Origin of the sequence: Pseudoduganella aquatica, from assembly GCF_009857595.1 — a bacterium.
Classification (GTDB): domain Bacteria; phylum Pseudomonadota; class Gammaproteobacteria; order Burkholderiales; family Burkholderiaceae_D; genus Rugamonas; species Rugamonas aquatica_A.
Genome location: NZ_WWCU01000005.1, coordinates 168,255 through 265,404, shown reverse-complemented (window position 1 = coordinate 265,404; position 97,150 = coordinate 168,255). Strand labels below are relative to the sequence as shown.

Here is a 97,150-nt window from a genome sequence, read left to right as displayed (position 1 = left end):
CCAGCAGCGGCAGCCGCCGCCGCATCCGGCGCCGGCGGGTGCGCCTGTGCTGGTCAGCACGCTGGCCTATGTGGCGCTGGACGAAGCCTGGGGCACGCAGCCGCGCGCCGTCTTTCTCGAACAGGCGCTGCCGCTGGTGCGCCAGCTGCTGCGCGACGCGCCGCTGGACGCCGAGGCGGCGCGCGCCGCCGGCTGGCAGATCGCGCCGCAGCAGGTGCAGCTGCTGGCGCGCTGCGCGCGGGCGCTGGCCGGTGCCGCCACCGGGGCGGACGCGAATATGGAGCTGGACCCGGAAGCGGATGCGGAGGGCATCGGCATGCGCTGCCGCGAACTGGCCGCGCACGGCGGCGAACGCATCGCCCAGCTGTCGCTGGGGCTGTGGTTTGCGCGCATGAACCGGGACGGCGAGCGCGTGCACGGCGGCATCGCGGCGGCCAATTTCAAGCGCGCCATCCGCTGGCTGACCCTGGCCGGCGAGCAGGGCCTGGCGGACGCCTGGTTCGCGCTGTCGCGCATCTATTTAAAACCGGAATTTTCCCAGCGCAGCGTCAGCGAGGCGCAGGCTTGCCTGGAGCGCGCCGCCGACCTGGGCCACAGCGCGGCGCAGCTGGAATGCGGCATGCACGCCTGGCGCACCCGGCGCGGCGGCGGGCAGAACGACGTGCGCGCGGCCTACTGGCTGCAGAAGGCGGCCGCCCAGGGCTGCGCGGAGGCGCAGGCGGCGCTGCGGCGCATCGCGCCGGACAGCGGCGGCGGCTGGGCCGCCAGCCTGCCGGGCCTGAGCCGGGAATTGCTGGGCAACCAGCCTTTGCTGGCGGCGCGGGTGGAACTGGCGGGATGGTTCGGCCTGAGCCGGGCCGAAGCGCTGCTGCTGGATGTGAAGGCGGCCGACCACGGCCATTGCCTGGTGGTCGACATCCGCGCCAGCTACGGGCGCGGCAAGCGCCGCCTGGTGTTGGTGAGCAACGCCCAGCAGCGCCAGGCGCTGGACCGCATCAGCCGCCTGTTCGACAGCGTGGATGCCGGCCTGGACGGGCCGGAAGGCAATTACCGCCAGCGCCTGTACCGGCTGAAAACCTGGCTGCCCGAGGATGAAGCCGAAGGCGAGCGCGGCGAGGACGGCGCGCCCGGCGCCCGGCTGCAGGCCGCTTAGATCTCGATCTCGCCTTCGTACACCGTCACGGCCGGGCCGGTCAGATACACCGGCTGGCCTTCGCCGGCCCAGGCGATGGCCAGTTGGCCGCCGCGCGCGTCCACCGTCACCGGCGAATCGAGCAGGCCGCGGCGGATGCCGGCCACCACGGCCGCGCAGGTGCCGGTGCCGCAGGCCAGCGTTTCGCCCACGCCGCGCTCGAACACGCGCAGGCGGATGTGCTGGCGGTTCAGCAGCTGCATAAAGCCGGCGTTGACCCGGCGCGGGAAGCGCGGATGGTGCTCGATCAGCGGCCCGGTCAGCTCCACCGGGGCCGTGTCCACGTCGCCCACCAGCTGCACCGCATGCGGGTTGCCCATCGACACCACCGACACCAGCACGGTTTCCTTGTCGCCGCCCAGTTCCAGCACCAGCGGCCACAGCGTGTCGCGGCCCTCCGCCACGCCGTCCAGGCCGTCCGCGTCGAAGGGCACGCGGGCCGGCTCGAGCACGGGCGCGCCCATGTCCACCGTCACGTTGCCGTTGTCCTCCAGGCGCGGCGCGATAATGCCGGCCATGGTCTCCACGCTGATGCTGCGCTTGTCGGTCAGGCCTTTTTGCGAGACGAACTTGGCGAAGGCGCGCGCGCCGTTGCCGCACTGTTCGACTTCGCCGCCGTCGCTGTTGAAGATGCGGTAGCGGAAGTCGCAGCCCGGCTGGGTCGGCTTCTCCACCACCAGCATCTGGTCCGCGCCCACGCCGAAGCGGCGGTCGCCCAGCTGTTTCCATTGCGCGGGCGTCAAGTCGATCTGCTGGCTGATGGCGTCGATGACCACGAAGTCATTGCCGGCGCCGTGCATCTTGGTGAATTTGAGTTTCATAGTCAGTTGGTTTTTAGCGGGCCTTGCCGTAGAAGGAAGGCTCGCCGTTGGGACGCGTCTTGAAGCGCTTATGCGTCCAGAAATATTCGGCCGGGGCCTCGCGCACGCGCTCCTCGATAAAGGCGTTCATGCGGCGCGTCGCCTCCACCATGTCGGGACCGGGGTAATTATCCCATGGCGCATAGAATTTTACCTGCCAGCCCTGGTAATCGGGCAGGAAGGTGGAGATCACCGGCATCACCTGGGCGCCGGTGGCCGCCGCGATGCGGGCCGTGGCCGACAGCGTGGCCGCCTGCACGCCGAAGAAGGGCACGAACTCGGCGTCCTTCTCGCCGAAATCCATGTCCGGCAGCATGAAATAGGGCAGCTTTTCCTTCAGCGCGCGCAGGATGGGCTTGATGCCGTCCAGGCGGGTGAACAGGCGCACCGGCTTGAAGCGGGCGCGGCCGTCGCGCAGCACCTTGTCGAACACGGCGTTCTTCTGCTGCACATACATGGACGAGGCCGAGGCCTGCATGGCGATGGCCGCGCCGGCCACGTCCAGGCAGACGAAGTGCGGGCACAGCAAAATGGTGGGCTGGCCCGTCATGGCCGCCACCGGGATGCCGGCCGACGCCGGGTGCGCGCCGTCGTAGGACACCACCTTGATCAGGCGCTGCAGGCGCCGCTCGGAGGCCCACCACAGGATGGAGCGCTCGAACACGCTGCGCGCATAGGACTGGAAGTGGCGCCGCGCCAGCGCGGTGCGCTCGGCCTCGGACAGCTCGGGCAGGCACAGGCGCAGGTTGACCAGGGTGATGTCGCGGCGCGGCTTCATGATGATGAACAGCAGCGAACCGACCGCCGTGCCGAAGCGGCCCAGCACCGGCAGCGGCAGCCAGTGCAGCAGCCACATGAATCCCAGCAGCAGCCTCATGGCGCCTCCGCCTTGGCGGCGGCGGCCGCCGCGCCGGCCGGCACCTTGTAGCGGTTGTAGCTCCAGTAGTATTGCGCCGGGGCGCGCGCGATCAGCCGCTCCATGGCGGCGTTGATGGCGCGCGCCTGCTCGGCGGTGCTGCCGTCCAGCGCGCCCTCGAAGGGCACGAAGCGGATCACATAGCCGCGCCCGAACGGCAGCCGCTCGGCGTAGGTGACGATGACCACCGCGTCGCCCATCTGCGCCAGCTTGGCCGGCAGGGTCATGGTGTAGGCGCCGCGGCCGAAGAAATCGGCGAACACGCCTTCGCCCTCCTGCGGCACCTGGTCCGGCAGCAGGCCGATCGGCAGGCCTTTTTTCAGCGTCTTGGCCAGCATGCGCACACCGGACATATTGGCCGGCGCCAGCAGCAGGTTTTTGCGCGCGCGCGCGCCCTCGATCAGCGGCTTGAGCGCGGCCTGTTTCGGCGGCCGGTACATCACCATCAGCTCGGTGCGCAGCGCGATTTCCTGCGCAACAATTTCAAAACAGCCAAGGTGTGGCGTCAGGAACACAATGCCGCGCCCGGCGTCCAGCGCGCCCTGCACCAGCTCCCAGTTCTCGGTGGTGGCGTGGCGCGACACGCGCTCCGGTGGCGCGCACCAGATAAACGGCAATTCCAGTATGCTTTTACCAGCCTCGGCAATGGCGGCGCCCAGGTGGCGCTCGAAGCCGGCTTGGCGCATATGCTCGCGCATGCGGCGGCGGTGCGAGGGCGACAGCAGGTAAACCAGCCAGCCGAGCGCGGCGCCCAGCGCATGCAGCACGGGCAGGGGAAAGACGGAAAGTAGGCGGAATAGGGTGACAAGCATGGATGATTCAGATCAGGCAAAAAGCTTTGCCTTGCCAAAAGTTTTTAAAAGAAGCGTAAAATACCACGTATGAAGGAACCGCTGAGTTAACAGACAACTTGCGAAGCGGAATATAAATATCGCTAAAGCGTCGCAAGCCGTATTGGTTGTTGCGACATGTTTACCAAACCAGTATCAGGAGCTTGCAATGTCGAACGACTATCTCTTCACCTCGGAATCCGTCTCCGAAGGCCACCCGGACAAGGTGGCCGACCAAATTTCCGACGCCATCCTCGACGCCATCCTGGCGCAAGACCCGAGAGCGCGCGTGGCCGCCGAAACCCTGTGCAACACCGGCCTGGTGGTGCTGGCAGGCGAGATTACCACGTTCGCCAACGTTGATTATATTCAAGTGGCGCGCGAAACCATCAAGCGCATCGGCTACGACAACACCGACTACGGCATCGACTACAAGGGCTGCGCCGTGATGGTGTGCTACGACAAGCAGTCGCCGGACATCGCCCAGGGCGTGGACGAAGGCGCGGGCCTGGACCTGGACCAGGGCGCCGGCGACCAGGGCCTGATGTTCGGCTACGCCTGCGACGAAACCCCGGAACTGATGCCGGCCGCGATCTACTACTCGCACCGCCTGGTCGAGCGCCAGTCGCAGTTGCGCAAGGACGGCCGCCTGCCATGGCTGCGTCCGGACGCCAAGTCGCAAGTGACGCTGCGCTACGTCGACGGCCGCCCGGTGGCGGTCGACACCGTGGTGCTGTCGACCCAGCACGCGCCTGAAGTGAGCCACAAGCAGATCGAAGAAGCCGTGATCGAAGAGATCATCAAGCCGGTGCTGCCGGCCGGCTGGCTGAAGGACACCAAATTCCTGGTCAACCCGACCGGCCGCTTCGTCATCGGCGGCCCGCAGGGCGACTGCGGCCTGACCGGCCGCAAGATCATCGTCGACACCTACGGCGGCGCAGCCCCGCACGGCGGCGGCGCGTTCTCCGGCAAGGATCCGTCCAAGGTGGACCGTTCGGCCGCCTACGCCGCGCGCTACGTGGCCAAGAACATCGTGGCCGCCGGCCTGGCGCGCCAGTGCCAGGTGCAGGTATCGTACGCCATCGGCATCGCCCGCCCGATCAACATCACCGTCTACACCGAAGGCACGGGCCTGATTTCGGACGACGCGATCGCCAAGCTGGTGCTGGAGCACTTCGACCTGCGTCCGAAAGGCATCGTGCAGATGCTGGACCTGCTGCGTCCGATCTACCAGAAGACCGCCGCCTACGGCCACTTCGGCCGCGAAGAGCCGGAATTCACCTGGGAGCGCACCGACAAGGTCGCCGCCCTGCGCGCCGCCGCCGGCCTGAACTAATGTTGTATCGCCGCCGCGCCATGCAGGCGCGGCGGTTTTTCTGCTAGAATTCCCTTCCCGAGGAGCGCTGCGACCCGCCTACAAGGCAGGCCAGGCTCGGAAATCAACACCGCGCTCACGTTACTTTTTTCAACACTGAAAGGAGGGCGTGATGAACGCCGTACTCAAATCCGCACAAGACTACATCATCGCTGACATCGGCCTGGCCGCATGGGGCGAAAAAGAAATCAAGATCGCCGAAACCGAAATGCCCGGCCTGATGGCCATCCGCGAAGAATTCGCGGCCGCGCAGCCGCTGAAGGGCGCGCGCATCACCGGTTCGCTGCACATGACCATCCAGACCGCCGTGCTGATCCGCACGCTGGAAGCGCTGGGCGCGCAAGTGCGCTGGGCCTCGTGCAACATCTACTCCACCCAGGACCACGCCGCCGCCGCCATCGCCGCCGCCGGCACCCCGGTGTTCGCCGTCAAGGGCGAGAACCTGGACGAATACTGGGAATACACCCACCGCATCTTCGAATGGCCGGGCGAGGGCGTGTACTCCAACATGATCCTGGACGACGGCGGCGACGCCACCCTGCTGCTGCACCTGGGCACCCGCGCCGAAACCGACATCTCGGTGCTGGCCAACCCCGGCTCGGAAGAAGAAATCTGCCTGTTCAACTCGATCAAGGCCCACCTGGCGAAAGACGCCACCTGGTACTCCAAGCGCCTGCCGGCCATCCTGGGCGTGACCGAGGAAACCACCACCGGCGTGCACCGCCTGTACCAGATGCACAAGGAAGGCAAGCTGGCTTTCCCTGCGATCAACGTCAACGATTCCGTCACCAAGTCCAAGTTCGACAACCTGTACGGCTGCCGCGAATCGCTGGTGGACGGCATCAAGCGCGCCACCGACGTCATGATCGCCGGCAAGATCGCCGTCATCGCCGGCTACGGCGACGTGGGCAAGGGCTCGGCGCAAGCCATGCGCGCGCTGTCGGCGCAAGTGTGGGTCACCGAAATCGATCCGATCTGCGCACTGCAGGCGGCGATGGAAGGCTACCGCGTCGTGACCATGGACTACGCCGCCGAACACGGCGACATCTTCGTCACCTGCACCGGCAACTATCACATCCTGACCGAACAGCACATGCTGGCCATGAAAGACCAGGCCATCGTCTGCAACATCGGCCACTTCGACAACGAGATCGACGTTGCCGCGCTGAAGAAATACCAGTGGGACAACATCAAGCCACAGGTCGACCACGTGATCTTCCCTAGCGGCAAGCGCATCATCCTGCTGGCCGAAGGCCGCCTGGTGAACCTGGGCTGCGGCACGGGCCACCCGTCGTACGTGATGTCGTCCTCGTTCGCCAACCAGACCATCGCCCAGATCGAACTGTTCGTGAACACCAAGGACTACCCGGTCGGCGTGTACGTGCTGCCCAAGCACCTGGACGAAAAAGTCGCCCGCCTGCAACTGCGCAAGCTGAACGCGCAGCTGACCGAGCTGACCGAAGAGCAGGCCGCCTACATCAATGTGAAAAAAGAAGGCCCTTACAAGCCTGAACACTACCGTTATTAATCGGCACAGGCGGGTTACGCTACGCTAACCCGCCCCACGGTCCCTTGCGGACCGCGTGCCGTAGGGCGGGTTAGGCGCACGCCGTCACCCGCCGGCTCCGTTGCGAGGCTTATCTATGCGTTTGGTCCTTACCTGGTTAATCAATGCCGCGGCGCTGTTCGCCGTGCCCTACCTGATGCATTCCGTCGATGTCACAAGCATAGGCGCAGCCCTGGTCGCAGCCTTAGTGCTGGGCCTGGTTAACACACTGATACGTCCCGTCCTGCTGCTGCTCACCCTGCCTGTCACGGTGCTGTCGCTGGGCCTGTTCATCCTGGTCATCAACGGCTTCATGTTCTGGCTGGTGGCGCACTGGGTCGACGGCTTCCACGTGGACAGCTTCTGGGCTGCCATGGGCGGCGCGATACTCTACAGTGTGATTTCCTGGGCGCTATCCACCTTACTTCTGAAGAATGCCGATGGACACCCATAATTTCAGTATTGAATTCTTTCCGCCCAAGACGGCGGAAGGCGCGGAGAAGCTGCGCGTTGTGCGCGCCAAGCTGTCCGAGCTGCATCCCAAATATTTCTCCGTCACCTTCGGCGCCGGCGGCACCACGCAGACCGGCACGCTGGACACGGTGCGTGAAATCCTCGCCGCAGGCGAAGACGCCGCGCCGCATTTGTCCTGCGTAGGCGGCACGCGCGAATCGATCCGCGCCATCCTGAACGAATACAAATCGCACGGCATCAAGCGCATCGTGGCGCTGCGCGGCGACCTGCCGAGCGGCTACGGCGCCTCGGGCGAGTTCCGCTACGCCAACGAGCTGGTGGAGTTCATCCGCGCCGAAACCGGCGACTGGTTCCACATCGAAGTGGCGGCCTATCCGGAAGTGCACCCGCAGGCCAAGTCGCCGCAGGACGACCTGCTGGCCTTCGAGCGCAAGGTGAAAGCGGGCGCCAACGCCGCCATCACCCAGTACTTCTACAACGCCGACGCGTATTTCCAGTTCGTCGAGCAGACCCGGAAGCTGGGCATCCAGGTGCCCATCGTGGCCGGCATCATGCCGATCACCAACTACACCCAGCTGATGCGCTTCTCCGACATGTGCGGCGCCGAGATCCCGCGCTGGGTGCGCCTGAAGCTGGCCAGCTTCGGCGACGACAGCGCCTCCATCAAGGCCTTCGGCCTGGACGTGGTGACGGGCTTGTGCGAGCGCCTGCTCGCGGGCGGCGCGCCCGGCCTGCACTTCTACAGCATGAACCAGGCCGCCGCCACCACGGCGCTCTGGCAGCGGCTGGTTTAAGGCCGCTGGCGGGTTACGCGCTCCGCGCTAACCCGCCCTACGCCCTGGTACGCGCATGGCTTATCGTAGGGCGGGTTAGGCGCAGCCGTAACCCGCCAGCTCCGTCAGCACCGTATCCAGCGCAATGTCGTGGCTGTCATCCGGAAAGTCGGCCTGCAGGCAGGAGTAGGCAATGCCGACCGTCTCGGGACGCGGCGTGCGCGCCAGCGTCCGGTCATAGAAGCCGCCGCCATACCCCAGCCGGTAGCCATGCCGGTTGTAGCCCAGGCAGGGCACCAGCAGCGCGGGCGGATACGCCTCCATGCGCAAGTCCGCCGGCACCGCCACCCCCATTGCATCCTTCACCATCGCCTCGCCGATCCGCCAGTGCGCGAACTCCAGCGCCGCGTCCTTTTGCACCACCACCGGCAGCAGCAGCCGCACGCCGCGCCGCGCCAGTTCCGCGTAGGCCGCATGCAGGTCCGGCTCGCCGCTCAGCGGCCAGTACACGCCCAGCACCGCCACCTTGTTTTTGCGCTGCCATGCCAGCACCTGTTCACACAGCGCGCGGTCCCATTGCGCGCGCACCTCAGGCGCCAGCGCGCGGCGCGCCGCCAGCATCTGTTTGCGCAGCGCCGATTTCGGGTTGCCGTCCTCTGGCGGAGCTAGGGGCTGGGGTGGGTTGCGTGGTATTCTAGGGTCGCTGCTCATGTCTCGGATATGTCTTGAATTTTTGTGAGAGTCGTACATTGATTTCCAGGTCGAAATGGATTGCCGGCGCAGTAGCTTTATGCGCCATTACCAGCTTGGCTCACGCCCAAGACGCTGGCGCGGACACCCGCAAAGAAGACGATGCCTTCCTGCTGCTGCGCGAAGCGGTGCGCAAGGACGAGACCCAGAAGGCAGACTTCTATGCCGCCCGCCTGCCCAGCTATTCCATTCCGTCCTATGTTGATTATTATCGGCTGAAATCGCACTGGCGTGACGCCACCACTTACGAGATCCGCGAATTCCTCAAGCGCTACGAAGGCAGCGCCATCGCCGACCGCCTGCGCAACGACTGGCTGCTGGAGCTGGGCCGCAAAAAAGACTGGCCCAATTTCGACGACCAGCTGCCGCAGTTCGTGCTCAACGACGACACCCAGGTGAAGTGCTACGCGCTGCAATCGAAGGCCCTGAAAGGCCTGAAAGTGGCGGACGACGCGCGCGCCCTGCTGACCGCGCCGAACGGCTACGGCGAGGCCTGCGCGGGCCTGATCGCCACGCTGTTCCAGGCTGGCCAGTTCAGCGCGGAGGACGTGTGGGCGCAAGTGCGCCTGTCGGGCGAATTCAACGCCACCGGCCAGGCGCGCCGCGCCATCCTGCTGCTGGGCGGCGTGGACAAGAAGATCACGCAGGCAGTGGACCTGCCGCTGGTGGCCATCGCCAAAGGCCCGGGCAGCGGCCGGATCGACCATGAAACCTTCCTGGTGGCCGTGGGCCGCGCCGCCAAGACCAGCATGAAGCTGGCCGTGCTGGCGCTGGAAAAAGCCTCCCCCAAACTGAGCGCGCAGGAGCAGGCCATAGGCTGGGCCGCCGTCGCGCTGCAATCGTCCTACTCGCTGTCGCCCGAGACCGCCGGCTACTGGCGCAAGTCCGAAGGCGCGCCGCTGTCCATCGACCAGCACCAGTGGAAGACCCGCATCGCGCTGCGCAGCGGCGACTGGAAGCAGGTCAAGAAAAACATCGCCGCCATGCCGGAAGCGCTGCGCACCGACCCGGCCTGGATCTACTGGCGCGCCCGCGCGCTGATGGCGGAAGCCGGCGCGGTTCATCCCACGCCGGAAGCGGCACAGCTGCTGCGCGGCATTACCGACCAGGCCAATTTCTACGGCCTGCTGGCGCAGGAGGAACTGGGCAAGTTGATCTCGATTCCGCCGCCGGGCGCGCCGCTGGCGCCGGCCGAAGTGGCCGCCATCGGCGAACGCCCCGGCTTCCAGCGCGCGCTCAAATTCTTCGGCATGCGCCTGCGCTTCGAAGGCACGCGCGAGTGGAACTGGGAGCTGCGCAGCCTGGACGAACGCGGCCACCTGGCCGCCGCCGAATTCGCGCGCCAGAACCATATCCTGGACCGCATGGTGAACACCTCCGACCGCACCCGGGTGCAGGTCGACTACACCCAGCGCTACCCCTCGCCGCACGACGACATCATGCATCCGGCCACGCAGACGCTGGGCCTGGACAAGGCCTGGGTGTACGGCATCATCCGCCAGGAATCGCGCTTCATCATGGACGCGCAGTCGCACGCAGGCGCCTCCGGCCTGATGCAGGTCATGCCGTCCACCGCGCGCTGGGTGGCCAAGAAGATAGGCGTGACCGATTTCGTGCAGGACGCCATCACCGACGTGAAGACCAACATCATGCTGGGAACGAACTACATGAACATGGTGCTGGGCAGCATGGACGGCTCGCAGGTGCTGGCCACCGCCGCCTACAACGCCGGGCCGGGCCGCCTGCGCACCTGGCGCTCCACGCTGGACAAGCCGATGGAGAGCGCGGTCTTTATCGAATCGATTCCATTCTTCGAAACCCGCGTCTACGTGAAGAACGTGATGTCCAACGCCACCTATTACGCCGCCCTGTTCGAAGGCCGCCCGCAGTCGCTGAAAGCGCGCCTGGGCACGGTCGGGCCGAAAGGCTACACCGAGCAGGAACGCAGCGAAGCCAGCTTCGGCGGCCGATAAATTAAAAAACTCAGGAACAGATATGCAAACCACCGTTTTGGATCCCACGCTGACGCAAACCCTGGCTGCCGCGCGCGAGCCCGGCCTGACCCTCGTTATCGGCAACAAGAACTACTCCTCGTGGTCAATGCGGCCGTGGGTGGCGATGACCGCCTTCAACATCCCCTTCCAGGAAGTGCGCGTGCTGCTGGACCAGGCCGACACCGGCAACAAGATCGCCGAGTATTCGGCTTGCGGCCGCGTGCCGGTGCTGCTGGCGGGCGAGATGACGATCTGGGACAGCCTGGCCATCTGCGAATACCTTGCCGAGCAGTTCCCCGAAAAGCACCTGTGGCCGCAGGACGTGGCCGCGCGCGCCATGGCGCGTTCGGTCTGCGCCGAAATGCATTCGGGCTTCTCCAGCCTGCGCAACTCCATGTCCATGAACATCAAGGGCAGCTACCCGGGCAAGGGCCGCACGCCCGGCACCCAGGCCGACATCGGCCGCATCAGCGAAATCTGGGAAGAGTGCCTGAGCCGCTTCGGCCACCACGAATTCCTGTTCGGCGACTTCTCCATCGCCGACGCCTACTACGCGCCGGTGGTGATGCGCTTCAAGACCTACGGCGTGGTGCTGCCGCCCGCGCTGAACGCCTATTGCGAGCGCGTGCGCGCCCATCCCGCCGTGGCGCGCTGGGTGGCCGAGGCCCTGGCCGAAACCGAAACCTGCCCCCAGCACGACGCGGAAATGCCGGACTGATATGGCGATGAAGATTTACGTGGTGGGCGGCGCCGTGCGCGACGAGCTGCTCGGCCTGCCGGTGCAGGACCACGACCACGTGGTGGTCGGCGCCACGCCGGAGGACATGCTGGCGCAGGGCTACCGCCCGGTGGGCAAGGATTTCCCTGTCTTCCTGCACCCGAAAACGCAGGAGGAGTACGCGCTGGCCCGCACCGAGCGCAAGACCGCGCCCGGCTACAAGGGCTTCGTGTTCCACACCTCGCCCGACGTCACGCTGGAGGACGACCTGGTGCGGCGCGACCTCACCATCAACGCCATCGCCAAGGCGGAAGACGGCACGCTGACCGACCCCTACAACGGCCGCCGCGACATCGAGCAGCGCATCTTCCGCCACGTGTCGGACGCGTTCGCGGAAGACCCGGTGCGCATCCTGCGCGTGGCCCGCTTCGCCGCGCGCTACCCCGACTTCACGGTGGCTCCCGAAACCAACGCGCTGATGCGGCAGATGGTGGAGCAGGGCGAAGTGGACGCGCTGGTGCCCGAGCGCGTGTGGCAGGAAGTGTCGCGCGGGCTGATGGAGCAGCAGCCCTCGCGCATGCTGCAAGTGCTGCGCGACTGCGGCGCGCTGGCGCGCATCCTGCCCGAGCTGGACGCGCTGTGGGGCGTGCCCCAGCCGGAAGCGCACCACCCCGAAATCGACACCGGCGTGCACATGCAACTGGTGGTGGATTACGCCGCCGCGCGCGGCCACGAGCTGCCGGTGCGCTTCGCCTGCCTGATGCACGACCTGGGCAAAGGCCTCACGCCGCCGGAAAAATGGCCCTCGCACCACGGCCACGAAGGCGACGGCGCCAAGCTGGTGGAGCAGGTGTGCAAGCGCCTGAAAGTGCCCAGCGAATGCCGCGACCTGGCCGTGATGACGGCGCGCGAACACGGCAACGTGGGCCGCGCGCTGCAGCTGCGGCCGAACACGATAGTGAAACTGCTGGAGCGCTGCGACGCCTTCCGCAAGCCCGCCCGCTTCACGCAGATGCTGCTGGCCACCGAATGCGATTCCTGCGGCCGCGAAGGCAATGGCGTCAGCTTCCGCGACAAGCCCTTCCCGCAGCTGGCCCATCTGGAAGCCGCGCTGGCCGCCGCGCGCGCCGTGAACGCCGGCGAAATCGCCCAGGGCAGCGCCGGCAATCCGCAGCGCATCCCCGAACTGGTCCACAGCGCCCGCGTCGGCGCCGTGCGCACCGCCTTCGGCGCCAGCGAGGACGAGGAGTACTGACTTTAGCCTAGCAGATCGAGCCCTGAGTGCTCTTCCCAGTGACAACGTTGAGCCCTAGATAGCATGCGTATCCTTGGGCCGAAGTGTAGGTGCAGGAAATGTCGCCGCGCGCTCTTTCCCTGTAATCACTGGCTGCGCTACAGGTATCCTTCGAGTCGGGGCCGATCTGGTTGAACAAGTCTCTTGCGAGCCCCCCTTTAAACATGAAGGCTATTTTTCTGTCTTTTTTGGTCGGCGGAAGCATTTCGGATAAAGTGCCACCATAGACTTGGTAGTCTCCGTTCAATGGTTTTGGCGGCGCACCTTGCCATTCATCTGATTTCTTCTCGCCAGCACGAACGTCGGAAAAAATTGCAAGAGCGCAGACCACTAATACCGCATCGATTTTCATTTTGGTTCCCGGATTTTGGCGTGAAAGTGATCGTCATGGCCGATTAATGAGCGGACGCGGCCTCCTAGTGCTTGCTGTACCTTGTCATCGTTGAAGTACACGACTTTTACCATGGGGTGCTCGACAAATAGCCGAATGAGTTTGATCGTCTGTTCGCAATCATAGACATCATCAAAGCGTGAGACACGGGCGGCTTGGCCAGTAAGCTGGTCCTTTCGGATGGGGCGGCAGTCTACTTCGATACCTTTTTGATGGCTCTTGTGTTTGTCATACGGAAGCCCGCCATCAATGCTGATGTTTCCGATACCAAACTTACGATCAGATATAGCTTGCCATTCCCGTTCGACGTGAAATATCAGCGACAGCAGGTTGGAGTGGGCATATTGCGCCAAATGCCCTGTGTTTTTCCTGCCGCCGACGTTTCCGTACACGTAGTAAGCTGCGTCTTCGGGCGCTTGCGGCAACATGAAATAGCCGCGTGTATCCTTGGGTTGGACTTCAAGCATTGTCCGCTCCCTCATGCAATTCGGTTGATCGATAAATCCCATCCGCCTGCCGTATTGCCGCCAGCGCCGCCGCCGATTTTCTGTTGCGTATACTTCCATCTCACTTTGGCAAAGCGCAGACCGAAGGAATCATTCAGGATATTGCCCTCATCAGCCACTTGATCCATATTGCTGATGAGGACATTTTCGAGTTCGACCTCATAGTATTTGACGGGCATGCCCAATCCATCAGCCCGCATGAACTCAAGCTTTGCTTTGGGAATCGTGCGCCCCATTGAGCATGTCTGCATCAGGATCGGGGACGCCAAGTCTGCAACTTTGGTGAGCGACAGCGTGCGGTGCTCGCACCTTTCGGCAGTGTGGCCACCTCCTGTAGAGGCAGTGGCGCTCTTGGGCTGCATCACGCCCCAGTGTGCAGAGGTAATCTCGATCCAGCCTTGATGCGCTGAATCCGCCGATTCGCCTTTGATGCCATCGATTTGCAGGTACACGTCGATTGCCATAAGTGCCTCCCAAGTGGTTGATGGTTGCTCAAAGCATTGTTACTCAGGCGTAAACGCGTGGGTTGCGACACGTCAAGGACAGACAACTTCACTAAAATTGCAATGTCGAACGAAAATTGGTCACGCTAGAGGCAGGCCTCGATTTTCGTTTTTCAATTCGGATACAATGGGGTTTCATGCTGCGCCGCACAACGCGCGGCGAGGGAGTGATGAGTGACCAGACTGAACATGTTTCGCAATCCGCTGCGGCGCTGGCTGAAGGGCGGCCAGTACCGGCCGACCGTGATGGTCAAGGAGCTGGCCGAGCGCGACCGGCGGCGCATGCTCAAGCATTTCCTGGCGCTGGAGCGGGGCGACCGCCTGTTGCGCTTCGGTTCCTACCTGGGCGACGAACAGGTTGCCAAGTACGCGCAGGGCATCGATTTTTCGCGCGACATGGTGTTTGGCGTCTACAACCGCGTGTTCAAGCTGGTGGCCGTGGGCCACCTGGCGTTTGCGCCCAAGGAAACCAAGAAGTCCGCCACCGAGAAGGAGCGGGTGGCGGAGTTCGGCGTGTCGGTGTCGAAGTCGGCGCGCGGGCTGGGCATAGGCTCCAAGCTGTTCGAGCGCGCCGCCATCCACTGCCGCAACAACGACGTCGACACGCTGTATATGCACTGCCTGTCGTCCAACCAGACCATGATGCATATCGCCAAAAAGGCCGGCATGCAGATCCACCGCGACTACGGCGAGGCGGACGCCTACCTGAAGCTGGAGGCGGCCAATCCGGCCAGCATGCTGCAGGAGGCGGTGGAGGAGCAGGTGGCCACGCTGGACTACGCGCTCAAGGCCAATACCCGCGCCGCCGCCAAATGGCTGGACAAGCTGCCCGGCCGTAAAAACAAGCTTTAGAACACCGCGTCCAGCGCCACGCTGACCAGCTTCGAATTACCGCTGAAGGCGATGTGGCTGCGGTCTATCACTTTGTCGAACTGGATCTTCAGGTCCATATTCTTGCGGAAGTCCCAGCGCAGCGCCACGAAGCGGGTGTTGTCGATCTGCAGGTCGGTGTACAGGTCGGTCTGCTTTTCCGTGTAGTGCGAATAGCCGGCCAGCGGCGTGAAGTCGCCGATCTTGTAGCCGGCCGTGGCGGTCCAGCTGCGCGCCTTGTAGTCCTGGGCCGGGCGGCGGAAGGTATTGGCTTCGGCGCGCAGCAGGAAGTTGTTGTAGTCCACGCTGGCCGACACGCCCATGATGCGCTGGCGCAGGCCGCGCGTCACCACCGCGTCCTCGGCGGCGGCCGGGTAGCTGGTCAGGTCGATGGTGTTCTGCATGTAGATCATGCGCACGCCCACGTAGTCGTTGGACACGTCCAGGTAGCCGCCCAGGATGCGTTTCCACGCGTCGTCCACCCTGGCGCCGTAGTAGATGCGCTCCATTTCCTTGTTGTTCTTCGTGACTTCCTGGCCGGTGAAGATATTGCCGATCACGGCCCAGTCGCCCAGCGTCTTGCGGTGGCTCAGGTTGACGCCGTTGTAGGCGCCGATTTCCCAGCCGTAGATGTCCTGCGGCACGCGTATCCACGGCAGCGTGTAGCCGATGTAGACGCTGTCGGAATAGGCGTAGATCGGCAGGCGGCGGCGGCCGGCCTGCAGCGTGGTCTCGGGCGTGATGTCCCAGGTGACGTAGGCCCAGTCGATCTCGCCCTTCATTTTTTCCGAGGCGCGGCTGACCACTTGCGCGGTGGCCGACAGCTGCTCGCTGAATTTGTATTTCAGCTGCACGCCGGCCAGCGACTCTTCGGCCAGGCTGACGCGGCTCTTGTCGTACACGGCGCCGTGCTCGTAGTTGGCGATGTAGCAGGGGCAGTCGAATTCGTTCCACTGGCCCTGGGTGCCGCCGTAGGCTTTGCCGGCGGCCAGGGTGCCGAAGCCGGAGATGGTGAAGTCGCCCGCGTGCGCGGCGCCCAGGCTGGCGGCGCCCAGCAGCAGGCCGGTAATCAGTTTGTTCATGGGTATGCTCAGCAATTAATTCAGGGTGGCGACGATCTTGACGCTGGCGTCGACGTCCTTTTTGTCGATGTAGCCGATGCGGGTGGGATCGGCGGCGACGGTTTTCTTCATGTCCTGCTCGCTCTCGACTTCCTGCGGCGGCGTGCCGCCCCCGGTGAAGATGAGCTTGGACCAGATCGAGCGCACCTGGGCAGGATCTTTATGGCAGGCCTTGGCGTAGAACTGGTCGCGCGCGGCGTTTTTTTCCGGCAGGTTGACCGGGGCCGGCAGCTTGGTCTTGCCGAGGTAGGATTGGCAGATCAGCTCGGCCGCAGGCACGCTGGCCTTGGACGAGACGATGACCACCAGTTCGGCGCGCGCGGGCTGGGCCAGCGCGGCCGCCAGCAGCAGCGCGCTGCCGCCGGCCAGGAATTTCTGGTTCATATTTAGTGCTTTGCTAGGAGGGGAAAAGAGGAACTGGCGGCCAGGCGCGGCGCGGCGTCCTGGCCGAGTTTGAACACACTCACCACCTGGGCCAGGTTGGTGGCCTGCTCCAGCAGCGAGCCGGCCGCCGCCGAGGCCTGCTCGACCAGTACGGCGTTCTGGCGCGTGTCGTGGTCGATCTCGCCCAGGGCGCCCTGGATGTGCTCGATCTCGCCGCTTTGCGCCTGGCTGGCGGCGGTGATCTCGGCCATGATGCCGGTCACGCTGGCGATGCTGCTGACGATGTCGTTCATGGTCTCGCCGGCCTGGTCGACCAGGCGCGCGCCGTCGTCCACGCGGCGCACCGAGTCGTCGATCAGGGTCTTGATTTCCTTGGCGGCGGCGGCCGAGCGCTGGGCCAGGCTGCGCACTTCGGAAGCCACCACGGCGAAGCCGCGCCCCTGCTCGCCGGCGCGGGCCGCTTCCACGGCCGCGTTCAGCGCCAGGATGTTGGTCTGGAAGGCGATGCCGTCGATCACGCCGATAATGTCGACAATCTTGCGCGAGGAGGCGTTGATGGCGCCCATGGTGTCCACCACTTGGGCCACCACGGCGCCGCCTTTCTCCGCCACGCCGGACGCGTCGCCGGCCAGCTGGTTGGCCTGGTGGGCGCTGTCGGCGTTCTGGCGCACGGTGGCGGTCAGCTGGCGCATGGACTGCACGGTCTGGTCCAGCGCGCCCACTTCGCGCTCGGTGCGCTGGGCCAGGTCGGCGTTGCCCGCCTCGATCTCGTGCGCGGCGCCGGCGATGGTGTCGCCCGCCGCGCGGATGCGCTGCATGGTGCTGGCCAGCTTGTGCTGCATGTTGTGCAGGCTGAGCAGCAGGCTGCCGCTGTCGTCCGGCAGGGTATTGATGCGGCTGGTGAAGTCGCCGTCGGCGATGGTGACGGCGATCTTGATCGCGTACTCCGGCTCGCCGCCCAGCTGGCGCCACAGCAGGCGGATAATCACGTAGGAGGCCAGGGCCAGGCAGGCCACGGTCACCAGCGCCACCACGATATTGAGCTTCATCAGGAAGTTGACGTCGCGCGTGCTGTCGCCCAGGGTGGCGGTGAGCTGCTTGCTCTCGGCCGCATAGCTCTGGCCCAGGTCCTGCTGCAGTACTTTCAGCGCGGCCTGCATGGCGGCGATGGTCTTGGGCGCGTCGCCGCTTTCCAGTCCCAGCATGATCTTGCCGGCCTGCAGCGTGGGCTGGTAGTAGGCGCTGAACTCGGCGCCCAGGCGCTCGGCCGCCGGCGCGTGGCCGTCAACCTTGCCCAGGGTGGCCAGCGTGGCGCGGATGCGCTGCGCGGAATTCTGGATCGCCACCAGGCCGTCCTGCTCGCCGTCCGCCACCGCGTGCTGCATGCCTTCGGAGATGGCCTGCACGTCGCGGATCAGGGAATTGAGATGGTCCAGCGCCGGGTAGTCGACGCTGCCGGCGCGTGCAATGTGCGCCAGGGCGGAGGAGGTGTAGCTTTGATTGATGCCGAGGCCGGTGGCGAACAGAAGCGCTGCGATCGCTGGGATGGCCCAGATACGCTGCTTGAAAGTAAGTTGCATTTTAGGTAGGCACTGTAGTGTAGCTGACATGATATATTCATGTCCCACAGGCAATTCTCACCAATTCTCACTTACTTGCAAAACGCTACTATATTAGCGCCGGTTTAGCGCAAACCTGTTGCCTTTCCGCATCAAACCAGGGGCAGGGCGGTGGTGTCCTTGATGCGCTGCAGGGCGAAACTGGACTTCACGTCCAGCACGGCGGGGTGGCGCAGCAGGGTGGCCATCATGAAGCGCGAGAAGTGGTCCATGTCCTCCACATGCACGCGCAGCAGGTAGTCCATTTCGCCGGTCATGGCGTAGCAGGCCACCACTTCCGGCCATTGCTCAACCGCCACCGCGAAGTCGGCGCGCGGCGAGGTGCCGCCCGGATTCACGCCCAGCGCGCGCGCGGTGCTGTGGTTGGCGGCGGCGGCGTCGCTGTGCTTTTCCAGGCGCACGTTCACATAGGCCAGCAGGCCCAGGCCGATCTTGTCCGGGTCCAGCAGCGCCACGTACTGGCGGATCACGCCCTCTTCTTCCAGCCGCTTGATGCGGCGCAGGCACGGCGATGGCGACAGGCTGACTTGCTCGGCCACGTCCTGGTTGGACAGGCGGCCGTCGCCCTGCAAAATTGCCAGAATCTTACGGTCGGTTTTGTCGAGCGCAATCTTGGTCATAAATCCCTCTTTTGGTCAGGTTACAAGCAATATTATTGCGCACATCGGCGGCGTCCGGGAATTGTTCGCAATTTAATGCCCCCCCTGCGGGACTATACTGGGCGGAAAATAAGCAGAGGAGACACGCATGAAATTCGAGTCCTGGGACAACCCTATGGGTACCGATGGTTTTGAGTTTGTCGAATACGCCGCGCCGGACCCCAAGGCCCTGGGCGCGCTGTTCGAAAGCATGGGCTTTACCGCCATCGCACGCCACCGCCACAAGGATGTAACCCTGTACCGCCAGGGCGACATCAACTTCATCATCAACGCCGAGCAGGACTCGTTCGCGCAGCGCTTCGCGCGCCAGCACGGCCCGTCCGTGTGCGCCATCGCCATCCGCGTGGACGACGCCGCCTTCGCCTACCAGCGCGCGCTGGAACTGGGCGCCTGGGGCTTCGACAACAAGACCGGCCCGATGGAGCTGAACATTCCCGCCATCAAGGGCGTGGGCGACTCGCTGCTGTACTTCGTGGACCGCTGGCGCGGCAAGAACGCCGCCAAGGGCGTGCCGGCCGGCGCCATCGGCGACATCAGCATCTACGACGTGGACTTCGTGGCGATACCCGGCGCGGTGGCCAACCCGGTCGTGGCCGGTCATGGCCTGACCTATATCGACCACCTGACCCACAATGTGCACCGCGGCCGCATGAAGGAATGGGCGTCGTTCTACGAGAACCTGTTCAACTTCCGCGAAATCCGCTACTTCGACATCGAAGGCAAGCTCACCGGCCTGAAATCGAAAGCCATGACTTCGCCGTGCGGCAAGATCCGCATCCCGATCAATGAATCGTCGGACGACAAATCGCAGATCGCCGAGTACCTGGACGCCTACCACGGCGAGGGCATCCAGCACATTGCGCTGGGTACGGACAATATCTACCAGTCCATCCAGGCCATGCGCGACACCGGCATCGTGTTCCAGGACACCATAGAAACCTACTACGAGCTGGTGAACCGCCGCCTGCCGCACCACGGCGAGAACCTGGAAGAGCTGCGCCGCCTGCGCATCCTGATCGACGGCCACAGCACCGAAAGCGAGCGCGAGCTGCTGCTGCAGATTTTCACGCAGAACGTGATCGGGCCTATCTTCTTCGAGATCATCCAGCGCAAGGGCGACCAGGGTTTCGGCGAGGGGAACTTCCGCGCGCTGTTCGAGTCCATCGAGCTGGACCAGATCAAGCGCGGCGTATTGAAAGACGACAAGGCCGCCGTTTGAATTTGGCGGGTTACGGCTTCGCCTAACCCGCCCTACGTAACATCAGCACTAACCCGCCAGCGCCGCACAGAACGGCGCACGGGCACCCGAGAAATAGTGGAGACCACCTAATGAACGCACCAGTCAAAGATTCCCATCTGGAATCCGGTAAGCCAGCGCAAGATATTTCGCTAGACGACAAATGGACCCTGGAGCGCGGCCGCGCCTTCATGACCGGCACCCAGGCGCTGATACGCCTGCCCATGATGCAGCGCGAGCGCGACCTGAAATCGGGCCTGAACACGGCCGGCTACATCACCGGCTACCGCGGTTCGCCGGTCACCAGCGTGGACATGACGGCCATGAAGGCCAAGAAATACCTGGACGCGCACCACGTCAAATTCCACCCCGGCATGAACGAAGACCTGGCGGCCACCGCCGTCTGGGGCACGCAGCAGACCAATCTGTTCGAGGACGCCAAGTACGACGGCGTGTTCTCCATGTGGTACGGCAAAGGCCCCGGCGTGGACCGCTGCGGCGACGTCTTCAAGCATGCCAACAACGCAGGCTCCGCGAAGCACGGCGGCGTGCTGGTGCTGGCCGGCGACGACCACGCGGCCAAATCGTCCTCCACCGCGCACCAGTCCGACCACATCCTGAACGCCTGCGGCATCCCCGTGCTGTACCCGTCCTCGGTGCAGGAATACATCGACTACGGCCTGCACGCCTGGGCCATGAGCCGCTATACCGGCCTGTGGGTGTCGATGAAGTGCGTGACCGACATTATCGAATCCGGCGCCGTGGTCGACTTCGACCCGGACCGCGTGCAGATCCAGCTGCCGACCGACTTTGAACTGCCCGCCGGCGGCCTGAACATCCGCTGGCCGGACACCGTGCTGGATATGGAAGTCCGCATGAACAGCTACAAGTGGTACGCGGCGCTGGCCTACTGCCGCGCCAACAAGCTGAACAAGATCATCTGGGATTCGCCGACACCGAAGATCGGCATCATCACCGCCGGCAAGTCCTACCTGGACACCCGCCAGGCGCTGGCCGACCTGGGCATCGACGAGCAGGCCGCCGCCGACATCGGCATCCGCCTCTACAAGATCGGCATGACCTGGCCGCTGGAAGCGGACGGCGTGCACGAATTCGCCAAGGGCCTGGACGAGATCCTGGTGGTGGAAGAGAAGCGCCAGATCCTGGAGTACGCGCTGAAGGAAGAGCTGTACAACCTGCCGGACGGCGAGCGTCCGCGCGTGGTGGGCAAGTTCGACGACACCGGCGAATGGAGCAACAAGGGCAAGACCGGCCACGGCGACTGGCTGCTGCCGGCCACCTATGAGCTGAACCCGGCGCAGATCGCGCGCGCCATCGCCTCGCGCATCGCTCACTACTGCGCCGGCCATCCTGTCGCCAAGCGCGTGCAGGAACGCGTGGCCTTCCTGGAAGCGAAAGAACTGGCGCTGAAAAACCTGCCGGTGAAAGCCAATCCGGAAACCGACCGCACGCCCTTCTTCTGCTCCGGCTGCCCGCACAACAGTTCGACCAAGGTGCCGGAAGGCTCGCGCGCGCTGGCCGGCATCGGCTGCCACTACATGGTGCTGTGGATGGACCGCGAAACGTCCACCTTCACCCACATGGGCGCCGAGGGCGTGACCTGGGTGGGCCAGGCGCCGTTCACCAACGAGAAGCACGTCTTCACCAACCTGGGCGACGGCACCTATTTCCACTCCGGCATCCTGGCGATCCGCGCGGCGGTGGCGGCCAAGGTGAACATCACCTACAAGATTTTGTTCAACGACGCCGTCGCCATGACCGGCGGCCAGACCTTCGACGGCCCGCTCGATCCCGGCATGATTTCGCGCCAGATCGCGGCCGAAGGCGTCACGCCCATCATCGTCGTCACCGACGAGCCGGACAAATATCCGGACGACTACAAATGGGCAGAGGGCGTGACCGTGCGCCACCGCTCCGAGCTGATGGATGTGCAGCGCGAGCTGCGCGACATGCCCGGCGTGTCGGCCATGATCTACGACCAGACCTGCGCCTCCGAGAAGCGCCGCCGCCGGAAACGCAATGAATATCCGGATCCGGCCAAACGCGCCGTGATCAACGAAGCCGTGTGCGAAGGCTGCGGCGACTGCTCGGTGCAGTCGAATTGCCTGTCGGTGGAGCCGCTGGAAACGGAACTGGGCCGCAAGCGCCAGATCAACCAGTCCTCCTGCAACAAGGACTTCTCCTGCACCACCGGCTTCTGCCCGTCCTTCGTGACGGTGGAAGGCGGCGCGCTGAAGAAACCGAAGAAGGCCGCCGCCCCTGGTGATGCAGCCATGCCCGCGCTGCCTTCGCCCGCCATGCTGTCGACCGCCGAGCCGTTCGGCATCCTGATCACCGGCATCGGCGGCACCGGCGTGGTGACCGTGGGCCAGATCCTGGCCATGGCCGCGCACGTGGAAGGCAAGGGCGCCGTGGTGCTGGACATGAGCGGCCTGGCGCAGAAGGGCGGCCCCGTCATGTCGCACGTTCGTCTGGCGGACAAGCAGGCCGACCTGCACTCGACCCGCGTGGGCACCGGCGCGGCCAACCTGGTGATAGGCTGCGACCAGATCGTCACCGCCAGCCGCGACGCGCTGTCGCGCATGGGCGAGGGCCGCACCTGGGCCGCCGTCAATTCCACCGGCGCCACCACGGCGGCCTTCGTGAAGAACCCGGACTGGCAGTTCCCGGGCGCCAGCTCGCAAAGCGAAATCAAGCGCGCCTGCGGTGCGGAGCGCGTGGAGTTCATCGACGCCGGCCAGATCGCCACCGCGCTGATGGGCGACTCCATCGCCACCAATATGTTCATGCTGGGCTACGCCTTCCAAAAAGGCCAGGTGCCGCTGACGGAGGCCTCGCTGGTCAAGGCGATCGAGCTGAACGGCGTGTCGGTCAGCTTCAACAAGACCGCCTTCAACTGGGGCCGCACCGCCGCGCACGACCTGGGCATGGTGACCCGCCTGACCGCGCCGGCCAAGGTGATCGAGTTCAAGCGCACGCAGTCGCTGGACGACATCATCAACCGCCGCGTGGAACTGCTGACCGCCTACCAGGACGCTGCGTACGCCGCCCGCTACAAGGAGTTCGTGGACCACGTGCGCGCCGAAGAGGGCAAGCTGGGCCACAAGCAGCTGCGCCTGACCGAAGCGGTGGCGCGCTACTTCTACAAGCTGATGGCGTACAAGGACGAGTACGAAGTGGCGCGCCTGTACACCGATCCGGCCTTCAAGGAGAAAGTGGCGAATATGTTCGAAGGCGACTACCAGATCAAGTTCCATCTGGCGCCGCCGCTGCTGGCCAGGACCGACGCGGAAGGCCACCTGGTCAAGCAGCAGTTCGGCCCGTGGATGATGAAGGCCTTCGGCGTGCTGGCCAAGTTCAAGGGCCTGCGCGGCACCGCGCTGGACATCTTCGGCTACACCGCCGAGCGCAAGATGGAGCGTGCGCTGATCGCCGAGTACCGCCAGACCGTGGCCGGCCTGCTGGGCAAGCTGACGGACGCCAACCTGGCGCAGGCGGTGGCCATCGCCAGCATTCCGGAAGACATCCGCGGCTACGGCCACGTGAAGGAGCGCCACCTGAAGGCGGCCAAGGCCAAGGAGGCCGGCCTGATCGCCGTCTACCACGCCGGACAGCCGGCCAGCCACCACGCGGCCTGAGCCGGGCAGCTAGCTTGAAGGGGATCGCGCCGCATTGCGGCGCGGTCCCTTTTTTTCGTTGGCGGCCTGCGGGTCACAGCTTGCAACAATCTGTGACAAAAAAAGGCATGGCGGGCGACTATAATTCCCGCATGAAAATTTCCTCACTTACCTGCTGGGCCGCCCTTTTGCTGCTCAGCCTGGCTGGCTGTGGCGGCGACGCCAACAACACCGGCACCGCCAGCAGCACTGCCGCCGCCGTCTCGCGCAGCGCGCCCAGCGGCATGGCCGCGCCGGCCCTGCCCGCCTATTCCAGCTTCCAGAACCTGTGCGCCGCGCCGCGCCAATCCACCGCCACCGCGTTTTATCCGGACCGCCAGGGCACGCTGGACGACGAGAAGTCCTTCCTGCGCCTGTGGACCGACGAAACTTATCTGTGGTACTCGGAAGTGCCGACCAACAACCCGGCCTCCTACAGCACCGCGCTGGACTACTTCAATGTGCTCAAGACGCCGCTGCTGACCGCCAACGGCAAGCCCAAGGACCGCTACCACTTCACCTATTCGAGCGCCGAATACGACGAGCTGTCGCGCGGCGTGGAACTGGGCTACGGCATGAACTGGGCACGCAATACCGGCCCCAACATTCCCCGCACCTGGACCATCACCTCCGTCCTGCCCGGCTCGCCAGCCGACCAGGCCGGCCTGCGCCGGGGCGATGTGCTGAACCAGGTGGATTTCCAGAACTTTGTCTGGGCCGGCGACGCCGCCACCGTTGCCAAGCTGAACGCGGGCCTGTTCCCCGTCAAGGCCGGCGAAGTGCACGAGTTCCTGCTGGCGCGCGGCCTGCAAAAGTTCATGGTGTTCCTGAAAGCGGCCAAGCTGGACGTGCCGCCTGTGCAGAACACCAAGGTGATCGATACGCCGACCGGCAAGGTGGGCTATCTGACTTTCAACAGCCATAACCCGGTGTCCGAGCTGCAGCTGATCGAAGCCTTCAGGCAGCTGGAGGACGCCAAGGTGAACGACCTGGTGCTGGACCTGCGCTACAACGGCGGCGGCCTGCTGGTGATCGCCAGCGAACTGGCCTACATGATATCCGGCGGCGAGATCACCGCCGGCAAGACGTTTGAGCATACCCTGGTCAACGACAAGGGCACGCCGCAGACGCCGCTGATTTTCCTGCCGGTGTCGCTCGGCTTGAACACCCCCAAGCCGGCGCCTTACCTGCAGCCCTTGCCCAAGCTGGGCCTGAAGCGCGTCACCATCCTGACCGGCCCGGGCACCTGCTCGGCCAGCGAATCGGTGATCAACGGGCTGCGCGGCGTGGACGTGGAAGTCAACCTGATCGGCGGCCAGACCTGCGGCAAGCCTTACGCTTTTGTCCCCACGCCCAACTGCGGCACCACCTACTTTACCATCCAGTACCAGGGCGTGAACGCAAAAGGCTTCGGCGACTACAGCGACGGCTTCGCCCCGACCTGCAATGTGGCGGACGATTTCAGCCGCAGCCAGGGCGACCCGGCCGAAGGCCAGCTGGCGGCGGCGCTGTATTACCGCGAGCATGGCCGTTGCCCGGCGGCCTCCACCGCGCGCGCGCGTTCCGGCATACCTGAGCCGCTGGCCGTGCCCGTGCGTCCGCCTGTAAGCGAGATCGCCATCCATACCCCGCGCTGAGCGCCCCTTTTAAGCATGCTGGAGAACTGATACATGAAACGCCGCACCCTGCAGTTGACCCTGGCCCTGGCCTATTCCGCAGCTTTGCCCCTGGCGCACGCCGCGCCCGCGCTCACCACCGTCTCGGAGCGCTCCGGCTTCCAGCAGACCGGCCGCTACGAGGAAGTGCAGCAGCTGTGCAAGGCTTTCCAGCAGGCCTACCCCAAGCAAGTGCGCTGCTTCGAGTTCGGCCGCACGCCGGAAGGCCGGCCCATGCTGGCGCTGGCCGTCTCGCGCAGCGGCGCGCTGACGGCGGAGCAGGCGAAGAAGCGCGGCCTGCCGGTGCTGCTGGTGCAGGGCGGCATCCACGCCGGCGAGATCGACGGCAAGGACGCCGGCTTCCTGGCGCTGCGCGAGGCGCTCGAAGGCAAGGCCGCGCCGGGCGCGCTGGACAAGCAGGTGCTGCTGTTCGTGCCGGTGTTTAACGTCGACGGCCATGAGCGTTTCGGCGAATGGAACCGTCCCAACCAGCGCGGCCCGGTGGCGATGGGCTGGCGCACCACGGCGCAGAACTACAATCTGAACCGCGACTACGTGAAGGCCGACGCGCCGGAAATGCAGGCCATGCTGGCGCTGGTGAACGCCTGGGACCCGCTGGCCTATATCGACCTGCACGTGACCGACGGCGCCAAGTTCCAGCCCGACGTGTCCATCCAGGTGGAGCCGGTGCACGGCGGCGACGCGGCGCTGATGACGGCCGGCGTGGAACTGCGCGAGGCGGTGATGGCCGACCTGCGCAAAGAAGGTTCCGACCCCAAGCACTACTACATCTCCTTCGCCAAGACCGACGATCCGCAGTCCGGCTTTGAGGACAGCATGTCGGCGCCGCGCTTCTCGACCGGCTACTTCCCGCTGCGCAACCGCTTCGCCATGCTGGTGGAAACCCACTCGTGGAAAGACTATCCGACCCGCGTGCGCATCACGCGCAACACCATCGTGTCGCTGCTGTCGCAGGTAGCCGAGCACGGCGCCGAGTGGCGCAAGCTGGCGGCCGAGGCGGACGCGCGCGCGCTGAACCTGGGCAACCAGCTGGTGCCGCTCAGCTACCGCACCACCGACCGCACGCGGATGATACAGTTCGCCGGCTACGAATACACGCGCACGCCGTCCAGCGTGTCCGGCGCGCTGTGGACCCGCTACGACGAGAGCAAGCCGCAAATGTGGACCGTGCCGCTGCGCGACGAAGTGGTGCCCAACCTTCAGGTGGCGGCGCCGGCCGGCGGTTACCTGGTGCCGGCCGCGCAGGCTAACATGGTGGCGGCCAAGCTGGCGCAGCACGGTATCAGCTACAAGGTGCTGAACGCGGACCTGGGCAAGGTCGAAGTGGAAGCCTTCCGCGCCGACAAGAGCAAATTCGGCGCGCAGTCCTTTGAAGGGCACCAGGCGCTGGCGGTGGAAGGCGCGTGGCGCAGGGAAGCGCGCGAAGTGGGCAAGGGCGCGCTGTTCGTGCCCATCGCGCAGGCCAAGTCGCGCCTTGTGATGGCCATGCTGGAACCGGAAAGCGCCGACTCGCTGCTGGCCTGGGGCGCGTTCAACAACGCCTTCGAGCGCAAGGAGTACATGGAGGAATACGTGGCCGAGGAAGTGGCGCGCGAACAGCTGAAAGACCCGGCCGTGGCGGCCGAGTTCAAGCGCAAGCTGGACAGCGACCCCGCCTTCGCCGCCAGTTCCGCGCAGCGCCTGGACTTCTTCGCCCGCCGCCACCCGTCGTGGGACGAGCGCTTCAAGCTGTACCCGGTGATGCGCAGCGCGGTGGCGCGTTAAGAGGTGCGCTAATCTCAGGCGCTCGTATCGATACGGGCGCCTTTTTTATGATCGGCCTTCTGCATTTCTTCCTGCACCAGCTGGCCGATCTTCTCCTCGAAGCTCTTGCGCTGTTCCGGCGGCATGGCCGCCAGGTCCTCCTCGCTTATGCCCAGCTTTTTCAGCAGCGCATCGCGCATGCGTTCGGCGGGCGTCATCTTCATATACGCCTCCAGCTCGGCCACCGGATTCGTCTTCGCCGCCGCGCCGCCCATGGCGCCGTCCAGCGCCGCCTGGAAATCGCCGCCGGCCATTTTCTTGACGAACTCCAGCTTGCCCTGCACTGCGTTGGAATTGGTATCGACCTTCATGGCATATCCTTAAGTTGAGATAGTGCCCATGAGCGGAGGGGCGATGCAAGGGGAATGCTGCAGCGTGTCCAGTTTGCGCAGTTCGGGGCGGTGCTGCAACTGGTGCGGGAGGCGCAGGTCCCATGCCAGTCCAGTGCGGCGCAGCACCAGCAAGGTCCACCAGCCCGGGTCCCATTCGCCGGCATACAGGCCGAGGCACGCAGAACCCGGATAGGCGTGATGGTTGTTGTGCCAGCACTCGCCCATGGTCAACAGGGACACGAAGCGGATGTTGTGGCCTTGCACGGCCGCGCCATAGACTTCCGAATGCATGGGGCCGTGGTTGTGCGCGAAATAGCCTATCAGCCAGTGGCCGAAGATGCCTGCCGTGATGCGTGCACACACGCCCCAGACGACGAAACTCCAGCCGCCGATGGCGTAGAGCGCCAGGGCGGGAGGCAGCTGCTGCAGCATCCAGGTGCGCTCCAGGAAGCGGTAGAAGCGGTTGTTCTCGATGGCCGGCTCCAAATGGATGGCGGGCGGCGTGTCGAGCGCCAGGTCGCAGTGGATCTGCCACCAGCCGTCGCGCCAGAAGCTGCGGCCGTGGCGCAGGTAATCGTGGCAGTCCGGCATGCGCTGCGCGTAGTCGCGCAGTTCGTGCTGGCGCAGCAGGCCAAGCGGGCCTGCCAGGCCGACCTGCACGCCGCAATAGACCAGCGTGTACTCCAGCCATTTCGGGCATTGGAAGCTGTTGTGTATCAGCTTGCGGTGGCTGCCCAGTGAATGGCCGAACAGCAGCACAAAAGCGGTGGCGGCGAGGAAGAGGGCGAATGCGGTCCAGGAAAAAGTGGCGATGCCACCGATCAGGGCGGCGCCCGCCATGCCGCTGAACCACAGAGACTTGAGCGGCGCGTAGCGCACCGTGCCTCCGATAACGCCTGCGGGATCCGCGCTGCGGACGCGGTGCTGTTTCAGGCTGTCTGGTATCGAAGGCATGCGTTTCTCCCGTCTAGACTTTCCGGTTGCGCCGGTTGGCGGCGATGGCGGCGGACTCGCGCTTGAGCGGCCTGCCTGCCGGGCATAGCTCCAGCGCATAGCTGGTCAGGGTGTTGGCGACGTTGTCCGCTGTGAGCTTGTAGAACACGAACTGGCCTCGCCGTTCGCTGCTGATCAGCCCCGCGTTTTCCAGCACCGACAGGTGGCGCGAAATCGCCGGTGCGCTCATCTCGAAGCGCGCCGCCAGTTCGGACGTATTCATCTCGGCCTCGGCCAGGTAGGCCAGGATTTTGCGGCGTGGCGCCGATGCCAGCGCTTCAAATACTTTATCCAGGGACATTATTTAATTAGATAATTAACGAATTTGTTAATATATTGTGCCGTCGAAAATGAGATGTCAAGAAAATTGTGTGGAGTAGCCGGTTGTTGAGGCAGGCAGTTTTGGGCGCCAATTGAGCGCTATTTGGGCTTGCGTGCGACGTGGCGGATGTTGAGGATCTCGACCGCTTGGTCGGTGACGCGGTACGTGAGTTGATAGTTTGGATGGACAAGCAGGATGCGGCGCTTGTTGTGGGCGGCTTTGCCAAGCGCGGGGTACTGGCGCAATTGCTCAGTTTTTTGTTTTACTCTTCGGGCGAATCGCTGCGCGGCAGCTGGGTTATCCTGGGCTATGCGCGCAAGAACCTGCTCCAGGCTCTTAACGGCAAGAGGCGTCCATTCAAGTTCGGGTTCATGCGCCATATCGGGCGAATACTTCCCGAACTTCTTCTTTGGACGCAAATTCCTTGCGATCGGCTTGTTGCTCGGACGCTTGCAGTTCCAGCATCTCGGGGAGATGGCAGTCCAGGTATTCTTGCAGTGCCAGTTGCATGATGCTGCTCTCGGACTGGCCGGTCAGTTCGGCCAGCTGGGCCAGCTGCTGCTGCAAAGTTTCGGGGAGTGAGCTTGCTACTGGGGCGTCCATGGTGTGCTCCTGGTTTGACAACCGATTGTACGCCTTGCCGTAACATCGGCAAGGCGTGGCGGTTTGATGCAAATCAGAGCGGCTGCAGCGGGATGATGCCGGGCGCGGTGCTCGGCGTGGAGCAGGGCTCCTCGTCGAAGGCGATGTCGCCCAGCGGGTTGGCCAGGCCGTCGGCCTTGATGTCCTGGAAGCCGAACAGGTCGCGGTCCATCAGGTGCGAGGGCACCACGGTCGACAGCGCCGAGAAGATGTTGTCCACGCGGCCTGGATGCTTCTTGTCCCATTCGCGCATCAGGTTCTTGATCTGCTTGCGCTGCAGGTTTTCCTGCGAGCCGCACAGGTCGCACGGGATAATCGGGAAGCCTTTCACTTCGGCGTAGCGCTCGGTGTCCGCTTCCTTCACGTAGGCCATCGGGCGTATCACCATGTGCTTGCCGTCGTCCGACACCAGCTTGGCCGGCATGCCCTTCAGTTTGCCGCCGAAGAACATATTCAGGAAGAAGGTTTCCAGGATGTCGTCGCGGTGGTGGCCCAGGGCGATCTTGTTGCAGCCCAGCTCGTCGGCCACGCGGTACAGGATGCCGCGGCGCAGGCGCGAGCACAGCGAGCAGGTGGTCTTGCCTTCCGGGATCAGGCGCTTGACGATGCTGTAGGTGTCCTGGTTTTCAATGTGGTAGGGGATGCTCAGCTTTTCCAGGTAGGCCGGCAGGATGTCGGCCGGGAAGTTGGGCTGCTTCTGGTCCAGGTTGACGGCCACGATCTCGAAATTGATCGGCGCGCGCTCGCGCAAGGTCATCAGGATGTCCAGCAGCGCGTAGCTGTCCTTGCCGCCGGACAGGCAGACCATGACCTTGTCGCCGTCTTCGATCATGTTGAAGTCGCCGATGGCCTGGCCCACCAGGCGGCACAGGCGCTTGTGCAGCTTGTTGTTTTCCAGCGCGATCTTTTCGGCCGACTTTCCTGCTGGCGCGGCGGCCAGGTTTTCCATCACTGCGTTCATTACACGTCATCCTTAATACGGAACACTTCCACGCCCACGCCTTCGCAATCCGGGTAGACGTCCGGCTTCATGGTCGACACGCGCGCGGCGCGCACGCGCGGGTGCGCCAGCATGGCTTGCACCACGTCGTCGCACAGGGTTTCCTGCAGGTGCACATGGCCCTCGGCCATGCGGCGCGCGATGGTCTCGCGCATGAAGTCGTAGTCCACCACCTCGTGCAGCTCGTCGGCCGTCGGGGTCGACAGCGCCAGCGGGATATACAGGTCCACATTGATCAGGACGCGCTGCTCGCCCTTCTTCTCGAAATCGTGCACGCCGATGTTGATCAGCACTTCGTAGTTGCGCAGGAACAGGCGGCGGCAGTCTTGGAGCCGGGGGTGGGTCAGGGCGGACAGCATGGTTGAGCTTTCAGTATAAAGAGTATAAATAATTATTTCGCGAGGAACATCACGTCGCGCGGCGAAGCCTGCAGGTGCTGGCCGCCGTCGACCAGCAGCGTGCTGCCGGTCAGCGCGCGCGCGCCGGCCGCGTACAGCACGGCGGCCACGATGTCCTCCGGCGTGCTGGAACGGCCCAGCGGCGTTTGCGTATGCGCCTTGGCGAAGCCGTCCTCGCTCTGTTCGCCGGACACCAGCGTGATGCCGGGCGCTATGCCGGCCACGCGCACTTTCGGCGCCAGTTCCTGGGCCAGCATGGTCGTGGCCGTGTGCAGCGCGGCCTTGGACAAGGTGTAGGACAGGAAGTCGGGATTGAGATTGTACAGTTTTTGGTCGAGCAGATTCAAAACCACGGCCTGGGCGCCGTCCGGCGTGGCCGCGTGCAGCGCCTGCGCCAGCAGGATGGGCGCGGCCACATTGGCCGCCATGTGCTCGGCCAGCCGCGCCTGGGTGAAGCTGGCCGCGCTGTCGTAGTCGAACAGCGAGGCGTTGTTGACCACGCAGGATACCTGTCCCAGCACGCTGACGGCCTGCGGCAGCAGGCGCCGCACGGCCGCCTCGTCGGCCAGGTCGCAGGGCAGGGCGATGGCGCGCCGGCCCATGGCGGCGATCTGCGCCACCACCTGCTGCGCCTCGGCCAGCGAGTGGCGGTAATGCACCGCCACGTCCCAGCCGGCCTGCGCCATGCCCAGCGCGATGGCGCGGCCGATGCGGCGCCCGGCGCCGGTCACCAGCGCCACCGGGGCCGGCGCCGCCGTGTTGTCTGCCTGTGTCATGAATAGTTCCATCGAATTGTTTAAAATGCCGGGATGAGCTTACCCGCACCCACTAGCGACGCGCTGGCCGCGTCCCACGCCCTGCAGCACCTGATCGCCGCCGAAATCGAGCGCGCGCCCGGCGCCATCCCCTTCACCCGCTTCATGGAACTGGCCTTGTACGCGCCCGGCCTGGGCTACTACAGCGGCGGCGCCGCCAAGCTGGGCAAGGATGGCGATTTTACAACCGCCCCCGAGCTGACGCCGCTGTTCGGCGCCACGCTGGCCCATGTGGCAGCCGCTATTATCGCTCAAAGCGCGCCCCGCATCCTCGAGTTCGGCGCCGGCACCGGCAAGCTGGCCTTCGACATCCTGACCGAGCTGAAGGCCGCCGGGATAGAGCTGGAGCAATACGCGATTGTGGAACTGTCCGGCGAGCTGCGCGCGCGCCAGCAGGCGCTGCTGGGCGGCTTCCCGCAGGTGGTATGGCTGGACGCGCTGCCCGAGCGCTGGGACGGCGCCGTGTTCGGCAACGAGGTGCTGGACGCCATGCCGGTGCAGCTGGTGCGCAAGACCGCTGGCGGCTGGCGCGAACTGTACGTCACCATCCAGGACGGCGGCTTCGCCTACGAGGAACAGCCCATGAGCGCCGAGCTGCAGCGGCAGCTGGCCAGCCAGGTCGGCGCCGAGCAGGAAGCCGAGCTGCCGGACGGTTATGAAACCGAGCTGCACGGCACCGCCTGCGGCTTCATGGCTACGCTGGGCCGCATGCTGGCCCAGGGCAGCGGCGCCGCCGTGCTGCTCGACTACGGCTTCCCCGGCCACGAGTACTATCTGGACCAGCGCGACAAGGGCACGCTGATGTGCCACTACCGCCACCACGCCCACGCCGAGCCCTTCTACCTGCCCGGCCTGCAGGACATCACCGCCCACGTGGACTTCACCGCCGCCGCCGTGGCCGCGCAGGACGCGGGCGCCGACGTGCTGGCCTATATGAACCAGGCCGCTTTCCTGATCGGCGCCGGCGTGGGCGAGCTGCTGCTGCGCACCGATCCGTCCGACGCTATGGCATATTTGCCACAGGCCAATGCTTTGCAGAAACTTGTGTCGCCGGCCGAGATGGGCGAGCTGTTTAAGGTGTTGGTCATAGGAAAGAATGTGGAATTGCCAGCCCAGCTGGCCGCCGCCGATCGCAGCCACCGGCTCTGATTGCGCGAATTGCACCGCTTTTCGTCGGCTGTTTGATGGGTTTGACGGCCCGGAATCAGCTATGATGGTCGATTCAGCGCGGCCACCCGTCGCGGCGCGCTTGTCGAAAAGTTAACGGAACGATGGGAAAGATACACACTCACTATGACAACCTGAAAGTGGCGCGCATGGCGCCGCAGGAAGTCATACGTGCCGCCTACAAGGCGCTCAGCCAGAAATACCACCCGGACAAGAATCCGGGCGACGAAAAGGCGGCGCGCATCATGGCCATCCTCAACAGCGCCTATGGCACGCTGGCCGATCCACAGCGCCGCAAGGAGCATGACGAGTGGATCGCGGCCGAGGAATGGGAAATCGAATGGCTGGAAAGCACGCGCCACGAGGACGGCCATAAGGCGCCCCGGCACGCGGGACCGGAGCATGCCTGGCCGGAACATATGGACGAACCGCGCGCGGTGCGTTCGGGCTGGCGCCGCAACTGGAAATGGGGCGTGGCGCTGGGCCTGAGCCTGGTGGTGGGCTGGGTGGGCGGCGTGGTGTCGGCCGGCCAGCCGCGCCTGCAGGCGGTGCTGGCCGCAGCGCTGGGCAGCAAGAGCGAACTGAGCGCGGCGGCGGGCATGACCGGGCCGGCGCCGTCCGCCACCCCGGCGCCGGCCGCCAGGGCCGAAGCCAGGAACGATCCGCTGGCCGACAGCTGGGCCGTCGCCAAGCCTTACGCGACCGAAAGCGGCGTGCTGCGCGCGCCGCTGATCAAGGTGGTGGCGCTGTCGCAAGTGGTGCTGCCGGGCACGGCCACCGCCGCCCCGGCCGATTGCGACGCCGACGCGCCCGCGCTGGCCGCGCCCAACGGCGAAGCCTGGCCGGCGCAGTCCGGCTACGTGGCCGGCTTCCCGGTCAGCAACAAGGGCGAGGACATGCAGCTCACGCTGGACAACGCCGGCAACGACTCGGCCGTGTTCATCAAGGTCTACGACCTGGAGCGCAAATCCAATGTGCGCTACGCCTACGTGCTGGCGCGCGACACCTGGGTGGTCGACAAGCTGGCCAGCGGCAAGTACGAAATCCGCTACCAGAACATCGACCCATCAGCCGACAAGACCAACTGCAGAAAGTAGGGCGGGTTAGCGCAGCGTAACCCGCCGTGCGTCACGGCTGCAAACTCTCAATCAGCCCCATCTCCGGGCTGGACATCAGCGTATCGATATCGACCAGTATCAGCATGCGCTCGTCTATGGTGCCCAGCCCGAGCACATACTCGGTGCTGAAAGCCGTACCCATTTCCGGCGCCGGCTTGATCTGTTCCGGCATCAGCGTGGTCACGTCCGACACGCTGTCCACCACCATGCCCACCACGCGGCCCTTGATGTTGAGAATGATCACGACGGTAAAGTCGTCATACACCGGCTCGCCCAGGTGGAACTTGATGCGCATATCCACCACCGGGATGATGATGCCGCGCAAATTAATCACGCCCTTGATAAATTCCGGCGCGCTGGCGATGCGCGTGACCGCCTCATAGCCCCGGATCTCCTGCACCTTCAGGATGTCGATGCCGTACTCTTCCTTGCCTAGCTTGAAGGCCAGGAACTCGCGGCCGTCGCTGTCGCTGCCGGGGTTGCTGGCGGTATTGGTGTTGTTGGCGGCGTCTTGCATGGTGGCTCCTTCGCATGAGGGATGTTATCAGGGTAGCCGTTTTCCGGGGCATTTGCTATTGTTGGAAAACGGACGGCGGCACCTTTGGCGGGGGTTGTCAGGCTGGCAAATTCTGATTATGCTGGGAACCAGACGGCGCGCGCCGCGGGAGCCGCGCGCGCAAACCGCGCAGCCTCGCGCGACCTTGGAGAATGTATGACCGATTCAAACGCCTCAGACGACAACTGGCTGCTCGACGAGGACGATGAGGAAGTGGCGCCGGCCGGCTTGCCGGCGCCGGACCAGCGCCTGTGGCGCGTGCTGATCGTCGACGACGACGTGGACGTGCATGCGGTCACCCGATTGGCGCTGCGCAATGTCAGCTTCAAGGGCCGCGAACTGGAGCTGTTCTCCGCCTACAGCGGGCGCGAAGCCTACGACATCCTGCGCGACACCCCCGACATTGCCCTGGTGCTGCTCGACGTGGTGATGGAAACCGACGATGCCGGCCTGCTGCTGGCGCGCCGCATCCGCGAGGAACTGCACAACGCCATCGTGCGCGTGGTGCTGCGCACCGGCCAGCCCGGCCAGGCGCCCGAGCAGCGCGTCATCATCGAATACGACATCAACGACTACAAAGCCAAGACCGAGCTGACCACGCAGAAGCTGTTCACCACGGTCATCTCCGCGCTGCGCGCCTACGAGAGCCTGAACATGCTCGAGCGCAGCCGCGTGGGCCTGGGCAAGATCCTGGCCGGCGCCACCAATCTGTACCAGATCCACTCGCTGCGCGAGTTCGCCTCGGGCGTGCTGAACCAGGTGTCCGCCATCCTGGACGTGGGCGCCGACGGCGTGCTGTGCCTGATGCAGGGCGACACCGGCCCGGCCACCGTGGTGGCCGCCACCGGCGGCTATGCGCCGCTGGCCGAGAACGAGCGCATGCCGTCCGAGCATCCGCTGTGGCCGGCCATCGCCAAGGCCTTCTCCGAAAAGAAAAGCCAGTTCGAGCATCCGGCCAACGTGCTGTTCATCCACACCCAGGACCGGGAAGTGGCGATCTCCGTCACGCCGCCGTGGCCGCTGGCGCAGATCCAGCGTGACCTGCTGGAAGTGTTCTGTCAGCGTATCGCCGCCGCCTTCGACAACCTGTACATGTTCGGCCAGCTGCGCAAGGCGCAGGAGGCCACCGTGGTAGCGCTGGCCGACCTGGCCGAGTTCCGCGACAGCGGCACCGGCGGCCATGTGCGCCGCGTGCAGGCGCTGTCGACCGCCATCGCCGCGCGCATGAAGGAGCGCGGCGTCTACGAGGACGAATTGACCCCGCAGCTGCTCGACATGATAGGCCTGGCCAGCATCCTGCACGACGTGGGCAAGGTGGCGACGCCGGACCGTATCCTGCTCAAGCCGGGCCTGCACACGCCCGACGAGCGGGTGCAGATGCAGACCCACGCCAACGTCGGCCGCACCATCCTGGAACGCGCCGCCAATATGGTCGACGGCGTCAGCTATCTGACTTATGGCGCCGAGATCGCCGGTGCGCACCACGAGCATTTCGACGGTGCCGGCTATCCGAACGGCCTGAAAGGGCGCGCTATTCCCATTTCCGCCCGCATCGTGGCGGTGGTGGACGTGTTCGACTCCCTGCTGCACGAGCGCCCGTACAAGGAACCGTGGCCCTACCCTGAGGTGATGACCTACATCAAGGCTCGCAGCGGCAGCCAGTTCGACCCCGAAGTGGTGCTGGCGCTGCTGGACGTGATCGAGCGGGATCCGGAACTGGGCCAGCAGCCACCGTCCGCGAAATAAGACATCCGCTGCGGCATTGTGGCGGGTTGGCCCCGCTGCAATGCCGCATTTTCAGGGGAATGTCACAGATTCTCACACTTCCGTAATATACTTTGCCTACAGGCAGTCTGCCGCCGCATCCCTGCGCGCCGCTGCCATCACGTGCGCCTCGCCCATGCGCAGACGGATTGCGGAAAGAATAATGAATCAGCCTATGGGTTTCACCGCGGGGCGGGCCAGCCAGCCTGCACGCCTTACAGCCGGCCTTGCAGCCGGCGTCAGCGCGCTCACCATCGAGCCGCATCCCGGCATGCGTGCCAGCCTGCACAATATGCTCAACCTGTGCGGCGTGACCCGGATCGAGGACGCCAGCAGTTCCGGTCAGGCCATCCGCATGCTTTCCAGCAAGACTTACGACATCGTGCTGTGCGAATACTGCCTGGACGGTGGCCAGGACGGCCAGCAGATGCTGGAGGACCTGCGCCACCACCGCCTGATCCAGCCCGCCACGCTGTTTTTCATGGTCACCGGCGAGGGCCAGTTCAACAAGGTGGTCAGCGCCGCCGAGCTGCAGCCCAACGACTACATCCTGAAACCTTTCACGGCCGACAATATGCTGGAGCGCATCGCGCGCGCCTTCGACAAGCGCCAGGCGCTGTCCGGCATCCACCAGCTGGTGGCGCTGGGCGACCAGCGCGGCGCCATCGCCGCCTGCCTGGACGGCGAGCAGCAGCAGCCGCGCTACGTGGCCGACTTCCAGCGCCTGCGCGCCGAGCTGCACATGGAGCTCGGCGAGCCGGAACTGGCCGAACCCATCTACGCGGAGCTGTACGCCAGCAAAAACATCCACTGGGCGCGGCTGGGCCAGGCCAAGTGCCTGTTCCTGCAAGGCCTGCACAGCGAGTCGCAGGCCATGCTGGGCGCGCTGGTGGAGCAGAACAAGCGCTTCCTGGACGCCTATGACTGGCTGGCGCGCACCCACGAGGTGGGCAGCGACTGGAGCGGCGCGCAAGCCGTGCTGAGCGAGGCGGTGGAGCTGTCGCCGCACGCCGTGCGCCGTTTGCGCAGGCTGGGCGAGGTGGCGCTGGAGGCGGGCGACCTGGACGCCGCCGAGCAGGCCTGGAAGCAGGTGGTCAGCAAGGCCCGCTATTCCGAATTCCGCGACCCCGAGGACCACGCGCGGCTGGTGTCCACGCTGGTGCGCAAGGGCGATCCGGTGCAGGCCGCCGCCGTCATCCGCGACCTGGACAAATCGCTGGCCGGGCAGCGCAACACGGCCGTGTGCAGCGCCATCTCCTCGGCCATGCTGCACGAGTACACCGGCAACCAGACGCGGCTGGACGAATCCATCCAGTTCGCGCTGGCCGGCTGCCGCCGCGCCACCGGCCTGTCCAACGACTTGCGGCTGGACCTGGCGCGCACCTGCCTGGAAGGCGGCAAGCCGGAGCAGGCCGCCGAAGTGCTGCGCGGCGTGATGCGCAATGCCGGCAACCCCGCCGCCATGGCCAAGGCCATGCGCGTGCTGGAGGACGCGGGGCAGGGCGAGCTGGCGCAGCAGCTGGCGGCGGAAAGCCGGCAGGAAGTGGTGGACATGGTGGCCGTGGGCGCCGCGCGCGCCAAGGAAGGCGACTACAAGGGCGCCGTCGAGCTGATGATGGAAGCGGTGGCCAAGCTGCCCGACAACGGCCAGGTGGTCTTCAACGCGGCCGTGGCGGTGCTCAAATGCCTGGAGAACACCGGCTGGGACGGCACCCTGGGGCAGGACGCGCTGAACCTGATCGCCAGCGTGCGGCGGCTGGACCCGTCCAACCCCAAGCTGGGCGCGCTGTCCGCCCTGCACCAGGACATATTGAAGAAATACAACATCCGGGCCGGACGGCTGGCGGCAATCTGACGCGGCGCGGCGCGCGCGGCGCTACAATGGATTGCCGCCCTGATAGGGCATAGCTGGATACCGCACCATGCCGTCTGCTTCGCCGCCCCCATCGCCCGCCAGCCTCGACACGCGCCCCGTGCGCGGTCCCCTGCTGAAAAAGCTGTGCAGCGACGAGGGCGTGTTCGCGCTGGGCGTGTCGGTGGCGCGCGTGGTGCAGCTGGTGGACTCGGACGAGGGCGGCACCCAGGAGCTGGCCTACTACGTGCTGTCGGACGCCGCGCTGACGCAGAAAGTGCTGCGCATTGCCAACACGCCGCGCTACCGCACCGTGGGCGGCATCGCCGTCACCACCATCTCGCGCGCCATTTCCCTGCTCGGCTTCGACAACGTGAAGACCACCGCGCTGGCCATGCTGCTGGTGGACACGCTGGCCAACAGCAAGCACGCGCAAAGCGTGCGGGTGGAGCTGGAGGCGGCGCTGTGCGCCAGCCTGATCGGGCGCGAGCTGGCGCGCCTGTCGGCCTACCAGGGGGCGGAGGAAGCCTCCATCGGCGCCCTGTTCAAGAATATCGGCCCGCTGCTGATCGCGTCCCAGCATCACGAGCGCTACCGCGAGATCAATGTGCTGGTGGCGGGCGGTGCGCACAGCATCAGCCAGGCCTCGCAGATGATACTGGGCAGCACCTACGACACGCTGTCGGCCGCCATCCTCAACGAATGGAAGATCCCGGACGTGATCGTGCGCTCCATCGGCGCGCTGCCGCCGGCGCCGGTGCAGAAGCCGCCGCCGAACCGGCAGGACTGGGTGCGGCTGGTGGTCTCCTTCAGCATGGACGCGGCGCGCGCGCTGGTGCGCCCGGGCGGGCTGGCGGACGACGTGCTCAAGGCCCTGTTCGAGCGCTACGGCGCGGCGCTGGGACTGGAGCGGCAGCGGATGGCGGAGATGCTGGGCGCGATACGCGGCGAGATGGACGAGCTGCTGGACACGCTGCAGCTGCAGCCGGCGCCGCCGCCGGCCGAGGAGAGCGCCGAGGGCCTGCCCAATGTGCTGCTGCTGGCCACCATGGACGCGGGCGGCAAGCTGCCCGAAGGCCAGCACGCCAGCGGCAAGCCCTACAACGCGCGCGAGCAGCTGCTGGCGGGCGTGCAGGAAGTGGCGCAGATGCGCGCGGCGGGGCGCTGCAAGGTCAACGAGGTGATCCAGGCGGTGCTCGAAACCCTGTACCGCAGCATGGGTTTCCGCTACGCCACCGTGTGCCTGAAGGACGCGCGCGCAGGCACCTTCCGGGCGCGCATCGCGTTCGGCGAAAAACACGCCGCGCGCATGGCCGAGTTCGCGTTTCCGATGGCGCCCGGCAGCGACCTGTTCCACCTGGCCATGCAGAACGACGCCGACCTGATGATCGCCGACGCCAGCACGCCGAAAATCCGCGACCTGCTGCCGGCCTGGCACCGCAAGCTGCTGCCGGACGCGCGCAGCTTCATCGTGCTGCCGCTGGTGGTGCAGGGCGTGCAGCTGGGCCTGTTCTACGCCGACCGCAGCGAGCCGGCGCCCGAAGGCGTGCCGCCCGACGAAACCTCGCTGATCCGCGCCCTCAAGGGCCAGGTGCTGGTGGCGCTGACGCCGTCCTGAGTCCGGCCTTTACCAGAATTTACCAAAATTAACTAACCGAAAAGGTTTCGCCGTGGAATGATGGCGCAAATCGTCACGGGGAGTGTGTGTGAAAGGTCGTCTGCAATTCGCTAATTTCCAATTCAAGCCTGCCGTCCGGCGCCGGCTGCTGCCGGCGCTGCAATTGTCCGTTTGCGCGGCGGCAGCGGCGGCGCAGCCAGCGCCCACCGGGGCGCTGGACCAGGCCTGCAGCCTGGCCGCCGCCGGCGCCGCAGCCGTGCCCGGCATTGCCGTGACCGTGGCGCCCGGCGCTGTGGGCGATCTGCCGTATGCCGAGGCGCGTTCGGCGGCGACAGGCGCTACGGCCAGGATTTATTTCGAGCCCGCGCTGGCCCAGGGCGTGGAGTCCAAGGCCGCGTGCTACCTCGGCCTGCTGGACCTGCTGGCTCCCGTCATTCCCGACGCGCGCCGGGACGTGCACTGGTCGGCCATGACCATCACCACCAAGCCGGATTATGTGGCTCCCAAGACCGGCGAGGCGCGCTGGCTGAATGTGTTCCGCTCGGCCGCCTGGGACGAAGCCGCGCTGCATTTCCTGATCGGGGTGATGCCCCACGAGCAGGTGCACTTCAGCCAGTCCCGCGCCGCCTTCAAACTGCCGCGCTGGTTCCAGGAGGGGCATGCGGAATGGGCGGGCCTGCAGGTCACGCGCCAGGTGCGGCCCGACATGGCCGAGCAGCGGCGCGCCGGGCTGGCCGCCGAGCGCGCAAAGCTGGACGCGCCCCATCTGGGCGCCTGGGGCGGCATGCGTGTCCGTCCGGAGGCAATAGAACGCCAGATGAGCAGCGAGGAACGCGCCCTCAAGGCGAAAGATCCGTCCTATGTGCCGAAAGGGCCGTTCAAATTCGGCCCCGGCGACTTCGTGCAGGACATGTCCGACGTGGAGGGCCTTTACGGTGCGGCGCTGGCGCTGTTCGACGGCCTTGAAAGCCGCCATGGCCGCGCCGCCGTGCAGGAATGGATCAGCGCCGTGCTGGCGTCCGGCGACGCCAGCCGCATCCTCCCGCTGGCGCAGGAGAAGCTGGGCGAGGACATCGCGCCCCTGCTGCGCTAGCGCTTCCTCAGCTTGCCGTGACCGTCGGGCGGGTTAGCTGGGGGCGCCGAGCTCGGCGTAACCCGCCATGCCGGCGCGCGCCAGCGCCTCAAACTGCTCCACCGGCACCGGCCGGGCGAACAGATAGCCCTGCGCTTCCTCGCAGCCTTTGCTGCGCAGGAACTCGCGCTGGGCCGCCGTTTCCACGCCCTCGGCCACCACCGCCAGCCCCAGCGAATGGGCCAGCGCGATGGTGGCGGCGACGATCACCGCGTCGTTCGGGTCGGTCTCGATGTCCTTCACAAAGCCCCGGTCGATCTTGATGCGGTCCAGCTCGAACAGCTTCAGGTAGCTCAGCGAGGAGTAGCCGGTGCCGAAGTCGTCGATGGCCACCTTCAGCCCGCGCGAGCGCAGTTCGCGCAGCAGCTTGCGGCTGTGCTCGGGATCCTGCATGGCGGCCGATTCGGTGATCTCCAGCTCCAGCAGGGCGGGGTTGATGCCGCTCTCGGCCAGCAGCCGGTCCAGCTGCGGCAGCAGCGCGCTGCCGTGGCATTGCCGCGCCGACAGGTTGACCGCCAGCCGCAGATGGCCCAGGCCGCCGTCCCGCCACAGCTGCAGCCGTTCCACGGCGCGCCTCAGCACCCAGTCGCCCAGCGGCAGTATCAGGCCCGATTCCTCGGCGATGGGGATAAAGCGGTCCGGCCCCACCATGCCCAGCTCGGGATGGTGCCAGCGCAGCAGCGCCTCGGCGCCGATCACGCCGCCGCCCTCCAGTTCCACCTGCGCCTGCAGGTAGAGCTCGAATTCGTTTTGCTCCAGCGCCTGCCACAGCCGGCTTTCCAGCAGCAGCCGTTCATGCGTGGCGGCGTTCATCGAAGGCGAGAAGAACTGGAAATTGCCCCGGCCCTGGCTCTTGGCGGCGTACATGGCGGTGTCGGCGTGGCGCAGCAGCGTGGGGGCGTCGCCGCCGTCGGACGGGAACATGGCCACGCCCACGCTGGCGCCGCTGTGGATGGTTTTCCCCTGCAGCACAAATGGCGCGCTGAGCGCGTCGACGATGCGCACCGCGATCTGGCTGGCGCTGTCCGGCGTAATCGGGTTGCCGGGTGCGCTGCCCGCCAGGACGATGAATTCATCGCCGCCCAGGCGGGCGATGGAGTCGATTTCGCGCAGCAGTTCGCGCAGCCGGTTGGCCACGCCGATCAGCAGCAGATCGCCCACCTGGTGGCCGTGCGTGTCGTTGATTTTCTTGAAGTGGTCGAGGTCGATGAACATCACCGCGCCGGTGCCCTGGCTGCGGCGCGCCTGGGCCAGCAGCTGGTCCAGGCGCAGGTTCAGCGACAAGCGGTTGTCCAGCCCCGTGAGCGGGTCGTGGTGGGCCAGGCGGTGGATGCGCTCCTGCGCGCGTTGCTGCTCGGTCAGGTCGTGCAGGATGGCGACGAACAGGTGCTCGTCCGGCAGCTCGACCTCGCTCACCGACAGCGCCAGCGGGAAGGCGCTGCCGTCGCTGCGCCAGCCGGTGGCTTCGTGCTCGTGGGTCACGCCGCTGGCGACCGCGCGCAGCAGGCCGGAGGCGGTCTCGCCTTCGGCCAGCGGCAGCAGATGCTCCAGGCGCAGGCCGGGCATTTGCTCGGGCGCGTAGCCGAACAGGCGCCCGGCCGCGCCGTTGGCCGACACCAGCGTGCCGTCGCTGGCGATGGTGAGGATGGCGTCGGCCGCCTTGTCGAGGATGGCCTGCAGGCGCGCTTCGCGCTCGCGCAGGCGGCGCGTGGCGTCCTTCACCTGGTCCTGGATCAGCGCGCGCTCGCCCGAGATCAGCAGCATCATGCCGCCCAGCAGCGCCGTCAGCAGCAGGCCGCAGGTCAGCACGGTCCAGCTCTGCCAGCCGCGCTGGGCCGCCGCGTAGTCGGCCGTGGGCGCCGCGGTCAGCAGGTAGTCGCGGCCGCCGAAGCGCAGGCGGCGCTGCACCTGCGCCGCCGCACTTGCCGCCGCGCCGTCCGCCGCGCCCCGCACGGAAGGCGGAAGGTGGTCGTACAGGGTGCGCGGCTGCGCGGCGCTCGCGTCCTGCAGGCGCACCTGCATGGCCGGGAAGTTCACCTGCGCGATGGCGCGTTCGATGTAGGAGTCCGCATGGATGGAGATCAGCAGCATGCCTATGGTGCTGGCGGCGTCGCCCGGCGCCTGCACGGCCTGCAGCAGGATCAGGCCGTTCTTCTCTGCATGGCGGAACAGCGAGATGGGAGCGCTGACCGAGGGCTGGCCGCTGCGCAGCGCCTGCCGCACGGCCTCGGCGCGCACCGGCTCGCTGAGGAAGTCGATGCCGAGGTAGCGCCTGCTGCTGATGGGCTCGATATAGGTCGACACCATGTATTCCGGGCGTTCGCCGGCGCGCTGCATGCGGTGCTCGCCGCCGCCTTCGCGCACTTCGAAGGCGGGATCGATGGCCTGCTTGCCCCATTGTTCGTAAGCGGCGCGCTGCGCGCGGCCAATGGGCTTGAGCCAGCTCATGGACAGCAGCTCGGGGCGCTTGTCGAGATAGCCGGAGGCGAAATTGCTGAAGTCGCTCGCGGCGATTGCGCGCTGCGGGTCGTTGAGCGCCTTGGACATGGCGTAGATGAAGCGCTCGTGCTCGCTGAACTGGGCTTGCAGCAAGTCGCCCAGCTGCTGCGACTTGAGGCGGAAGGTTTGCAGCTGCTGCACGTTCTCCCAGTGTTCGACCTGGAAGTAGATGCCGACGAACACCGCGCTCGAGACCAGCAGCGGCAGGCCCGCCAGCCAGCGGCGGCGGCGCCACAGCGGGCGCGGCTGGCCGATGGCGATCCAGGTCAGCGGCGCGGCCAGCAGGATGCCGGTGGTGTCGCCCAGCCACCAGGTGAACCAGTTGACCGGCAGCGCGGCCGGGGGCAGCGTGCCGAGCAGGCCGTTGCCGCCTATCGCCACCGTGCAGCTGACCAGGGCCAGCAGCGGCGCCAGCAGCATAAAGCCCAGCACGTCGCGTCCGCGCCCCAGCGCCGGCTGCACCGCGCGCCGCAGCACCAGCATGGCCACCCAGGCTTGCAGGGTGGCGCCGGCGCCGGCGGCCAGTGCGGCCAGCAGGGCCAGTCCCGAAGGCCAGCCCGGCGCGGCGGCGCTGCCCAGCGGCAGCAGGTTGACCAGCACCGCGCCCAGCGCCACCGCCGGCAGCAGGCGCGGCCCCAGCGTAAACACCGTGGCCAGGGCGATGCCGGCCGGCACGAACAGCGGGCTGGCGTAGGCTGCGCCCAGCGCCATCTCCAGGCCCAGGCGGCCGGCGGCCAGATAGGCCAGCAGCAGGGCGGCGTTGGCCAGCAGCAGGGAGCGCCGGCGGGAGGAGGGGGCTGGGGGAAAGGCGTGTGCTTGCAAAATCGGCTGCTCCAGTCGGGGCCAGTTCCGGCGCATCGGACGAGTGCGTCAAGATGTCGATTCTATAAGAAATCATTCAACTTAAAAACAACACTTGCACAATCACATTCTTGTGATTACAATCTCGCCCCGAAGCAGACGAAACATCGCAGCTTGCAGAAAATGAAGTCGAAAAATTCTGCAGACAGTGTTGACAAGTCAAAGAAGTTGCTTCATACTCTGCGGTTCCTCGCGGAGGGGTGGCCGAGTGGTTAAAGGCGACAGACTGTAAATCTGTTCTTTCGAGTACGCTGGTTCGAATCCAGCCCCCTCCACCAAGTTTTTGCAAGAAAACTGAGTGATAGCAGTGAAGATGATCTAAACCTCGCGGGTGTAGCTCAATGGTAGAGCAGAAGCCTTCCAAGCTTACGACGAGGGTTCGATTCCCTTCACCCGCTCCAGTTAGCTTGCATCTATGTGGTACATCGCAACAAATAAAGCCCTTTTAGCTCAGTGGTAGAGCACTCCCTTGGTAAGGGAGAGGCCACGTGTTCAATCCACGTAAAGGGCACCAGAATTCGCAGTATCAAGCAAGCAGCATCCTCAAGCAGTCGGGCGCGTGCCCTGCACACTTATCAAATTGTTAGGAGTCTAAAATGGCAAAAGGTAAATTCGAGCGGACTAAACCGCACGTGAACGTCGGCACCATCGGTCACGTTGACCATGGCAAGACCACCCTGACGGCTGCAATCGCTACCGTTCTGTCGAAGAAATTCGGCGGCGAAGCCAAAGCATACGACCAGATCGATGCTGCTCCAGAAGAAAAAGCACGCGGCATTACCATCAACACCGCCCACGTTGAGTACGAGACCGCATCGCGTCACTACGCTCACGTTGACTGCCCAGGCCACGCCGACTACATCAAAAACATGATTACCGGTGCAGCGCAGATGGACGGCGCGATCCTGGTTTGCTCCGCAGCTGACGGCCCAATGCCACAGACCCGCGAGCACATCCTGCTGGCCCGCCAAGTTGGCGTTCCATACATCGTTGTGTTCCTGAACAAGTGCGACCTGGTCGACGACGAAGAGCTGCTGGAACTGGTTGAGATGGAAGTGCGCGAGCTGCTGTCGAAATACGAGTTCCCAGGCGACGACCTGCCAATCATCAAAGGTTCGGCACGTAAAGCACTGGACGGCGACACTGGTCCTCTGGGCGAAGTAGCCATCATGGCTCTGGCCGACGCACTGGACAGCTACATCCCTACGCCAGAGCGCGCAGTGGACGGCGCCTTCTTGATGCCAGTGGAAGACGTGTTCTCGATCTCGGGCCGCGGCACCGTGGTGACCGGTCGCGTTGAGCGCGGTATCATCAAGGTCGGCGAAGAGATCGAAATCGTTGGTATCACCGACACCGTGAAAACCACCTGCACCGGCGTGGAAATGTTCCGCAAGCTGCTGGACCAGGGTCAGGCAGGCGACAACGTTGGTCTGCTGCTGCGCGGCACCAAGCGTGAAGACGTACAGCGTGGTCAGGTTCTGGCGAAGCCAGGCTCGATCAAGCCGCACAACCACTTCACCGGCGAGATCTATGTTCTGTCGAAAGACGAAGGCGGCCGTCACACCCCGTTCTTCAACAACTATCGTCCACAGTTCTACTTCCGTACGACTGACGTGACCGGTTCGATCGAACTGCCAGCGGACAAAGAAATGGTTATGCCAGGCGACAACGTGTCGATCACTGTTAAGCTGATCAACCCGATCGCTATGGAAGAAGGTCTGCGTTTTGCAATCCGCGAAGGCGGCCGTACCGTCGGCGCCGGCGTGGTAGCAAAAATCCTGGCCTAAGAATCTGCGCCAAGAACTAGCGCCCGACTGCAGTCGGGTGCTATAATTGCGGATTCACTGATCAAGTTTTACGTAGGGGCGTAGCTCAATTGGCAGAGCGTCGGTCTCCAAAACCGAAGGTTGGGGGTTCGAGGCCCTCCGCCCCTGCCACCGAATTCAGGTGCAGGGCACCGAAAGTAAAATAGAATGTCTAATCAATCCGTGCAAACCGTTAGCACGTCAAACGACAAGTTCAAAGTCGTGCTGGCTGTGGTTGCTGCGATTGCAGGCGTAGTCGGGTTCTTTTACCTGGCAGGTCAACCATCCCTGGTGCGGGCAGCTGCGCTAGTGGGTGGTTTGCTTATTTCCGCTGGCATCGCGTATACCTCGACCTCCGGCCGCGAATTCCTGAATTTCGCTAAAGAAGCCGTCCGCGAAACCAAAAAAGTCGTTTGGCCTACGCGCAAAGAAGCGACGCAAATCACGTTGATCGTGTTTGCCTTCGTATTGGTAATGGCTGTGTTCCTGTGGGGCACGGATAAGTTGCTGGAATTCCTGTTGTACGACGTGATTCTGGGTTGGAAACAATAATGAGCGAAAATGTGCAAGATGACGCGGCAGGCGAAGCAGTGCCGCCGCAAGAGGCTGGCGCAGCGCTGAGCGTACCGGTGAGCAACAAGCGCTGGTACGTCGTGCATGCTTATTCCGGCATGGAAAAAAGCGTCCAGCGCGCCCTGACCGAACGCGTCGAACGCGCCGGCATGCAAGAACAATTCGGCCAGATCCTGGTGCCCACCGAAGAAGTGGTGGAAGTCAAGAATGGCCAGAAGTCGGTCACCGAACGCCGTTTCTTCCCTGGCTACGTGCTGGTGGAAATGGAAATGACCGACGAAACCTGGCACCTGGTGAAAAACACCAGCAAGGTCACCGGTTTCATCGGCGGCAAATCGAACAAGCCGACCCCGATTCCTGCGCGCGAGATCGACAAGATCATGCAGCAAATGCAGGAAGGCGTGGAGAAGCCGCGTCCGAAAGTGCTGTACGAAGTGGGCGAGCAAGTCCGCATCAAGGACGGTCCGTTCACCGACTTCAACGGCAACGTGGAAGAAGTGAACTACGAGAAGTCCAAAGTGCGCGTCTCGGTCACCATCTTCGGCCGCGCCACCCCGGTTGAACTGGAATTCGGCCAAGTCGAAAAAGTTTAAGCCGCAGTTTTCTGTGGCTGGCGCCCCCCGGAGCGCGGCCTAGGCCAATCCGGACAAGAGGAGCCCTGCCATGTAAGTACCGGCGGGGCGCTACTACTCAAACCCAAAGATAGGAAGTGCCCAAATGGCAAAGAAAATCATTGGCTTTATCAAGCTGCAAGTGCCAGCAGGTAAAGCAAACCCATCCCCTCCAATCGGTCCAGCGCTGGGTCAGCGCGGTCTGAACATCATGGAATTCTGCAAAGCGTTCAACGCGCAGACCCAAGGTATGGAGCCAGGCATGCCGATCCCAGTCGTGATCACCGCATTCGCCGACAAGTCGTTCACCTTCGTGATGAAGACCCCTCCAGCGACCTACCTGATCAAGAAGCACTCGGGTATCACCAAGGGTTCGCCGAAGCCACATACCGACAAAGTCGGTAAGCTGACCCGCGCCCAAGCTGAAGAAATCGCAAAACTGAAGACCCCGGACCTGACCGCCGCCGACATGGACGCAGCAGTGCGCACCATCGCTGGTTCCGCACGTTCGATGGGCATCACGGTAGAGGGCATCTAATCATGGCAAAACTGTCCAAACGCGCTCAAGCCATCAAGGCTAAAGTAGACCGTACCAAAGTGTACGCTTTCGACAACGCTGTCACCCTGATCAAAGAACTGGCGACCGCCAAGTTCAACGAATCGATCGACGTGTCGGTACAGCTGGGTGTGGATCCTAAGAAATCCGACCAGGTTGTGCGTGGTTCCGTCGTGCTGCCAGCTGGCACCGGCAAAACCGTCCGCGTAGCGGTATTCGCTTCCGGCGAAAAGGCTGAAGCTGCTAAAGCAGCCGGCGCCGACGTTGTTGGTATGGAAGACCTGGCCGAGCGCGTCAAAGCCGGCGACATGCCTTTCGACATCGTCATCGCTTCGCCAGACACCATGCGTATCGTTGGTACCCTGGGTCAGATCCTGGGCCCACGCGGCCTGATGCCTAACCCGAAAGTCGGCACCGTAACCCCTGACGTCGCTACCGCCGTGAAAAACGCGAAAGCCGGCCAGGTTCAGTACCGTACCGACAAGGCTGGTATCATCCACGCGACCATCGGCCGCAAATCCTTCGACGACGCCGATCTGAAGCGCAACCTGGTTGCCCTGATCGAAGCGCTGAACAAGGCCAAGCCGGCATCGTCGAAAGGCGTGTACCTGCGTAAAGTAGCGATCTCGTCGACCATGGGCGCTGGCGTCCGTGTTGACCACGCTACCCTGGCAGCGTAATAAAGAATCAAGTCCTTCGGCGCAAGCCGGAGGCGCATCTTTGGGCTGTCCGCTCCGGCGGGCAGGCAATCAAAGACCGTTGGGCCGGAGGCAGCAAGCAGGTTTCCGGTTAATTGCCGCAGGGCGCCCAACGCAGATGGTGTACCCGATCAAGTTTTGCAGTCCAGTGGACTCCTAACCTCGGACGCCGTTGTTCGAACCGATGTGCGGCATTTGCCAAACATCATTTAAGGAGGTTGACCGTGGGTCTCAATCTGAATGACAAAAAGGCCGTCGTCGCCGAAGTTTCCGCAAAAGTAGCAACTGCGCAAACCATCGTCGTGGCCGAGTACCGTGGCATCCAGGTTGGTCACTTGACGCAACTTCGTGCTAAGGCGCGTGCCCAGGGCGTATACCTGCGTGTTCTGAAGAACACGCTGGCTCGTCGCTCTGTTGAAGGTACGCAATTCGCCGCTCTGGCTGACAGCATGACCGGTCCGTTGATCTACTCGATCTCGGATGACGCCGTGGCAGCAGCGAAAGTCATCAACGACTTCGCTAAAACCAACGACAAAATGGTCATCGTCGCCGGTAACTACGCAGGTAAACAGCTGGATAAAGCTGCTGTTACCGCGCTGGCGAGCATTCCTAGCCGTGAAGTCCTCATCTCGCAGCTGTTGGGCGTTATGCTGGCTCCGGTGTCGGGCTTTGCACGTGGTCTGGCTGCTCTGGCAGCGAAAAAAGGCGAAGGCGCCGCTGCTCCCGCAGCGGAAGAAACCGCAGCTTAATAGCCGCGCGCTTTTTTTCTCAAGTAATCAATTCTGTAGCATACAAACAAATTAGGAGTTTCAAATGGCAATTTCCAAAGACGATATCCTGAACGCAGTGAGCGAAATGTCCGTAATGGACCTGAACGAACTGGTCAAGGCCTTCGAAGAGAAGTTCGGCGTGTCGGCAGCAGCTATGGCTGCTCCAGCAGCCGGCGGCGCAACCGCTGGTGCAGCTGCTGAAGAACAGACCGAATTCAACCTGGTTCTGTCCGAAGTTGGCGCAAACAAAGTTGGCGTGATCAAAGTTGTTCGCGAAATCACCGGTCTGGGCCTGAAAGAAGCTAAAGACGTAGTTGACGGCGCACCAAAAGTCGTTAAAGAAGCTCTGTCGAAAGCTGACGCTGAAGCCGGCAAGAAGAAGCTGGAAGAAGCTGGCGCCAAGGCCGACCTGAAGTAATCTAGTTGTACTGGCGAGCAGTTAGCGCCGCGAGTCAAAGTGGGGCATTCCTTCCGAAAGGAAGGAATGCCGGCTTTGGCTCCTTTGTCGTCTTTGTCGTATTTGTAGCGCGCATTTGTAGCAAACTACGCTGCAGTTTGATCATATCGACCTGAAATGATAGAGGCTTGAGGTTTCGTCTGTGTGACGTTCGTTCCGCAGCGCACCTTGCAAAACCTGAATTTTCTATCCTTTCTGTCACTCACGGAGTGTCCATGCACTACTCATTTACTGAGAAGAAACGCATTCGCAAATCATTCGCGAAGCGCGCCAACGTCCACAACGTTCCGTTCCTGCTGGCTACCCAGCTCGAGTCCTACCACAACTTCCTGCAAGAAGACATCGCACCGTCGACGCGCAAGAATGACGGCCTGCAATCGGCCTTCACCTCCATTTTCCCTATCGTTTCGCACAATGGCTTCGCGCGTCTCGAGTTCCTGTCGTACGTCCTGGGCGACCCCGCCTTCGACGTCAAGGAATGCCAGCTGCGCGGCCTGACGTTCGCGTCGCCGCTGCGCGCCAAGGTACGCCTGGTGATCCTGGACAAGGAATCGCCTACCAAGCCTGTCGTCAAGGAAATGAAGGAACAGGAAGTCTACATGGGCGAACTGCCCCTGATGACCAGCACCGGTTCGTTCGTGATCAACGGTACTGAGCGCGTAATCGTTTCTCAGCTGCACCGCTCCCCAGGCGTGTTCTTCGAACACGACCGTGGCAAGACCCACTCCTCCGGCAAACTGCTGTTCTCGGCCCGCATCATTCCTTACCGCGGTTCGTGGCTGGACTTCGAGTTCGACCCGAAAGACATCCTGTTCTTCCGCGTCGACCGCCGCCGCAAGATGCCTGTGACCATCCTGCTGAAGGCCATCGGCATGTCGCCGGAACAGATCCTGGCGAACTTCTTCGTGTTCGACAACTTCCACCTGCGCTCCGAAGGCGCCGAGATGGAATTCGTGGCCGAACGCCTGCGCGGCGAAGTCGCGCGCTTCGACATCGTCGATCCGAAAACCGGCAAAGTGCTGGTCGCCAAGGACAAGCGCATCAACGCCAAGCACGTGCGCGACATCGACGCCGCCGGCCTGAAGCACATCTCCGTGCCGGAAGACTACCTGCTGGGCCGCGTCCTGGCCAAGAACATCGTCGATCCGGAAACCGGTGAAGTGGTGGCCAACGCCAACGACGAACTGACCGAAGACGTGCTGGCACGCCTGCGCGACGCGTCCATCGCCGACATCCAGACCCTGTACACCAACGATCTGGACCAGGGCGGCTACATCTCGCAGACCCTGCGCATCGACGACACGATGGACCAGACCGCTGCCCGCATCGCGATCTACCGCATGATGCGTCCAGGCGAACCGCCGACCGAAGAGTCGGTGGAAGCGCTGTTCAACGGCCTGTTCTACAGCCCTGACCGCTACGACCTGTCGGCCGTCGGCCGCATGAAGTTCAACCGCCGCATCGGCCGCGACGAACTGACCGGCATGATGACGCTGTCGAACGAAGACGTGCTGGCCGTGATCAAGATCCTGGTCGAGCTGCGCAATGGCCGCGGCGAAGTCGACGATATCGATCACCTGGGCAACCGCCGCGTGCGCTGCGTGGGCGAACTGGCCGAAAACCAGTTCCGCGCCGGCCTGGTGCGCGTCGAGCGCGCCGTCAAGGAACGCCTCGGCCAGGCCGAAGCGGACAACCTGATGCCGCACGACCTGATCAACTCCAAGCCGATTTCGGCCGCTATCCGCGAGTTCTTCGGTTCGTCCCAGCTGTCGCAGTTTATGGACCAGACCAACCCGCTGTCGGAAATCACGCACAAACGCCGCGTTTCCGCCCTGGGCCCTGGCGGTCTGACCCGCGAACGCGCCGGCTTCGAGGTGCGCGACGTGCACCCGACCCACTACGGCCGCGTCTGCCCGATTGAAACGCCTGAAGGCCCGAACATCGGTCTGATCAACTCGCTGGCACTGTACGCCCGCCTGAACGAATACGGCTTCCTGGAAACCCCGTACCGCAAGGTCGAAGGCTCCATGGTGACCGACAAGATCGACTACCTGTCCGCGATCGAAGAAGGCCGCTACATCATCGCCCAGGCGAATGCGACCATCAACGCCGAAGGCAAGCTGAGCGACGAGCTGGTGTCGGCCCGTGAAGCCGGCGAGACCATCCTGGTATCGCCAGAGCGCATCCAGTACATGGACGTGGCGCCAGGCCAGATCGTGTCCGTGGCAGCGTCGCTGATTCCGTTCCTGGAACACGATGATGCGAACCGCGCATTGATGGGTGCCAACATGCAGCGCCAGGCCGTACCTTGCCTGCGTCCGGAAAAAGCACTGGTCGGTACCGGTATCGAACGCACCGTGGCAGTCGACTCGGGCACCACCGTGCAAGCCCTGCGCGGCGGCCTGGTGGACTACATCGATGCAGGCCGCGTGGTGATCCGCGTCAACGACGAAGAAGCGCAAGCTGGCGAAGTCGGTGTGGACATCTACAACCTGATCAAGTACACCCGTTCCAACCAGAACACCAACATCAACCAGCGTCCTATCGTGCAAGTGGGCGACCGCGTGGCCAAGGGCGACGTGATCGCCGACGGCGCATCGACCGACCTGGGCGAGCTGGCGCTGGGCCAGAACATGACCGTGGCCTTCATGCCATGGAATGGTCTGAACTTCGAAGATTCGATCCTGATCTCGGAAAACGTGGTGAAGGACGACCGCTACACCTCGATCCACATCGAAGAGCTGTCCGTTGTGGCACGCGATACCAAGCTGGGCGCGGAAGAAATCACCCGCGACATCTCGAACCTGGCTGAGAACCAGCTGGCTCGTCTGGATGAGTCCGGTATCGTCTACATCGGCGCGGAAGTGACCGCCGGCGACACCCTGGTTGGTAAGGTGACGCCTAAAGGCGAAACCCAGCTGACCCCGGAAGAGAAGCTGCTGCGCGCCATCTTCGGCGAAAAAGCGTCGGACGTGAAAGACACCTCGCTGCGCGTGCCTTCGGGCATGGTCGGCACCGTGATCGACGTGCAGGTGTTCACCCGCGAAGGCATCGTGCGCGACAAGCGCGCCCAGCAGATCATCGACGATGAACTGAAACGCTTCCGCCTGGACCTGAACGACCAGATGCGTATCGTGGAGGGCGACGCCTTCCAGCGTCTGGAGAAGATGCTGATTGGCCAAGTGGTCAACGGCGGTCCGAAGAAGCTGGCCAAGGGCGCCAAGATCACCAAGGACTACCTGGACGATCTGGACAAATACCACTGGTTCGACATCCGCCCTGCGGACGACGGTGCCGCCACCGCGCTGGAAGCCATCAAGGAATCCATCAACGAGAAGCGCCACCAGTTCGACCTGGCCTTCGAAGAGAAGCGCAAGAAGCTGACGCAAGGCGACGAGCTGCAGCCTGGCGTGCAGAAAATGGTCAAGGTCTACCTGGCCGTGAAACGCCGCCTGCAGTCGGGCGACAAGATGGCAGGCCGCCACGGTAACAAGGGTGTGGTTTCCCGTATTGTTCCAGTGGAAGACATGCCATACATGGCCGACGGCACGCCGGCCGACGTGGTGCTGAACCCGCTGGGTGTTCCGTCCCGTATGAACGTGGGTCAGATCCTGGAAACCCACTTGGGCTGGGCAGCAAAAGGCCTGGGTATCCGCATCGGCGAAATGCTGGCGCAGCAGATCAAAGTGGAAGAGATGCGCAAGTATCTGACCACCGTGTACAACGAGTCGGGCCGTCCCGAGGACATCGACCAGTTCGACGACGAAGAGATCATGAAGCTGGCGCACAACCTGAAAAAAGGTGTGCCGTTCGCGACCCCGGTGTTCGACGGCGCGCACGAGTCGGAAATCCGCCGCATGCTGGATCTGGCCTACCCTGACGACATCGCCCACAAACTGGGCATGACGCCATCGAAGAACCAGGTCACCATGTACGACGGCCGCACCGGCGAAGCGTTCGAGCGCAAGGTCACCGTCGGCGTGATGCACATGCTGAAGCTGCACCACCTGGTCGACGACAAGATGCACGCGCGTTCGACCGGTCCATACTCGCTGGTGACGCAGCAGCCACTGGGCGGTAAAGCCCAGTTCGGCGGCCAGCGCTTCGGTGAGATGGAGGTGTGGGCACTGGAAGCATACGGCGCGTCCTACGTGCTGCAAGAGATGCTGACTGTGAAGTCGGATGACGTGAACGGCCGTACCAAAGTGTACGAAAACCTGGTCAAAGGCGACCACGTGATCGACGCGGGCATGCCGGAATCGTTCAACGTGCTGGTGAAAGAGATCCGTTCCCTGGGTATCGATATCGACCTGGAACGCAACTAAGACACTGGCGCCGCCGGGCGGCGGAAACCCTCCGCCCGGCAGCTTTAAGAATTCAATCACCTGGAGTGATACATGAAAGCTCTGCTCGATCTATTCAAGCAAGTTCAGCAAAACGAGACGTTCGACGCGATCAAGATCGGTCTGGCCTCTCCTGAAAAAATCCGTTCCTGGTCCTACGGCGAAGTCAAAAAGCCGGAAACCATCAACTACCGCACCTTCAAGCCTGAGCGCGACGGCCTGTTCTGCGCCAAGATCTTTGGCCCGATCAAGGACTACGAATGCCTGTGCGGCAAGTACAAGCGCCTGAAGCACCGCGGCGTGATCTGCGAAAAGTGCGGCGTTGAAGTCACGCTGGCCAAAGTGCGCCGCGAGCGCATGGGCCACATCGAGCTGGCCTCGCCGACCGCCCACATCTGGTTCCTGAAATCGCTGCCGTCGCGCCTGGGCATGGTCCTGGACATGACCCTGCGCGATATCGAACGCGTGCTGTACTTCGAAGCATACGTCGTGACCGACCCCGGCATGACCCCGCTGAAGAAGTGCCAGATCATGTCGGAAGACGACTACGCCGCCAAGTACGAAGAGTACGGCGACGACTTCACCGCCTTCATGGGCGCCGAAGGTATCCGTGAACTGCTGCGCTCGATCGACATCCACCGCGATGCCGAGACCCTGCGCGTGGAACTGAAGGAATCGAAGTCCGAAGCGAAGATCAAGAAGTACGCCAAGCGCCTGAAAGTGCTGGAAGCATTCCAGCGCTCCGGCATCAAGCCGGACTGGATGATCATGGAAGTGCTGCCAGTGCTGCCGCCGGAACTGCGTCCGCTGGTACCGCTGGACGGCGGCCGCTTCGCGACCTCCGACCTGAACGACCTGTATCGCCGCGTCATCAACCGTAACAACCGTCTGAAACGCCTGATGGAGCTGCGCGCTCCAGAGATCATCACGCGCAACGAAAAGCGCATGCTGCAAGAAGCAGTCGATTCGCTGCTGGACAACGGCCGTCGCGGCAAAGCGATGACCGGCGCCAACAAGCGTCCGCTGAAATCGCTGGCCGAGATGATCAAAGGTAAGGGCGGCCGCTTCCGTCAGAACTTGCTGGGTAAGCGCGTCGACTACTCGGGCCGTTCGGTCATCGTGGTGGGTCCGCAGCTGAAACTGCACCAGTGCGGTCTGCCTAAGCTGATGGCGCTGGAACTGTTCAAGCCTTTCATCTTCAACAAGCTCGAACTGATGGGCCTGGCTACGACGATCAAGGCCGCCAAGAAGCTGGTCGAGATTCAAGAGCCGGTGGTGTGGGACATCCTGGAAGAAGTCATCCGCGAACACCCGATCATGCTGAACCGTGCGCCTACGCTGCACCGTCTGGGCATCCAGGCTTTCGAGCCGGTCCTGATCGAAGGCAAGGCCATCCAGCTGCACCCACTGGTCTGCGCGGCATTCAACGCCGACTTCGACGGTGACCAGATGGCAGTCCACGTTCCGCTGTCGATCGAAGCACAAATGGAAGCCCGCACGCTGATGCTGGCTTCGAACAACATCCTGTTCCCGTCGAACGGCGAACCGTCCATCGTTCCTTCGCAGGATATCGTGCTGGGTCTGTACTACGCGACCCGCGAAGCGATCAACGCCAAGGGCGAGGGCATGCTGTTCCCGGACGTGTCGGAAGTCATCCGCGCCTACGACAACAAGGAAGTCGAACTGACCACGCGCATCACCGTGCGTATCGTCGAAAATCCAAAAGATCCGGCGACCGGCGAGTTCGTGCGCACGCTGACCCGTTATGAAACGACGGTCGGCCGCGCCATCCTGTCCGAGATCCTGCCTAAAGGCCTGCCATTCTCCGTGCTGAACCGCGCGCTGAAGAAGAAGGAAATCTCCAAGCTGATCAACACGTCCTTCCGTAAGTGCGGCCTGCGCGCGACGGTGGTGTTCGCCGACCAGCTGATGCAGTCGGGCTTCCGCCTGGCAACCCGCGCCGGCATTTCGATCTGCGTGGACGACATGCTGGTACCGCCACAAAAAGTCACCCTGATTTCGGCTGCAGAGTCCGAAGTCAAACAGATCGAGCAGCAGTACGCTTCGGGTCTGGTGACCGCCGGCGAGCGTTACAACAAGGTGGTCGACATCTGGGGCAAGACCTCGGACGAAGTCGGCAAGGCCATGATGGACCAGCTGAAAGTGGAAGACGTCGTGAAACGCGACGGCACCACCACCACCCAGGAATCGTTCAACGCGATTTACATGATGGCCGACTCGGGCGCCCGCGGTTCCGCAGCGCAGATTCGCCAGCTGGCTGGTATGCGTGGTCTGATGGCGAAACCGGACGGTTCGATTATCGAAACGCCGATTACCGCGAACTTCCGCGAAGGCCTGAACGTTCTGCAGTACTTCATCTCGACCCACGGCGCTCGTAAAGGTCTGGCGGATACGGCACTGAAGACCGCAAACTCGGGTTACCTGACCCGCCGCCTGGTCGACGTGACCCAGGATCTGGTGGTGATCGAGGACGATTGCGGCACGTCCAACGGCACGCTGATGAAGGCGATGGTCGAGGGCGGTGAAGTGATCGAAGCCCTGCGCGACCGTATCCTCGGCCGCGTGGCAGGCACCGACATCGTCAATCCTGAGACCCAGGAAACCGTGTTCGAAGCCGGCACGCTGCTGGACGAAGACATGGTGGAAGAAGTCGAACGCATGGGCATCGACGAAGTCAAGGTCCGCACCCCGCTGACCTGCGACACGCGTTACGGCCTGTGCGCCAAGTGCTACGGCCGCGACCTGGGCCGCGGCATGCTGGTCAACTCCGGCGAAGCTGTCGGCGTGGTGGCAGCGCAGTCGATCGGTGAGCCGGGTACCCAGCTGACCATGCGTACCTTCCACATCGGTGGTGCGGCATCGCGTGCGGCAGTGGCGTCGTCGGTGGAAGCCAAGTCGAACGGCACCATCCGCTTCACCTCGACCATGCGTTACGTCACCAACGGCAAGGGCGCGCAAATCGTCATTTCCCGTTCCGGTGAAGTGCTGATTACCGACGACCACGGCCGTGAGCGCGAGCGCCACAAAGTGCCGTACGGCGCGACCCTGATCGTCAAGGACGGCATGGTCATCAAGGCCGGTACGGCCCTGGCGACCTGGGATCCGCTGACCCGTCCTATCATTACCGAGTACGCCGGTACGGTGCGTTTCGAGAACGTCGAAGAAGGCGTGACCGTGGCCCGCCAGGTGGACGAAGTGACCGGTCTGGCAACGCTGGTGGTAATCGATGCGAAACGCCGTGGTTCGCTGACCAAGACCATGCGTCCGCAGGTGAAACTGCTGAACGAAGATGGCAACGAAGTGAAGATCGCCGGCACCGAACACGCCGTGGCGATTGGCTTCCAGGTCGGCGCGCTGATCATGGTGAAAGACGGCCAGCAAGTGTCCGTGGGTGAGGTTCTGGCGCGTATCCCGACCGAATCGCAGAAGACCCGCGACATTACCGGTGGTCTGCCGCGCGTTGCCGAGCTGTTCGAAGCACGTTCGCCGAAAGACGCGGGCATGCTGGCGGAAGTCACCGGTACGGTTGCGTTTGGTAAAGAAACCAAGGGCAAGCAGCGTCTGGAAATCACCGACATGGACGGCAACAAGCACGAGTTCCTGATCACCAAGGACAAGCAAGTGCTGGTGCACGACGGCCAGGTGGTGAACAAGGGCGAGATGATCGTGGACGGCCCGGCCGATCCGCAAGACATCCTGCGTCTGCTGGGTATCGAAGCGCTGGCGCGTTACATCGTCGACGAAGTGCAGGACGTGTACCGTCTGCAGGGCGTGAAGATTAACGACAAGCACATCGAAGTGATCGTGCGCCAGATGCTGCGCCGTGTACAGATCGTCAACGCCGGCGACACCGACTACATCGTCGGCGAGCAGGTGGAGCGTTCCGAGCTGCTGGAAGAAAACGACCGCATGAACGCGGCGCAGAAGATTCCTGCAACCTACGAAAACGTACTGCTGGGTATTACCAAGGCATCGCTGTCGACCGATTCGTTCATCTCGGCCGCATCGTTCCAGGAAACCACCCGCGTGCTGACGGAAGCGGCGATCATGGGCAAGCGCGACGGTCTGCGCGGCCTGAAAGAGAACGTGATCGTGGGCCGTCTGATCCCAGGCGGTACCGGTCTGGCCTTCCACCGCGCGCGCCGCGAGAAGGAAGTCTGGGAAGCGGAAGAACGCAAAGCCCTGCTGGACGCGGAACGCGCGGCCATCGTGGCCGAGCTGCCAGGCGAGGAAGTTCCTCACGGCGGCGACGAAGCGTAATCTTCAAGCCTCAAAGCAAAACGGCACCTTCGGGTGCCGTTTTTTTATGCCCGCCGCGCGGGGCTGAAGACGTCGTTCAGCGACGTGGCGTTGAGCAGTGCGCGGCCCCATCGGGACAGCTGTTCTGTATCCGCTTCTTCCAGCCGCCGGCGTATGGGGGCAGGCAGCTCGCCGAATCGCTCGGTCAACTGGATCTCTATTAGTTCTGCCTGTCCGCGTAGGCGGCCTTTGGCTTCGCCTTTTTCGAGAGCCTCACGTACAAACGGGAGCATGTATTCCATGGCGAACCCCTCATGTTTCTGTTTAATCTCTTGCCAAAATGCAGCTTCCATTTCTGCCGGCAGGCGCATCATCCATCCGATGACGTTGGCGAAATCCATAATACGCTCGCGCGGCCAACCGCGCTTATACAGCAGGGTTATCAAGTGCAGCTTGGCGGCGTGCCGCTCTGTATGCTTGTGGCGCGTCCGCTGAGTCTGTATATGTGCGGCGGTTAGCAGGGCGAATGGATTTTTGCTTTTGAGCAGTTTGTTCAAATCGTAGCTCCGCAGGGTTATCGCGGGGAATTTGAAATGCATCTGGCAACCGAATATTTTGTAGCCGTATTGTGGCGAGGTGTGGCCGTAGTCAGTGTCGGCTAATATCGCTAAGGACGCGACAGGCAGGCGGTGCTGATTGAATATGCGGTAGTTATAAATGAAGATGCGTTCGGCAAAATTATCGCTGTAGCGGCTTTGGACTTCGATATGCACCAGAACCAATTTGGCCGCACCATTGAACAGGGTAACGCGGACAAGTTTATCGGCTCGGCGCGGGCCGGTGATGGCGTCCGGTGCAATTTGTTCCAATTCGGTGTCGAGAAATTCGATGGGCTGTTGCCAGTCGATCTGTTTGTGTGCGGCGGGAAAATAGAAAGCCATGAACTCCTGAAAATAGCGGGATAGCGTTATTTTCCAGGGCGGGTCATATTGGTCCGGCATGGCGGCTCTCCGCTGGGCTGAAGAGCTTATGTTGGCATGCGGCGACGGCCGCATTTTGATGTGCCGCATAACGGGCGGTGAAAATAGAAGGGGCCACTACGAAAGCGGCCCCCTTACTTCTGTGATGTGCCCGCCCGGTAACTTGAGTCGGTCCGGAACAGCAACACCTCACAACTACAGGATCGCACATATCCGCCAAATGTAAAGCAGGATTTGCCGTCCCGCCGGCGCCGCGGTGACGGCCGCGTCCGGCTGCCGCAACATGCGCCACGGTGGAATGCGGTTTCCATGCACACAGGCATGGATTGCTGTGCCAGATGCTGGCTTATCCGTGCTAAGATTTGGTCCATGATCGCCCAAGCCCTCTTCACTCCCGCCCAGCAAAAACTGCTGGGCCTGATGTTCGTGCGCGTTAATGATGGTTTCCACCTCAACGAGATCATGCGCCTGACGGGATTGGGCAGCGCCTCCGCGCAGCGCGAATTGCGCCGCCTGCATGACTCCGGTTTGATCGTCTCCGAACGCATCGGCAATGTGCGCCGCTTCCGCCCCAATAAAGACAGCCTGGTGTATGGCGAATTATCCAGCCTGGTGCGCAAGACTTTCGGCCTGGTCAGCGTGCTCAATTCCGCGCTGTCGCCGCTGGGCGATGTATTGAATGTGGCGTTTGTCTATGGCGCCACCGCCAAGGAACAGGAGGCCAGCGAAGATAAAATCGAATTGCTGCTGATCGGCGATAACACCAGCTACGGCGAATTGCTGTCGCGCTTGCCGGTTGCCGAGCGTATTTTGCGCCGCAAGATCAACCCCAATCTTTACACGCTGCCCGATTTCCGGCGCCGCCTGCGCGAGCGCCAGCAATTCCTGGTACATGTACTGCAGGAGCCCAAGGTATTTGTCTGGGGCGATGAAACGGATTTGAATTACGCCAGCCGCGTCGAGGAGAATTGAAATGGATAAGGCGAATGCAGCAGCACGCTTTCAGAGTTTTAAGGAATTCTATCCGTTCTATTTGCAAGAGCACGCCAATTCAACCTGCCGCCGCCTGCATTTCATCGGCTCCACCCTGGTTCTCTTAATTATTATTATCGCCGCCGTGCGCGGCAATTACGGCTTGCTGTGGTTTGTTCCACTGGCCGGTTACGGCTTCGCCTGGATAGGCCATTTCTTTTTCGAGCATAACCGGCCCGCCACATTCAAATATCCCCTGTATAGCTTGCTGGGCGATTGGGTAATGTACCGCGACATGCTGGCCGGCCGCGTCCGTTTCTAAGGCGATGAAAGCCCTGTTTTATCCCGCCATCAATTTGATGGGCAGGTTGCGCTACGCGCATAAGTTCCTGCTGCTGGGTTTGCTCGCGCTGGGCGCCGTGGTGCTGCTCCAGGTGAATCTCTACCAGGCGCTGGACCGGGTGATAGAACCGTCGCGCGAGGAGCTGCTCGGCCTGGAAGCGCTGGTGCGCCTGAACCGCACCATCCAGCTGGTGCAGCACGACCGCGGGCTGGCGGCTGGTTTCCTCGGCGGCAACAAATTGCTCGCCCAGCGGCAGCAGGCCAAGGCGGCCGAAGTGGACGCCGCCTTCCTGCGCCTGGCCGAAGCCCTGCCGCCCGAGGTGCTGGCGGCGGCGCGCTGGCGCGAGGTCAGCGGCGACTGGCGCGCGCTGCGCCAGTTCGGCCTGGAATGGCCGCAGCAGACCAACACCCTGCGCCACGAGCAGCTGATCGCCAAGATGCTGACCCTGGCGTCCGACGTGGCCTACGCCAGCGCCCTGACGCTGGACCCGGACATCGCCAGCTATTATTTGATGGATGTGATCGTCAAGCTGCCCTTTTTCACCGAGCGGCTGGGCCAGACCCGCGCTTTCGGCGCCGCCATCCTGGCGCGCAAGGTGGTGACCGAGGCCGAGCGGCTGCAGATGGCCAGCCTGCTGGGCCACACCCGCATCGCGCGCGATTTGCAAACCGCCAATCTTGAAAAAGTCATTAACTACAATCCCGCGCTGCGCGGCGTGCTGGGCAGCCTGGACCAGAATGTGGACGCCGGCATGCGCATCGCCCTGGGCATGGCGCAGGACGACATTATCGACAGCCGCTTCGGCACCAGCTCGGAGCAGTACATCGAGCAGTTCACCAATCTGATCGACCAGATCTACGCCGGCGGCAGCGAAGTGCTGGCGCCCGCCCTGCGCGACCATATCGAGCGGCGCATCGACAAGGCGCGCACCGGCCTGGCCTGGATCGTGGTGCTCAGCGCGCTGGCCTGCGCGCTGTTCGCCTACCTTGCGGTGGGCATCTTCCTGGCGCTGACCGGGCAGATCCAGGGCGTGCTGCACACCTTGCGCACGCTGAGCGAGGACAGCGCCGAGCGCGCCGAACTGGTGGAGGCCATCGCGGCCGGCGACCTGAGCCGCGAAGTGCACGAGCCGCCCGCGCTGGAGATGGGCGGGCTGACGGCGCGGCGCGACGAGATCGGCGCGCTGGTGGGTGCCATCGCCGCCATGAGCGCCGCCCAGCAAAGCCTGGGGCGCGGCTTTGCCCGCATGGCGCGCACGCTGCGCCTGCACCGCGACGAGGAACGCCAGCAGGACTGGGCCAAGAGCGGCATCAACGCCCTGAATATCGAACTGCGCGGCGAGCGCGCGCTGCCGGAGCTGACGCAGGCCGTGGTCAGCTTCCTGACCCGCCACGTGGGTGGCGCGGTGGGCGCGCTGTATCTGCACGACACCGAGCGGCAGGAGCTGGTGCTGGCCGCCAGCCACGCTTACACCAACGGCACGGCGCCGCGCCGCCAGTTCGCGGCGGGCGAGGGCTGGGCCGGCAGCGCGGCGCGCAGCGGCGCCATCGAAGTGTTGTCGCCGGTGCCGCCGGGCTACCTGGATGTGGCGTCGGCGCTGGGCCAGGCTGGACCGGCCGCCGTGGCGGCGGTGCCGCTGATGCACAACGGCGAGCTGGTGGGGCTGGTGGAGATCGGCACCTTCGGCGAGTTCGACGCGCAGCGCCTGGAGTGGCTGCGCCAGGCGGCCGAGGCGGTGGCGGTGGCGGTCGGCGTGGAGCATGCGCGCCGCCGCGTGGCCAACTTGCTGGAGCAGACCCAGGTGCAGACCGAGGAATTGCTGGTGCAGCAGGAGGAGCTGCAGCAGTCCAACGAGGAGCTGGAGGAACGCGCCCAGCTGCTGGAGCAGCAGCGCGAAGTGATACGGCAGAAAAGCGCGGAAAGCGAGCAGGCCAGCCGCGAGCTGCGCCGCAAGGCCGACGAGCTCGAGCGCATCAGCGCCTACAAATCCGAGTTCCTGGCGAATATGTCGCACGAGCTGCGCACGCCGCTGAACAGCATGCTGATCCTGTCCAGCCTGCTGCAGCAGAACAAGGAAGGCAAACTGAGCGGCAAGCAGGTGGAGTACGCGGCCACCATCAACGGCGCCGGCAAGGACCTGCTCAACCTGATCAACGACATTCTGGATCTGTCCAAGATCGAGGCCGGGCACGTGACGCTGGAGCTGGAGGACGTGGCGCTGGCCGACATGGCCAGCCAGCTGCAGGCGCTGTTCCAGCCGCTGGCCGAGCACCAGGGGCTGGCCTTGAACATCGCGCTGGGCGCCGGCACGCCCGCGCAGCTGCGCACCGACGGCCAGCGCCTGCTGCAGATCCTGAAAAACCTGCTGGCCAACGCCGTCAAATTCACCGCGCAGGGCAGGTTGGGCTTGGACGTGCGCGTCTGCCAGGCTGCCGAGGCGGGCGGCCAGGGCCGGACCGGGGAGGCCCTGGCCTTCGCCGTCAGCGACACCGGCGTGGGCGTGGCCGCCGAGCAGCAGGAGCGCATCTTCCACGCCTTCCAGCAGGCCGACGGCTCCACCAGCCGCAAATTCGGCGGCACCGGCCTGGGTCTGTCGATTTCGCGCCAGCTGGCGCGCCGCATGGGCGGCGAGATCACCGTCAGCAGCGCGCCGGGCGCGGGCAGCATCTTCACCTTGTATCTGCCGCTGGACGCCGGCGACGTGCTTGCCGCGCCGCCAGCCGCAGCGGCGCCCGCAGCCGCCCCCGCCAGCGCGGGATTCGCCGTGCCGCCCGCCGCGCAGTTTGCCCCATCCCCTGCCGCACTGGCCATCGCGCCGCTGAGCGCGGCCGCCCGCTACGAGCGCGCCGCCATGAGCAGCACCGACCCCGGCGCAGCCGCGCGCCCGCCGGCCATGGCGATGGAGGACGACCGCGAGCTGGTGCTGCCCGAATACCGCTGCATCCTCATCGTCGAGGACGACCTGTCCTTCGCCCGCATCCTGCGCGACACGGTGCGCGAGCACGGCTTCCAGGCCATCGTCGCCTGCGACGGCGAGGACGGCCTGGCGCTGGCCGAGCGCTACCGCCCCAACGCCATCCTGCTGGACGTGATGCTGCCCCATATCGACGGCTGGGGCGTCATGCGCAGCATCAAGGACAACCCGGCCACGCGCCACATCCCGGTGCACTTCATCACCTGCCTGGAAGACCGCCAGAAAGCCATGGGCCTGGGCGCCATCGGCTTTATCACCAAGCCGGTCAGCGCCCAGCAGCTGGACGAAGTGCTCGACTCCATCGGCGCCGCCATCGCCCGCACCGACAAGCGCCTGCTGGTGGTGGAGGACGACGAGGCCGAGGCCATGAGCCTGGCCGCGCTGCTGGAAACCGAAGGCCTGGACATCGCGATCGCGCGCTCCGGCAGCGCCGCCCTGGCCCTGCTGGCGCAAGGCCGCTACGACTGCATGGTGCTGGACCTGGGCCTGTCCGACATGTCCGGCTTCGAGCTGCTCGACCGCCTGCGCGACAGCGCCTGCGCGCCGCAGATGCCGGTCATCGTGCATTCCGGCCGCAGCCTGAACGAAGTGGACGAGGCGCGCCTGCGCCGCTATGCCGACAGCATCATCGTCAAGGGCGCCAAGAGCCCCGAGCGGCTGGTGGGCGAAGTGAGCCTGTTCCTGCACCTGGTGGAAAGCTCGCTGCCGCAGGACCAGCAGAAAATGATACGGCGCGCGCTCGACAAGGAAGCCATGTTCGAGCAGCGCAAGGTGCTGCTGGTGGACGACGACATCCGCAACATCTTCTCGCTGTCCTCGGTGCTGGCCGAAAAGGGCATGCACATCGTGGAGGCGGGCAACGGCGCCGAAGCGCTGGCGCAGCTGCAGGCGCACCCGGACATCGACATCGTGCTGATGGATATCATGATGCCGGAGATGGACGGCTTTGAAGCCATGCGCCGCATCCGCCGCGAGCCGCGCTGGGCGCGCCTGCCCATCATCGCGCTCACCGCCAAGGCCATGCTGGGCGACCAGAAGCAATGCCTGGACGCCGGCGCCAGCGACTACCTGGCCAAGCCGGTGGACCTGGACAAGCTGTTCTCGCTGATGCGGGTGTGGCTGTACCAGGCCGGGGAGGTGGCGTGAACGAGCAGGACATCGTGGAGCTGGAAATCGGCCTGCTGGTGAGCGCCGTCAAGCAGGCGCACGGCTACGACTTCAGCGGCTACGCCAGCGCCTCGCTCACGCGCCGCCTGGTGGCGTGGCTGGCCAAGTCCGGCTTCGACAGCTTCGGCGCGGCCACCTCGGCGCTGCTGCGCGACGCCCTGCTGTGCCGCGCGCTGGTGGAGGACGTCACCGTCAACGTGTCGGACATGTTCCGCGACCCGCCGTTCTTCAAGGCGCTGCGCGAGGAAGTGCTGCCCCACCTGCGCACCTACCCGCACGCTCGGATCTGGGTGGCCGGCTGCGCCGGCGGCGAGGAAGTGACGTCGCTGGCCATCCTGCTGCGCGAGGCCGGCATGGACCAGCAATGCCGCATCTACGCCACCGACTTGAACGAGTCGGTGCTGGAGCGCGCGCGCCAGGGCATGTTCGAACTGCGCGACATGCAGCGCTACACCAGGAACTACCAGCTGGCCGGCGGCTGCGCCGCCTTTTCCGACTACTACGTGGCGCGCTACGGCCGGGCGCTGTTCGATCCCGGGCTGCTGCGCAACGTGGTGTTCGCCGCGCACAACCTGGCCACCGACGCCGACTTCAGCGAGATGCAACTGATCCTGTGCCGCAATGTGATGATCTACTTCAAGCCCGCCCTCAAGGAGCGCCTGCTGTCACTGTTCGACGGCTGCCTCACGCCGGGCGGCTTCCTGTGCCTGGGGACCAAGGAAACGCTGGAACAGCGCGGCATTGCGCCGCGCTACCGCGAAGTGGCCGCGCCCACCCGCATCTACCGCAAGCAGTACGCCGTGGGAGCGCAGGCATGAGCCCGGCCATGGGCCAGGGGGCAAGCGCAACGCGGCGCCCGCGCTTCCGCGCCGTCGTGCTGGGCGTTTCCATGGGCGGCGTGGACGCGCTGCAGCGTGTGCTGCCCGCGCTGCCGCCGGATTTCCCCTTGCCGCTGCTGGTGGTCATCCATATTTCGCCCGGCTCGGGCGACGGCCTGGCGCGCCTGCTCGACTTCACCGCGCCGCTGCGCGTGAAGGAGGCCGACGAGGGCGAATTGCCGCAGCCCGGCACGGCCTACCTGGCCCCTGCCGGCTACCACCTGCTGGTCGAGCGCGACGGCAGGCTGGCGCTGTCGGCCGACGCGCCGGTGAGCTTTGCGCGCCCTTCGGTGGACGTGCTGTTCGAATCGGCCGCCGCCTGCTACGGCGCCGCGCTGGTGGGCGCTGTGCTGACCGGCGCCGGCGCGGACGGCGCTGCGGGCCTGGCGCGCATTGCGGCGGCGGGCGGCTATACCATCGTGCAGGAGCCGGCCGACGCCGTGATGGATCTGATGCCGCGCGCCGCGCTGGCGCGCCTGGCGCCCGGCACGCCGAACGCCATCGCCACGCTGGACCGGCTGCCGCTGCTGCTGCAGCGCCTGGCCGGCATGGAGGCCGCATGAACCGCCGCAGCATGGCCGCGCTGCCGGCAACCATGCCGGTGCTGCTGGTCGACGACAACGACGACAACCTGCTGGCCCTGTCCGCCCTGCTCGAGGGCGTGGAAGGGCTGGAGCTGGCGACCGCCAACAGCGGCGAGGAAGCCTTGCGCCAGCTGCTGCGGCGCGATTTCGGCCTGGTGCTGATGGACGTGCAGATGCCCGGCATGGACGGCTACGAAGCGGCCACGCTGATGCGCGCCAATCCGAAAACGCGCAACGTGCCCATCATCTTTGTCACCGCGCTGCAGGGCGGCAGCGAGTTCTCCTTGCGCGGCTACGAGAGCGGCGCGGTGGACTACCTGGTCAAGCCGATTGAAACCGTGGTGCTGCACGCCAAGGTGAACGTGTTTGCCGCGCTGTACCGCCAGCGCCTGGCCATCGCCGAATTCGAGCGCTACGCCAGCCAGGTGGAGAACGTGATGGCGGCGCGGCGCGCCAGCCCGGCCGGCCAGCCGCTGCGGCTGCTGCTGGTGGACGACCAGCCGGCCAACCTGCTGGCGCTCGAAGGCCTGCTGGGCGAACTGGCCGAGCAGTCCAATGTGGAACTGGTGCGCGCCAACTCCGGCCCCGAGGCGCTGCGCGCCGTGCTGCGCGCCGACTACGCGGCGGTGCTGCTGGACGTGCAGATGCCCGGCATGGACGGCTTTGAAACGGCGGAGCTGATGCGCGCCAATCCGCGCACCAGCACCCTGCCGGTGATCTTCGTCACCGCCGGCATGAAGGACCGCGCGGCCCAGTTCAAGGGCTACGAACTAGGCGCGGTCGATTATCTGATCAAGCCGCTCGAGCCGCACATCCTGGTGTCCAAGGTGCGCGTGTTCTGCGAGCTGTACCGCCAGCGCATGGCGCTCGAGCTGCAAAGCGCGCACCTGGAATCGCTGGTGGCCGAGCGCACCGAAGCGCTGCGCCGCAGCGCCGAGGAACTGTCCGATTCGCGCGAGCGCTACCGCCGCCTGCTGGGCGCCGTCACGCACCAGCTGTTCTCGCTGCGCCGCGACGGCAAGCAGCTGCGCTCCTACGGCCACGGCTCCGGCTGCGAAGCGGTCACCGGCTATCCGCCGCAGGCCTTCGAGGACGACCCCCTGCTGTGGCTCACCATCGTGGCCGAACCGGAGCGCGCCCTGGTGGCGGCGCGCGCCGCCGCCGCGCTGGACAGCGGCGCCATCAGCCAGTACGAGCACCGCATCCGCTGCTGCGACGGCGTGGCGCGCTGGGTGCGTTCCACCTTTGTGCGCGCCGGCACCGACGATGCGCCGGTGTGCGACGTGCTGATCGAGGACATCGACCAGCGCCGCCGCGTGGAGGAAGACCGCGCCCACCTGGTGGACCAGCTGGCGCTGGCCACGCGCGCCGCGCGGCTCGGCATCTGGGACTGGAACCTGGCCACCAATGAACTGGTGTGGGACGAGCGCATGTACACGCTGTGCGGCGTGGCGCCGGGCGAGCTGGGCGACGCGCACCAGACCTGGCTGCTCACCACCCACCCGGACGACCGCGCGCTGTGCGAGCGCGCCCGCCAACGCGCGCTGGCGGGCGACCAGCCCTTCGACATCGAGTTCCGCGTGATCCATCCGGACGGCAGCATCCGCCACATGAAGTCGGACGGCCAGGTCATGCGCAACGCCCAGGGCCAGGCGGTGCGCATGACCGGCACCCATTACGACATCACCGAGCGCAAACAGGCCGAGGAAGAAATGCGGCGCCACCGCGACCACCTGCTGGAGCTGGTGGACGAGCGCAACGCCAGCCTGCGCGCCATCGTCGACAACGCGGCCGACGGCATCGTCTCGGTGGACGACCACGGCATCATCCTGAGCTTCAACCGCGCCGCCGAGAATATGTTCGGCTACAGCGAAGCGGAGATCCTGGGCCGGCCCATCGGCAAGCTGATACCGCATGCCGGCAGGGCCGGCGGCCAGGGCCGGCCGGTGGTGCGCAGCATGGACCTGGAAGGCCAGCGGCGCGACGGCAGCGCCTTCCCCATGCACGTGGCGATCAGCGAAGTGGAGGTGGCGGGGCGGCCGCGCATCATCGGCATCCTGCGCGACATCTCGCAGCAGAAGGCGGCCGAGGCCAGCCTGATCGCGGCGCGCAACGCGGCCGAAACGGCCAGCCAGGTGAAGTCCGAATTCCTGGCCAAGATGAGCCACGAACTGCGCACGCCGCTCAACGCGGTGATCGGCTTTTCCCAGCTCATGTCGCGCTCCGGCACCTTGCTGCCGGACCAGCAGCGCAACCTGGAAATCATCCACCGCTCCGGCCACCACTTGCTCACCCTGATCAACGACGTGCTGGCCCTGTCCAAGATCGAGGCCGGCGGCACCCATGTGGAGGCGGTCGACGCCGACCTGGTGCGGCTGCTGGAGGAAGTGGCCGAGATGCTGCGCATCCGCGCCCAGAACGAAGGCCTGGAGCTGGAGCTGGCCATGGAGCGCTTGCCGGCGGCGGTGAAAGTGGACGCGGTCAAGCTGCGCCAGGTGCTCATCAACCTGGTCGGCAACGCGCTCAAGTTCACGCAGCAGGGGCGGGTGCTGGTGCAGGCCAGCGGACAGCTGCTGCGCGGGCAGGAGGACGGCGTGGCGCGCATCAGCTTCGTCATCAGCGACACCGGCATCGGCATGGCGCCGGGCGACCTGCAGCGCATCTTCGATCCCTTTGTGCAGGTTGGCGGGCCGGCCAGCGAAAGCGGCACCGGCCTGGGCCTGGCGATCTCGCGCCAGTACGTGGAACTGCTGGGCGGCGTGCTGCAGGTGGAATCGGAAGTGGGGCGCGGCTCGGTGTTCCGCTTTGCGCTCACGCTGCCGCTGGCCGAAGCGCCGCGCGCCCTGCCGTCGGCGGCGGGCGAGGTGCTGGGCCTGCCGCTGCACGAGCGCGGCAAGCGCGTGCTGGTGGCGGACGACGACCGCGAATCCCAGCTGCTGCTGGGCGAGCTGCTCGAACCGCTGGGGTTTGTGGTGGCCTTCGCCGGCAACGGCGTGGAAGCGCTGGCGCGCGTGGCCAGCTTCGCGCCGCACCTGGTGCTGATGGACTGGCGCATGCCGGAGCTGGACGGCCTGGCGACGATACGGCGCATCCGCAGCCAGCCGGACGGCGGCCAGGTGCGCATCATCATGTGCACCGCCAGCGCCTTCGAGGAGCAGTGCGAAGTGGCGCTGGAGGCCGGCGCGGACGCCTTCCTGCGCAAGCCGCTGGACACGGCGGAGCTGTACCGCGACATCGAGCGCCTGCTCGGCCTGCGCTTCCAGCGCGCCGCCTGCAGCGGCAGCAGCGGCGGCGGCGGCTTCGAGCCGGTGCGCAAGGACGAGCTGGCGGGCCTGCCCGCCGAAGTGAAGCGCGCGCTGAAAGAAGGCGCGGTGGAGCTGGACCAGCAGCGCCTGGCCGGCGCCCTGGCCGCGATCGAGGGCGACTGCCCCGACCTGGCGCGGCGCCTGCGCCACATGACGCAAGCCTTCCGCTACCGCGAGCTGTTCGCCCTGCTATCGGATTCCTGACCGCCCGCCGCCACGAACAATCGATATTTGGCTGCATGCCAGGCGGGTTACGCACGGCTGCGCCGCGCTAACCCGCCCTACGCGCGTCGGCGTATTTGTGTACCGGTGCATCTGTGTACCGTAGGGCGGGTTAGCAGCGCGCTGCGTAACCCGCCATTACTGCGGCTTATTTACTCTCTGCGATCCAGCGGTCCACCTTGGTCTCCAGCAGGCTCAGTGGCACGGTGCCGTCGCCCAGCACGATCTCGTGGAACTTCGGCAGGCTGAATTTATCGCCCAGCGCCTGCTGCGCGCGCTGGCGCAGTTCCACGATCTTCAGCGAACCGATCTTGTAGCCCAGCGCCTGGCCCGGCCACGCCATGTAGCGTTCGGTCTCGCTCTTGGCCACGGCGTCGTAGCCCAGCGTGTCGCGCATGTACTTGATGGTCTGCTCGCGGGTCCAGCCTTTCGCGTGCAAGCCGGTGTCCACCACCAGGCGGGTTGCGCGCAGCAGCTCGTCGTTCAGGTGGCCGAAGTACTGCGCCGGATCGTCGAACAAGCCCATCTCCTTGCCCAGCGTTTCCGCATACAGCGCCCAGCCTTCGGTGAAGGCGTTGTTGCCGCCGTATTTGCGGAACAGCGGCTGGTCCAGCTCCTGCGTCAGCGCGATATGGAAGTGGTGGCCCGGTTTGCCTTCGTGCAGGAACAGCGTGTTCATGCCGGTGCTGCCGTACTTGGCCGGGTCGTTCACCACCGACCAGAACACGCCCGGGCGCGAACCGTCGCCGGCCGGCGCGGTGTAGTGGTCGGCCGCGGTGGCGCGGCTCAGCTCAGGCTCGAGGCGCAGGTCCAGCTTGGCCTTGGGCACCAGCGTGAACATGGCGGGCAGCTTGGTGTCCAGCACGTCGTTCAGCTTGCGGTACACGGCCTGCACCTCGTCCTCCGTCTTGAAAGGATAGAACTTAGGTTGCTCGGACACCCACACCGGCAAGCCCGCCGCCGGGCCGTTGTAGCCCAGCTTGGGACCGAGCACGGCGAACTGCTGCTGGATGCGCGCCACTTCCCTCAGGCCGATGGCGTGGATCTGCTCCGGCTTCATCGTGGTGGTGGTGGACGAGGCCACCGCCGCCTGGTACCAGGCCTTGCCCTGCGGCAGGGCGCTCCAGCCGGAGCTGCTGCGCGCCGCCGGCAGGTAGTCCTGCTCGACGAACTGCGCCAGGCGTTCCAGCGCCGGATTCAGCTTGGTGATCGCGTCCTTGTAGGCGGCCGCCAGGCGCTGCTTGTCCGCGTCCGTGAAGGTGGCCGGCAGCTTGTTGATGGCGGTGTAGTAGATGCTCGCTTCCGGCGTGGCGCTTGGCAGCTTCTTGAACTGCGGCAGCGCGGATTCCACCAGCGCCTTCGGCAGCACCACGTGCTTGGCCATGCCCTCGCGCATATTCGCAATGGCCTGGTCTATCCATGCCGGCAGCTGCGACAGGCGGCTCAGGTAAGCCTCGTATTCCTTGACGGTGCCGATCGGCTGCGAAGCGTCGCCGCCGGCGAAGTTGGCCAGCGTGACCGGCATGCTGTCCATCTGGTTCAGCGGCAGCAGGTGTTCCGGGAAGGGCTCGAAGGACAGCGCGGTTTTCAGTTCGTAGGCCAGCACGTCGTAGTGGATGCGGTCGCGGCGGTCCAGCTGCGCGCGGGCGATGGCGCGCAGGCGCTTCAGGTAGGCGCGGTACAGCGCAAACTGCTTGGCGCGCACGGCGGGCGCGATGCTCATGCCGAGCTGGTCGTCGAAGCGGTTGTCGCCGTTCTGCGTGGCGTTCACCGGCTCGTAGCGCGCCAGCGCGTTGTAGTAGTCGTCCGCCAGGGTGTTGAACTGCTGCTTGGCGGCGGGCGCGCTGGCGGCGGGGACTTGTTCGGCGGCCGGGGCGGCGTGGACGGGGACGAAGGCCAGCGTCAGGGCGGCGGCCATGGCGGCCAGGGCGATGCGGTGTTTCATGTGCAGGTGTCTTCTAAAAAAAGGGTTGTTACTGGAGCGCCAGGCGCGACTCGTACAGCGCCGCCACCAGGTCGGACTGGGTGACGATGCCGGCGAAGCGCTGTTCTTCGTCCACCACGGGAATGTGGTGGTAGCCGGCGTCCGCCATCAGGGGCACGAGGTCGATGATGGGCGTGGCCAGGGTGGCGAAGACCGGTTTGGAAATCATGATCTGGCCCACCACTTCGGCCTTCTCGGTGTGCGTTACGCCGCTGCGGCGCAGGAAGCGGCGCAGCTTCTGGCGCACGGTGTGGTAGTCGTCCAGGCCGCTGTGGCTGAGGAAGTCGCCCTGCGTCACCATGCCGATCACGCGCCGCGCGCGGTTCAGCACCGGCAGTGCGGCCACCTTGTGCGCGCGCATGGCGCTCCAGGCTTCGTCCAGCGGCGTGCCGAATTCGGCCGTCGCCACGTCTTTGGACATGATGTCGCCGCAGGCGATCACGCCGAAGCGGCGCTGGTAGGCGCGCATCTCGGTTTTCAGGAAGATCTCTTCCAGGTCGTCGCGGCTCACGTCCAGCACCTGGTTGTATTGCTTGAGCACCGCGTCCAGGTCTTCCGGCTTGAAGCCCAGCCGCAGCGTGGGCACCGGGTCCTGCGTGGCGTGCGGGTTGACGTGCGGCGGCTGCTGCAGGTGCGGATAGCGGCGGCCGGTGAGGTTGTTGTAGGCCACGGCCACCGCCACCATCAGCAGGGAATTGAGCAGCACCGGCACCAGCGGGAATTCAAAGCCGGCCGCGTGCAGCGCCGGGCCGCCCATCACCACCGTCAGCGCCACCGCGCCGCCGGGCGGATGCAGGCAGCGCAGCACGAACATGGCGCCGATGGCCAGCGCCACGGCCAGCGCGGCGATCGGCACCGAGTCGCCCAGCCAGCGCACGCAGGCAGCGCCCACCAGACCGGACAGCACGTTGCCGCCCACCACGGACCATGGCTGGGCCAGCGGGCTGGCCGGCAGGCAGAACAGCAGCACGGCCGAGGCGCCCATGGGGCCGACCAGGAAGATGTGGGAGGGTTCGTGCGGCAGCAGGTAGCGGCTCAGCAGGCCGGTGACCAGCAGGGCCAGGATGGCGCCGCTGCAGGCGCGCGCCCGCTCGCGGAAACTGGTGTGGCTGGCGGCCGGCAAAAAGGCGGCCCAAAGCGTGCTGAGAGATTTCATGTCGGAAGTCCGTGCGAGACGAGGTGCAGAGGTAGTTCAGTAGTGAATTTTATCTGTTCCATGGAGAAAGCGGATGATACCCCTGTCAACTGCGCGGCCTTGATCAGTTTTTTGTAAAAGCGGTCGTAGCCCTCGATGTCGGTGGTGACCACCTTGAGCAGGTAGTCGATGTCGCCGCTCATGCGGTGGAATTCCAGCACCTCCGGCAGCGCCTGCACGGCGGCGGCGAAGTGCGCCAGCCATTTCTCGTCGTGCTGGCTGGTGCGCACGCTGACGAAGACCGTCACGCCCAGCCCGGCCTTGCGGCGGTTGACGATGGCCACGCGCTTGTCGATATAGCCTTCCTCCTCCAGCCGCTTGAGGCGCTTCCAGCACGGCGTGCTGGACAGCCCGACCTTGCCGGCCAGGTCGGCGATGGACAGCGTGCCGTCCAGCTGCAGCGCGCCCAGGATGGCGTAATCATAACGGTCTAGCTGGTTCATTCTGGTATTTGGCGAAAAATAGGATGTTTATCCCATATTATGCGCCTGGGGAGTGCGATTTTGGAATATATGATTCGGCGCCGGTGCGTAAGCTGTTGAGTATCAGCAATTTTGCCCACGCTTACATCATGACACCCGAAATCTACCTCGACGGCAACGCCACCAGCCCCGTCCTGCCCGCCGCCATCGCCGCCGCCGTGCGCGCCATGGAGGACTGTTACGGCAACCCCAGCAGCAGCCACAGCACCGGCCTGCAGGCCAAGGCGCTGCTGGACGGCGCGCGCCGGCGCGCGGTGCGCCTGCTGGGCGTGGGGCAGGGCCGGCTGATGTTCAACAGCGGCGCCACCGAAGGCATCCAGACCGCCGTGCTGTCCGCGCTGTGCGCGCTGCGCGAGCGCCGCCAGGCGGGCGAGGCCATCGGCACGTTGCTGGTGTACGGCGCCACCGAGCACAAGGCGGTGCCGGAAGCGCTGGCGCACTGGAACCGATTGCTGGGCCTGGACCTGGAACTGCGCAAGCTGCAGGTCGACAGCGACGGCCGCCACGACCTGCAGGCGCTGCGCGCGCTGCTGCCGCACACGGCCATGCTGTGCACCATGGCGGCCAACAATGAAACCGGCGTGCTGTCCGATATCGCCGGCATCGAAGTGCTGCTCGACGAGTGCGCCAGCCCGGCCTACTGGATGGTGGACTGCGTGCAGGCGCTGGGCAAGTTCCGCCTGTCGCTGGCGCGCAGCCGCATCGACTACGCGCCGTTCTCCGGCCACAAGCTGTATGCGCCCAAGGGCATAGGCATGCTGTACGTGCGCGAGGGCGCGCCGTTCACGCCGCTGATCGTGGGCGGCGGCCAGGAGGCTGCGCAGCGCTCGGGCACCGAGAACATGGCCGGCGTGGCCGCGCTGGACGCGGTGCTGGCGGCGCTGGAGCAGGGCGGCGTGTTCCGCTCGCACGACGCGCTGTGCACCTTCCGCGAGCGGCTGGCCGCCAGCCTGCGGCGCGCGCTGCCGGGCGTGGTGTTCAACGCCGCCTTCGAGCACTCGCTGCCGACCACGCTCAACTTCTCCGTGCCCGGCCTGTCCAGCAAGGAGCTGATGGACGTGTTCGACGCGGCCGGCGTGCGCGTCAGCTCGGGCAGCGCCTGCTCCGCCGCCAAGGCCGCGCCCAGCTATGTGCTGCAGGCGATGGGCGTGCCGGACTGGCGCGCCGCCAGCGCCATCCGCCTGTCCTTCGGCCCGCTGGCCGACGAGGCGGCCATCGCGCGCGCCTGCGAACGCATAGAACGCTGCGGCGCCGCGCTGCGCGCCAGCGGCCTGATCGCCCCGGACGGCAGCCTGCCCGTGCAGGACGGCGTGCAGCAGCTGGGCAGCGGCGGCGCGTGCAGCTGGCTGGTGCACGACGCGGCCAGCCGCAGCTGCGTGGTGATCGACCCGCAGCCGGAATTCATGGACCGCATCGCGGCCCAGGTGCGCGGCCAGGGCTGCACGGTGCTGGCCGTGCTGGGCACCGCGCCCGGCGTGGACCTGGCCGCGCCGGGGCGCGCGCTGAACGTGGCCTACGGCGCCGGCGACACTTTCGGCTGGCCGGCCGCAGACGGGCTGCTGGCCCTTGGCGGCCAGGCGCTGCGCCGCGTGCTGGTGGACGCGGACGGCGCGCAGCAGGCCGTGTATCTGCTGGGCCGGCCGGACGCCGGCGCCTTGCCGCAATCCGCCGCGCGCCACGCCTTTATCGGCACGTTGGCGCCGCGGCAGCTGGACGGCCTGGTGCACGGCGACACCCTGTTGTGCGCCGCCAGCGACGCGCAGCAGCCCTTCTGCAGCAGCCTGCACGCGTCCGCGCCGGAAAGCGGCGGCTCGCAAGGCGAACTGCACCTGGACGCCGCCGCGCTGCAAGGCCTGCTGCGCGCCCATCCCGACGCCCTGCTGGTGGACGTGCGCGAGAGCCATGAGCACCTGGTCGGCGTGCAGGCGCCGCAAGGCGGCAAGGTGGTCAGCGTGCCGCTGGGCCAGCTGGCCGGGCAGATTCCGGAGTGGATGGCCGCGCCGGTGCCGCTGGTGTTCTTCTGCCGCAGCGGCAACCGCAGCACGCGCGCCGCGCAATGCCTGCGCCGCCTCGGCTACGCCCAGGCCTACGACCTCGCCGGCGGCCTCGCCCTCGCAGCGTAGGACGGGTTGCCGCGCATTTCCATACGTGCGCCTCCGTAGTGTTGCTTGGACCATACTTCTCTATCCTTATCAGGTAGAAATGCGAGGTTCAAGTTGAGCGATCACCGGACACTGTTGCCTAGTGCTACCTTGGGTTTCCGCGAGGAGACGCCAGGCGGATTGCCGGGCGGCGTTGCTGATGACAGTACTCCGCTACGTGGCGAGCTGTTCAGCGCGCAACAAATGGCGGCCCACGGCAAGCTGCTGGCCGCCACGCACGAACTGAGCACGCGCGGCGGTCCGGACCGGTTGCTGTCGCGCCTGGCCGAAAACGCCGAGGTCATAGCCCAGACCTGCGACGAGCTCACCGCCGCCGTCAAGCAGGCGCGCCAGATCACGCCGGCCTCCGAATGGCTGCTCGACAATTCCTACCTGATCGAAGAACAGATCCGCACGGCGCGCCGCCACTTGCCCAAGGACTACAGCAAAGAGCTGCCGCGCCTGGCCAAGGGCGCGCCGGACGGCACGCCGCGCGTGTACCAGATCGCGCTGGAAATCATCGCCCACGGCGACGGCCGCGTCGATCCGGAAAGCCTGTGCCGCTTTGTGGACGCCTACCAGGAAGTGGCCGCGCTCAAGCTGGGCGAACTGTGGGCCATCCCCATCATGCTGCGCCTGGCGCTGATCGAGAACCTGCGCCGCGTGGCAGCGCGCGTGGCCGAGAACCGCCTGCAGCGCGACCTGGCCAACACCTGGGCCGACCAGATGATGGACGTGGCCGACAAAAACCCCAGCGGCCTGATACTGCTGGTGGCCGACATGGCGCGCTCCAATCCGCCCATCACCAGCGGCTTCGTGGCCGAACTGGCGCGCCGCCTGCAAGGCCAGAGCGCCATGCTGACGCTGGCGCTGACCTGGGTCACGCAGCGCCTGGCCGAATCCGGCCAGACCATAGAACAGCAGATCCAGGCCGAGATCCAGCAGCAGGCCGCCGAGCAGCTCTCCATCGCCAACAGCATCGGCAGCCTGCGCTTCCTCGGCACCATGGACTGGCAGGAATTCGTCGAGACCATGAGCGCCGTCGAACAGACGCTGCGCCTGGACCCGGCCGACATCTACGGCGAAATGGACTTCGCCACGCGCGACCAGTACCGCCACGTGATCGAAAAGCTGGCGCGCTGCTCGCCGCACAGCGAACAGGAAATCGCCGTGATGGCGCTGCAGCTGGCCAGTGGGCGCAGCGGCAACGCGGACCCGCGCCAGGCCCACATCGGCTACTACCTGGTGGGCCGCGGCCTGCTGGCGCTTGAGCAGCAGGCCGGCGTGCGCCTGCCGCCGCTGGCCTCGCTCCAGCGCACCATGCGCGCCGCGCCGCTGGCGTCCTACCTGGGCGCGATAGGCGCCATCGCCGTGGTGGTGACCGGCCTGCTGGCCGAGCACGCGGGCAAGGTGGGTGTGAGCGGCTGGCCGCTGGCGCTGCTGGCCGTGCTGGCGCTGCTGTGCAGCAGCCAGCTGGCGCAGGCGCTGGTGAACTGGGCCGCGACCTTGCTCACGCGGCCGCATCCCTTGCCGCGCATGGACTACCGGCGCGGCATCCCGCCGGACGCGCGCGCGCTGGTGGTGGTGCCCACGCTCCTGTACAGCAAGGACAATGTGGAGCAGCTGTTCGAGCAGCTCGAGGTGCGCTTCCTTGCCAACCGCGACCACAACCTGCGCTTTTGCCTGCTGACCGATTTCGCCGACGCGAAAGAGGAAACGCAGCCCGGCGACGCCGCGCTGCTCGAGCAGGCGCAGCAAGCCATCGCCCGCCTCAACGCGCAGTACGCGGCCGGCGCGGACGCCACGCCGCGCGGCGCCGCTCCCAACGCCGGCCCGCAGGGCAATGCGGCGGCCGGGCCTTTCCTGCTGCTGCACAGGCCGCGCATGTGGAACGCGTCCGAGAACGCGTGGATGGGGCGCGAGCGCAAGCGCGGCAAGCTGGAGGACCTGAACCGCTTCCTGCGCGGCGGCGCGCGCGACCGCTTCTCGCTGGTGGCGGGCGATACCAGCGACCTGGAAAGCTTTAAATACGTCATCACGCTGGACACCGATACCCAGCTCCCGCGCGACGCCGCGCGCCTGTTCGTGGCCACCATGCAGCACCCCTTGAACCGCCCGCGCGTGGACCAGCAGCTCAGGCGCGTGACCGAGGGCTACGGCATTTTGCAGCCGCGCGTCACGGTCAGCCTGCCCAGCGAGCAAGCCTCGCGCTATGAAAAGCTGTGTGGCGGCGAGCCGGGCATTGACCCCTACACCCGCACCGTGTCCGACGTCTACCAGGACGTGTTCTACGAAGGCTCCTTCATCGGCAAGGGCATCTACGACGTGGACGTGTTCGAGCAGGTGCTGGGCGGACGCATGCCGGACAACCGCATCCTCAGCCACGACCTGCTGGAAGGCTGCTACCTGCGCGCCGGCCTGCTGAGCGACGCCCAGCTGTACGAGCAGTACCCGGCCCGCTACAGCGACGACATCAGCCGCCGCCAGCGCTGGGTGCGCGGCGACTGGCAGCTGCTGTCCTGGCTGGGCCGCAAGGTGCCGCTGCGCGGCAGCCAGCGCGAACGCAATCCGCTGTCCGCGCTGTCACGCTGGAAGCTGTTCGACAATCTGCGCCGCAGCCTGGTGGCGCCGGCGCTGACGCTGTCGCTGCTGCTGGCCTGGAGCACGCTGCCCGACCCGTGGTTCTGGACCCTGGCCGTGCTGGCCGTGATCTTCGTGCCGCCGCTGGCCAGCGCCCTGTACGACCTGCTGCACAAGCCGCGCGATACGCTGTGGACGCAGCACGTCAACGCCAGCGCGCGCCGCAGCGGCATGCAGTTCTCGCACGCGCTGCTCACGCTGGTCTTCCTGCCCTACGAAACCTGGTTCAGCGTGGACGCCATCGCGCGCACGCTGTGGCGCACGCTGGTGTCGAAACGCCGCCTGCTGCAATGGCGCGCCTCCACGCTGGCGCGCGAAGCGGGCCCCGATACGGCCAACGAAATGCCGGCGTACTGGCGCGCCATGGCCGCTTCGCCCGTGCTGGCGCTGGCCGCCGGCGCGGCGCTGGCCGTATGGCGCCCGTCCGCGCTCCCCGCCGCGCTGGTGCTGCTGGGCGCCTGGCTGGGCGCGCCAGCCGTGGCATGGTGGATCAGCCAGCCGCTGCGCCGCGAGCGGGCGGAGCTGAACGCCGCGCAGCACGGCTTCCTGCATCTGCTGGCGCGCAAGACCTGGGCCTATTTCGAGACTTTCGTCGGCCCCGCCGACAACTGGCTGCCGCCCGACAATATGCAGGAACATCCGGTCCAGGTGATTGCGCACCGCACCTCGCCCACCAATATCGGCATGGCGCTGCTGGCCAATCTGACCGCCCACGATTTCGGCTATATCTGCGGCGCGCAGCTGGTGGCGCGCACCGAGGGCACGCTGCACGCCATGAGCCAGATGGAGCGCCACCAGGGCCACTTCTACAACTGGTACGACACGCTCACCATGAAGCCGCTGTACCCGGTCTATATCTCGACGGTGGACAGCGGCAACCTGGCCGGCCATTTGCTCACCTTGCAGCAAGGCCTGCTGCAGCAGATAGATACGCCCATCGTGGCGCCGCAGATCGTGGACGGCATCTGCACCACCATCGAAGTGCTGGCCGAGGCGGCGCAGCTGGCCGCCGCCGGACCGGGCGCGCAGCCGGGAGCACCGCAGGGGGCGCAGCAGGGGACGCAACAAGAAGCGCCGGAAGCCCTGCTGCGCCTGGTGCGCCTGCAGCAGGACATTGCGCCGCTGCGCCCCATGTTCCCTGCCAATCTGCTGGAGCTGCATGCCTGGCTGAAGCAGGCCGCCGCCGCCAGCGCCGCCTACCAGCCAAGCGACGCCGCGCTGCAGATGTGGGCCGCCGCGCTGGCCGTGCAATGCCAGGCCGCGCTGGACGACTTGCTGCTGCTGGCGCCCTGGGTCGCATCGGGCGAAGTGTTCGAGGCCAGCCTGCTGCGCATTCCCACGCTGCGCGAACTGGCCGCCATGCCGCAAGGCGAGGAGCAGGCGCGCGCGCGCATCGCGGACCTGGAGCGCCTGGCGCGCCAGGCGCAGGAATTCGCGCAGATGGAATACGGCTTCCTGTACAACTCCACCACCAATCTGCTGGCCATCGGCTACAACGTCACCGAGCGCCGCCTGGACGCCAGCTATTACGACCTGCTGGCTTCCGAAGTGCGGCTGGCCAGCTTCGTCGCCATTGCGCAGGGCCAGCTGCCGCAGGAGCACTGGTTCGCGCTGGGCCGCCAGCTGTGCATGCTGGGCGCCAAGCCGGTGCTGCTGTCGTGGAGCGGCTCCATGTTCGAGTACCTGATGCCGCTGCTGGTGATGCCGAACTACCCCAGCACCTTGCTGGACCAGACCTACCATTCCGTGATCGGCGCGCAGATCGACTACGGCAAGCAGCGCAACGTGCCGTGGGGGATATCCGAGTCCGGCTACAACACGGTGGACGCGGCGCTGAACTACCAGTACCGCGCCTTCGGCGTGCCTGGCCTGGGCCTCAAGCGCGGCCTGGCGGACGACCTGGTGGTGGCGCCCTACGCCACCATGATGGGCCTGATGGTGAACCCGGAAGCGTCCTGCATCAATCTGCAGAAGATGGCCGCCCTGGGCTTCATGGGCCGCTACGGCTTCTACGAGGCGATCGACTACACGGCGGCGCGCCTGCCGCGCGGCCAGAGCCACGCGGTGGTGCGTTCCTTCATGGTGCACCACCAGGGCATGGGCCTGCTGTCGCTGAGCTATCTGCTGCACGACCGGCCCATGCAGCGCCGCTTCGAGGCCGACCCGCTGCTGCAGTCGGCGCTGCTGGTGCTGCAGGAGCGCAGCCCGCAGGCGGGCGCCTTCTACTCCAACACCGCCGAGCAGGCCGCCATCCGCAGCGACGCGGCCGAGCAGTCCATGCCGATGCGCATCCTGAACCAGCCCAGCGCGCCGGTGCCGGAAATCCAGCTGCTATCGAACGGGCGCTACCACGTCATGGTGACGGGCGCCGGCGGCAGCTACAGCCGCTGGAAAGACCTGTCCGTGACCCGCTGGCGCGAGGACAGCACGCGCGACAACTGGGGCAGCTTCTGCTACGTGCGCGACCTGGACGACGCCACCTACTGGTCCACCACCTACCAGCCCACGCTGGTTGAGCCGCGCAAATACGAGGTGATCTTCTCCGAGGGCCGCGCCGAGTTCCGGCGCAGCGACCGCGAGCTGGAGCTGTACACGGAAATCGTGGTCTCGCCGGAGGACGACATTGAAATGCGGCGCACCCGCATCACCAACAAATCGGATCGCCGCCGCACCATCGAAGTGACCAGCTTTGCCGAGGTGGTCATGGCGCCGGCGGCGGCCGACGCGGCGCACCCGGCCTTCTCCAAGCTGTTCGTGCAGACCGAGATCCTGCCGCAGGAAACGGCCATCCTGTGCACGCGCCGTCCGCGCGGCAAGGGCGAGCACATGCCGTATATGCTGCACCTGATGACGCTGCACGACGCGGCCATCAGCAACGTCTCCTATGAAACCGACCGCGCGCGCTTCATCGGGCGCGGCAACACCGCCGCCTCGCCGCGCGCGCTGCGCGAGCCCGGCCCGCTGGGCGGCGCCGAAGGCTCGGTGCTGGACCCCATCGTGGCTATCCGCTACCAGATCGTGCTGGAACCGGACGAATCGGCCACGGTCGATATCGTCACCGGCATGACGGACACGCGCGAGTCGGCGCTGCACCTGATCGACAAATACCAGGACCGCCACCTGGCCGACCGCGTGTTCGAACTGGCCTGGACCCACAGCCAGGTGGTGCTGCGTCAGCTCAACGCCAGCGAGACGGACGCCCAGCTGTACGGCCGCCTGGCCAGCCATGTGATCTACCCGAACGCCACCCTGCGCGCCGACGCCGGCATCCTGAGCAAGAACCAGCGCGGCCAGTCCGGCCTGTGGGCCTACGCCATTTCGGGCGACCTGCCCATCGTGCTGCTGCAGATACGCGACCCGGCCAATATCGAGCTGGCGCGGCAGATGGTGCAGGCGCACGCCTACTGGCGCCTGAAAGGGCTGGTGGTGGACCTGGTGATCTGGTGCGAAGACCTGTCCGGCTACCGCCAGGCCTTGCAGGACCAGATCATGGGCCTGATCGCCTCCGGCATCGACGCCCAGGCCATCGACCGCCCCGGCGGCATCTTCGTGCGCGTGGGCGAGCAGATCGCGCCGGAAGACCGCATCCTGCTGCAGTCGGTGGCGCGCGCCGTCATCAGCGACGACCGCGGCACGCTGGCCGAGCAGCTCAAGCGGCCCGGCCCGGCGCCGCTGCGCATGCCGCAGCTGCAGGCGGACCCGCGCGGCGAATACGAGGAGGCCGCGCCCCATCTGCAAACCCCGGCCACGCAAGGCCTGCAGCTGGCCAACGGCATCGGCGGCTTCTCGGCCGACGGCAGCGAATACGTGATCGTCACCAGCGAGGGCCAGCGCACGCCGGCGCCGTGGTCCAATGTGCTGGCCAATCCGCAGTTCGGCAGCGTGATTTCCGAAAGCGGCCAGGCCTACACGTGGCAGGAGAACGCGCACGAGTTCCGCCTCACGCCCTGGCACAACGACCCGGTGTCGGACGGCAGCGGCGAGGCCTTCTATCTGCGCGACGAGCAGAGCGGCCATTTCTGGTCGCCCACCGCCTTGCCCGCGCGCGGCAGCGGCGACTACGTCACCCGCCACGGCTTCGGCTACAGCGTGTTCGAGCACACCGAGTCCGGCATCGCCAGCGAGCTGACCACCTACGTGGCGCTGGACGCGCCGCTGCGCTACACCGTGCTCAAGATACGCAACGACTCGCAGGCGCCGCGCCGCCTGTCGGCCACCGGCTATGTGGAATGGGTGCTGGGCGATATGCGCTCCAAGTCCGGCATGCACATCATCACCGAGGTCGACCCCATCAGCGGCGCGCTGTTTGCGCGCAATCCCTACAACACCGAGTTCTCCGGCCGCGTGGCCTTCTTCAATGCGGACGCCACCACCCGTTCGATCACGGCGGACCGCACCGAATTCCTGGGCCGCAACGGCAGCCTGGCCAGCCCGCAGGCGCTGCGGCGCGTGCGCCTGTCCGGCAAGGTCGGCAGCGCGCTCGATTCCTGCGCCGCCATCCAGGTGCCGTTCGAGCTGATGCCGGGCCAGGAACGCGAGATCGTCTTCCTGCTGGGCCTGGGCGGACGCCGCAACGCCGACGCCTCCAGCCTGGTGCAGAAGCATGGCGGCCAGGCCGCCGCGCGCGAGGCGCTCGCCGCCGTGCGCGCGCACTGGGACCGCACGCTGGGCGCGGTGCAGATCGCCACGCCGGAGCCGGAGCTGGACGTGATCGCCAACGGCTGGCTGATGTACCAGACCATCGCCTGCCGCATGTGGGCGCGCAGCGGCTACTACCAGTCCGGCGGCGCCTTCGGCTTCCGCGACCAGCTGCAGGACGCCATGGCCATGGTGCACACCGAGCCGAAGCTGCTGCGCGACCATATCGTGCTGTGCTGCGCGCACCAGTTCGTGGAAGGCGACGTGCAGCACTGGTGGCATCCGCCGTCGGACCGGGGCGTGCGCACGCACTGCTCGGACGACTACCTGTGGCTGCCGCTGGCCGTGGCGCGCTACGTGGCCAGCACCGGCGACCTGACGGTGCTGGACGAAGTGGTCCACTTCCTGGAAGGCCGCCTGGTCAAGCCGGAGGAGGACTCCTACTACGACATGCCCACGCGTTCAGCCGTCACCGGCAGCGTGTACGAGCATTGCGTGCGGGCCATCCGCAACGGGCTGCGCTTCGGCGCGCACGGCCTGCCGCTGATCGGCTCCTGCGACTGGAACGACGGCATGGACAAGGTGGGCGAGGAGGGCAGGGGCGAGAGCGTGTGGCTGGCCTTCTTCATGTACGACGTGCTGACGCGCTACGCCGTGGTGGCCGAGCGCCGCCATGACGACGCCTTCGCCGCCGAATGCCGGGAGGAGGCGCGCAAGCTGTCCGCCAATGTGGAGCAGAACGCGTGGGACGGCGAGTGGTACCGCCGCGCCTATTTCGACGACGGCACCCCGCTCGGTTCGCGCGAGAACGAGGAATGCCAGATCGATTCCATCTCGCAGAGCTGGGGCGTGCTGTCCGGCGCGGCGGCCAAGGAGCGCGTGCACGGCGCCATGCTGCAGGTGGACCAGCGCCTGGTGCGGCGCGACTTCGGCCTGATCCAGCTGCTCGATCCGCCGTTCGACAAGGCCGACCTGAATCCGGGCTACATCCGGGGCTATGTGCCGGGCGTGCGCGAGAACGGCGGCCAGTACACGCACGCCGCCATCTGGACCGTGATGGCGTTTGCCCAGATGGGCGACGTGGAGAAAGCCTGGGCGCTGATGCGCATGATTAACCCGGTGAGCCACGGCGCCACGGCGGAAAGCTGCGCGGTGTACAAGGTGGAACCCTACGTGGTGACGGCGGACGTGTACGCCGTGTCGCCGCACGTGGGGCGGGGCGGATGGAGCTGGTACACCGGCTCGTCGGGCTGGATGTACCGCCTGATACTGGAGTCGCTGCTCGGCCTCACGCGCACGGCGGACAAGCTCACGCTGGCGCCGCGCATCCCGGCCGCGTGGCCGGGCTATACGCTCAGCTACCGTTACGGCGCCAGCGTCTACACCATCGCGATCAAGCGCGAAGGCCCGCCCGGCGTGACGGTGGACGGCGTTGCGCAGACCGGCGCCGAAATCCAGCTTGTGGATGACGGCCGGCCGCACGCCGTCACGCTGGGCTTGGCGGGTTACGGCTCCGCCTAACCCGCCCTACGGACTCCGCCTCATCGGGCTGCTGGAACATGCGTAGGGCGGGTTAGGCGGCACGCCGTAACCCGCCAAGAGCCGCCTCAGACGCCGAACGACGAACCCGCGCCCAGCAGCGTCGCAATGCCGATCGCCGCGAAGATGGCGGCGGCAACGCCGTGCACCAGCTTGAGCGGTATCTTGGCGGCCACGCTCTTGCCCAGGTAGACCGCCGGCACATTGGCCAGCATCATGCCGAAGGTGGTGCCCGCGACGACGGCCAGCAGGCTGTCGAAGCGCGCCGCCAGCGCCACGGTGGCGATCTGCGTCTTGTCGCCCATTTCGGCCAGGAAGAAGGCGATCACGGTGGTGACGAACACGCCGTACTTGGCGGCCGGCTGCTCGTCCTCGTCGATTTCGTCCGGCACGAGTATCCACGCCGCCATGGCCAGGAAGGACAAGCCCAGCACCCAGCGCAGCACGTCCGGTCCCAGCAGGCCGGTGATCCAGCTGCCGACCGCGCCGGCAAAAGCATGGTTGGCCACGGTGGCCGTGAAAATGCCCAGCACGATAGGTATCGGGCGGCGGAATTGCGCGGCGAGACAGAATGCGAGCAGCTGGGTTTTATCGCCGATTTCAGCGAGGGCAACGATGCCGGTAGAAAGGAGGAAAGCTTCCATGGGATGAGGTCTTCAGGGCCGGACGTTAACCAAAGATCCAGGGGCAGCTCCGGCCCATAGCGGCCGCCCCTCGATCGATAGTCTCGTCAAGCTGCGCGGCGCGTGCATGCTGCACGTGCTGCGGCCATCTGCACCACGGCCTGCGGGCCGATTATGTTGACGCAGATTCTTCCGGCGGGACCGGAAGCCGACTACTCCCTAAAGTTCAGCCGGCATTATAGCACTGCTTGCCTCCAGCCCTTTATGCTATTCTGCTCCGCGCCCTTTCTTAACCAAAGAAGACTATGCCCAACCATACCCCCCTGCGCCTGTTGCTGTGCGCGCTGCTGGCACAAAGCGGAACCGCCGCGCTGGCGCAAGATCCGCTCAGCTACGCCCGCTACGACCAGGTCCGTACCACGGACCTGCACCTGGACCTGAAAGCGGATTTCAGCCGTAAAACCCTGAGCGGCTACGCCGAGCTGACGCTGGACTGGCTCGACAAGTCGGCCCGTTCGCTGGTGCTCGATACGCGCCAGCTCAGCATCGCCAAGGTGCAGATGCTGCAGCCGAACGGCCGCTGGAGCGCCGCCTCCTACATGATGGACAAGCCGGACGCCGAAAAAGGCCAGGCCCTGCGCATCGCGCTGGCCAGCCAGCCGAAGAAAGTGCGCGTCTACTACCGCACCGCGCCCACCGCGTCCGCGCTGCAGTGGATGACGCCGCAGCAGACCATGTCCGGCAAGCGTCCCTTCATGTTCAGCCAGTCCGAAACCATCGACGCGCGCTCCTGGGCGCCGGTGCAGGACACCCCCGCCGTGCGCTTCACCTACAGCGCCCGCGTGGACGCCCCGTCCGGCCTGCGCGTGGTGATGAGCGCCGAGAACGACCAGAAGGCCACCGGCCAGGGCGGCTGGAAATTCAAGATGCCGCAGCCGGTGCCGTCCTACCTGCTGGCCATCGCCATCGGCGAAATCGAAGTGCGCAACCTGGGTCCGCGCACCGCCGTGTACGCCGAGCCGGCCCGCATCGCCGCCGCCGCCTACGAGCTGGCCGACACCGAGAAAATGATAGACGCGGCCGAATCGCTGTACGGCCCCTATCGCTGGGGGCGCTACGACATGATCGTGCTGCCGCCGTCCTTCCCCATCGGCGGCATGGAAAACCCGCGCATGACCTTCCTCACGCCCACCATGATCGCGGGCGACCGCAGCTTGGTGGACCTGATCGCGCACGAACTGGCGCACTCCTGGTCCGGCAACCTGGTCACCAACGCCTCGTGGAAGCACTGGTGGCTCAACGAAGGCTTCACCACCTATGTCACCACCCGCATCGTGGAAAGCCTGTACGGCGCAGAAGTGGCGCAGATGGGCTTGCAGCTGGAGCAGGAAGAACTGTACGCCTCGCTGAAGGACATCCCGCCGGCCAAGCAGGCCCTGGTCACGCGCGATCCGGACACGGGTTCCGCCACCTACACCGACGAAGGCCTGGCCTATCCGAAAGGCGCCTGGCTGCTGCACACGCTGGAGCAGCGCGCAGGCCGCGCCGTGTTCGATCCCTTCCTGCGCGGCTGGTTCGACCAGCACGCCTTCCAGTCCGCCACCACCGAGCAGTTCGTGAACTACCTGCAGAAAAACCTGCTGGCCGAGCACCCCGAGGTGATGTCGCAGGCCGAGCTGGAAGAATGGCTGCACGGCGCCGGCGTGCCCGCCAGCGCGAAGCACGCATCCTCGCCGCGTTTGGCGGGACTGGACGCGCAGCGGGACGCCTGGCTGAAAGGCGAGCTGCCCACCACCAGCCTGGCCACCAAGAACTGGATCGCCCTCGAGTGGATGCACTTCCTGAACGATATCGACGGCAAGGCCAGCGCCGCGCAGCTCAAGGAACTGGACCAGGCGTTCGGCCTGGCCAAGACCGGCAACAACGAAGTGGCGTTCCGCTTCTACCTGGCGTCGGTGAAGGCCGGCTACGACGTGCGCGCGCCGCTCAACACCTTCCTGATGAGCGTGGGCCGCAAGAAGTTCGTGGTGCCGCTGTACACCGCGCTGCTGAAGAACCCGGCGGAGCGCGACTGGGCGCTGGCCTTGTACAAGCAAGCCCGCCCGCGCTACCACCCGGACACCCAGAAGGCAGTCGACAAGCTGCAGGAGAAAAGATGAAAGTAGTGCACACCAAACTGGCCACCGCACTGGCCTTCGCGTTTTCCGCCAGCGTCGCTTTCAGCGGCGCGGCTTGGGCTGTAGGCGAGTCCACCCCGGCCGCCGCCGCTACTGCGGCCTCTCCGCTGGCGCCTTTCGATCTCGACGCGGACGTGAACCGCGTGCTGAAAACCTTCGACGTGCCCGGCATCGCCATCGCCATCGTCAAGGACGGCAAGGTCATCGCCGCCAAGGGCTACGGCGTGCGCAAGCTGGGCGACCCGGCGCCGGTCACCGGCCGCACGCTGTTCGAAGTGGCGTCCAACTCCAAGGCCTTCACCGCGGCCGCGCTGGCCATGCTGGTGGACGAGGGCAAGCTGAAATGGGACGACCCGGTCACCAAGCACCTGCCCGGTTTCCAGATGTACGACTCCTACGTCACCGGCGCCATGACGGTGCGCGACCTGCTCACCCACCGCAGCGGCCTGGGACTGGGCGCGGGCGACCTGATGTGGTGGCCCACTTCCAATTTCACCAGCGACGAGATCATCGAGCGCCTGCGCTACATCAAGCCCGCCACCAGCTTCCGCAACAGCTACGCCTACGACAACCTGCTCTACATCGTGGCCGGCAAAATCATTGCGGACAAGGCCGGCAAGCCCTGGGGCGACGCCGTGCGCGAGCGCATCCTCGCGCCGCTGGGCATGGACGGCACCACCACCAGCGTGGCCGCCATGCTGAAGACGGCCGACTACTCGGCCCCGCACAGCAAGGTGGGCGAAACCACCACCGTGGTCAAGCCCATGCCGGTGGAGAACGCCATCGGCGCGGTGGGCATCAACACCAGCGCCGAGGACATCGCGCGCTGGATGAATATGCTGCTGGCCGGCGGCAAAACGCCGGACGGCAAGCAGCTCATCAGCGACAAGCAGCTGCGCGAAATGTGGACCGCGCAAACGCCGATGAAGATCAGCGAACCCAAGCCGCCGCTGGCCGCCACCAGGCCCAACTTCGCCGCCTATGGCCTGGGCTTCCAGCTGCGCGACTACCGCGGCCGCAAGATCGCCCTGCACGGCGGCGCGCTGCAAGGCTTCTACTCGCGCGTGCTGATGGTGCCGGAGGAAAAACTGGGCATCGCCATCTTCACCAACGCCGAGAACAGCGGTTCGATGACCGCGCTGCAATGGCGCTTGCTGGACCAGTACATGAACGTGCCCGCCAGCGACTGGATCGGCATCGTGTCGGCGGACGAGCAGGCCAAGCACAAGGAAGAGTTGGCGAAAGTGGGCACGGCATCGTCCGCGCGCGCCGCCAAGTCGCAGCCCTCACTGGCCCTGGCCGCCTATGAAGGCGAATACCAGGACGCGTGGTACGGCGCGGTCACCATCCAGCGCGAAGGCGGGAAGCAGGTCATGCGCTTCGTGAAGACGCCGGACCTGGTGGGAGACCTGGAGCACTTCCAGCACGACACCTTCATCGTCCGCTGGCGCCAGCGCAACTTCAACGCGGACGCCTACGTCAGCTTCGCGCTGAACCCGGACGGCAGCATCGAGCGCATGAAGATGAAGCCGGTCTCCGCCGAAACCGACTTCAGCTACGACTTCCAGGACCTCAATCTGGTCCCGGTTCCCCCACCGAAAAAATAGCATGCGTAGGGCGGGTTAGGCGAAGCCGTAACCCGCCGCACTACGGCAGCTGCAGCTCAAACACACGGCGCTTGTGCGCCGTGATCTCCGCCATGCCGCGCTGGAAGGCGGGGATGCTGTTGAACAGCCGGTCAAAGCTGCCATCCTTCTGCGCCATGCGCAGCCCGCGTTCAATGCGCGCGGCCAGCTCCGGCCGGCTGCGGCTGACGAAGAAATAGAAGGGCACCCGGTAATGCAGGAAAATGGTGGACTCCACCTGCAGGCCCTCGCCCTGGTGCAGCTCCATCTCCGCCCACGCTTCCTGCACGCCGCGCGGCATGTAGTCGAAGCGCTTCACGCGCAGCATGGGGAACAGGTATTCATAGCCGCCCGAGGTTTCCACCGGCAGGCCGTTAAAGCGCAGCACATCGGCCGACGGCCAGTTCGCGCCCGCGCCGGCCTTCAGCTTGCGCAGGTCGTCCAGCGTGCGCACCGCCGCGAAGCGGGCCGCGTCCCCGCTGCGTATCAGGAAGACCCGGTAGTCGTTCAGTTCCTTGAGCAGCGAGATGCGCACCGGCAGCAGCTCGGCTTCGCGCTGGCGGTTGGCGCCGTCCCACATCACGTTGATCACGCCATTGTTTTTCAGCTCGATATTGCGCCGCAAACTGGTCAGCTCGTTCTCGTAGTAGGCCAGTTCATAGGGGCCGTCGCTGGCCACGGTCTTGTCCAGCGCGAGGCGCAGCAGGCGCGGGAAATAGGCGGCGTGCTCCCTGGCGCTGGCGGAGATGGCGGGCAGCACGAAACGCTGCGCCTTCTGTGCGGCCGCATGGGCCTGCGGCGCAAGGCAGCAGGCCAGCAGCACGATGCGGAAAAAATAAAACTTGATCATCACGCCGCTATAGTAGCGCATGGCGGCGCGATGCTGCCCTGGCTGCTTCAGTCCTTGCCGTCGCCGCCGATAAAGCGGTACACCAGCGCGCCCAGCACCGCGCCGGCGATAGGCGCCAGCCAGAACAGCCACAGCTGCGCCACGGCCCAGTCGCCCACATACAGCGCCACGCCGGTGCTGCGCGCCGGGTTCACCGAGGTGTTGGTGACAGGGATGCTGATCAGGTGGATCAGGGTCAGCGCCAGGCCGATAGGCAGCGGCGCAAAGCCGGCCGGCGCGCGGCGGTCGGTGGCGCCCAGGATCACGATCAGGAACATCATCGTCATCACCACCTCGGTCACCAGCGCGGCCGTGAGCGTGTAGCCGCCCGGCGAATGCTCGCCGTAGCCGTTCGACGCCAGCCCGCCGGCCAGGCTGAAGCCGGCCTTGCCGCTGGCGATCAGGTAGAGCACGCCGCCGGCGGCGATGCCGCCCAGCACCTGCGCCACGATGTAGGGCAGCAGCTTGCTGGCGGGGAAGCGGCCGCCGGCCCACAGGCCGATCGAGACCGCCGGATTCAGATGGCAGCCGGACACATGGCCGATGGCATAGGCCATCGTCAGCACCGTCAGGCCGAAGGCCAGCGACACGCCCAGCAGGCCGATGCCGACGCCCGGAAACGCCGCCGCCAGCACCGCGCTGCCGCAGCCGCCCAACACCAGCCAGAAGGTTCCTACAAATTCCGCGCCATATGCTTTCATGAATACCCCTTTGATGGTTACTAAAAGTGCAATGTAAACCGCTGTGGCGGAAATGTCCATTGTTTGGAAGTACACTGGTTGCCACCCCGGTAGCCGTGCGAGAATTGGCGCAGGAGGAGGGTGTGATGAGGCGGATTTTTGCAGCAGTGGCGATCGTGTGCGCGGCAGCGGCGGCGGCGCACGCCGGGAACATGCAAATCCTGACTGCCGACATTCCGCCCATGGCCTTTATGAAGGACGGCCGCGTCACCGGCTACTGCGTGGACATCGTGCGCGAAATCCAGCGCCGCATCGGCAGCGGCACGGAGATCGAACTGCAGCCGTGGGCGCGCGCCTATCGCTCCGCGCTGGAGGGCGAGAACGTGCTGCTGGTCTGCCCCAAGCGCACGCCGGACCGCGAAGCCAGGTTCAAATGGGTGGGGCCGCTGTTCACTTCGCAGACCAATTTCTATGCGCGTCCCGCCGACCACGTGCGCATCCGTTCGCTGGAGGACGCGAAGAAGCTCAGCGGCGTGCTGGCGCCGCGCGATTTCTATTCCTATCAATACCTGAGCGATGCGGGCTTCACGAACCTGGAGCCGACCAACAACACGCTGACCATGCTGCGCATGCTGCTGGGCGGACGGCGCCCGGTGATGGTGCTGGACCACCGGCAGCTGCAGCCCTTGCTGGAGGAGGCCGGCGCGCACCCGGAGCAGGTGGAGATGGTGTACACCGCCTTCACCATAGGCAGCTACCTGAGCTTCCCCAGGCAGGCGCCGGCGGAGCTGGTGGCGCAGTGGCAGCGCGCGCTCGACAAGATGAAACAGGACGGCGCTTTCGCGCGCATCTACCGGCAGTGGTACCAGGAGGCGCCACCGCCGGATGTGATGAAGTGATTAGGGCTTGACGAACTTGAGCGTCATGCGGTCGCTCTCGCCGATGGCCTGGTACTTGGCGCGGTCCTTGTCCTTGTTGGTGTAGGTCGGCGGCAGCGCCCATACGCCGCCTTCATGGTCGGCCTTGTCCTTGGGGTTGGCGTTGATTTCCGACCTGGCCGCCAGCTTGAAGCCCGCGCTCTCGGCCAGCTTGATCACATAGGCTTCATGCACATAGCCCGAGCTGGCCTTGGCGTCCTGCGCCACGCCGGCAGGCAGGCGGTGCTCCACCACGCCGAACACGCCGCCCGGCTTCAGGCTGTCGTACACGCTGGCGAACAGCGCCTTCAGGCTGGCGTCGCCGTTGCCTATCCAGTTGTGGATGTTGCGGAAGGTGAGCACCATGTCCGCGCTGCCTTTAGGGGCGTAGCTGAAGACATTGTTGTTCGGCTCGAAAGCGCCCAGCACCACTTTGTCATACGAGGCCGGCACGGCGTTCAGCCTCTCCTGGAAGCGCACGGCGGCTTTGCGCACGTTCTCATTGGCCGAGGTGGGCGTATTGCCGGCGGCGATCAGCTTGCCGTCCTTGCGCAGATAGGGGCCGAGGATCTCGGTGTACCAGCCGCCGCCCGGCGCCAGCTCCACCACCGTCATGTTCGGCTTGATGCCGAAGAAGGTCAGCGTTTCGTAAGGATGGCGGGCGCCGTCGCGTTCCGCGTTGGCGGGCGTGCGCGCAGGGTTGGCGATGGCCGCCTTCAGGGCGTCGTCCGCCAGGGCCGGGGCGGCCAGGCCGCAGGCGAGCACGGCGCCCAGCACCAGCCGTCCAAAATTGAGTTGTTTCATGCATGTCTCCAGGTTGTTGACGACGCGTGGCGGTCGACTGCGCCGATCATCGGGGAACTCGCCAGCCGGGTCAAGCGGATTCGCTAGTGTCCGGCGCAGCAGGGGCGGACTGTTCGCGGACAGTTCGCGGACACTGCCCGGACACTGTCGCGGACACTCCGGACACCCGGCACTTGCCGTTCGCAAGCCAGGGCCGGGCAATGTCAAGCGGCCACGCGCAATATTTGCAATGGCATAAAACTTGCGTGCTGATGTGCTTTCCGGCGAAGGTTCTTTTGGAGAGATTATGGAACGACGTGCATTCCTCAATATCAGTGGTTTGGCCCTGGGCACCATGCTGCTGCCCGCGTATGGCAGGGCGATCGCAGCCGAAGAGCTGCTCAAGCCGGCGGACACCGCCTTCAAGAAAATGCTGGCCGATACCGCCATGACGGCCGCCACCCAGGCCGGCGCCAGCTACTGCGACGTGCGCGTGGGCCGCTACCTGAACCAGTTCCTCACCACGCGCGACCTGAACGTGGAGAACATCGTCAATACCGAATCTGCAGGCGTCGGCGTGCGCGTGATCGCGCACGGCGCCTACGGCTTTGCCGCCACCAGCGACGTGTCGCCGGACGGCGTGGCCGCCGCCGCGCGCCAGGCCGTGGCCATCGCCAAGGCCAACTCCCGCCTGCAAAGTGCGCCGCTGCAGCTGGCGCCGGTGGTGGGCGCGGGCACCGTATCCTGGGCCACGCCCTACAAGAAGGACTGGCGCGCCGTGCCGATCAAGGAAAAAGCGGAACTGCTCATCGCCGGCAACAAGGCCGGCCTGGACGCCGGCGCCAGCTTCATGCAGTCCCTGCTGTTCCAGGTGAACCAGCAGAAGTACTTCGCCTCCACCGACGGCTCCTATATCGACCAGGACGTGCACCGCCTGTGGGTGCCGTTCACCGCCACCGCCGTGGACAAGAACACCGGCAAATTCCGCTCGCGATCCGGCCTGTCGTCCCCGGTCGGCATGGGCTACGAATACCTGGACGCGCGCAAGGAAGACAAGTTCCAGGCCGCCGGCGGCGTGACCACGCTGTACCGCAACTCCTACGACCTGATCGAAGACGCGCGCAACGCCGGCAAGCAGGCCCGCGCCAAGCTCACCGCCAAGTCGGTCGAACCGGGCAAGTACGACCTGGTGCTCAGCCCCGAGCACCTGTGGCTCACCATCCATGAATCCGTGGGCCACCCGACGGAACTGGACCGCGTGCTGGGCTACGAGGCCAACTACGCCGGCACCAGCTTCGCCACGCTGGACAAGTGGCAGTCGAAGAAATTCAAGTACGGCTCCGACCTGGTCAACATCGTCGCCGACAAGACCACCCCGGGCTCGCTCGGCGCGGTGGCCTACGACGACGAAGGCGTGAAGTGCAAGCGCTGGGACATCATCAAGGACGGCGTGCTGGTGAACTACCAGGCCACGCGCGACCAGGCCCACATCATCGGCGAAAAGGAATCGCACGGCTGCTCGTATGCGGACAGCTGGAGCAGCGTGCAGTTCCAGCGCATGCCCAACGTCTCCCTGCAGGCGGGCAAGAAGCAGCTCACGCCGGACGAGATGGTGAAGGACGTGAAGAAGGGCATCTACATCGTCGGCGACGGCTCCTTCTCCATCGACCAGCAGCGCTACAACTTCCAGTTCGGCGGCCAGCTGTTCTACGAGATCAAGGACGGCAAGATCACCCAGCCGCTGGAGGACGTGGCCTATCAGTCCAACACCCAGGAGTTCTGGAACGCCTGCTCTGCCCTGTGCGATGAACGCGACTGGCGCATGGGCGGCTCCTTCTTCGACGGCAAGGGCCAGCCATCGCAGGTGTCCATCGTTTCGCACGGCGCCAGCACCACGCGCTTCAACGGCATCAACGTGATCAACACCGCCCGCAAGATCGGTTAAGGACAGGAAGACGACATGAAGATTTTGAGTCAGGAAGAAACCAAGCGCATTTGCGACAAAGTGCTGTCCCTGTCCCGGGGCGATGAATGCGAAGTGAAGGTCACCGGCGCCCGCACCGGCAATATCCGCTATGCGCGCAACGCCGTGTCCACCGCCGGCCTGGTGGAGGACAGCCAGCTGGCCGTGGCGGTCGCCTTCGGCAAGAAGCAGGGCGTTGCCACCATCAACGAGTTCGACGACAAGTCGCTGGAAAAAGCCGTGCGCCGCGCGGAAGACCTGGCGCGCCTGGCGCCGGACAATCCGGAGTTCATGCCCACGGTATCGAAGCAGGAGTACAAGGCCAGCAACACCTACAGCAAAAGCACGGCGGACATCGACCCCGACTTCCGCGCACAGGTGGCGGCCTACAGCATCGAGAACAGCCGCAAGAACAAGCTGCAGGCTGCGGGCTTCTTCACCGACAGCACCTCCTTCGAGGCGATTGCCAACTCCAAGGGCGTGTTTGGCCACCAGCAGGAAACCGGCGTGAACTTCACGCTCACCGTGCGCACCGAAGACGGACGCGGTTCGGGCTGGGTGCGCCGCGACGCGGGCGACGTGAACAAGTTCGACGCGCGCGAGGCGTCCGACGTGGCGATAGAAAAAGCGCTGCGCTCGGTGGACGCCAAGGCGCTCGAGCCGGGCCGCTACACCGTGATCCTGGAGCCGGCGGCGACCTCCGACCTGCTGGCCTATATGTTCGGCTCCCTCAGCGCGCGCAGCGCGGACGAAGGCCGCAGCTTCCTGTCCAAGAAGGGCGGCGCGAACCGCCTGGGCGACAAGCTGTTCGACGAGCAGGTCAACATCTGGACCGACCCGTGGGACAAGGACATCGCCGTCACGCCGTGGGACAACAACACCTACCTGGCGCGCGAGCGCATGGACATCGTCAAGAATGGCAAGGTCGCCGCGCTGGACTACTCGCGCTTCTGGGCGCAGAAGCAGGGCAAGCGCGCAGTCGGATCGCCGGGCAACTTCATCATGGCCGGCACCAACAAGGAAACGGCGGAGCTGATCGCCAACACCAAGAAGGGCGTGCTGGTCACGCGCACCTGGTACATCCGCATGGTGGACCCGCAATCGCTGCTGCTGACCGGCCTCACGCGCGACGGCACCTTCTACATCGAGAACGGCAAGATCAAGCACCCGATCAAGAACTTCCGTTTCAACGAAAGTCCGGTGACAATGCTGAACAATATTGAAGAAGTGGGCAAGCCGGTCATACTGGGCGGCGACGAATCGCCTTACAAAATGCTGATACCGGCGATGAAGGTACGTGACTTCAACTTCACGTCCCTGTCGGACGCCGTGTAAAGCCGGCGGGTTACGCTGCGCTAACCCGCCCTACGCGCCTGTGCGCCAACGGGTGCAAACAACGTAGGGCGGGTTAGCCGAAGGCGTAACCCGCCAAACAAGATGAACCAGGAGAGATTGTGGAACGACGTACATTTTTGAAAGTCAGCGCCATCACCGGCGGCACCTTGCTGGTGCCGGTGTTCGGCAATGCCATCGCGGCCGAGGAGCTGCTCAACCCCATGGCCGTGCAGTTCAAGAAATCGCTGGCCGACGCCGCGATGAACGCCGCCACCAAGGCCGGCGCCAGCTACTGCGATGTGCGCATCGGCCGCTACCTGAACCAGTTCATCACCACGCGCGACCTGAACGTGGAAAACATCGTCAACACCGAATCGAGCGGCGTGGGCGTGCGCGTGCTGGCCAACGGCGCCTACGGCTTCGTCTCCACCAACGTGATGACGCTGGACTCGGTGGCCGAAGCGGCGCGCCAGGCCGTGGCCATCGCCAAGGCCAACGCCCGCCTGCAGGCCGAACCGGTGCGCCTGGCGCCCGTCAAGGGCGTGGGCGAAGTGGCCTGGGCCACGCCGTTCCAGAAAGACTGGCGCACGGTGGCCATCAAGGACAAGGCCGACATGCTGATCGCCGCCAACAAGGCCGGCATGGACGCGGGCGCCAGCTTCATGCAGTCCACACTGTTCCAGGTGAACCAGCAGAAGTACTTCGCCTCCACCGACGGCTCCTATATCGACCAGGACATCCATCGCCTGTGGTCGCCGTTCACCGCCACCGCCGTGGACAAGGCCAGCGGCAAGTTCCGCACCCGCCAGGGCCTGTCCTCGCCGGCCGGCATGGGCTACGAATTCTTCGACGCCAAGCCGCAGCACAAGGTGCGCGCGCCGGGCGGCGTGACCACGCTGTACAAGGACGGCTACGACCTGATCGAGGACGCCCGCGCAGCCGGCAAGCAGGCGCGCGAAAAGCTCACCGCCAAGACCGTGGAGCCGGGCAAGTACGACCTGGTGCTCAGCCCCGAGCACCTGTTCCTGACCATCCACGAATCCGTCGGCCACGCCACGGAGCTGGACCGCGTGCTGGGCTACGAGGCCAACTACGCCGGCACCAGTTTCGCCACGCTGGACAAATGGCAGTCGAAGAAATTCAAGTACGGCTCCGACATCGTCAACTTCGTGGCGGACAAGACCGCGCCGGGCGCGCTGGCCACCGCCGGCTACGACGACGAAGGCGTGCAGTGCAAGCGCTGGGACATCATCAAGGACGGCATACTGGTGAACTACCAGGCCACGCGCGACCAGGCCCACATCATCGGCGAAAAAGAATCGCACGGCTGCTCGTATGCGGACAGCTGGAGCAGCGTGCAGTTCCAGCGCATGCCCAACGTCTCCCTGCAGGCGGGCAAGAAGCAGCTCACGCCGGACGAGATGGTGAAGGACGTGAAGAAGGGCATCTACATCGCCGGGCGCGGTTCCTTCTCGATCGACCAGCAGCGCTACAACTTCCAGTTCGGCGGCCAGCTGTACTACGAGATCAAGGACGGCAAGATCACCCAGCCGCTGGAGGACGTGGCCTACCAGTCCAACACCCAGGAATTCTGGAACGCGTGCTCCGCCATGTGCGACGAGCGCGACTGGCGCATGGGCGGCTCCTTCTTCGACGGCAAGGGCCAGCCATCGCAGGTCAGCGCCGTGTCGCACGGTTCGAGCACCACGCGCTTCAACGGCGTCAACGTTATCAACACCGCCCGCAAGATCGGCTAAGGAGTCACTGCAAGATGAAATTTCTGACCCAGGAAGAAGCAAAGCGC

72 protein-coding genes, 4 tRNA genes and 2 riboswitches (1 of these 78 running past the window's edge) are annotated in these 97,150 nt (G+C 65.4%); of the genes, 47 read left to right on the top strand and 29 right to left on the bottom strand.

The genetic code is table 11. The features are described 5' to 3' along the window. The coding region (locus GTP77_RS07485; RefSeq protein WP_161071531.1) for a tetratricopeptide repeat protein at positions 1–1,153 on the top strand (1,153 nt) is incomplete at its 5' end. Here the strand turns inward: GTP77_RS07485 and dapF are convergent. From dapF to GTP77_RS07470, 3 genes are read right to left on the bottom strand one after another with little or no spacing between them, the layout of a single operon-like run. Then, a complete protein-coding gene (dapF, locus tag GTP77_RS07480) occupies positions 1,150–2,013 on the bottom strand; it encodes a diaminopimelate epimerase (protein ID WP_161071530.1) in 864 nt (287 codons plus the stop codon). The two genes, GTP77_RS07485 and dapF, sit on opposite strands and share 4 nt — an antisense overlap. Positions 2,014–2,026: 13 nt before the next feature. After that, complete coding sequence (locus tag GTP77_RS07475) at positions 2,027–2,929, bottom strand: LpxL/LpxP family acyltransferase (RefSeq protein ID WP_161071529.1); 903 nt, start codon at positions 2,927–2,929, stop codon at positions 2,027–2,029. Then, positions 2,926–3,780, bottom strand: coding sequence for a lysophospholipid acyltransferase family protein (locus tag GTP77_RS07470; protein WP_161071528.1), 855 nt, complete (start codon positions 3,778–3,780; stop codon positions 2,926–2,928). The genes GTP77_RS07475 and GTP77_RS07470 overlap by 4 nt, the downstream gene beginning before the upstream one ends. Positions 3,781–3,967: 187 nt before the next feature. On the opposite strand from GTP77_RS07470, the gene metK reads away from it, so the two are divergent. The 4 genes from metK to metF all read left to right on the top strand — a co-directional run bounded on the left by metK (position 3,968) and on the right by metF (position 7,987). Beyond that, a complete protein-coding gene (gene metK, locus GTP77_RS07465) occupies positions 3,968–5,134 on the top strand; it encodes a methionine adenosyltransferase (RefSeq protein ID WP_161071527.1) in 1,167 nt (388 codons plus the stop codon). A 53-nt stretch (positions 5,135–5,187) separates the two neighbouring features. After that, a riboswitch (S-adenosyl-L-homocysteine riboswitch) is annotated at positions 5,188–5,258 on the top strand. A gap of 27 nt (positions 5,259–5,285) precedes the next feature. Then, positions 5,286–6,701: an adenosylhomocysteinase gene (gene ahcY / locus GTP77_RS07460; RefSeq protein WP_161071526.1), complete on the top strand. Its 1,416-nt coding sequence runs from the start codon at positions 5,286–5,288 to the stop codon at positions 6,699–6,701. A 115-nt stretch (positions 6,702–6,816) separates the two neighbouring features. After that, positions 6,817–7,173 carry a phage holin family protein gene (locus tag GTP77_RS07455; RefSeq protein WP_161071525.1) on the top strand — a complete coding sequence of 119 codons (357 nt, stop codon included), beginning with the start codon at positions 6,817–6,819 and terminating at the stop codon, positions 7,171–7,173. Continuing rightward, positions 7,160–7,987: a methylenetetrahydrofolate reductase [NAD(P)H] gene (gene metF / locus GTP77_RS07450; RefSeq protein WP_161071524.1), complete on the top strand. Its 828-nt coding sequence runs from the start codon at positions 7,160–7,162 to the stop codon at positions 7,985–7,987. Before GTP77_RS07455 ends, metF begins: the two co-directional genes overlap by 14 nt. Before the next feature lie 75 nt (positions 7,988–8,062). Here the strand turns inward: metF and GTP77_RS07445 are convergent, their stop codons facing one another. Then, on the bottom strand, positions 8,063–8,677 hold the full coding sequence (locus tag GTP77_RS07445; protein ID WP_161071523.1) for a 5-formyltetrahydrofolate cyclo-ligase: 615 nt from the start codon (positions 8,675–8,677) through the stop codon (positions 8,063–8,065). Between the two features lie 38 nt (positions 8,678–8,715). Here GTP77_RS07445 and GTP77_RS07440 point away from each other — a divergent pair, with 38 nt between their 5' ends. The 3 genes from GTP77_RS07440 to GTP77_RS07430 are packed head-to-tail and all read left to right on the top strand — an operon-like array spanning position 8,716 to position 12,683. Then, on the top strand, positions 8,716–10,689 hold the full coding sequence (locus GTP77_RS07440; RefSeq protein WP_161071522.1) for a lytic transglycosylase domain-containing protein: 1,974 nt from the start codon (positions 8,716–8,718) through the stop codon (positions 10,687–10,689). 22 nt (positions 10,690–10,711) lie between these two features. Further along, the gene (locus tag GTP77_RS07435) at positions 10,712–11,428 is read left to right on the top strand and encodes a glutathione S-transferase family protein (protein ID WP_161071521.1); all 717 of its coding nucleotides are present in this window, start codon (positions 10,712–10,714) and stop codon (positions 11,426–11,428) included. 7 nt (positions 11,429–11,435) lie between these two features. Next, positions 11,436–12,683 (top strand): multifunctional CCA addition/repair protein, encoded by a 1,248-nt coding sequence (locus tag GTP77_RS07430; RefSeq protein WP_161071552.1) that lies wholly within the window; start codon positions 11,436–11,438, stop codon positions 12,681–12,683. A gap of 7 nt (positions 12,684–12,690) precedes the next feature. On the opposite strand, the gene GTP77_RS07425 is transcribed toward GTP77_RS07430, so the two are convergent. Genes GTP77_RS07425 through GTP77_RS07415 form a run of 3 tightly spaced genes read right to left on the bottom strand, consistent with a single transcriptional unit; the run spans position 12,691 to position 14,083 of the window. Further along, positions 12,691–13,074, bottom strand: coding sequence for a hypothetical protein (locus tag GTP77_RS07425; protein WP_161071520.1), 384 nt, complete (start codon positions 13,072–13,074; stop codon positions 12,691–12,693). Then, the gene (locus GTP77_RS07420) at positions 13,071–13,580 is read right to left on the bottom strand and encodes a M74 family metallopeptidase (protein WP_161071519.1); all 510 of its coding nucleotides are present in this window, start codon (positions 13,578–13,580) and stop codon (positions 13,071–13,073) included. The genes GTP77_RS07425 and GTP77_RS07420 overlap by 4 nt, the downstream gene beginning before the upstream one ends. A gap of 11 nt (positions 13,581–13,591) precedes the next feature. Continuing rightward, a complete protein-coding gene (locus GTP77_RS07415; RefSeq protein WP_161071518.1) occupies positions 13,592–14,083 on the bottom strand; it encodes an Hcp family type VI secretion system effector in 492 nt (163 codons plus the stop codon). Between the two features lie 228 nt (positions 14,084–14,311). On the opposite strand from GTP77_RS07415, the gene GTP77_RS07410 reads away from it, so the two are divergent. Then, a complete protein-coding gene (locus GTP77_RS07410; RefSeq protein WP_161071551.1) occupies positions 14,312–14,974 on the top strand; it encodes a GNAT family N-acetyltransferase in 663 nt (220 codons plus the stop codon). Here GTP77_RS07410 and GTP77_RS07405 read toward each other — a convergent pair. From GTP77_RS07405 to GTP77_RS07390, 4 genes are all read right to left on the bottom strand, one after another. Beyond that, entirely contained in the window at positions 14,971–16,074 is a 1,104-nt protein-coding gene (locus GTP77_RS07405; RefSeq protein ID WP_161071517.1) for a porin, read from the bottom strand. The two genes, GTP77_RS07410 and GTP77_RS07405, sit on opposite strands and share 4 nt — an antisense overlap. A 15-nt stretch (positions 16,075–16,089) precedes the next feature. After that, positions 16,090–16,497, bottom strand: coding sequence for a hypothetical protein (locus tag GTP77_RS07400; RefSeq protein ID WP_161071516.1), 408 nt, complete (start codon positions 16,495–16,497; stop codon positions 16,090–16,092). A 2-nt stretch (positions 16,498–16,499) separates the two neighbouring features. Further along, entirely contained in the window at positions 16,500–18,077 is a 1,578-nt protein-coding gene (locus tag GTP77_RS31030; protein WP_308807699.1) for a methyl-accepting chemotaxis protein, read from the bottom strand. Between the two features lie 131 nt (positions 18,078–18,208). Then, positions 18,209–18,736: an Lrp/AsnC family transcriptional regulator gene (locus GTP77_RS07390; protein WP_161071514.1), complete on the bottom strand. Its 528-nt coding sequence runs from the start codon at positions 18,734–18,736 to the stop codon at positions 18,209–18,211. 127 nt (positions 18,737–18,863) lie between these two features. Between GTP77_RS07390 and hppD the strand changes: the two genes are divergently transcribed. The 4 genes from hppD (at position 18,864) to GTP77_RS07370 (ending at position 27,129) form a co-directional block, all read left to right on the top strand. Beyond that, positions 18,864–19,994: a 4-hydroxyphenylpyruvate dioxygenase gene (gene hppD, locus GTP77_RS07385; RefSeq protein ID WP_161071513.1), complete on the top strand. Its 1,131-nt coding sequence runs from the start codon at positions 18,864–18,866 to the stop codon at positions 19,992–19,994. Between the two features lie 110 nt (positions 19,995–20,104). Then, positions 20,105–23,671, top strand: a complete 3,567-nt coding sequence (locus GTP77_RS07380) for an indolepyruvate ferredoxin oxidoreductase family protein (protein WP_161071512.1) — start codon at positions 20,105–20,107, stop codon at positions 23,669–23,671. A gap of 131 nt (positions 23,672–23,802) precedes the next feature. Next, positions 23,803–25,326: a S41 family peptidase gene (locus GTP77_RS07375; RefSeq protein ID WP_161071511.1), complete on the top strand. Its 1,524-nt coding sequence runs from the start codon at positions 23,803–23,805 to the stop codon at positions 25,324–25,326. Positions 25,327–25,359: 33 nt separating this feature from the next. Continuing rightward, the gene (locus GTP77_RS07370) at positions 25,360–27,129 is read left to right on the top strand and encodes a M14 family zinc carboxypeptidase (protein WP_161071510.1); all 1,770 of its coding nucleotides are present in this window, start codon (positions 25,360–25,362) and stop codon (positions 27,127–27,129) included. A 14-nt stretch (positions 27,130–27,143) separates the two neighbouring features. Here the strand turns inward: GTP77_RS07370 and GTP77_RS07365 are convergent, their stop codons facing one another. The 8 genes from GTP77_RS07365 to GTP77_RS07330 all read right to left on the bottom strand — a co-directional run bounded on the left by GTP77_RS07365 (position 27,144) and on the right by GTP77_RS07330 (position 31,631). Next, positions 27,144–27,479, bottom strand: coding sequence for a hypothetical protein (locus GTP77_RS07365; RefSeq protein WP_161071509.1), 336 nt, complete (start codon positions 27,477–27,479; stop codon positions 27,144–27,146). A gap of 9 nt (positions 27,480–27,488) precedes the next feature. Further along, positions 27,489–28,454 carry an acyl-CoA desaturase gene (locus tag GTP77_RS07360; RefSeq protein ID WP_161071508.1) on the bottom strand — a complete coding sequence of 322 codons (966 nt, stop codon included), beginning with the start codon at positions 28,452–28,454 and terminating at the stop codon, positions 27,489–27,491. Between the two features lie 13 nt (positions 28,455–28,467). Further along, a complete protein-coding gene (locus GTP77_RS07355; RefSeq protein WP_161071507.1) occupies positions 28,468–28,794 on the bottom strand; it encodes an ArsR/SmtB family transcription factor in 327 nt (108 codons plus the stop codon). 119 nt (positions 28,795–28,913) lie between these two features. Next, entirely contained in the window at positions 28,914–29,195 is a 282-nt protein-coding gene (locus GTP77_RS07350) for a type II toxin-antitoxin system RelE/ParE family toxin (RefSeq protein WP_161071506.1), read from the bottom strand. Further along, entirely contained in the window at positions 29,185–29,418 is a 234-nt protein-coding gene (locus GTP77_RS07345; protein ID WP_161071505.1) for a ribbon-helix-helix domain-containing protein, read from the bottom strand. Before GTP77_RS07345 ends, GTP77_RS07350 begins: the two co-directional genes overlap by 11 nt. Positions 29,419–29,491: 73 nt before the next feature. Next, entirely contained in the window at positions 29,492–30,418 is a 927-nt protein-coding gene (ttcA, locus tag GTP77_RS07340; RefSeq protein ID WP_161071504.1) for a tRNA 2-thiocytidine(32) synthetase TtcA, read from the bottom strand. Continuing rightward, positions 30,418–30,816, bottom strand: a complete 399-nt coding sequence (locus GTP77_RS07335; RefSeq protein ID WP_161071503.1) for a dihydroneopterin aldolase — start codon at positions 30,814–30,816, stop codon at positions 30,418–30,420. Before GTP77_RS07335 ends, ttcA begins: the two co-directional genes overlap by 1 nt. A 32-nt stretch (positions 30,817–30,848) precedes the next feature. Then, on the bottom strand, positions 30,849–31,631 hold the full coding sequence (locus GTP77_RS07330; RefSeq protein ID WP_161071502.1) for an SDR family oxidoreductase: 783 nt from the start codon (positions 31,629–31,631) through the stop codon (positions 30,849–30,851). 33 nt (positions 31,632–31,664) lie between these two features. Here GTP77_RS07330 and GTP77_RS07325 point away from each other — a divergent pair, with 33 nt between their 5' ends. Together GTP77_RS07325 and GTP77_RS07320 are read left to right on the top strand one after the other, a co-directional pair. Beyond that, positions 31,665–32,819, top strand: a complete 1,155-nt coding sequence (locus GTP77_RS07325) for a class I SAM-dependent methyltransferase (protein ID WP_161071501.1) — start codon at positions 31,665–31,667, stop codon at positions 32,817–32,819. Positions 32,820–32,941: 122 nt separating this feature from the next. Further along, complete coding sequence (locus GTP77_RS07320) at positions 32,942–33,934, top strand: J domain-containing protein (protein WP_161071500.1); 993 nt, start codon at positions 32,942–32,944, stop codon at positions 33,932–33,934. Between the two features lie 31 nt (positions 33,935–33,965). On the opposite strand, the gene GTP77_RS07315 is transcribed toward GTP77_RS07320, so the two are convergent. After that, positions 33,966–34,472, bottom strand: coding sequence for a chemotaxis protein CheW (locus GTP77_RS07315; protein WP_161071499.1), 507 nt, complete (start codon positions 34,470–34,472; stop codon positions 33,966–33,968). Positions 34,473–34,667: 195 nt separating this feature from the next. Between GTP77_RS07315 and GTP77_RS07310 the strand changes: the two genes are divergently transcribed. The 4 genes from GTP77_RS07310 to GTP77_RS07295 all read left to right on the top strand — a co-directional run bounded on the left by GTP77_RS07310 (position 34,668) and on the right by GTP77_RS07295 (position 40,838). Next, positions 34,668–36,257: a DUF3369 domain-containing protein gene (locus GTP77_RS07310; RefSeq protein ID WP_161071498.1), complete on the top strand. Its 1,590-nt coding sequence runs from the start codon at positions 34,668–34,670 to the stop codon at positions 36,255–36,257. Positions 36,258–36,438: 181 nt separating this feature from the next. Continuing rightward, positions 36,439–38,130 (top strand): tetratricopeptide repeat-containing response regulator, encoded by a 1,692-nt coding sequence (locus GTP77_RS07305; RefSeq protein WP_229202110.1) that lies wholly within the window; start codon positions 36,439–36,441, stop codon positions 38,128–38,130. A gap of 67 nt (positions 38,131–38,197) precedes the next feature. Further along, positions 38,198–39,745 (top strand): HDOD domain-containing protein, encoded by a 1,548-nt coding sequence (locus GTP77_RS07300; protein WP_161071497.1) that lies wholly within the window; start codon positions 38,198–38,200, stop codon positions 39,743–39,745. Positions 39,746–39,833: 88 nt separating this feature from the next. After that, positions 39,834–40,838, top strand: coding sequence for a hypothetical protein (locus tag GTP77_RS07295; protein ID WP_161071496.1), 1,005 nt, complete (start codon positions 39,834–39,836; stop codon positions 40,836–40,838). A 33-nt stretch (positions 40,839–40,871) separates the two neighbouring features. On the opposite strand, the gene GTP77_RS07290 is transcribed toward GTP77_RS07295, so the two are convergent. After that, complete coding sequence (locus GTP77_RS07290; protein WP_229202109.1) at positions 40,872–44,198, bottom strand: EAL domain-containing protein; 3,327 nt, start codon at positions 44,196–44,198, stop codon at positions 40,872–40,874. Positions 44,199–44,431: 233 nt separating this feature from the next. Between GTP77_RS07290 and GTP77_RS07285 the strand changes: the two genes are divergently transcribed. From GTP77_RS07285 to rpoC, 13 genes are all read left to right on the top strand, one after another. After that, positions 44,432–44,515: transfer RNA gene (locus tag GTP77_RS07285), tRNA-Tyr, on the top strand. Between the two features lie 49 nt (positions 44,516–44,564). Then, a tRNA-Gly gene (locus GTP77_RS07280) sits at positions 44,565–44,638 on the top strand. 38 nt (positions 44,639–44,676) lie between these two features. Beyond that, positions 44,677–44,751 (top strand) — tRNA-Thr (locus tag GTP77_RS07275). An 82-nt stretch (positions 44,752–44,833) separates the two neighbouring features. Then, positions 44,834–46,024 (top strand): elongation factor Tu, encoded by a 1,191-nt coding sequence (gene tuf, locus GTP77_RS07270; protein WP_161071440.1) that lies wholly within the window; start codon positions 44,834–44,836, stop codon positions 46,022–46,024. 74 nt (positions 46,025–46,098) lie between these two features. Then, positions 46,099–46,174 (top strand) — tRNA-Trp (locus tag GTP77_RS07265). A 36-nt stretch (positions 46,175–46,210) separates the two neighbouring features. After that, positions 46,211–46,594 (top strand): preprotein translocase subunit SecE, encoded by a 384-nt coding sequence (gene secE, locus GTP77_RS07260; RefSeq protein WP_161071494.1) that lies wholly within the window; start codon positions 46,211–46,213, stop codon positions 46,592–46,594. Beyond that, complete coding sequence (gene nusG, locus GTP77_RS07255; RefSeq protein WP_161071493.1) at positions 46,594–47,208, top strand: transcription termination/antitermination protein NusG; 615 nt, start codon at positions 46,594–46,596, stop codon at positions 47,206–47,208. The genes secE and nusG overlap by 1 nt, the downstream gene beginning before the upstream one ends. Before the next feature lie 124 nt (positions 47,209–47,332). Further along, positions 47,333–47,764, top strand: a complete 432-nt coding sequence (rplK, locus tag GTP77_RS07250; RefSeq protein WP_161071492.1) for a 50S ribosomal protein L11 — start codon at positions 47,333–47,335, stop codon at positions 47,762–47,764. Positions 47,765–47,766: 2 nt separating this feature from the next. Beyond that, positions 47,767–48,462: a 50S ribosomal protein L1 gene (rplA, locus tag GTP77_RS07245; RefSeq protein ID WP_161071491.1), complete on the top strand. Its 696-nt coding sequence runs from the start codon at positions 47,767–47,769 to the stop codon at positions 48,460–48,462. Positions 48,463–48,704: 242 nt separating this feature from the next. Then, positions 48,705–49,229: a 50S ribosomal protein L10 gene (rplJ, locus tag GTP77_RS07240; protein ID WP_161071490.1), complete on the top strand. Its 525-nt coding sequence runs from the start codon at positions 48,705–48,707 to the stop codon at positions 49,227–49,229. Between the two features lie 64 nt (positions 49,230–49,293). Then, complete coding sequence (gene rplL, locus GTP77_RS07235) at positions 49,294–49,668, top strand: 50S ribosomal protein L7/L12 (protein ID WP_161071489.1); 375 nt, start codon at positions 49,294–49,296, stop codon at positions 49,666–49,668. Between the two features lie 254 nt (positions 49,669–49,922). Beyond that, the gene (rpoB, locus tag GTP77_RS07230; RefSeq protein ID WP_161071488.1) at positions 49,923–54,032 is read left to right on the top strand and encodes a DNA-directed RNA polymerase subunit beta; all 4,110 of its coding nucleotides are present in this window, start codon (positions 49,923–49,925) and stop codon (positions 54,030–54,032) included. A 72-nt stretch (positions 54,033–54,104) separates the two neighbouring features. Next, the gene (gene rpoC / locus GTP77_RS07225) at positions 54,105–58,331 is read left to right on the top strand and encodes a DNA-directed RNA polymerase subunit beta' (protein ID WP_161071487.1); all 4,227 of its coding nucleotides are present in this window, start codon (positions 54,105–54,107) and stop codon (positions 58,329–58,331) included. A gap of 44 nt (positions 58,332–58,375) precedes the next feature. Here the strand turns inward: rpoC and GTP77_RS07220 are convergent, their stop codons facing one another. After that, positions 58,376–59,311, bottom strand: a complete 936-nt coding sequence (locus tag GTP77_RS07220; RefSeq protein ID WP_161071486.1) for a DUF4351 domain-containing protein — start codon at positions 59,309–59,311, stop codon at positions 58,376–58,378. A gap of 288 nt (positions 59,312–59,599) precedes the next feature. On the opposite strand from GTP77_RS07220, the gene GTP77_RS07215 reads away from it, so the two are divergent. The 6 genes from GTP77_RS07215 to GTP77_RS07190 are packed head-to-tail and all read left to right on the top strand — an operon-like array spanning position 59,600 to position 69,717. Beyond that, positions 59,600–60,262, top strand: a complete 663-nt coding sequence (locus tag GTP77_RS07215) for a helix-turn-helix domain-containing protein (protein ID WP_228894461.1) — start codon at positions 59,600–59,602, stop codon at positions 60,260–60,262. 1 nt (position 60,263) lies between these two features. Then, positions 60,264–60,584, top strand: a complete 321-nt coding sequence (locus GTP77_RS07210; protein WP_161071485.1) for an Mpo1-like protein — start codon at positions 60,264–60,266, stop codon at positions 60,582–60,584. Between the two features lie 4 nt (positions 60,585–60,588). Then, positions 60,589–64,725, top strand: a complete 4,137-nt coding sequence (locus GTP77_RS07205) for a response regulator (RefSeq protein ID WP_161071484.1) — start codon at positions 60,589–60,591, stop codon at positions 64,723–64,725. Then, complete coding sequence (locus GTP77_RS07200) at positions 64,722–65,564, top strand: CheR family methyltransferase (protein WP_161071483.1); 843 nt, start codon at positions 64,722–64,724, stop codon at positions 65,562–65,564. Before GTP77_RS07205 ends, GTP77_RS07200 begins: the two co-directional genes overlap by 4 nt. Beyond that, complete coding sequence (locus GTP77_RS07195; RefSeq protein ID WP_223149311.1) at positions 65,561–66,187, top strand: chemotaxis protein CheB; 627 nt, start codon at positions 65,561–65,563, stop codon at positions 66,185–66,187. Before GTP77_RS07200 ends, GTP77_RS07195 begins: the two co-directional genes overlap by 4 nt. After that, the gene (locus tag GTP77_RS07190) at positions 66,184–69,717 is read left to right on the top strand and encodes a response regulator (RefSeq protein ID WP_161071482.1); all 3,534 of its coding nucleotides are present in this window, start codon (positions 66,184–66,186) and stop codon (positions 69,715–69,717) included. The genes GTP77_RS07195 and GTP77_RS07190 overlap by 4 nt, the downstream gene beginning before the upstream one ends. A gap of 166 nt (positions 69,718–69,883) precedes the next feature. On the opposite strand, the gene GTP77_RS07185 is transcribed toward GTP77_RS07190, so the two are convergent. The 3 genes from GTP77_RS07185 to GTP77_RS07175 are packed head-to-tail and all read right to left on the bottom strand — an operon-like array spanning position 69,884 to position 73,357. Further along, the gene (locus GTP77_RS07185) at positions 69,884–71,680 is read right to left on the bottom strand and encodes a DUF885 domain-containing protein (protein WP_161071481.1); all 1,797 of its coding nucleotides are present in this window, start codon (positions 71,678–71,680) and stop codon (positions 69,884–69,886) included. 28 nt (positions 71,681–71,708) lie between these two features. Then, positions 71,709–72,875 (bottom strand): HPP family protein, encoded by a 1,167-nt coding sequence (locus GTP77_RS07180; protein ID WP_161071480.1) that lies wholly within the window; start codon positions 72,873–72,875, stop codon positions 71,709–71,711. Beyond that, a complete protein-coding gene (locus GTP77_RS07175; protein ID WP_161071479.1) occupies positions 72,872–73,357 on the bottom strand; it encodes an Lrp/AsnC family transcriptional regulator in 486 nt (161 codons plus the stop codon). The genes GTP77_RS07180 and GTP77_RS07175 overlap by 4 nt, the downstream gene beginning before the upstream one ends. Before the next feature lie 128 nt (positions 73,358–73,485). On the opposite strand from GTP77_RS07175, the gene GTP77_RS07170 reads away from it, so the two are divergent. Both GTP77_RS07170 and GTP77_RS07165 read left to right on the top strand, forming a co-directional pair. Then, positions 73,486–75,519: an aminotransferase class V-fold PLP-dependent enzyme gene (locus GTP77_RS07170; protein ID WP_161071478.1), complete on the top strand. Its 2,034-nt coding sequence runs from the start codon at positions 73,486–73,488 to the stop codon at positions 75,517–75,519. Positions 75,520–75,741: 222 nt separating this feature from the next. Beyond that, positions 75,742–84,336 (top strand): glycoside hydrolase family 94 protein, encoded by an 8,595-nt coding sequence (locus GTP77_RS07165; RefSeq protein WP_161071477.1) that lies wholly within the window; start codon positions 75,742–75,744, stop codon positions 84,334–84,336. Positions 84,337–84,422: 86 nt separating this feature from the next. On the opposite strand, the gene GTP77_RS07160 is transcribed toward GTP77_RS07165, so the two are convergent. After that, a complete protein-coding gene (locus tag GTP77_RS07160) occupies positions 84,423–84,998 on the bottom strand; it encodes a TMEM165/GDT1 family protein (RefSeq protein WP_161071476.1) in 576 nt (191 codons plus the stop codon). A 61-nt stretch (positions 84,999–85,059) separates the two neighbouring features. After that, a riboswitch (yybP-ykoY riboswitch) is annotated at positions 85,060–85,197 on the bottom strand. Positions 85,198–85,282: 85 nt separating this feature from the next. Here GTP77_RS07160 and GTP77_RS07155 point away from each other — a divergent pair. Both GTP77_RS07155 and GTP77_RS07150 read left to right on the top strand, forming a co-directional pair. Then, a complete protein-coding gene (locus tag GTP77_RS07155) occupies positions 85,283–87,136 on the top strand; it encodes a M1 family metallopeptidase (RefSeq protein ID WP_161071475.1) in 1,854 nt (617 codons plus the stop codon). Further along, a complete protein-coding gene (locus GTP77_RS07150; RefSeq protein WP_161071474.1) occupies positions 87,133–88,761 on the top strand; it encodes a serine hydrolase in 1,629 nt (542 codons plus the stop codon). Before GTP77_RS07155 ends, GTP77_RS07150 begins: the two co-directional genes overlap by 4 nt. A 40-nt stretch (positions 88,762–88,801) precedes the next feature. On the opposite strand, the gene GTP77_RS07145 is transcribed toward GTP77_RS07150, so the two are convergent. Then, on the bottom strand, positions 88,802–89,650 hold the full coding sequence (locus GTP77_RS07145; protein ID WP_161071473.1) for a transporter substrate-binding domain-containing protein: 849 nt from the start codon (positions 89,648–89,650) through the stop codon (positions 88,802–88,804). A gap of 26 nt (positions 89,651–89,676) precedes the next feature. Then, a complete protein-coding gene (gene aqpZ, locus GTP77_RS07140) occupies positions 89,677–90,369 on the bottom strand; it encodes an aquaporin Z (RefSeq protein ID WP_161071472.1) in 693 nt (230 codons plus the stop codon). Positions 90,370–90,494: 125 nt separating this feature from the next. On the opposite strand from aqpZ, the gene GTP77_RS07135 reads away from it, so the two are divergent. Beyond that, a complete protein-coding gene (locus tag GTP77_RS07135) occupies positions 90,495–91,247 on the top strand; it encodes a substrate-binding periplasmic protein (protein WP_161071471.1) in 753 nt (250 codons plus the stop codon). On the opposite strand, the gene GTP77_RS07130 is transcribed toward GTP77_RS07135, so the two are convergent. Further along, positions 91,248–92,069: a class I SAM-dependent methyltransferase gene (locus GTP77_RS07130; protein ID WP_161071470.1), complete on the bottom strand. Its 822-nt coding sequence runs from the start codon at positions 92,067–92,069 to the stop codon at positions 91,248–91,250. A 286-nt stretch (positions 92,070–92,355) separates the two neighbouring features. Between GTP77_RS07130 and GTP77_RS07125 the strand changes: the two genes are divergently transcribed. The 4 genes from GTP77_RS07125 to GTP77_RS07110 form a co-directional block, all read left to right on the top strand. After that, positions 92,356–93,993 (top strand): TldD/PmbA family protein, encoded by a 1,638-nt coding sequence (locus GTP77_RS07125; protein ID WP_161071469.1) that lies wholly within the window; start codon positions 92,356–92,358, stop codon positions 93,991–93,993. A 15-nt stretch (positions 93,994–94,008) separates the two neighbouring features. Next, positions 94,009–95,346 carry a TldD/PmbA family protein gene (locus tag GTP77_RS07120; RefSeq protein ID WP_161071468.1) on the top strand — a complete coding sequence of 446 codons (1,338 nt, stop codon included), beginning with the start codon at positions 94,009–94,011 and terminating at the stop codon, positions 95,344–95,346. A 119-nt stretch (positions 95,347–95,465) separates the two neighbouring features. Beyond that, positions 95,466–97,103, top strand: coding sequence for a TldD/PmbA family protein (locus GTP77_RS07115; RefSeq protein WP_161071467.1), 1,638 nt, complete (start codon positions 95,466–95,468; stop codon positions 97,101–97,103). 14 nt (positions 97,104–97,117) lie between these two features. Then, on the top strand, positions 97,118–97,150 hold the beginning of the coding sequence (locus GTP77_RS07110) for a TldD/PmbA family protein (RefSeq protein ID WP_161071466.1). The gene runs 1,305 nt beyond the window's last position; 33 of the gene's 1,338 nt are visible here — the first part of the coding sequence; its start codon is at positions 97,118–97,120; its stop codon lies off the right edge, out of view.

What these genes read in the sequence shown, in the direction of transcription:
- dapF (WP_161071530.1), bottom strand. Translation starts at nt 2,013, where the DNA reads ATGAAACTCAAATTCACCAAGATGCACGGCGCCGGCAATGACTTCGTG.
- GTP77_RS07475 (WP_161071529.1), bottom strand. Translation starts at nt 2,929, where the DNA reads ATGAGGCTGCTGCTGGGATTCATGTGGCTGCTGCACTGGCTGCCGCTG.
- GTP77_RS07470 (WP_161071528.1), bottom strand. Translation starts at nt 3,780, where the DNA reads ATGCTTGTCACCCTATTCCGCCTACTTTCCGTCTTTCCCCTGCCCGTG.
- metK (WP_161071527.1), top strand. Translation starts at nt 3,968, where the DNA reads ATGTCGAACGACTATCTCTTCACCTCGGAATCCGTCTCCGAAGGCCAC.
- ahcY (WP_161071526.1), top strand. Translation starts at nt 5,286, where the DNA reads ATGAACGCCGTACTCAAATCCGCACAAGACTACATCATCGCTGACATC.
- GTP77_RS07455 (WP_161071525.1), top strand. Translation starts at nt 6,817, where the DNA reads ATGCGTTTGGTCCTTACCTGGTTAATCAATGCCGCGGCGCTGTTCGCC.
- metF (WP_161071524.1), top strand. Translation starts at nt 7,160, where the DNA reads ATGGACACCCATAATTTCAGTATTGAATTCTTTCCGCCCAAGACGGCG.
- GTP77_RS07445 (WP_161071523.1), bottom strand. Translation starts at nt 8,677, where the DNA reads ATGAGCAGCGACCCTAGAATACCACGCAACCCACCCCAGCCCCTAGCT.
- GTP77_RS07435 (WP_161071521.1), top strand. Translation starts at nt 10,712, where the DNA reads ATGCAAACCACCGTTTTGGATCCCACGCTGACGCAAACCCTGGCTGCC.
- GTP77_RS07430 (WP_161071552.1), top strand. Translation starts at nt 11,436, where the DNA reads ATGAAGATTTACGTGGTGGGCGGCGCCGTGCGCGACGAGCTGCTCGGC.
- GTP77_RS07425 (WP_161071520.1), bottom strand. Translation starts at nt 13,074, where the DNA reads ATGAAAATCGATGCGGTATTAGTGGTCTGCGCTCTTGCAATTTTTTCC.
- GTP77_RS07420 (WP_161071519.1), bottom strand. Translation starts at nt 13,580, where the DNA reads ATGCTTGAAGTCCAACCCAAGGATACACGCGGCTATTTCATGTTGCCG.
- GTP77_RS07415 (WP_161071518.1), bottom strand. Translation starts at nt 14,083, where the DNA reads ATGGCAATCGACGTGTACCTGCAAATCGATGGCATCAAAGGCGAATCG.
- GTP77_RS07410 (WP_161071551.1), top strand. Translation starts at nt 14,312, where the DNA reads ATGTTTCGCAATCCGCTGCGGCGCTGGCTGAAGGGCGGCCAGTACCGG.
- GTP77_RS07405 (WP_161071517.1), bottom strand. Translation starts at nt 16,074, where the DNA reads ATGAACAAACTGATTACCGGCCTGCTGCTGGGCGCCGCCAGCCTGGGC.
- GTP77_RS07400 (WP_161071516.1), bottom strand. Translation starts at nt 16,497, where the DNA reads ATGAACCAGAAATTCCTGGCCGGCGGCAGCGCGCTGCTGCTGGCGGCC.
- GTP77_RS31030 (WP_308807699.1), bottom strand. Translation starts at nt 18,077, where the DNA reads ATGCAACTTACTTTCAAGCAGCGTATCTGGGCCATCCCAGCGATCGCA.
- GTP77_RS07390 (WP_161071514.1), bottom strand. Translation starts at nt 18,736, where the DNA reads ATGACCAAGATTGCGCTCGACAAAACCGACCGTAAGATTCTGGCAATT.
- hppD (WP_161071513.1), top strand. Translation starts at nt 18,864, where the DNA reads ATGAAATTCGAGTCCTGGGACAACCCTATGGGTACCGATGGTTTTGAG.
- GTP77_RS07380 (WP_161071512.1), top strand. Translation starts at nt 20,105, where the DNA reads ATGAACGCACCAGTCAAAGATTCCCATCTGGAATCCGGTAAGCCAGCG.
- GTP77_RS07375 (WP_161071511.1), top strand. Translation starts at nt 23,803, where the DNA reads ATGAAAATTTCCTCACTTACCTGCTGGGCCGCCCTTTTGCTGCTCAGC.
- GTP77_RS07370 (WP_161071510.1), top strand. Translation starts at nt 25,360, where the DNA reads ATGAAACGCCGCACCCTGCAGTTGACCCTGGCCCTGGCCTATTCCGCA.
- GTP77_RS07365 (WP_161071509.1), bottom strand. Translation starts at nt 27,479, where the DNA reads ATGAAGGTCGATACCAATTCCAACGCAGTGCAGGGCAAGCTGGAGTTC.
- GTP77_RS07360 (WP_161071508.1), bottom strand. Translation starts at nt 28,454, where the DNA reads ATGCCTTCGATACCAGACAGCCTGAAACAGCACCGCGTCCGCAGCGCG.
- GTP77_RS07355 (WP_161071507.1), bottom strand. Translation starts at nt 28,794, where the DNA reads ATGTCCCTGGATAAAGTATTTGAAGCGCTGGCATCGGCGCCACGCCGC.
- GTP77_RS07350 (WP_161071506.1), bottom strand. Translation starts at nt 29,195, where the DNA reads ATGGCGCATGAACCCGAACTTGAATGGACGCCTCTTGCCGTTAAGAGC.
- GTP77_RS07345 (WP_161071505.1), bottom strand. Translation starts at nt 29,418, where the DNA reads ATGGACGCCCCAGTAGCAAGCTCACTCCCCGAAACTTTGCAGCAGCAG.
- ttcA (WP_161071504.1), bottom strand. Translation starts at nt 30,418, where the DNA reads ATGAACGCAGTGATGGAAAACCTGGCCGCCGCGCCAGCAGGAAAGTCG.
- GTP77_RS07335 (WP_161071503.1), bottom strand. Translation starts at nt 30,816, where the DNA reads ATGCTGTCCGCCCTGACCCACCCCCGGCTCCAAGACTGCCGCCGCCTG.
- GTP77_RS07330 (WP_161071502.1), bottom strand. Translation starts at nt 31,631, where the DNA reads ATGACACAGGCAGACAACACGGCGGCGCCGGCCCCGGTGGCGCTGGTG.
- GTP77_RS07325 (WP_161071501.1), top strand. Translation starts at nt 31,665, where the DNA reads ATGAGCTTACCCGCACCCACTAGCGACGCGCTGGCCGCGTCCCACGCC.
- GTP77_RS07320 (WP_161071500.1), top strand. Translation starts at nt 32,942, where the DNA reads ATGGGAAAGATACACACTCACTATGACAACCTGAAAGTGGCGCGCATG.
- GTP77_RS07315 (WP_161071499.1), bottom strand. Translation starts at nt 34,472, where the DNA reads ATGCAAGACGCCGCCAACAACACCAATACCGCCAGCAACCCCGGCAGC.
- GTP77_RS07310 (WP_161071498.1), top strand. Translation starts at nt 34,668, where the DNA reads ATGACCGATTCAAACGCCTCAGACGACAACTGGCTGCTCGACGAGGAC.
- GTP77_RS07305 (WP_229202110.1), top strand. Translation starts at nt 36,439, where the DNA reads ATGAATCAGCCTATGGGTTTCACCGCGGGGCGGGCCAGCCAGCCTGCA.
- GTP77_RS07300 (WP_161071497.1), top strand. Translation starts at nt 38,198, where the DNA reads ATGCCGTCTGCTTCGCCGCCCCCATCGCCCGCCAGCCTCGACACGCGC.
- tuf (WP_161071440.1), top strand. Translation starts at nt 44,834, where the DNA reads ATGGCAAAAGGTAAATTCGAGCGGACTAAACCGCACGTGAACGTCGGC.
- secE (WP_161071494.1), top strand. Translation starts at nt 46,211, where the DNA reads ATGTCTAATCAATCCGTGCAAACCGTTAGCACGTCAAACGACAAGTTC.
- nusG (WP_161071493.1), top strand. Translation starts at nt 46,594, where the DNA reads ATGAGCGAAAATGTGCAAGATGACGCGGCAGGCGAAGCAGTGCCGCCG.
- rplK (WP_161071492.1), top strand. Translation starts at nt 47,333, where the DNA reads ATGGCAAAGAAAATCATTGGCTTTATCAAGCTGCAAGTGCCAGCAGGT.
- rplA (WP_161071491.1), top strand. Translation starts at nt 47,767, where the DNA reads ATGGCAAAACTGTCCAAACGCGCTCAAGCCATCAAGGCTAAAGTAGAC.
- rplL (WP_161071489.1), top strand. Translation starts at nt 49,294, where the DNA reads ATGGCAATTTCCAAAGACGATATCCTGAACGCAGTGAGCGAAATGTCC.
- rpoB (WP_161071488.1), top strand. Translation starts at nt 49,923, where the DNA reads ATGCACTACTCATTTACTGAGAAGAAACGCATTCGCAAATCATTCGCG.
- rpoC (WP_161071487.1), top strand. Translation starts at nt 54,105, where the DNA reads ATGAAAGCTCTGCTCGATCTATTCAAGCAAGTTCAGCAAAACGAGACG.
- GTP77_RS07220 (WP_161071486.1), bottom strand. Translation starts at nt 59,311, where the DNA reads ATGCCGGACCAATATGACCCGCCCTGGAAAATAACGCTATCCCGCTAT.
- GTP77_RS07215 (WP_228894461.1), top strand. Translation starts at nt 59,600, where the DNA reads ATGCACACAGGCATGGATTGCTGTGCCAGATGCTGGCTTATCCGTGCT.
- GTP77_RS07210 (WP_161071485.1), top strand. Translation starts at nt 60,264, where the DNA reads ATGGATAAGGCGAATGCAGCAGCACGCTTTCAGAGTTTTAAGGAATTC.
- GTP77_RS07205 (WP_161071484.1), top strand. Translation starts at nt 60,589, where the DNA reads ATGAAAGCCCTGTTTTATCCCGCCATCAATTTGATGGGCAGGTTGCGC.
- GTP77_RS07195 (WP_223149311.1), top strand. Translation starts at nt 65,561, where the DNA reads ATGAGCCCGGCCATGGGCCAGGGGGCAAGCGCAACGCGGCGCCCGCGC.
- GTP77_RS07190 (WP_161071482.1), top strand. Translation starts at nt 66,184, where the DNA reads ATGAACCGCCGCAGCATGGCCGCGCTGCCGGCAACCATGCCGGTGCTG.
- GTP77_RS07185 (WP_161071481.1), bottom strand. Translation starts at nt 71,680, where the DNA reads ATGAAACACCGCATCGCCCTGGCCGCCATGGCCGCCGCCCTGACGCTG.
- GTP77_RS07180 (WP_161071480.1), bottom strand. Translation starts at nt 72,875, where the DNA reads ATGAAATCTCTCAGCACGCTTTGGGCCGCCTTTTTGCCGGCCGCCAGC.
- GTP77_RS07175 (WP_161071479.1), bottom strand. Translation starts at nt 73,357, where the DNA reads ATGAACCAGCTAGACCGTTATGATTACGCCATCCTGGGCGCGCTGCAG.
- GTP77_RS07170 (WP_161071478.1), top strand. Translation starts at nt 73,486, where the DNA reads ATGACACCCGAAATCTACCTCGACGGCAACGCCACCAGCCCCGTCCTG.
- GTP77_RS07165 (WP_161071477.1), top strand. Translation starts at nt 75,742, where the DNA reads ATGGCGGCCCACGGCAAGCTGCTGGCCGCCACGCACGAACTGAGCACG.
- GTP77_RS07160 (WP_161071476.1), bottom strand. Translation starts at nt 84,998, where the DNA reads ATGGAAGCTTTCCTCCTTTCTACCGGCATCGTTGCCCTCGCTGAAATC.
- GTP77_RS07155 (WP_161071475.1), top strand. Translation starts at nt 85,283, where the DNA reads ATGCCCAACCATACCCCCCTGCGCCTGTTGCTGTGCGCGCTGCTGGCA.
- GTP77_RS07150 (WP_161071474.1), top strand. Translation starts at nt 87,133, where the DNA reads ATGAAAGTAGTGCACACCAAACTGGCCACCGCACTGGCCTTCGCGTTT.
- GTP77_RS07145 (WP_161071473.1), bottom strand. Translation starts at nt 89,650, where the DNA reads ATGCGCTACTATAGCGGCGTGATGATCAAGTTTTATTTTTTCCGCATC.
- aqpZ (WP_161071472.1), bottom strand. Translation starts at nt 90,369, where the DNA reads ATGAAAGCATATGGCGCGGAATTTGTAGGAACCTTCTGGCTGGTGTTG.
- GTP77_RS07135 (WP_161071471.1), top strand. Translation starts at nt 90,495, where the DNA reads ATGAGGCGGATTTTTGCAGCAGTGGCGATCGTGTGCGCGGCAGCGGCG.
- GTP77_RS07130 (WP_161071470.1), bottom strand. Translation starts at nt 92,069, where the DNA reads ATGAAACAACTCAATTTTGGACGGCTGGTGCTGGGCGCCGTGCTCGCC.
- GTP77_RS07125 (WP_161071469.1), top strand. Translation starts at nt 92,356, where the DNA reads ATGGAACGACGTGCATTCCTCAATATCAGTGGTTTGGCCCTGGGCACC.
- GTP77_RS07120 (WP_161071468.1), top strand. Translation starts at nt 94,009, where the DNA reads ATGAAGATTTTGAGTCAGGAAGAAACCAAGCGCATTTGCGACAAAGTG.